We start from the raw sequence: 115343 nt of genomic DNA, 5'->3' as shown, positions 1-115343 counted from the left end.
TGGTAACGCTCCATTTATCCTGGATAAATGCGCCCAGCTCCAGCATGTTGATCTTGGCGTAAGGGAAGGATTTATCTTTGGTAGTAGCATATGACACTGTATAACGCACCGCGTTTGCCAGTCCGTTGTTTGCGCTGGCATAAAAATCCGAGAGAGTATTAAAGCGGTAGTTACCATTATAGTTAGGCGCGAAACCATTCAGGAATGTTTTATAATAGTTTTGCGTTCCAATAGTGATCTCATGTTTCCCTTTGTACATAGTGAAGATATCAGACAGCTGGTATACATCGGTATTGAGCTTGTTGTTATAGGTAAACGGCTCATAACCGAAGGCGGTATAGCTGGCGCCCTGCCCGTTCATAATATCTACGAGCGGGAAGTTGCTTTGTGACAAGGCATTCCTGAAATCGCGCATAGCGGAGTAACCGATCTGCAGTTTGTTGGAAGCACGGTTACCGATGCGGGTATTCAGCTCGGCAATAAAGATGTTGAAATTATTGTTGATAGTATAGCCGCTTCCGCTGAAAGGAAGACCGGTAGCGCTGGGCTGACGGCCACTTCCCACAGCGCCGCCACCAGGTGCTCCGCTGTTGCTGGCGGGAATATCTTTAAATGATTTCAGGTAGCTGTATTTGAAGGTAAATGTGTTGTGATCATTTACGTTCCAGTCGACTTTAAAAGTTACTTTATCACTTTGTGTACGGTAACTATAATTCTGATAATCGCCCGGGTCGTATCCATATTTACTTATCAGGAATTGTTTCAGCGCATCCAGTGTATCTGCTACCGCCTGTGATACGTTGCCGCCGGCCACGCCCCCGGGTTTGTTGGCTACAAGGCTGGTTGCCGGCGCTTTGATCCTTTCCTGCTCGGCACTTACAAAGAAGAACAGTTTATTGGGAATGATAGCTCCGCCCACGTTGAAGCCGCGCAGGTTATAATTGAAATCGGGTTTAGGTACGGTGGCATTGCCTACCTTGAGGCCCTGTAACCCCGGTGTTTGAATATAGGTATAAACAGCTCCTTTGAAAGTATTGGTACCGCTTTTGGTAACGCTGTTGATCCCCGCACCGGAGAAGCCTCCCTGCCTTACATCGTAAGGAGATACGTTTACCTGGATCTGCTCCAGGGCTTCCAGGCTGATGGGTTGTGAGGCTGTTTGCGAACCCAGTGTGGGCTGCAAACCGAATGAGTTATTGAAGTTGGCGCCGTCAACAGTAATATTGTTCAGCTGGTTGCTTCTGCCACCGATGTTAAGGCCATTGGCGGAAGGGGTAAGCTTGGTAAAGTCCTGCATAGACCTGCTGATGGTAGGCAGGCGGTCCATTTGTGAACGGGTAATCACTTCCTGGCTGCCAGTGCGGGCCCGGTTGATCACTTTATTCTGGGCCACAGAGGTGACTACTATTTCCGTAAGGCTGCTGGTACTGGATTGCAGGTTAATGTCTGTTTTGAAATCCTGGCCGAGCGAGAGGAAAATATTGTCGCGTTTTTCATCTTTAAAGCCAATGTAGGAAACAGACAAGGTATAAGGGCCGCCCACGCGGAGGTTGGGCAGGTTATAACGGCCGTCTTTACGTGAAACGGTGTTATATTTTGTGCCGGTGGGCACATGGGTGGCTGTAATACTTGCGCCGGGAACAGGCCCTTCTTTACTTAAAATGATACCCGCTATATCAGCGGTTGTTTCCTGGGCAAACAGGGCAGCAGGGATTATCAGTACGCAACAAAGCATACTAATGAGGTAACGCCAGATTTTTTTGTGCATTGCGATTCAGATTTTGGTAAAGTTCAAATGACAGATTGAAGTATTAAAAATAATACAATTATGAAATCGTTAACAAATATTTTGATGATTCCTTTCCGCCAGCTGAATCGCCTTGTTATCAGGCCAGCACCTTTTCCATGCCGGTACTCCTGGAGCCTTTGATAAGGATGTGCGTATCCTGATACTGCTGTTGCTGCAGCCATTTCCCGGCTTCTGCCGCATTTTCCAGGAAAATATAAGGGTGTGTTACTTTTCTGAAATCGCCGCCAACCAATACTACTGCTTCCCAGTGTGTGCGTTCCAGTAAGCTCACCAGTTCCTGGTGCTCTTTTACGCTGTCTGTTCCGAGCTCCATCATAGCGCCCAGCAGCAATACCTTTTTATTGGCCTGGATGCCGGCAAAATTTTCGATGGCAGCTTTCATACTGGAAGGATTGGCGTTATAAGCGTCCATGATAATGGTGTTGCTTCCCTGTTGTATTACCTGTGAGCGGTTATTGGAAGGGATATAACGCGCAATGGCCGGCGCAATAGCTGTTTCAGGCACGTTGAAGTGGCTGGCTACTGCTACAGCTGCCATTACATTGGGGAAGTTGTAAGCGCCTACCAGTTGTGTTTGAATAAACCCAACCTGGCTGCTGCCCCGTACCTGCACAGCCAGGAAAGCGGTGTCGGTAATGGCTTCGCCTGTGAAATCCGCCTCACTGCTGCCATAAGTAATGATGTGGCGGATACCTTTCGCCATTTCAAGAAGATAGCCATAGTCATTGCATACAAATACGGTTCCGTTGTTGGCACGCAAAAAATCATACAATTCCCCTTTGGCTTTTTTAACGCCTTCCTCGCCGCCAAAGCCTTCCAGGTGCGCCTTCCCGATATTGGTGATGATACCGTGGGTTGGCAGGGCAATTTCACAATACGCCGCAATTTCTTTCTGGTGATTGGCGCCCATTTCTATTACCGCTATTTCCACATCGGGAAGTATACTTAAAATAGTAAGGGGCACACCGATATGGTTATTGAGATTGCCAACGGTGGCGTATGTTTTTAGGCCGGCCGACAGTGCAGCACTAACCAGTTCTTTCGTAGTGGTTTTACCGTTAGTGCCGGTAATGGCAAGAATGGGGATGCTCAACTGTTTGCGGTGATGCAAAGCCAGCTGCTGCAGGGCGGTGAGGGCATCTTCTACCAGCATCATCCTGTCGGGCACCGTAAAATAAGCCGCTTCATCTACTACTGCAAAGGCGGCCCCCATTTCCAGCGCCCGGGCTGCAAATTCATTACCATTGAAGTTGCCGCCTTTCAGCGCAAAGAAAATATCATTGGCCTTCAGCTTACGGGTATCTGTTTGTATGGAGCGGTGTTGCTCATAGATGCTGTATAGTTGTTCAATATTCACGGTCAGATCTTATTTGATACAAAAATAAGTGGTTAATCATGTAATATAGCAGAATTTTATGTGCCTTTGAAAGCAACCTATTCTATCATTATCCCGTATAAGCCAACAGGAATCAAATTTGAAAGACCTATGACAAGGATCAAGCTTTTTTTTATGGCCTGCCTGCTGCTGGCTGCCTGTAAAAATGAACAGGCCCCCGCGCCGGTAAGCGGAGGCGTAGACTGTGACGCAGCCCATATCACAACAGCCACCGTTTTTGCTATTATCCAGGCTAACTGTACCAGCCGTGGCTGTCATCCGGGCGGTAATGCCCCCGCGCTGGCAGATTTTTCCACGGAGGCAAAACTGAAAACGTTTATCAACGCCAATCGTACTGTTTTTGAAGCGCGCGTTACCGGCCCACAGGCGGATATGCCGCAATCAATGTCTTTTCCCGCGCTCAGCCAGGGTATAAAGGACTCAATCGCTTGCTGGATCGCCAAAGGACTCCCGGATCAATAACCTAAAAAAAGATAAACATGAAATACTTATTGCTTTTTGCAGTTGCCGTGCTATCGGCTGCTACTGCATCTGCACAGGATGTTTACTCCTGCAAAAACACCCGTTTATCATTTTTTTCGTCTTCTCCGCTGGAAGACATAGAAGCGAAAACAGATAAAGGCGCCTCCGCACTTAATACAAAAACGAAGGAAGTTTTTTTCAAAGTACCTATCAGCTCTTTCCAGTTTAAGAAAAAGCTGATGCAGGAACACTTTAATGAAAATTATCTCGAAAGCGATAAATATCCTTTTGCAGAGTTCAAAGGGAAGATTAACGAATCGCCGGAGCTCAGTAAAGACGGCACTTACCCGGTAACGGTTACGGGTACACTGAACATCCACGGGGTAGAAAAAAGCTACACCGCAAAGGGCACTATCACCACGCAGGGCACCACAATTACGGTTGCTTCCACCTTTAATGTACGTGTAGCCGATCACGGTATAAAAATACCGTCGCTGGTAGTGCAGAATGTGGCGGAAGTGGTAGCGGTTACCGTTAATGCGATTTATACACCTTACAGTAAATAATACATCACTCCATGAAGTATATATCAACCATTTTATTATGCTGTGTGTTTTCGGTTTATGCACATGCACAGAGCCTCGACAAGCTTTTTGATTCTACGGCTATCGGTCATACCAAAGTGAGGGATACTTATAAAAGTACCCGCATTGTACAGGGGCAGTCTACCGAAATGCTGCGTAAGCACGAACTCGATTTCCGCGTTACACACCGCTTTGGCGATGCCGGTGGTGAATTTGGAGGTACCAAAACATTTTTTGGCACCGACAATTCCACTGATATCCGTATTGCTTTTGAGTATGGTATCAGCGACAACCTGATGGTGGGTATCAGCAGAAGCAAGGGCAGCGGGGATTTACAGCAATTGTATGAAGGACTGGTGAAATACCGTTTCCTGCAGCAAACAACCGATAACCACGTACCGGTATCATTGGCGGTTTTTGGTAATGCGGTGATCAGCGGGATGCCTTCCGCCACAGACAAAACGTCGGCCGCCTATTTTGAAGACGGTGCGGACCGCCTCATGTATGTGGCCCAGGCCCTTATATCAAGGAAATTTGGCGACAGGTTATCACTAACCCTGGCCCCTACCTACGTACACCGTAACCATGTGGCCTATATGGACATGAACAATATGTTTGCCCTGGGCGGCGCCGGCAGGCTGAAGCTCAGCAAAAGGATAGGTATCCTGGCTGAATATTATTACCCGTTCCGTTCACAGGAGAGCAAAGACTATTTTAAATCCGCAAAGGGCATTTCTTTTTATAACCCGCTGGGCCTCGGCCTGGAAATAGAAACAGGCGGCCACGTATTCAGCATTACTTTTACCAATTCCACTGCCATCCAGGAAAGCCAGTTCATTCCTGAAACCACTACTTCCTGGTTACAGGGGCAATTCCGGTGGGGTTTCAATATTTCCCGTAGATTTACGTTATTCGGGAAGAAAGATTGGAAAAAATAAAATGCCGCATACGTGAAAATTCATGGTTAGCCAAAATAGCCGCCCGCTTTATGCGGGTGCAGTCTGTGGCCATGGTCCTGGGACGCACCATACACCTGCATGGAGCGTCCCGGGAACGCTTTTTAACGGATACAGCCTGGATGCGGCATGAAGCTTGTCATATCAAACAATACCAGCATCTGGGCTTTTTTGGTTTTTTATGGAGATATCTGTCTGAATACCTGCGCAGAGGCTACTATAACAATACTTTAGAGGTGGCTGCCAGGGCTTCAGAGGAGGATCCGGACATCCTCAGCGATATTGAAATAGTCTAAAGAATCGTTAAAGTCAGAATTTTTCCAGCCGCTGGTTTTATTTTTCTTATTTTTACGTTAAAGGTTGATTTTATGGTTAAGAAGGTAACAGAGGGCATCACCATCAGCGTGGAGACATTCTACCAGCCGGATTATTCAAATCCTATTGGAAGCGAATTCATGTTTGCTTACCGTATTACCATTGAGAACAACAATATTTTCCCCATCAAACTGCTTCGCCGTCACTGGTACATTATTGATTCCAATGGCACACACCGTGAAGTAGAGGGAGAAGGTGTTGTAGGTGTTCAACCACTGCTGGCGCCAGGTGAAACTTACCAGTACGTCTCGGGATCCAATCTCCGGACTGAGATCGGCAAGATGTACGGTACTTATCAAATGGAAAACCAACTGGACAAGAAAATACTGGAAGTAAAAATTCCCGAATTCCAGATGGTTGTTCCCTTTAAGCTGAACTAATTCCCCGTATTCGTTTAACCTGTAACTCTCTGTTCTCAGGGCCTGTACTTCGAGGCTTTGAAGATCTCCGTCACGTTTTTGGATTCCATTAATTGCTGCAAGGTCATATCCTTGTGCTCACTCATATACTTTTTTATGATCTGCCAGCCCACAAAATTGGCAATTTTACCCGGGGCGCCCTCGGGCATTCCCTGTGTAGACGGCCCATCGCCCACAAAATGATTGATCTGCTGCCAGTCGCTGGAGTATACGAGGTTATTTTGCACAAAAAACTGCCAGATCATCCGCTCGTTTTCCAGGCACCAGTCCAGCTGGCTTTTCGTATAGCCCAGTTTGATAGTATCCGGTGTTTCCGGCAATACCTTATCCAGGAAATATTGCTGTTTCCCTGCTTCCATCATCTGTTCCAGCAGGTTACCGTTTTTACGCGCCGGCGGATACAGCTGCTGCTGGATCACCTGCATACAATTGGTGGTAATATACTGGGGGGCAAAGCGATGGATCATATAATCCGGGTAGTCGGGGATCTGGGCATAGGGCGGAAAGTCTTCTCCCATATACATATCCAGCCCAATGCCCAGTATAGAGTCCACGGTGATGGCGCCGTAGTTGGCGATACCGGAAATAAAAGTGACCACCCTGGGCGGATGAAAAGATGGAATGTAGTATTTGATATACCGGAAGCATTGCTCCAGGTCTGCTTTCAGGGTAGAGTTGCTGCCATATTTCGCCGCCACCGATTTTTCCAGCTGCCGGAAATCGGGAGTGGTTAAAAACAGGTGCAGTTGTTGCTGTACTGCTGCGTTGCTGTCGGAATAGGCGCCCAGGTTCAGGATATCCGTAATATACAGGGGCAGGAACACAGGGTATTCGGCATGCAGCTTTGCCAGTCCGGGTTGTATATTGTTGGTATCAATAGTGAACAGGGCGGAGTCGAAACGCGATAAACTAACGTTCATGGCTATATGACTTACATCCGGCGCTTTATTGCCGGAATTGCAGGCAACGGTACCCAGTAAGGCTACCACGCAACTTATCAGCAGGGTATATTTATTAATGTAACTTTGCATCGCTCTTAAAACTCATCTAAGGTAAAATTATTATTTACCTTGTATTATAAAAAATTAAGAATTAGCATCATCTATGAAGAAGATCATCTTTTTATTGGCGATAATAGGAGTAGCGAAAGCAGGAATGGCTCAATATGGCGGTAATTCTTTCAGGGATAAAGTGAAGCTTGGGTTCACCGTGAGCCCGATGGTTTCCATCCTGAAGCCACAGGAATCGGGGGTAAACAGGAACAGCGCCAAAGCCGGGCTGAACTTCGGTCTGATGGCCGATTTTAAGCTGAATGAACAAGGCACTTACGCATTTTCGTCGGGGTTCCAGGTACTACTGGCCGGCAGTAAGCTGAAATATGATGCGGGTAAGGGTTTAAGCGATTATAAAGCCAATCCTGCTGAATATAATATGAAGCTCACCTATATAGAAATACCACTGGCATTGAAGCTGAAAACCGCTTCAGCCGATGAGGGTGGTGTTGGTTTCTGGGGCCAGTTTGGTACCTATCTCGATTTCCCTATAACCGGCCGTGCGGATGTAGTGTCAATGGGGCAAACCTATGATAAGGTGAATATCTTACCGGAAATGAACCGTATCAACATCGGGATGTTATTGGGAGCAGGAGTAGAATACCCACTGGGCGCCAATCTTACCGGAACAGCCGGGATTACCTACCAGAACGGTTTTGTGGATGTGACCCGCAATGGCAAATGGGACGACGGGCGGGTAAATATGAACAGCTTTGCGCTCCGGCTGGGCGTATTCTTTTAGTTTTGACCTGAATATCTTTTTATCATGAATATTATACTGGCACAGCAGAATTATCATATCGGCAATTTTGAAAAGAATATAGCGAAGATCATTGATGGTATTCATGCCGCAAAAGCCCAGGGGGCAGACCTGGTGGTGTTTTCAGAATTGTGCGTATGCGGTTATCCCCCCCGCGATTTCCTGGAATTTGAAGATTTTATTGCGCAGAGCTATCATGCGATAGACGTTATAAAAGCGCATACCAAAGATATTGCAGTATTGGTGGGAGGCCCGGCCCGTAACCCCCAGCGCGAAGGAAAAGACCTGTTTAACGCTGCCTGGTTTTTATATGAGGGAGAAGTAAAACAGGTGGTACATAAAACCCTGCTGCCTACCTACGATGTATTTGATGAGTACCGGTATTTTGAGCCATCTATCGAATGGAATGTTATCCCGTTTAAAGGAAAGAAGCTGGCGGTAACCATTTGTGAAGATATCTGGAACCTGGGAGATAATCCCCTGTACCGTGTTTGCCCGATGGACCAGCTGATTGCCCAGGAGCCGGATGTGATGATCAATCTCTCTGCGTCCCCGTTTGATTATGATCATGATGAAGACCGCAAAGAGATCATTCTTTCGAATGTACTGAAATACAAGATCCCGATGTATTACTGTAATACCGTGGGATCCCAGACGGAGATTGTGTTTGACGGAGGTTCTCTCATCTATGATGCGCAGGGTAACATTGTGAAGGAGCTTCCCTATTTTGAAGAAGCAATGGGTGGCATAGAGCTGGAAAAGCTTACCGGTAAGGATCTTCCACCGGTGAAGCCCGCTGTTTTTACGCCGCTCACTGAACTGGTGTTTGATCATAATATAGACAGGATCTACGATGCGCTGGTACTTGGTATTAAGGATTATTTCGGGAAGATGGGTTTTACAAAAGCCATCCTGGGATCTTCAGGCGGTATCGACAGCGCCGTAACACTGGCTATTGCCTGCGATGCGCTGGGTAAGGAAAACGTACGGGCTATCCTGATGCCTTCTCCCTACTCTACCAGTCACTCTGTAGATGATGCCGTGGCCTTGTCCGAAAACCTGGACAATCCCTATGATATTATCCGTATCAACAACATTTATGAAACCTTCCTGGACACGCTGGAGCCTTATTTCAAAGGATTGCCCTTCAACGTGGCAGAGGAGAATACGCAGTCGCGCATACGGGGCAACCTGCTGATGGGACTATCCAACAAGTTTGGTTATATCCTGCTCAATACATCCAACAAAAGTGAACTATCCACCGGCTATGGTACCTTATACGGTGATATGGCAGGCGGATTGAGTGTTTTGGGAGATGTGTACAAGATGCAGGTATATTCCCTGGCAAGGTATATCAACCGGGAGAAAGAGATCATACCGGTAAATATTATTGACAAGGCGCCTTCTGCAGAGCTGCGGCCGGATCAGAAAGACAGCGACAGCCTGCCGGATTATGCAATTCTCGACAGGATCCTGTACCAGTACATAGAGCGCCGCCAGGGGCCGCGTGAAATAGTAGCTCAGGGCTTTGATGCCGCTTTGGTTTCGCGGGCCTTAAAGATGGTGAACACCAATGAATACAAGAGAAATCAATTCTGCCCTATTATACGGGTCTCGTCCAAAGCCTTTGGTGTAGGCCGCAGAGTGCCCATTGTAGGGAAGTACCTGAGTTAAGCTATTTTAATATATTTGCAAAAATCTGATCATACAATCATGTTACAAGTACCGTTTATACGTCAAAATAAAGAATTTGTTTTAGAGCGGCTGGCATTTAAGAATTTCAAGGAACTGGAGGTAGTGGAAGAAGTGCTGGCGCTGGACGACAAGCGTAAGAAATTAACCCTTGAATACGATGAAACACAGGCCCAGGTAAATAGTTTATCCAAAGAAATAGGTAAGCTGATGGCCCAGGGCAAAAAGGAAGAAGGAGAAGCGCAGCGCGCTGCTGTAGCGGCATTGAAAGACCGCCTCGGCCCTGTGAATGAAGAGCTGAATGCCACTGAAAAAGCATTGCAGGATGCCCTCGTAAAGCTTCCCAATCTCCCATCCGCCCAGGTGCCTGCCGGAAAAACACCGGAAGAAAACGTGGAAGTGCGCAAAGGAGGTAAAATTCCTGACCTGTATGCAGGCGCTGTTCCCCACTGGGATTTAGCTAAACAGTACGACCTTATCGACTTTGAACTGGGTAACAAAATTACCGGCAGCGGCTTTCCTGTTTTCAAGAACAGGGGCGCCCGGTTACAACGCGCCCTGATACAGTATTTCCTGGATTACAATACCATCAATGGTTATACCGAGTATGCGCCGCCTTACCTGGTAAATGAAGCATCTGCCTATGGTACCGGTCAGCTGCCGGACAAAGAGGGCCAGATGTATCATGCCACGGCAGATAATTACTATCTCATCCCAACTGCAGAAGTACCGGTAACCAATATTTACCGCGATGAGATCCTGAAAGATACCGACCTGCCGGTGAAGATGACGGCTTATACGCCCTGTTTCCGCCGTGAAGCGGGTTCCTATGGCAAGGATGTGCGTGGGCTCAACCGCGTTCACCAGTTCGATAAAGTGGAAATTGTTCAGCTGGTACATCCCGATAAGTCTTACGAAGCGCTGGATGAAATGGTAGCACATGTGGAAGCCTTGCTGAACCAGCTGGAGCTGCCTTACCGCATTCTTCGTTTATGCGCCGGCGATATGGGCTTTACATCTGCCATTACCTATGATTTCGAAGTATATAGCGCCGCCCAGCAGAAATGGCTGGAGGTGAGCTCTGTGAGTAACTTTGAAGCCTATCAAACCCACCGTATGAAAATACGGTTCAAGGAAAATAATGGTAAGCCGCAGTTGCTGCATTCTCTGAATGGAAGCTCCCTGGCGTTGCCGCGCATCCTGGCCTGCCTGCTGGAAAACAACCAGACAGTTGAAGGCATAAGGATACCAACCGTGTTGCAGAGCTACTTCGGCAGCCACATGATATAACCTATTGGGGATAATCTTTTAACGGATGACGGGTTCGCGTAAAGATGCTCAGGGAATAATATCCGCTGACATCTGCCGCAAATCCGTCATTCGTCGTTTGGAATTCGTAATTTCCACTGCCAATGCTCCTTATGAAACATTTCCTGCCCACCGGCGACGAACTCATCATTCGTCCACCTGAACATAACGATGCAGCTGGTTTGCTGGCCAGTTTCCAGCGCCTGACGCGGGAAACAGACTACCTGCTCTTTACCCGCAGTGAGTCGATGGAGCTGGATATTGCTTCAGAAGAGGATTATATCCATTCATATCTCGATAATCCCAATCAACTTTTGCTGGTGGCCGTAGTACAAGGCCAGATCATTGGTTCCATTAATGTGAACCATAGTGGGTTGTATAAAAAAGCACATACCGCAGAAATAGGCATTGCCGTTGAAAAGCAATGGAATAACATGGGCATCGGCCGCCGCCTGCTCACGGCCATGCTACGCTGGGCTGAATCGCGCAGTAACCTGCGGATGGTATACCTGCATGTTTTTTCTACCAATGAAAAAGCGATGCAACTGTACCGCAATTTTGGCTTTATGGAATGCGGGCGTCTGCCAAATGCTATTCTGCAGAAAAATGGTAGTTATGTAGACCTGGTAACCATGTACCTGGAGCTGAAACGCTAAACTCAAAGCCTTCATTTACTTTTGACAGGCCCCTCTTAAAAAAATAGTTATTATTGTCCGGTGAAGGCATGAATGGGATCATAGATGCTTCTCGCATACTTCTCAGTTGCTTAGGAGTCGCCTATGTGTAGTACTCACCATATAGTCTTTATGTAGTCCTCATACACTCTTCATACGGTCAACACGAATTAATAATGCACTTTCAATGCTTAGTGCATGCACCTAGGATACACAGGTCCTGAAATAGGTTTCCACTGCCATTCCTATGAAATCCGGCAAAAAGCGGCAAAACCGGCGGATTGGTTTTGCCGCTTTTTGTTGTGATGGTAATTTAGCGGTAGACTTTATTTCAATCTGTGTACCAGTATCCTGTTGCAATTATCCGCAGAGCGGCACCTGAGCGCCTTCAGCGGCTGATATTGCGGATCAGGAGATCAGCCTCCGCTACAATCATTATAAAAAATTCTCCCGAATACAATTAAATTTAGGGTCTTAAATGAAGCAGTATGGACAGATATGACAGGCAAACGAGATTGGAAGGATTTGGCCCCGCAAAACAGGCATTACTGCAGCAGGCAAAAGTGCTGGTAATTGGCGCCGGCGGCCTCGGGGTGCCGGTATTGCAATACCTCACCGCAATGGGGATCGGGACTATCGGCATCGTGGAACATGATGTTATTTCCATCACCAACCTGCAGCGGCAGGTACTGTATACCACTGCGGATCAGGGCATGCCCAAAATTGAACAGGCCGTAAAGCGGCTGCAGGAGCTGAACCCGGAAGTAACCCATATCCTGCACGATACCTGGCTCACCACTGATAATGCCCTGGAACTTTTCAGTAAATATGATGTAATTGTAGATGGTTCGGATAACTTCGGTACCCGCTACCTGGTGAACGATGCCTGTGTAATTACCGGCAAACCGCTGGTGTATGGAGCTATCTATAAATACGAAGGGCAGCTGAGCGTATTCAATTACCAGGAAGGCGCCACTTACCGTTGTATTTTCCCTGAAGCACCGGAAAGCGGGGAAATGCTCAACTGTAATGACATTGGCGTGTTGGGTGTATTGCCTGGTATCATTGGATGTTATATGGCCAATGAAACCGTGAAAGTAATTACCGGTATAGGTACTCCGCTGCGCAACCAGTTGATGACGATTGACACCCTGAACAATACCCATCTTACTTTTAACATCACCCCGGTAGCGGCCAACCGGCAAATCACTGCCCTGCAGGAGAACTACCAGCAAACGGTTTGTGAACAGGAAGGGGTACAGTCATTGTCTGTACAGCAGTTAAACGACTGGTTACAACGTGACCTGCCTTTTATGTTACTGGATGTGAGAGAAGATGATGAATGGGAGATCTGCCATATCCCCAGATCCGTGCATATCCCCATGGGGCAGGTGTTACAGCAGGTAGCTGCCATCCCGGACGATGTACCGGTGGCGGTGCTTTGTCATCATGGTATGCGAAGCCGTGCAGTAGCGCAGCGGTTAACAGAATTAGGCTACAACCGCGTATACAACATAGAAGGCGGTATCCATGCCTGGGCCAGTGCTATTGATCACCAGATGCAAACTTATTAACCGTGATCCCTGAGCTTTGTATCCTCTTTTTTATTGTGGCGCTGGCTTATTCAGCTGCCGGGTTCGGCGGTGGTTCCAGCTACCTCGCTATTTTATCGCTTCCTTTGTGGATGGTAGATTTCCAGCTGATGAAATCCACTGCTTTGTTATGTAATGTAGCCGTGGTGAGCGGAGGTGTTTACCATTTTTATAAAAGTGGCCACCTGCCTATAAAAAAGGCATGGCAGCTGTCGCTGGTAAGTGTGCCGCTGGCTTTTATAGGTAGTTACCTTCCTATGAAACAGGCTACATTTTTCCTGTTGCTGGGGCTTGCGCTTACATTGGCGGCGATATTGATGTGCTACCGTTTATTTTTTGAAAAAGAAGAGCCTATTATCCCTGCTGATAAAGAAAATGGCATTGCCTATGGCATTATTGGCGGTGGCATAGGATTACTTTCCGGTATGACCGGTATTGGCGGTGGCATCTATCTTTCGCCGGTATTGCGGTTGGGCAGATATGATACGGCTAAAAACATTGCAGGATTAAGCAGCTTTTTCATTTTGGTAAATTCCATTGCAGGATTATGTGGCCAGGCCGCAAAGCATGCCATTGTGTTTGATGTGGGATTTGCCGGACCTTTGCTGCTGGCGGTTATTGCTGGTGGCCAGATTGGTGCAAGACTGAGCGCAAAAGTATTGAATCCGCGCTGGGTGGCAGGCGCAACGGCTTTGCTGATACTGTATGCAGGCGTGCAGATGCTGCTGAAGTAGCGGTTGCAGGAAAAGGGAAATACAAATGTTGGCATCAGGCCTGTGTGCACATGTTGCAGAACTATCCGCCTATCACCGACATGCTCTCCATATTTTCTTCCGTATGATGCTGCTCTGCCTCGAAGCCATCTGCAAAACGCGCGTGGATGGCAGATTGTATGGCTGGCAGGAGGAGATGCTGCCGGCCTTCTTCTCTCATTATCTCTTTTACATTCAACACATCATTACCATACAGGCATGTTTTCATACTGCCGGTAGCGGATATACGAAGACGATTACAGGTGCCGCAAAAAGTACGGCTGTAGGCAGGGATCACGCCTATATTGCCTTTGTGGCCGGGAATATGATAGTTGAGCGAAGTAGAGTGGGGTGCATCCGCTATTTTCTGCAGCGTATAGTCTTCCCCGATAGAAACAAGAATTTTATGATAGTTCCATACAATCCCTGAAAACGTATGTCCCTGCCCGTTAAAAGGCATTTCTTCAATAAATCTTACTGATACCGCATTGTTGCGTGTAAGTTCAGTAAATGCGCCTAATTCATCGGTGTTCACATTTTCCATCACCACTGTATTGATCTTTACCTGCATATTGTGTAGCAGCAGGCTTTCCAGTGTATCCATCACAGCGGGGAACCGGTTGCGGCGGGTAATTTGAAGGAAGCGGCCGGCCTGTAATGTATCCAGGCTCAGGTTAATATGTGTGATCCCCAGTTGTTGCAATGCAGGGATATACGCCTGTGTTAATACGCCGTTGGTAGTGATGGCAATTTCCCGGATACCGGGAATCGCTTTTATTTTTTCCAGCAGGCTCATTAAACCAGGGCGGAGAAAGGGCTCTCCACCGGTGATCCTTATTTTGGAAATGCCTGCGCCGGCAAGTGTTTGCAGCAGGCGGAGAATTTCGTTATCAGTAAGTAATGCCTTGCGTTGCACAAAATGCATGTTTTCCGGCATGCAGTAGGTACAACGGAGGTTGCACCGGTCTGTTACCGACAGGCGTACGTAGTCTATGATACGATGATGTGCATCTGTGAGCATTGTTATCAGCAGTTTTTGCCGGCCATCGGATTATCGAATGCCTGGCTGTCGTCCTCGTTTCTGTCTGTAAGACATTTAAAATCTTTCTCCACCAGGATGGTTAGCTCCGAGCCATCGGCATTGGGCAGCATCAGTTCAAAGCCTACCTGGTCGGGTGCATACCAGGCAGCAAGACGGGAAACCGGGAGCAGCAGGTGTACGCCATCGTGCTCCATTTTTATAACAGGATCAGAAATATCCTTTCCCCGAAGGCAGAAATGAAGGGTACCGGCGCCTATATGCGTAATTGATTCCACTTTCCCGGTAGTTTCCAGGAGCTCTACATCTGCTTTATCCAGGCGGTATCTTATACTGTTGTCTCTTAACCTTATTTTCATAAAATTGATTTTCTGCCGTATTAAAATTACTACTTTATCGGGGCTATATTGTAGTTTTAACGAACAATTTACGGAGTATGGGTATATTATTGTTCGGAGCGGCCAAAGATATTGCCGGTGTACCGGTGCTTGACAAGCCGGAACATATTACAGATGTAGCCACCCTGAAGGCCTGGTTGTTCGGGGTATATCCTTCGTTGCAGCAGCTCAGGTCTGTGATGATAGCGGTAAACCGGACCTATGCAGCTGATACACAGGTAATAAGCAGCCAGGATGAGATTGCGGTGATCCCGCCGGTGAGTGGAGGCTGAGCATTGTTTTTAGTTTTAGTATTTAAAAGATGGAAATATTAATAGATATCAAAGATACCATTACCGTGCAGGAAGCGCTGGACTTCATCCATGCGCCGGAATGCGGAGGGGAAGTGATTTTTTCCGGTACCGTGCGTAATCACACCAGGCAACGGCCGGTATTGAAATTATTTTATGAGTGTTATGAGGCGATGGCTATTTCTGAAATGCAGAAGATAGCGGCGCAGGTAGCGGAAAAATGGGATATACAGCGCCTGGCCATGCTCCATGCGGTTGGAGATAAATATCCCGGCGATATTGCAGTGGTAATAGCGGTGGCTTCTGCCCACAGAGGGATCGCTTTTGACGCCTGTGAATTTGCGATAGATACTCTTAAAGAAACTGTTCCTATCTGGAAAAAGGAATTTTTTGCAGACGGGGAAGTTGTATGATACAGCTATTCAGCCGCTGGCCCGGACACATTTGTACCCTTACTGCTGGTTAACTATTCCAGGCCGGCTTATTTCTCCAGGTCTTTCAGTGCTTCCGCCTTTTCTTCGGGCGTATTGGCATTAAACTGTTCTGCTGCATACGGATTGTTGAAAAGCGCGATATCTGTATTCAGCATGGTTTTGCGCGGGCAATTCTTCCCGGCATTTACATTTTCCTTCAATGAATTTAACCCCGCTGGTTCCCAGATGGAGATAAGCGGTTCCGGCAGGTTATTTACCGGGCTTACAAAAGTGGTAGCTGCTTTACCGGCATCGCGGGATGCGATGAGCAGTTCGAGGCTTTGTTTGCTGAGCAGGGGAAGGTCGCAGGCTATGACCAGCCAGGCGGTTTCCGGTTGCAGCGCATGTGCGCTCAGGAGCCCGGCAGACGGTCCTCCAAAGGGTACTGAATCGGGTACCAGGTGCGGGTACCCCCAAAAATCTGCCTGCTGTTCTTTCCGGCAGGAAATATACACTTCCGGCAGCAGCGATTGCAATAAAGTAACGAGGTATTGCCATTGCGGCATACCATGATAGGGGATATTGCTTTTATCTTCCTGCATGCGGGTGCTGAAGCCGCCGCACAGCACCAGTCCTTTTAATGGCGCTTTATTAACGGGTATAGTCATGTTTACCGCCTGTTTTGCTGATGAGTTTTGTTTCCCGGATGATCATATCCTGGGTAAGGGCTTTGCACATATCATAAATGGTAAGTGCCGCCACGCTGGCGCCAGTGAGGGCTTCCATTTCCACGCCTGTTTTGCCGTTGGTTTTTACTGTACAACGGATCACCGCTTCTTCTTCTTCCAGGTGTATCTGCACATCGCAGCCATCCAGCAGCAAGGTATGGCAAAGCGGGATAAGCTCCGGTGTTTTTTTTGCTGCCATGATACCTGCCATGATAGCGGTTTGAAATACGCCCCCCTTGCGGGTTTGAATATCCTGTCCGTGAAACTGGGCGCGTATCACCTGGGGCAGGTACACACGGCTCTCGGCAACGGCTATACGATAAGTATCCAGTTTGCCGCTGATGTCTACCATAGCAGGCTGGCCACTTTCGTTCAGGTGTGAAAAAGCATTACTTGATTCATTGGACATAAAATCATAAATTTAGACAAGTTCACTTTATACAAAAGTAATTCAAAATGATGTTGACTGTTGCTGCTGCATTTAAGGCTGTGATGCAAACTGTGCGGGACCTGGGTACCGAAACGGTGCCTTTTGAATCCGCTGCCGGCCGTATTTTGCGGGAGCCTGTACTGGCCGACAGGCCCTTCCCGCCATTCGACCGGGTAACTATGGATGGCATCGCTGTTAATTACGACAGCTTTGCCCGCGGTCAGCATATTTTTGGAGTGGAAGATATACAGGCTGCAGGCACACCGCAGCTGCAGCTTTCCAACACTGCCAACTGTATAGAAGTGATGACCGGCGCCGTGTTGCCGGAAATGACAGATACCGTTATCCAGTACGAGCATCTTACGCCTTCAGAGCATGAAGGGTTTCGCCGTTTTACTGTGCATGGCGCCGTAAAAAAAGGACAGAATATTCATAGGAAAGGATCAGATGTAGATGCTGGCTCGGTACTGATAAAGCCCGGAACGCTGATAGGCCCTGCAGAAGCTGGTGTATTGGCTACAGTGGGACAAACCACGGTAGAAGTAAGCAAACTGCCCAGGGTAGCAGTGATTGCCACCGGAAATGAACTGGTGGCTGTACATGAAACACCGGAGCCTCACCAGGTACGTATTTCCAATATTTACAGCCTGCTGGCATCGCTGGCTCAACTGGGCATCACAGCCCGCTATGTGCATTTACCGGATAACGAAGCGGAAATGAAGGATCAGCTTTTGCCCCTGTTGCGGGAAACAGACATATGGATCAGCTCAGGCGCTGTTAGTGCCGGTAAATACGATTTTTTGCCTGCAGTATTGGAACAGCTTGGCATGCAGCAGGTATTCCATAAAGTACAGCAGCGACCCGGGAAACCTTTTCTGTTTGGCACTTTCAAAAACGGTCCTGTTGTGTTTGCCTTGCCGGGAAACCCGGTATCAGGATTCATGTGTTTTTACCGTTATGTGCACGCATGGATACAATCCGCTATGGGTGCGGCTTTACCGGAGGCCTGTTACGCTCAGTTGTCGGAGAAGGTGATATTTGATGCGGCCCTGGAATATTATTTGCCGGTAAAATTGCAGTCGCAGCCCAACGGCTTGCTCCTGGCTATTCCGCAGCCTTACCAGGGTTCAGGCGATCTGGCCAGTTTGCTGAAGGCAGACGCATTTTTAACCCTGCCGCTGGAACAGGATGTATTTGAAAAAGGAAGCAGTTACCAGGTGTGGCGGTTCCGTTAAGCAAACGCTCCCGTTGATTTTCCTGCAATATGCCCCCTGACCGGTTAAACCCGTTCCGCATTTGATAGTCTCACTACAAATAAATGCTTATGGCTGAAGTTGCCCGTAAAATTCAGATGCAACATCTCGCCTGGCGCGCTGGCTTCGGAGAAACCCTCCCTGTGATCTCCCACTGGGAAAGCAAAAGGCGGGAAAAAATTGTGAATAAAGTACTTATCGGGCCTGCAAGAGCGTCAGTTACTTCTGTAGATGTGGTAGCAGCAGATGATCTTCCGGATTACAGGAAGCAGAAAACAATGACCCCTGAAGAAAAGAAGGCAGTGCGGAAAATGAATGACGAGGGCATTAAAGACCTGAATGTATCATGGGTAAATGCGATGGTACATAGTGAACATCCTCTCCGGGAAAAGATGAGCCTTTTCTGGCATGGTCATTTTGCCTGCCGTACACAAAATGTATTATTCAACCAGCAGCTGTTGTCGGTAGTTCGTGAAAACGCCCTGGGCAACTTTGGTGATCTGCTCAGCGCAGTGTCCAAAAGCCCGGCCATGCTGCAATTTCTCAATAATCAACAGAACCGCAAACAACATCCCAACGAAAACTTTGCCCGTGAAGTAATGGAACTATTTACGATGGGAAGAGGCAATTATTCAGAACAGGATGTGAAGGAAGCTGCGAGAGCCTTTACAGGATGGGGATTTGATGAAACAGGCACTTTTGTTTTCAGGGAAAAACAGCATGACGATGGCCTGAAAAATTTCCTGGGGAAACAAGGGAATTTTAATGGAGATGATGTATTGAAAATATTATTGGAACAACGGCATACTGCCAGGTTTATTACCGCAAAAATATACCAGTACTTCGTATCAGAAACACCTGATGAGGAGCGTATTACGGCATTGTCGGAGAAGTTTTACCAGTCGGGCTATAACATCAAATCCCTGATGAAGGAAATATTTATGGCCGATTGGTTTTACGATTCAAATATTGTGGGTAATCGGATCAAATCGCCTGTGGAATTGTTGGCAGGCATCCGCAGAACCATACCCATGACCTTTGAAAAGGAAGAAGTGATGTTACTGTTCCAGCGGGTATTGGGGCAGTTGCTTTTTTATCCGCCCAATGTAGCCGGATGGCCTGGTGGGCGAAGCTGGATCGACAGTTCCAGCCTGATGTTCCGCCTGCGTGTACCCCAGGTAATATTGTATTCCCAGGCCTTTAATGTAAAGCCTAAGGAACTGACACCTGAAATGGGCGATGGGGCTAATTATAAAATGACCCTTCAGATCAACGATTTCCTGAAACGGCAATTTGCGAAAAAAGTGAATGCTAAGGTAGACTGGGACCCTTATGTGGCCGGTTTTGAGAAGGTGCCGAGAGAGAAATTAGCCGATGAAATTGCCGGTGTTTTATTACAGCAGCCTGGTAATATAAGCCGGTCGTTGCTGGAGAAATATGCCGATAGCAGCAGCCGGGAAAACTATATTAAAACAGTCACCATTGATGTAATGAGTACACCGGAGTATCAATTGTGTTAAACTATTAACCGCTAAAAGTAATGCTATGCTGATTCTCAACAGGCGCCGTTTTTTACAGGTAGGCTCACTGGCTTCTGCGGCGATGATGATGCCAAAGTTCCTGAAGGCGCTGGAAAGAGGCCATCTGGTGCCTCCGGGTAACAAAGTGCTGGTGATTATTCAATTATCTGGCGGTAATGATGGATTGAACACCGTTATTCCTTACCGTAATGATATTTACTATAAAGCCCGTCCTGCGCTGGGAATAAAAAGGGAGGCTGCGCTTTCCCTGAATGATGAACTGGGGATCCACCCGGCATTGAAAGGCTTAAAGACTTTGTATGATGACGGGGCGCTGGGTATCCTGAATAACGTAGGTTACCCTAACCCCGACCGGTCACATTTCCGCTCTATGGATATCTGGCATTCTGCAAGCCAGTCGGATGAATACTGGTCCGACGGCTGGATAGGCCGTTACCTCGATGCCCAATGCAAGGGGTGTGATAAACCTACACAGGCCCTGGAAATAGATGATACCCTGAGCCTGGCCTTAAAAGGCGACAACGACAAAGGGCTTGCAATGACCGATCCGGCAAGGCTATACGGCACCAGCAATGATAAATATTTTGCGGAGCTATTAAAGCAGCATACCAGTGAAAACGATCATCATAATAATGCGGATTACCTGTATAAAACGATGGGTGAAACCATTTCCTCTGCAGCTTATATCCAGCAACAGTTTAAAACATACAAATCTTCTGCTCCTTACCCCAATACAGAGCTGGGTAGGAACCTGCGAACCATTGCCAACCTGGTAATGTCGGATATCAACACGAAAGTATATTATGTATCGCATGGGAGTTTTGATACCCATGTAAACCAGCAGGACCAGCAGGCCCGCCTGTTTGGTCAGCTGAGCGATGCGCTGACCGTGTTTACAGATGATCTGAAGAACAATCATCGTTTTGAAGATGTGGTAGTGATGACCTTTTCTGAATTTGGGAGAAGAGTTAGTCAGAATGCCAGCGGAGGCACGGATCATGGCACGGCCAACAACATGTTCCTGGTAGGTGGCGGATTGAAACAGCCGGGACTTATCAACAGCGGCCCTGACCTGCTTAACCTGAAAGACGGGGACCTGCAATACCAGGTAGACTTCAAAAGCGTATATGCCACACTGTTATCCAGCTGGCTGGGCGCCGATGATAAGGCGATATTAAAGGCGGAGTACCCGCATTTGTCTTTTGTATAACGCGGATTTTGTCTTGGAACACTAATCATCATAATCAGTGTTCCAAGACAATCGCCGAAGGGGATTACTGCCCCTGCTGGGTTACACTCGCCCTGAAGGCCCCGTCTTTTGTAATGCGTGGCCCGCCAACGCCGGTGGCATCTTTCAGCGTGCCGGAGAAAGTTCCTTCCACTGCCTGGTTGTCTATGCTTGTAATGGTAATAACGAAATCAGTGCTGCCTGCTGAAGTAAGATTAGTGTAGTAGGTGCTGTTCAGGGAAATAAGCATACCATTTCCTTTTTGGGTGGCAGCATACACGCCTGGTTTAAATGGCATGGATGCAGTGGCCAATGTAAAAGTAATTACATCGCCATTGTAACTCTGACCGGTGATTTCCATAGTAGGATAATCATTGTCCGGGTTTTCATCCGTTAAATTGGGCAAGGTAATAATGCCCTTTGGATTTTCTGAAAGATAAACCCTGTTATCCAGCTTCAATGATATAAATTTCCGTTGGCGGCTATCGTTTTTGTCCTTGTCGCAGGAAGTGCCCAGTAAAACAATGGCGCTGAGCAATACGGTAACTAATATGCGCATAGGTTATATTATAATCTGTTTTAATTAATTCGCGGCTAAATTAAACATTTAAAAAACAAAAAACGGATGCCGGTAAAGGATTGTTACACCCGGTTACCGGCATCGGTATGATCATTAAAAGTTGGATCTAGGCTTTGCGGGCGGTACGATACAGGTACCAGCCCATAAACGCAAAAAAGGCGCATCCTATTATATAGTATCCACCCTGTCCGAGGATATTTGTTAGCAGTTGTTGATTATTCAGTTTGGCAAGGATCACAGCCGACCAGTCGAAACCCGCCAGGATGGCTATAATCACGCCGGCTACCGCCCCTCCGGCCACAAGACCCGTGGCAAAGAGATTGCCCTTACCCAGCTCTTCTTCTTCCGGGGATATTTTTTTGTTGGCTTTCTTTTGCTGGTGATCAACCACTCCACGGATAGCGCCACCAACAAAGATGGGCAAAGTTGTGGATAATGGAAGATAAGCGCCTACCGCGAAAGAAAGCGAGTTAACGCCGCACAGCTCCATGGTAACAGCGAGGAACACGCCTACCAGTACAAACTGCCAGTCGAGGTTAAATGAAAGAATTCCCTTTGCCAGTGTAGCCATGAGCGTACCCTGCGGGGCTGGATAGTATGCGCTGCCGATTGCATGTTCGGTAACGCCATGCGCTATCATATCTGCCGTAGGCTTATCCAGGAACTTTACAGTTAAACCAATTACCACGGAGGAAACAATGGCCCCGATGAACAATGCTATCTGCTGGTACATGGGGGTAGCGCCTACGATGTAGCCTGATTTCAGGTCCTGGGAGGTACCGCCGGCATTTGCAGCGGCAATACAGATCATACCACCTACTACCAGCGCCATGGGCTCATACACTTTACCGGTCCAGCCAACAGCAATAAACACCAGGCAGGTGCCCATGAGCGTAGCGATGGTCATACCGGAAATGGGATTATTGGAAGAGCCGATGAGGCCTACAATGCGGCTGGATACGGTAACGAAAAATGCGCCGAATATTACCACTAGCAAACCTACCAGTAGTTTTTTACCGATGGAATCGCCGGGGAGCTGCGGCAGGAAGGCCATAAGCAGGATGAGCGCAATACTGCCAAACAGCACTACTTTCAGGCTGAGGTCCTTTTCTGTTCTTGGTACACTTCCTTTTGCATCTGCATTGGCGGGGCCATCTTTGATAGCGCCCAGGCTTCCTTTGAAAGAGGAAATGATAGTGGGGATCGTTTTTAACAGGGTGATGAAACCGCCTGCTGCTACGGCGCCCGCGCCTATTTGTCTTACGTAGGCATAATACACCGCGGAAGAATAATCGGAGAAGGTATGTGTAAGCGGGTTCCAGTCGCCCTGCCCGCCTGGTGTTTGCAGGTTGGCGAGGTAGCCTATTTTCACCAGTTGTGTAGCGATCATATCAGGCGGCAGCAATGATGCCAGTAAAGGAATGAGCGCCAGCCAGCTAAGCACGCCGCCGGCTACCAGTACTCCTGCAATGCGAGGGCCGATAATATAGCCTACACCCATATACTCCGGTGTGATATCGGCACTGATCTTGGCGGAAGGGAAAAATTTGCTGGCCTGTTTGGTCATGTATTCCGGTGTTTCGGCAATTACATGCAGGATCTTTTGCAGGATGGCATAGGCAAAAGCAAAGCCCAGGCCATAGAAGGCGGTTTTGGCAAAGTCGCCGCCCTTCTCCCCGGCTATTAAAACATCGCCACAGGCGGTACCTTCCGGGTAGGGCAGGGTTTTATGTTCTTTTACGATCAGCGATTTTCTTAACGGGATCATCATAAGGGTGCCGAGGATACCGCCGAAAATGGCCAGGATGAGTATAGTGAAATAGTTGAAGAATTGTGCGCCGCCGCCATCGCTCAGGAACAGGAAGCCTGGCAGTGTGAATACCACTCCCGCGGCTATGGATTCGCCGGCAGACCCGGTAGTTTGGATAATGTTGTTTTCCAGGATGGTGGTATTGAAGAATTTTCTTCCCAGTGTAATAGCGATAACGGCGATGGGGATAGATGCAGAAACGGTAAGACCCGCTTTCAGCGCCAGGTACACGGTGGCGGCGCCGAAAATGATGCCGAATACGCAGCCAAGCAAAATAGATTTCAGCGTAAATTCTTTCATTTGTACGCCGGGTGGAACAAAGGGTTTGAAGTTGTTATCGGGCATAAGATTGTTTATGGATTACAGGTAGAGATGTTATAATGAATGAATTTACTTTTAAAAAAGGAAAGGAGGAAAGTTATCCGCTTTCCTCCTTTCCTTTTTATAATAATATTGACTACCGGACACCGTGCATCCATTTTTTCAGGAAGCTGGTAGAGAGGAACAGCAGTATGGCAGCGCCTCCCGGCAGGATCACAAACACCATGAAAAACTCATAGAGGTTGTGGATGGTGAAACCTGCGAAGGTAGGGTAATGTGTAGCCAATTTAAGCTCTTGTAATTTATCCAGTTGCTGCGCAGTGGCAGTGATGGTGCCATCGAGAATACCTTTCAGGTCGATACCGTTTTGCGAAGCGAGTTGATATTTATCCAGTGTGGGTGGCAACAGTGCGCCCAGGGTACCAGCCAGTGCATAACCGGCGGCATTGGCGAGGAACCATACTCCCATGAGCAGGGAAGAGAAGCGGTGAGGCGCCAGTTTTGCTACCAGTGAAAGGCCTATGGGCGACAGGCACAATTCGCCAAGGGTATGGAAGAGGTACATCAGGATCAGCCAGCTAACACCGAGTTTTTCGTTGGGGCCGAGGCTCTTCATTTGCAGGGCGATGATAAAGAACCCGAATGCCAGCAATGCCAGCCCGATGGATTGTTTCATGGGAGAGATAGGCTCCAGGTTACGCTGTTGTAATTTGAGCCATAACCAGCTGAAAGGCAATGCAAATACGATGATGAAGATAGAGTTGGCGTTTTGAACGAAGGAAGGAGGCATATCCCAGCCGAAGAGGCGGCGATCTGTCTGATAATCAGCTACAAAGGTAAGGGAGGAACCGGCTTGTTCAAAGCAGGCCCAGAAGAAGATAACGAAGAAGGCCACGAAATAGATAACGGTGATTTGTTGTCTTTCTACTTTGGTAATGGATTTATCGGTAAGGATCAATACAGCAAGACTGATACCGGCTGCATATATAAATGGATACACCCATGATTTGATTGGGTTGGGATCGAGCGACAGGAAGTGGATACCGAAGAAGAGGACTACCATTAAAACGAGGACGCCGATAATGGCGCCGGTAGTAAATTTGGCTTTATCGGCTTCGCCGGTGGCAGTAAGAGTTTTGGAGAAATCCGGTTTACCGCCGATGGCTTCACCGTTGGGTTTTATTACGTATTTATCTTTCAGGAAGAAAAACAGGATAGTTCCTGTGAACATGGCTATGCTGGCAGCAAGGAATCCCCATTTGAAAGCGCTGACCATTCTTACACCGTCTACTTTTACGTCGCCAAGGATGGGGCAGATGAGCATACCCAGGAAGGCGCCCATGTTGATGCCCATATAAAAGATGGTGAAGGCAGAATCGAGGCGGCCATCGTTTTTGGGGTAAAGCTGACCCACCATAGAAGATATGTTGGGTTTAAAAAAGCCGTTGCCTATAATAATTATGAAGAGGGCGAGCCAAACGATCATTTTGGCTGTGTCCACGTTGGTGGCATAGAGAATGGCGCTGAGCACCATGAGCAGCTGCCCTACGCCCATTATAAAACCACCTAATATAATACAGTTCCTGTTACCGAGATACCTGTCGGAGATATATCCTCCCAGCATGGGGGTAAGATAGCATAAGCCAAGAAAGCCGCCATAGATGATAGAGGAATCTGCTTCTGAGAAAGCCAGCGCATTTACCAGGAAGAGCGTCAGCAATGCCCGCATGCCATAAAAATTGAAGCGTTCCCACATTTCCGTGGCAAATAATACTGAGAGCCCCTTAGGGTGGCCCTTCTGCGAGGCAATAGGGGACTCTTGTGCAACAGTAGTTTGCATCATAAATTGGTTAGTTTTAGCAATAGTTGTTTAGATTTCGTGAACCTTTAAATGTGGCAAGTTAAATAAAATCGTTAATCTCCGTAAAAAAATGGTATAAATGCTCATTTTTTGCGGTTTTTTGATCTTTCTTTGCACTTTCTTTCGCATCTGCATTTATTAGGCAATTCATATGAACATACTATTACTTGGAAGTGGTGGCCGGGAACACGCACTGGCCCTTAAAATGTCACAAAGCACCCTTTGCGGTCAGTTATTTATTGCACCGGGTAATGCGGGTACCGCTCAATGCGGCACGAACGTTAACATGGGTGTAAGTGAATTTGAAAAGATAAAGACCTTTTGCCTGGATAATGCGATAGACATGGTGGTGCCCGGATCTGAAGAAGCCCTGGTAAACGGGATCTATGATTTCTTTCAGAATGATCCCCTGCTGCGGCATATCCCTGTACTGGGCCCTTCAAAGCAAGGTGCACAGCTGGAAGGAAGTAAGGCTTATGCCAAGCTGTTTATGGAAAGGAATAATATCCCCACTGCTGCCTACCGGGAATTTAATGAGCAGAATTATGAAGAGGGCCTGGCCTATCTTCAACAGCACTCCTTACCAATTGTGTTAAAGGCCGATGGCCTGGCGGCAGGTAAAGGCGTGGTAATAGCGGCTTCCTATGAAGAAGCGGCAGAAGAATTTGAGCAGATGATCCGTTCCGCGAAGTTCGGAGATGCCAGTAAAACCGTGGTAGTAGAGCAATTTCTTACCGGCATTGAGTTGTCTGTATTCGCAATTACAGATGGCCACACTTATAAGATATTACCTGAAGCAAAGGATTATAAAAGAATTGGTGAAGGCGACCTTGGGCTGAATACAGGTGGTATGGGAGCGGTATCTCCCGTGCCGTTTGCAGATGCTGCCTTTATGAAAAAGGTAGAAGATGAAGTGATCCGGCCCACTATAGCGGGCCTTTCCAGGGAAGGCATTGTATATCATGGCTTTGTCTTTTTTGGCCTGATTAATGTGGAGGGTTCGCCTTTTGTGATTGAATATAACTGCCGTATGGGCGATCCGGAAACGGAAGTGGTGATGCCACGTTTGAAGAATGATGCACTGGAACTGTTCAATGCGGTGATGACCGGCAAACTGAGCGGGCAAACCATATACGCAGATGAGCGTGCAGCAGCTACGGTAATGCTGGTATCGAAAGGGTATCCTGAAGCATATGAAAAGAATAAGGTGATCAATGGTATCCCCGCGCCTACCCGCGACCAGGTGGTGTTTCATGCCGGTACCCGTCAGGAAGGCGATGAAGTGCTGACCAATGGCGGCCGTGTACTGGCTATTACATCACTGGCATCAGACCTGACCATGGCACTGGCACATTCTGTACAAACAGCGGAGCAGATCACATTTGACGGCAAGGTATACCGCCGGGATATCGGTTATGAATTCATTTAACCGTTGACCGGGATTCATTTACAGTGGGGAGGACTGGTACAGGACAATTGAAAAGCGGGACTTGTAAAGGCACAATTTTAGGCAGCAGGAACAATTAAAACGGGGTTATCCCGTTCATCTGGTCGGAGCATAAAGAGAGCTGTTACTATGCCGTTTATACAACAAATAACTTTTTTTAATATTTAGCTGTATTATTGCAAGAATATCCATTTTTTGCATCGTATATTCGTTGGAATTATTCATTTTTGCATTCTAATTTTTGACCGTATCAACAATGGGATTTTTTAATTTTTTAACGCAGGAAATCGCGATTGATCTTGGTACAGCGAACACGCTGATAATTCATAATGACCAGGTGGTAGTGGACGAGCCTTCCATTGTAGCGATAGAACGGGCTAGTGGCAAAATTGTGGCAGTAGGAAAAAAGGCCATGATGATGCACGAAAAAACACACGAATATCTTCGTACTATACGTCCCCTGAAAGATGGCGTGATAGCGGACTTTAATGCCGCTGAAGGAATGATCAGGGAACTCATAAAAATGATCTACCCCAAGAAACCTTTATTTGCACCCAGCTGGCGCATGGTGATCTGCATTCCTTCCAGTATTACGGAAGTGGAAAAGAGAGCAGTGCGTGACTCCGCTGAGCAGGCAGGGGCTAAAGAGGTATACCTGATCCATGAGCCTATGGCAGCCGCACTCGGTATCGGTATCGATGTGGAAGAGCCGGTAGGTAACATGATCATTGACATAGGCGGTGGTACTACCGGTATCTCCGTAATTGCACTGGCAGGTATTGTGTGCGACCAGAGTATCCGTATTGCCGGTGATGAATTTACTGCCGATATCATGGAAGCCCTGCGCCGTTATCATAGCCTCCTGATCGGTGAAAGAACTGCAGAACAGATCAAGATCCATATCGGATCTGCCCTGAAAGAACTGGACAACCCACCGGATGATATTCCTGTTAACGGAAGGGATCTGGTAACCGGTATTCCCAAACAGATCATGGTATCTTACCAGGAAATTGCGGAAGCCCTTGATAAATCTATCTTTAAGATCGAAGAAGCCATCCTGAAAGCGCTGGAAACAACGCCTCCTGAGCTGGCATCAGATATTTACCGCAGAGGTTTATACCTGACCGGCGGCGGAGCCCTGCTGCGTGGCCTGGATAAACGTCTTACCCAAAAAATTAAACTGCCGGTACATGTAGCGGACGATCCTTTACGTGCGGTGGTAAGAGGTACGGGTATTGCCCTGAAGCATGTAGGCAAGTATCCGTTCCTGATGCAATAAAACCATTTGTGATCCGGGTATGTTGTTATTCATCCTGTGGGAAGGAAAACAATGTATCCGGATAACCAAATCCTAAAATAGTGCGCGCTTGTGCGAAATCTAATCATTTTCTTTAGGCGATATTTTAACTTCTTCTTATTTCTGCTGCTGGAAGTGATTTGTATGGTACTGGTGTTCCAGCATAACAACTTTCAGCGCGCCGCCTATCTCAGTTCCGCTAATGACATCAGCGGGAAATTATATGATAAGTATAATAATGTCCAATATTACTTTCACCTGAAGTCGACCAACGACAGCCTGGTGAATGAGAACATGCGCCTGCACAATATGCTCCGTACCAGTTACGACAGCATGATTACCACCAACGGGATCAAAACAGATACCGTTCGCCAATACAGCGATGATACCGCACACCGTGTTATTGGCACACAGATCCGGCGGTATGAGTACTTCTCCGCTAAAGTGATCAACAACTCCATCAATAAGCCTGTTAACTATATTACTATTCACCGCGGCAGCCTGCAGGGGATCCGCCCCAACATGGGCGTTATCAGCAGCAGCGGCGTGGTGGGCGTAGTGAGAAGCGTGAGCGATAACTACGCAGTAGTGCTGTCTATGCTCTCCAAATCCAATTCCGTATCCATCAGCGCCCGCCTGGGACAGGGAAAGGAAATGGGCTCCGTACACTGGGATGGCGAAGATGCCGGTTATGCCCTGTTGAAAGATGTGCCGAAAAGCGCCAAGATACATAAGGGAGATACTGTAGTGACCAGCGGTTTCTCGGCCCTGTTCCCTGAAAACATCCCGATCGGCTATGTAGAAAGCATTGCCGTAGGAGATAAGGCCAGCACTTCGTTTACTATCCGGTTAAAATTGGCTACCAATTTCTTTAACCTGCAATATGTGTACGTGATAGAGAACCTGCTGAGAGAAGAACAACAACGATTGGAAGATTCAACGTATAAGTTGATTAAATGAGTATACTGTTAAGAAATATAATCCGCTTTGTGCTCCTGCTGCTGATTCAGGTGTTTGTGCTCAATGAAATATTGCTGCACCAGCTGGTGAGCCCCTATCTTTATATGCTGTTTGTACTGGCGCTGCCGTTTAACCTGCCACGCCCGGTGCTGATGCTCCTGGGTTTGCTGATGGGTCTTTCGCTGGATATGTTTATGAATACACCGGGCATGCATGCAGCCGCCTGCGTGTTCATTGCTTATCTGCGCCCGTTTATTATCAATATCCTATCGCCACAGGGAGGTTTTGAAACTACCCAGAAAACGCCTTCGATGACCAGTATGGGCGTGTCCCAGTTTCTCATCTATGCTGCTATCCTGGTATTCCTGCACCATACGCTTTTCTTCATACTGGAAGTATTTGGTATGGGCAACCCGTTATACCTGGTGATGAAGATCGTCTTTTCAACACTGGCCAGTCTTTTCCTGATTGTGCTGTATGAACTGCTGTTCTTTTCGAAAAAATAGCGAAAAGCTATTGTCACGGAAACCAGAACAAAGGGGAAAAGAAATAAACGATAAACAACAAAATATGGGCGCTTTTAGCTTTCTGCTTTCAGCTTTCCGCTATTTTTGTAACTTAAAATAATTCCGTCCTTAATAGCATGTCAGTATTCAATCAGCCCAGGAAAAGAGTAATACAGCTGATCATACTTGGGATGGTGGTACTGATCATCACCAGGTTATTCTTTCTCCAGGTAGTGGAAAAGAAATACGCCAAGCTGGCGGATGCCAACGCCGTGCTTCGTAAGGTCATTTACCCAAGCCGTGGTATCATCTACGACCGGCAGAACCGCAGCATCCTTGGCAACGATGTATTGTATGACCTGGTGGTTACGCCTGCCAGCGTAAAAAGCATTGATACCGGTTATCTCTGTAATATTTTAAAAATAGATAAGGAAGAATTCAGAAAACGGATCGTTACCGCCATTATTAAAAACGGGCGTGTAAGACAATCGGTTTTTGCTCCTCTCCTGGCCCCGGAAATATTCGGGCAGCTACAGGAAAGCATGTACCTTTTCCAGCCCGGCTTTGAACTGGTACCCCGGCAAATACGCTCCTACCCTTATTCAGCAGCAGCTAATATCCTGGGATATATCGCGGAAATTTCCCCCGCCATGTTAAAGGACACTGCTAATTACGGGTTGTATAACTCCGGCGACTACCTTGGATTCACGGGACTTGAAAAAACCTATGAAACGGTGCTCATGGGACAGCGTGGGATACAATACCTGATCAAAGATAATCTCAACAGGCCACAGGGATCCTATGAGAACGGGGAATTTGACAGTGCGGCGGTAGCCGGCAGGAACCTGCGCCTCTCCCTGGATATTGAACTGCAGGTGCTTGGTGAAAAATTAATGAAAGGAAAATCGGGCAGTATTGTAGCCATCGATCCGCAAACAGGTGGTATCCTGGCTATGGTAAGCGGCCCTAGCTTCGACCCCAACCTGCTTACCGGTCCTTACCGGAGCGCCAACTTCAGTAAACTGTATACAGATACTACCAAACCACTGTTTAACCGCGCTATCCAGGCTACTTATCCGCCGGGATCTACGTTTAAACCGATGATTGCACTGGTGGGGCTGGATGAAGGGGTGATCACCCCCAGTTTTGGTTACCCCTGCGGTGGCGCCTATTACGGCTGTTCGCGGCCTATCAAGTGCGAGCACCATGATGCAGGGCACGCAGCCAACCTGCGGCTGGCTTTATCGCATTCCTGTAACTCCTATTTTTCGCACGTATACCGCCTGAGTGTGGATGCAGGTAAATTCGGAGGTATCAAGGTAGGCGGTATGCAGAAATGGGCCGATTATATGAACAGCTTCGGCTTTGGTCATAAGGTGGGAATAGACATTCCCAGTGAAGGCCGGGGACTGGTACCGGATAAGAAATATTATGATGCCAGGTACAAAGGCAGCTGGAACTCCTGTACTTCTGTGTTCTTAGGGATCGGACAGGGAGAACTGCTGTTAACACCGCTGCAAATGGCTAATGCCATGTGTATTGTGGCTAACCGGGGCTCTTACTATATCCCGCATTTTGTGGCAAGCATCGACAACGACAATACCCATCTCCTGGACAAATACAAACAAAAGCACGAGGTGGCGCATATCTCTGATACCGCCTACAGTGCGGTTATTCATGGTATGACGGATGTGGTGGAAAGCGGTACCGGCCGTATTGCTCAAATTGAAGGGATTACTATCGGTGGTAAAACAGGTACCGCAGAAAACTATGGTATAGTGAATGGAGTAAGAACAAAGTTGAAGAACCATGCGGTGTTTGTGGCCTTTGCCCCTGCGGAAAAAGCTCGTATAGCCATCGCCGTGATCGTGGAGAACTCCGGTTTCGGTGCAAAATATGCAGCGCCTATTGCCAGTTTGATGATGGAGAAATACCTGAAAGACAGTATCTCCACCAAACGTCAGCCGCTGTTGAAATCAGTGATGGAAACAGTAACAATAGATCAGGCCATGCTGGCAAAATCGCACCTTGACTCATTGAATCAGAACGCAATTATTAAAAAGAATAAGCCTTAACCAATCATCGAATAAACCGATTAATCAATAATGAACCGCTCGCAAGCCAAACTGACACAAGGGATTGACTGGCCAATAGTTGGCCTGTACCTGGCATTGGTGATCATAGGCATCATGTCCATTTTTGCTGCGGAATACCGGGGGGATGATAGCGTGTGGCAGGATATACTGCACCCGAATAAAAACTATTCAAGGCAGCTCATCTGGTTTGGTGTGTCTATTGTGCTGGCGGCTATTATATGGCTAACGGACAGTAAGTTCTTTACCGCCACAGCCAACCTCATGTATGCGGGCGGGCTGTTGTTGCTGCTGCTGGTGCTGGGGATAGGTAAAGACGTAAAAGGATCGCATTCCTGGCTGGTGATCGGTGGATTCCAGTTCCAGCCTGCGGAACTGACCAAACTCTGCACCAACCTGGCGCTTGCCAAGTACCTGTCGTCGCAGGAAACGGATTTCACGAAACTACGATCGAGGCTGATAGCTGCTGCACTGGCCCTGATACCGGCGGGTATTATCATTTTGCAGGACGAAACAGGATTGGCGCTGGTATATTTTTCCTTCTTCCTGGTAATGTTTCGTGAAGGATTGCCCGGCGTGCTGCTGGTAATTGCCTTTTCGGGAATTGTGCTGGTATTGTCGGCCCTGCTGGTAGACCGAACGGTGCTCTTTATTATTTTCACGGTCATCACCGCGCTGGTCATATATTTTATGCGGCGCGAAATAAAACGAAAGCGATCGAAGCTGGCGCTGATACTGGGTATTTATGCCTTCTGCGGGCTTTTTGTAATGTTCGTGGTTCCTTTTGTATTTACCAAAGTGCTGAAGGATTACCAGGTACGCCGTATTGAGGTGATGCTGGGCAAGGAGAACGATCCTAAAGCCACCTATAATACCAGGCAGAGTATGATTGCCATCGGCTCCGGTGGTTTCTGGGGAAAAGGATACCTGAAGGGTACCCAAACCCGTTACGATTTCGTACCTGAGCAAAGCACCGACTTCATTTTTTGCACAATAGGGGAAGATTTCGGCTTTTTCGGCAGCGTTATTTTCCTGGGGATATATGTAGCCCTGCTTTTCCGGATCATTTTTGTGGCGGAGCGACAGCGATCGACCTTTACCCGCGTATATGCATACGGGGTAGCCAGTATTATCTTTTTCCACCTGGCCATTAATATTGCCATGACCATAGGATTGGCGCCGGTAATCGGTATCCCGTTGCCATTGGTGAGTTATGGAGGATCTTCTTTGATGACGTTTACCATGCTGATATTTATATTGCTCCGGTTGGATGCCGACCGCCAGATGGTGTTAAGATAGTATCTTTGCAAAATGGCACGTATCATTCCATTATCAGAAGGGTCATTTACCGTTGACGGGACCAAGAAGTTTTTTCCTTTTAAGCTGGGGACAGATAGCATGCAGGACCGCCCGCATGGTTCGTTGCTGGTGGAAATACAGCCGTTCCTGGTAATTACCGACCATGATTATATTTTATTTGACACCGGGTTGGGGTTCCGTAACCCTGATGGTGTATTGCAGATCCATCAACACCTGATAGACAATGGCATTAATCCAATAGAGATTACCAAAGTATTGATGAGCCATTTGCATAAAGACCATTCCGGCGGTGTTTCTTCCAAGGATCCGATCACAGGGGAACGTACACTCAATTTTCCCGGCGCTACCTATTATGTGAACAACGAAGAAATGCTCTACGCTGTGGAACATTCCGGCAAATCCTATTTTTCCGAAGATATTATGCTGTTACAACAGCGCGATAACGTTGTATTCACTACCGGTAATGGTACTATAGACGGGTATATTCATTATGAAGTAACCGGTGGCCACTGCCCTTATCACCAGGTATTCCTGGTGGATGAGGGGGAGGATAAAATATTTTTCGGGGGAGATGTGGCGCCGCAGATATCCCAAATGAAAAGCCGGTTTGCAGCCAAATATGATTATGACGGCAAACGCAGTATGGAGCTTCGGCAGGAATTTCTGGAGCGTGGTAAACAGGAAGGCTGGACTTTCCTCTTTTATCATGATACCAAAGAGCCTTTTGTGAAGTTTGTCTGACTCAGGGTTACGCTGATTACTTTGATTTGATCACTTTGGATTTTAAAGGATTCGGGGGAGATAATAAGATGTATACGCCGTTTGACAGCTTGTTGCTTGCAGGACAGCATACCATCAAAACGTGGGAACAACAGGGCCGGAGTTGGGCATCGTACAGTGTTTACCGTCAACAGGCGGCCCATGAGCTTTATATTCCGCAAACGGTGCTCAACCTGGTGATAGAGGGTGAGAAAAGAATGTACGATGGCAGGCGGGTACATTACCTGCAGGCCGGTGATGTGATGGTAATTCCGGCCGGCAGCCTGCTCTGCTCTGAGATATTGCCTCCCCGGCAACAATACGGGAGCATTAACCTGGTGATCCCCGATGAGATGATCCTGGCATCGCTCAAAAAGAAGGACAATAAAAACAATACTCCCGGACGGGCATTAACTACGCTCCCGGCTGGTGGCCATTGGCGTCATTTCACCTGGTCACTTTTGCGCCGGTTTAAAAATGGAAGCCTTTCCTCGCCTGGTTATCATGAGATTATTTCAGAAGCACTTCATCTTATTTCCGGTAATGAAGCAATCAGCGCAATGCTTGCCAAATCCGCTATGTACCCCCTTCCCGACGTGATGGAGAAGCTAAGCACCGGTATCGCAGAAGTACGTTTAATGGAAGAGATGGCGGCAATGGGGCATATGAGCACCGCTACACTGAAACGCCGGTTCCGGGATATTTATCACAGTTCTCCCATGCATTGGGTGCTGGAAAAGCGGCTGCAGATGGCTGGTTTCCTGCTGCGCACTACTGAGCAGCCGATCCCGGAAATAGCCTATAGCACCGGGTTTGAAGATGTGACCCACTTTTACCGGCAGTTCCGCCGCTGTTTTAAAGTAACACCGTTGCAATGGCGTAAAATGGAAACTGATCTTTTCAGCAAATAGTAGTATCCGCCGGCGGCTTATATTGTGAGAAAAAAAAGCAATGGAAAGTCTTACCCACATTGGTGAAGCCTGGGTGCAGGCCTGGAACTCGCATAACCTCGATGAAATAATGTCGCATTACGATGATGATATTATTTTTTATTCTCCCTTAATTAAAAAGATCAATAACGATCCTACGGGCCGTATCCGGGGAAAGGAGCAGCTGCGCGCTTATTTTAACAGGGGGCTGGAAGCCTATCCTGATCTGCATTTTGAGCTGTATCATATCCTGGAGGGAGTGAACTCTATAGTGCTTTATTACAAAAGCATCAACGATAAATTAAGTGCGGAGCTGATGGTGATTAATGAGAAGGGGTTGGTGATTGAAGTAAGGGCGCATTATAAATAAGTAATGGAATTGAATTGCGGGAGCGGGCTCCCGTAATTCTTTCTATGGTCTTCTTCTCGGGCCTTGTCCCATGCGGTTCATGCGTTGGGTATTGAGATGGTTGACCATAATAGTCCGGAACTCTCTTTCGCTTTTAAACACCATACCTGCTTTCCTGCCGGGGAGCACCCGCTGAAATTCTGTACTGTAGCGAGATTTAATATCCAGCAACCGTTTTTCGTACTTCAGTTCCTTATCCATATTTTTCCGGGCGGCGTCATCGGCGTTATCGGAAGCGGTTTTTTCCAGGTCTCTTTTCTGGTGGCGTTCTGCTATCAATTGTTCTACTTCATGGGTGTAGTTATTGTAAACCGGCCAGAATTTCTGGGCTTCCTCGGGAGTGAGGTTTAGTTTCTGGGACAGGTACTGGATTTGAATGGCTTTTATTTTTTCAGCTGCACTTTCGGACGCGGTTTGCTGTGCATTGCTCACCCCGGGTTGGGTGAGGAGCACAAACATTGTAATCCATATAAAATAAAAACGTTTCATCATTGTTTTTCAGGTAACACTTCCTTTGATAAATCGGTCCGTTGCAGGTATTTTTCTATAGCTTCCAGTGGAACTGCTTCATTCAGCTGGCTTTGCACCGGGGTTGTTTCCACGGAAGTTGCAAAGAAAGCATCATTATCAAAGGGATCGGTGTGGGTTTGCAGGTAATTAACAATATCCTGGTCATCCAGGGCTTCCAGCTGTTTTTCTATATTGTTATGATGGTTGTTATTATTGATGACGAACAGAAGGGCGCTGCCACCGATAAACGCGGTAAGGCATGCGGCCACGGTCCATTTCAGCCATGTAGCGGTGCGATTCCTGTGTACTGTTCGTAGTGAGTTTGCTGTACCGGGATACTCTGCCCGAAGGGATTCAAAATAGCCGGCAGGAACTGTAAAAGGTGTCGCTTTGGGTATTGCTGCCAGGAAGGGGGAAAGGGTTTCCAGTTCTTCATTTACAGCAATAAAGTCCGGCTGCTTTTCCTCCGTTTGGATCCGTTGCAGGATGGCTTTTGGCAGTTCTTCAAAATAACTGGCCGGAACGGTGACCGGGTGGCCGGGAACAGCAGGCATTGTATTGCGCAGGTCTTCCAGTTGAATTTGCTGCATGATAACGGCGGGAAGATGTTCAAAATAGTCTGCAGGTACCGTAAACGGTATATCTGCAGGCCAGTTGACGCCCGGAGCTATCTGCATTAATTCGTCTGATATGTAAGTCTGACTGTTCATATTTACTGTTTTTTAGACAGGAAACGGTATTAATAGTTTAATGTGATTTTAATGTTTTGGTAAAATTCTTTAAAGATTACTTAAAATAAATATTTGTAGAATTTATGTTCAGCCGTTGCGGATGAACTCCTCGATTTTCTTAACAGCATGATGATAAGAGGCTTTCAGCGCGCCTTCTGAGGTATCCAGCACTTTGCTCATTTCTTCGTAAGGCATTTCGTCGTAATAGCGCAAATTAAATACGAGCCGTTGTTTATCAGGTAAACTGAGGATGGCCCGTTGCAGTTTCCATTCCAGTTTGTTGGGATCAAACTGTGGGTCTGCCCTGAGTTTATTGCTTAAGCCGGTTTCCACTTCAGACAGGGAAACGGATGTTTTACGCTTCTGTTGTTCCAGGAAAGTGAGACTTTCATTGGTGGCTATTTTATAGAGCCAGGTATACAATTGAGCATCTTCCCTGAAGTTTTCCAGGTTTTTCCACACTTTAATAAAAACGTTTTGCAGCACATCATTGGCATCGTCATGATCCATTACCATCCTGCGGATATGCCAGTAAAGCCTTTCCTGGTACTTCTGGATAATAAGGGTAAACCCTTTTTCCTTTGTATCAGGTGCGCGGTATAATGCCAAGAGTGATTTATCGTCCTGTGAAACGGCCATAGGTTAAATGGTTCTAACAGGTTTTAGTTCATTGAATATAAATAAAAACCCGTTCATGAGACGCGGAGAATGGCAAAAGGTTTAACCACCTCCGGCGCGGATTTTGTCTGACGCCAGGATTTTGATGATTAGTTTGATTTTATTCTTTGGATTTTATAAAAGATTAAGGGAGATACAAGCGGATCGCTTTTATCTCCCTTAATTATAATTATCGCTAAAAAATAGAATCAAACTAATCATCAAAATCAGCGTAGTCAGTGTTCCAAGACAATCGCCGGAGGCGATCGGCTTAGGCTTGTTTCTTACGCTGCATGGCTTTTTCCGCTGCTGCAACGATATGGTCTGCATCGAGGCCGTATTTTTTCAGCAGGTCCAGGGGTTTACCGCTTTCGCCAAAGGTATCGTTGGTACCAACATACTCAATGGGAACGGGTATATGGCGGGCGGCCACCTGTGCGATGCTATCGCCCAGGCCACCGAGTACGTTATGTTCTTCAGCTGTAACGGCGCAACCTGTTTTCTTCAGGGAAGCGATCACGGCAGCCTCGTCCAGTGGTTTAATAGTGTGGATGTTGATGATTTCCACGCTGTAGCCTTTTTCTTCCAGCACTTTACCGGCTTCGATGGCAATCCAGACCAGGTGGCCGCAGGCGAATAAGGTAATATCGGTTCCTTCGTGGAGGAGCTGGGCTTTACCCACTTCAAATTTCTGGTCTTCAGGAGTAAAGTTGGGCCATTTCGGGCGACCGAAGCGGAGATATACAGGCCCTTCGTAGTCGGCTATAGCAATGGTAGCTGCTTTGGTCTGATTGAAATCGCAGGGTACGATAACGGTCATTCCGGGAAGCATTTTCATCATGCCTATATCTTCCAGGATCTGGTGGGTAGCGCCATCTTCACCCAGGGTAAGACCTGCGTGGGAAGCGCATATTTTTACGTTCTTATTGGAATATGCAACAGACTGACGGATCTGGTCGTACACTCTTCCTGTAGAGAAGTTAGCGAAGGTGGTGGTGTATGGTATTTTACCGCCGATAGTTAATCCTGCAGCGATGCCGATCATATTGGCTTCTGCGATCCCTACCTGTACAAAGCGGTCAGGAAATTCTTTAATAAATGCGTTGAGTTTCATGGAGCCCAACAGATCTGCTGTCAGGGCAACTACATTCGGGTTTTTACGGCCAACTTCCAGTATGCCTTCGCCAAACCCACCGCGGGTTTCTTTTTCATTTAGTGGTTGAATATCTTTTACCATTGTGGTCTTTTTAAAATTGAAGCGTAAATGTAAACATTAAAAAACGAGGATCCTAGTTGCTCAGTACTTTATTACGCAGGCTCACTTCCCATTGCCAGGCGGTGCGCATACTGTCTTCAATACCGATTTTGGGTTCCCAGTTCAGCTTTTCCTTTGCTTTACTGTTATTGGCGTAGATGGCAATCACATCTCCTTCTCTGCGGGGGCCGGTGGTGTAGTTTAATTTAATGCCTGAAATTTTTTCGAATGCCTTAATGGCTTCCAGTACGGTAACACCGTTGCCGGTGCCCAGGTTAAACACTTCGCAGTTGCTGGTATTCCGGTGTTCCAGGAGATACTGGAGTGCTTTGGTGTGAGCCGCAGCAATATCCATTACATGGATATAGTCGCGTACACAGGAACCGTCGCGGGTATCATAATCAGTACCAAATACGGTCATTTTAGGGATTTTCCCGATGGCGGTTTGGGTGATTACAGGAACCAGGTTGTCTGGTTTTCCCAGGGGCAGTTCACCAATAAGGGCAGACTCATGTGCGCCTACAGGGTTAAAGTAACGAAGCAGGATAGAATTGGTTTCATTTACCCGGCTATAGTCTTCAATGATCTGTTCGCCTATCTGCTTGGTGCGTGCGTAGGGCGACTGTGCCTCTCCGAGCGGGGTTTCTTCCACTACCGGCAATGCTTTGGTATTACCGTAAACCGAGCAGGAGGAAGAGAATACAAGGTTGGGGATATTGTATTCTTTCACGCATTTCAACACATTGATCAGTGAGGTGAGATTATTCTGAAAGTACATCAGGGGCTCGTTTACGGATTCTCCCACTGCTTTCAGGGCTGCAAAATGGATAACGCCAACGATATCCCGGTTTTCATGAAATACCGCGTTGGTGTCTTCCAGGTTACAAAGGTCTACTTTGTAATTGCGTACCTTTTTTCCGGTAATTTTCTCTATACCATCTAATAATTGGGTGGTGCTTCTGATATTACTATCTACAGATACCACGTCAAAACCATTATTGATCAGATCTACAATAGTATGCGCGCCTATATAGCCACAACCACCCGTAACAAGAACCTTCATGATATTTCAGATTTACGTTTATTTGATATTTCAGAAAACTTTTTGATTGAGCACTGTTTCAAGGTATGCTCCGTAGCCGCTTTTCAGCAAAGGTTTGGCTAGCTCCTTTAATTGACCGGTGGTAATAAACCCTTTGCGGTAGGCAATTTCTTCGATGCAGGCTACTTTTATTCCCTGTCTTTGTTCTATTACCTGTACAAACTGCGAGGCCTGCATCAGTGAGTCGAAGGTGCCTGTATCCAGCCAGGCTGTTCCGCGTGGTAATATAGAAACTTTTAATTTTCCGCGCCGTAAATATTCTTTATTTACGTCGGTGATTTCGTATTCACCGCGGGGGCTGGGTTGCAGGTTTTTAGCGATTTCCACTACTTCATTATCGTAGAAATAGAGCCCGGGTACGGCGAAATTGGATTTGGGCTGTGTGGGTTTTTCTTCGATAGATACCACCTTCATGTCTGCGTCGAATTCCACCACGCCATACCTCTCAGGATCGGATACCTGGTAAGCATATACGATTCCGCCTTCTGGGTTGGTGTTATGTGCCAGTTGTGTGCCGAGGCCGGCGCCATAAAAGATATTATCCCCCAATACCAGCGCTACACTGTCTTTGCCGATAAACTCTTCCCCTATCACAAAAGCCTGGGCCAGGCCATTTGGGGTTGGTTGTTCAGCATAGCTGAGGTTCAGCCCCAGCTGTTGCCCGTCTCCGAAAAGCCGCTGAAACGACGGCAGGTCATGGGGGGTAGAGATGATCAGGATATCCTTAATGCCCGCCAGCATTAAAGTAGACAGTGGGTAATAGATCATTGGTTTGTCATATACCGGCATTATCTGTTTGCTGATAGCGTACGTGATGGGGTGCAGCCGGGTGCCGGAGCCGCCGGCCAGGATAATTCCTTTCATTTACAAGATCAATTTTTGATGGTCACTAACTTGTCTCTTCTGTTTAGAAGAAAAACCGCACAAAAATAGCGGCTCTCTTTCAATTGGCGTCTTTTTTTTATAAAAAAAGCTCTCCGGCGGTTGCGGGAGAGCTTTTAAGTATGTTACAGGTCCACTTTTTAAATGAACAGGTTTACGATAAAATAGGTGACTGCAGCCAGTAGCCCGCTGATGGGAATGGTTAAAACCCAGGCCCACAGAAGGGATACGGTAACACCCCAACGAACGGCAGATAACCTTTTGGTAGCGCCCACACCCATAATAGCACCCGTGATAACGTGGGTGGTACTGGCCGGAATGCCCAGATGCTCCGTAAGGAAGAGGGTAACGGCACCGGAGGTTTCGGCAGCCACGCCTTCCAGCGGGGTTACCTTGGTGATACGTGTGCCCATGGTTTTTACGATCTTCCAGCCGCCGCTCATGGTTCCCAGCGCAATACAGGTAAAGCATGCCAGGGGCACCCAGTCGGGCATTGCCTTGAGGGTGGGGATATACCCGGCAGATACCATTGCAGCAGAGATAATACCCATTACTTTCTGGGCATCGTTACTGCCGTGGCCAAGGCTTAGTGCCGCGGAAGAGGCCAGCTGCAGGCGTTTGAACCAGCTTTCTGCCCGGTAGGGATTTGCCTTCCGGCAAACATTGACAATGATGAGTGTTATAACAAAGGCCACCACCATACCTATGAGAGGGGCCAGTACAATAAAGTACACGGTAGGCAATACCTTGTGGAAATTGATTACATCAATATTGCCACCGGAAGCAGTAACCGCTGCGCCAATAAAACCACCTATCAAAGTATGGGAGGAACTGGAGGGAATACCCAGCCACCAGGTAAAAAGGTTCCAGGTGATGGCTGCTACCAGGCCGCAAAGGATCACCTTCAGCGTAATAAACTGCTCAAATACGGAGTTGGCTACGGAATTTGCTACTTTAAATTCACCGATGTAATATTTGGCCACAAAAAAGGCCACAAAGTTGAATACTGCGGCCCAGAGCACTGCCTGAAAGGGAGTCAGTACCTTGGTCGACACAATAGTGGCTATAGAATTGGCGGCATCATGGAAACCATTGATATAATCAAAAATGAATGCCAGTATGATAATAATTACTAGTAAGGTCATGACATCAGGAGAATTAGGCGTTCAGAACTGTAATCCCCTTTATCAGGAGTACTTGATAATAATGGTTTCTATTACGTTGGCGCAGTCTTCGCACTTGTCGGTAGCGATTTCCAGCGCCTGGTAGATTTCACGCATTTTAATCAGTTCTGCCGCATTCTGCTCTGTATCAAACAGGTCGGCGATGGCCATGTCGTAGATATCATCAGCATGGTTTTCCAGGCTGTTAATTTTTACGCAGGCATCTGTAATGATGCGCATATTCTGCATATTGCGCAGTTCAGGGATAGCTTTTGCAAGTTCCAGCACCCCAAGGTGGATCAGTTCTGCCAGTTTGCGGATGCTTTCGTTGATGTAATGTACTTTATAGAGGTCCATTCTTTTGGCGGAGCCGTGGATATAATCTGCTACGTCATCCAGTGTAGCCGCCAGGTAGTGAATGTCTTCACGGTCAAACGGGGTGATAAAATTCTGTCCGAGCTCTACAAATATGCGGTGTGTGTAATCGTCGTTTTTGTGTTCCAGGCGTTCTATCAGGTGTACTTTATCCTTTCTCACAGCCAGATCCGTGGTTGCCACCAGCTCATTGAGCACGGTTGCCATCTCTACCAGATTGGAAGCTACGTCTTCAAACAAAGAATAAAATACCCGGTCTTTCGGCATGAATAGTTTAACAAAAGAATTGAAGCCTCCCATACAGTTTGTGTTTAAAATTTGCCGCAAAAATAGCTTTCAGAATCTATCCCAGCCAGTAAAAAACGTGAATTAATAATTCCTTAACACTGGATTAATATAAAAGTAATATAGCGATTTTTCCTTTGTATTGAAAATTATACTCATAAACAGGCTGCCTACAACCTGTACATACATACCTATAATGTCGGATAAACGCCCATTAGATATCGCTGTAATTTCAGATGTTCATCTGGGGATTTACGGCTGCCACGCCAAAGAACTGGTTCAGTACCTGGATAGCATTGACCCGCGGATACTGGTATTGAACGGGGATATTATTGATATCTGGCAATTCAGTAAGCGTTATTTCCCAAAGGCGCATACCAAAGTGATCCGGAAGATCCTGAAAATGATCGGGAAGGGTACGGAAGTATATTACCTGACCGGCAACCATGATGAGGCGCTCCGGAAATATGCGGGTTTTGAGCTGGGAAATTTTACGATCGATAATAAGCTGGTGCTGGAAGTAGATGGCAAACGGCATTGGTTCTTTCACGGTGATGTATATGATGTGACCATGAAAAACTCCAAATGGCTTGCCAAGCTGGGGGGCAAAGGATATGATCTGTTGATTATCCTCAACCGGCTGGTGAACCATATCCTGGAAAGTATGGGCAGGGAAAAGATGTCTTTTTCCAAAAAAGTAAAACAGGGAGTAAAGTCGGCTGTAAAATTCATCTCTGATTTTGAACAAACCGTTGCCGAAATAGCTGCGGATAAAGAGTTCGATGTAGTATGCTGCGGGCATATTCACCAGCCCCTGATCAAGGAAATGCAGGCAGGAGGCAGAACGATCACTTACCTGAATTCCGGAGATTGGGTAGAAAGTCTTACCTCCCTTGAATATAATAATCAGCAATGGGCCCTGTACCAGCATCCTGTTACCCGGAAAGGCGCTGTGCTGGCGGAAGACGACGATGATGGGCTCGACTGGGATGCTACCCGTATTATTACTTTCCCCGGCTCCTGATATTTTCTTCCTATTATTGCATTTAAATATTTTAAATATATTTATATTTAAATATTATTTTCACAAAATCATAACAAGTGCTTAATATTAAATTAAAAGTAGACTACTAAGTTTGCCAGAGAAATAATTAAGTGTGACGATAGTGGCACATTTAAATAAGCAAGAAAAACAGCTAGATGAAAGTATTGAAGTTACATCCTTTAATGACTATCTCCCTATTGCAGATGCAGATCCAGCGTTTGCTCTTTTGTAACGTGGCCGTGTATGTGCGCAACTCGCTTGCCAATACCTTTGATACATTAAAAGATGCCGGTTTTGAAGAGGACGTCCTGGTAGAGTTTCCGATCGATGAAACCCTGAGTCTGCGGGAGTTTGAAGAAGAAGTGGAAGAACGTTTTAATTTTTCACTGGAGTTGTGCAATAAGGACAACAAACCCTTCATGAACAAAAGCCAGCATTTATTTCAGATCGCCTGTCCGGCATCAGACTGGAAAACTGAGCGTGATTACCAACTGGATATTTCTCTCGATATGCTTAAAAATAATAATCGTCAGTCGCCCCAACAGAATATGTGGTAATCCTTCTCTCAGTTAACCCTGGCTATCTCTTCTTTCTATATTATACTACTGTCAGCGATCTCCTGAAAAGCTTTTTATCAATTAACATTCTGGTAATGCCCCGTTAACACTGCGGTAATGTAGTGCCAATAGTTTTGCCATCAATATTAAAACGGGCTTAAAACCGTATTAAAATCTGATTAAAAAGTTATTGTGAAAAAACTATCTTCTGTACTTATCTGGGCACTATTGCTGTGCTGCTCCTTTGCCAATGCCTCCTTTGCAGCTGATCCGGCTAAAATCACCGGTAAAGTAACCGACAAAAAAACAGGTGAAGCTATTATCGGGTTAACCGTGGTGGTAGCGGGTACAGGTAAAGGCGCGGTAACAGATGTGGATGGAAGGTACCAGATACTGGTAGATCCTGGTACCTATACCCTCGAGTTCAAATTTATGGGGTATCAGACAAAATCAGTATCTGAAGTAGTAGTGAGCACCGGCAAACCCACCTATCTTGATATTGTGATGGAAGAACGCAGTTCTAAAAGCCTGAAAGAAGTGGTGATCACCGGAACTGCGAAACAGGAAACCATCAATTCACTGCTTACCCTGCAAAAAAATACCAATACAGTAGCGCAGGTGGTATCTGCAGAAGCTATCCGCAAATCACCGGACAGAAATACCGGGGAAGTATTAAAAAGAGTATCTGGCGCGTCTTTACAGGAAGGTAAATACCTGGTTGTACGCGGACTTGCCGACAGGTATAACCAGGCGACTGTAAACGGCGCCCTGTTGTCAAGCACAGAACCCGACAGGAAAACATTTTCATTTGACCTGTTCCCTTCTAATATTGTTGAAAATATTGTAATTAATAAAGCAGCAGTACCTGAATTGCCCGCAGAATTTGCAGGTGGCCTGGTACAGGTAAATACAAAAGATATTCCTTCCGAAAACTTCCTGACAGTATTGGCCGGTACAGGCTTCAATACCATGTCGGCCGGGAAGGATTTTTACACTTATAAAGGTGGCAACAGGGATTGGCTCGGCATAGACGATGGCACCAGGAAAATGCCATCTGTTTTTCCATCTTCCAAAACAGGTTATGATCAGCTGCCAACCGCAGATAAAATTGCCGTATCCAAATCATTCCCTGATATCTGGTCGGTGAATACGAAAAACACGCCGCTTAATTCCAGCTTCCAGATTGCCGGAGGTATCAATAAAGGAAAAGAGGGCAATCGTTTTGGCGCGGTATTGTCGCTGAGCTATAACCGCAACAACCGGAATTTTGAAACCTATCGTACCGACTTTGATAACGATGGCTCAAGGATCTATAATTATAATGATAAAAAATCCACGCAGAACGTATTGTGGGGCGGGCTGGCCAACTTATCTTACCAGTTCGGCAAGAATAAGATCAGTTTTAAAAACCTGTATAGTGTGAATTCTACCGTGGCAACCACGGTGAGAAATGGTAACGATATTCCTTCCGAAACAGATGTACGCGCTTATGAGCTGGGCTTCAACAGCAACCGCATTTACACTTCACAGTTATCCGGTGAGCATTTCTGGGAAAAGGCGAAAGTGAAAATCAAATGGAACGGCAGTTACACCAATATGAAACAGGACATACCGGATCTGCGCCGCTTAGGTTATAACAGCAGTGCCGGCAAGGACGATTTCTATGCCAATATATCCTCCGGTGGCTCCGCTACCCTTACCGGTTCCGGCCGTTTCTATTCCAAACTGAATGATAATATTTACGGTGGTATTCTGGATCTGAGCAGGTTTGTAAAGATCGGAGGCCGGCAACAACAGATAAAAGCAGGTTACCTGGTTCAGAGCAAGGAACGCAGCTTCACCCCACGGGCGTTGGGTTATACTCTTTTTGACGCCAGCGATCCTTATGCACATGACCTGGTGCGTTTGACCCCTGATAAAATATTTGCGCCTGAGAATTTTACCGACCGCTTATTGCGGATGGATGAAATTACCAATACACCGGATGCTTATGGCGCCAAAGGTTTGCTCAATGCAGGGTACCTGCAATTCGACAACAGTATTTATGACAACTGGCGCCTGGTATGGGGGGTAAGAGTGGAAAATTTTGACCAGTCAATAAAGTATAATCAGAATGGACCGCAGAATAACAAAACTACAGTAACAGACATCCTGCCCTCTTTGAACCTTACTTACCTGCTGAATGCCAAAACCAATATCCGCTTCAGTGCATCCCAGACCGTTATCCGGCCAGAGTTTCGTGAACAGGCACCGTTTGCCTTCTACAACTTTGACCTGATGGCCACTGAATCAGGTAACTCCAACCTGAAAAGAAGCAAAGTGACCAACGTGGATTTGCGCTATGAGCTGTATCCCCGCTCCGGTGAGGTATTAACCATTGCAGGTTTTTATAAGCACTTTGATTCTCCTATTGAAAGATTCTATAACAGTGGCGCGGGTTCTGTAGGATTAACCTATCTGAACGCTCCAAAGGCCAACAGTGCCGGGGCGGAACTGGAGTTCAGGAAGAATCTTGATTTCCTCAATCCAAATAATGCTGCATTCTGGCACTCATTTACCGTGTTTTCCAATGTTGCCTATATCTATAATAAAGTTTCCTTTGAAAAGGATAAGGTGCTGAAAGACCGGCCTATGCAGGGCCAATCGCCCTACGTAGTGAATGTTGGATTACAGTTTGAAAAAGAAAGCACCGGTACTGTAGCAAACGTATTGTTTAACCGCATTGGCAGAAGAATTTTCATTGTAGGTAACGACACCGAACCCGATGTATATGAAGCGCCAAGATCCTTACTGGACTTCATGGTGTCTCAAAAAGTTTTCCGTAAAGGAGAAATTAAGCTGACTGTTAGCGATATCCTGAACCAGTCGGCCAACTTCTACCAGGACAACAACGACAATGGCAAGTATGATAAAACATCAGACTTTCTGAGAATAAGTACCAAAGGTGGCACTAACGTGAATCTTTCTTTCTCTTACAAATTCTGATAAAGAGAGGATTAATAATAAGGAATAATAGATTTTAAAAACTGCATTTAATTTCAATCCATCTGACATGAAAAAAATTCTGTTTCCTGTAATGTTCTTAGCTGTGATCATGGCTTCATCCTGTGGTAAAGACGATGATCCTACAACTCCGCCGCCAACGCAGAATGTAGACATGACGAAAGCTACAATTGAAAGAACCAGCAATAACAGTGAGTTTAAGGAAGCGCCTGAAACACTGCCAAAACAGATCACAACCAACACTGTTTTGAAAACCGGTAAAACTTACCTGCTGACTGATTTCACTTTTGTATTGAATGGTGCAACTATTAAAATAGAGCCAGGTGTTACCATTAAAGGATCTAAGTCGCCAAATAAAGGTGCGCTGATCATTACCAGGAATGGTAAGATTGATGCACAGGGTACAGCTGCTGCTCCGATCGTGTTTACGTCAAACCAGGCTACGCCTAACAGCGGCGACTGGGGTGGTCTTATCCTGCTGGGTAACGCACCAAACAATGGCGCTAAAGATGGTGTTGCCGGTTTACAGGCCGTTGAAGGTGGTGTAAATGAAACTGCTACCGGTTACGGTTTACATGGCGGAACCAAGGCCGATGATAATTCAGGTATATTGAAATATGTAAGGATAGAATATCCTGGTATTGCTTTCGCGGTAAACGATGAGATCAATGGTGTCACTTTTGGCAGCGTTGGTTCCGGTACAACCGTTGACTATGTTCAGGTAAGCTATTCAGGTGATGATTCTTTTGAATGGTTTGGTGGTACAGTGAACTGCAAACACCTGATCTCTTATCGTGCTACCGACGATGATTTCGATACAGATAACGGTTTCTCCGGAAAGATCCAGTTTGGCCTGGTACTGCGTGACGCAGCGATCGCTGATTTTGGTCCAAGCGGTGCTTCCAACGGATTCGAGTCTGATAACGATGCAGATGGTACTACCAAAACTCCGCAGACTTCCGCTATCTTCAGCAATATGACCATCGTTGGTCCTTATGCTAATGCTACTGCAGCTACTACTGCAGCTCCTTACAAAAGAGGTGCGCATATCAGAAGGAACAGTAAAATATCGATATTCAACTCTGTATTTGTAGGATGGCCTGTTGGCTTGTTCCTGGATGGTGCACTGACAGAAGCCAGCGCAACTTCCAATGCACTTGAGTATAAAAATAACACGATTGCAGGTTGCCCGCTGGTAGTAGCTCCTGGCACCGCAACGTTTAATTCACAGACCTGGTTCAGTACTGCAGCATTTGCCAATCAAACACTGGCTGCTATTGCCGATGTAAAACTGACCAATACAGGTTACACTACTTTTGATCCAACTCCTGCAACTGGTTCTCCCTTGCTGGCCGGTGCGGATTTCAGTAGCGCAAAATTAGGTGGTGGTGCCTTTACAACTACTACCTATGTTGGTGCAGCAGCTGCAGGTGATACCTGGTTTAAAGGCTGGACCAAATTTGTGAACAAGTAGTATTTATTTAAATTTCATAAACTGTAATCTTAGGCCGCCCGGGTTTTTACCCAGGGCGGCTATTTTATTATCTTCCAAGTTTAGCCATATATTTTTCCGGCGCTTTTTCAAACACATTTTTACAGGTAGCGGAGCAGAAATGGAGGGTATCTGTTTTATACACAGCCCATTCTTTATAACTGGTGTCGTAGGGCATTTCACAAACGGGGTCCGGGAGCTTATTGTTTACTGTCGTCACAGGCGCTTCGGTGGCCGCAGGAGCGGTAGTATTTTCTGCGGGTTGCTGCTTTTGTGCGCAGGCAAACAGGACCAGGGTGCTACAGGCAAAGAATATGTATTTCATATGTAAGTTTTTAACGAAGGTATAGATAAAAAAGAATTACGGATTTGTTGGAAGATGGGCAGGTTATTCATCTTTCAGCAAATCCGTAATTCAGTATAAGTTACTGTTAAAATTATTACCAGATCACTACACGCTCAGTTTCCGGCAATACCATTTTACTGCCCGGAGCGCAGCCCCATGCAGCCTGGAATTCAGCCAGGTGAGGCAGCGGTCCGTTAATGCGGAATCTTGCAGGTGAGTGCGGGTCTGTCTGGATCTGGTTGCGCAAAGCGGCATCTGTGATGTTGCCATGCCATACCTGTGCCCAGCCCAGGAAGAAACGTTGCTGCCAGGTAAAGCCATCAATAGGTTTGGGCTCACCTTTACCTTCAAATGATTTTACCAGGGCATGATAGGCCAGTGTTAAACCACCGAGGTCGGCTACGTTTTCACCAATGGTTAATGCACCATTGATTTTGAAACCAGGTAATGCTTCAAGGCCGTTGAAGTAGTCGATATAGCGTTTAGTGAGCTTGTCGAAATTTTTGCGGTCGGCTTCTGTCCACCAGTTCTTCAGGTTACCCTCTGCATCGAACTGGGAACCCTGGTCGTCGAAACCATGTGTAAATTCGTGACCGATAACTGCAATGATGCCGCCATAGTTAATGGCATCATCTGCGTTAGGGTTGTAAAAAGGCGGTTGCAGGATACCGGCAGGGAATACTACTTCGTTATTTAACGGGTTATAGTAGGCGTTCACGGTTTGTGGTGTCATGCCCCATTCGCTTTTATCTACCGGTTTACCTATCTTATCTACATTTTCTTTGTGCACGTATAAGCTGGCAGCTATTACGTTTTCCACCAGTTTTCCTTTTTCTATGTTAATGGAAGAATAGTCTTTCCATTTATCGGGGTAGCCGATTTTGTAGGTAAAGGAAGCGAGTTTTTTGTGTGCCATTTGTTTGGTAGAATCGCCCATCCAGGTGAGCTTATCGATTCTTTCTCCATAAACTTTGCGCACATTTTCGATCATTTCAGATACTTTCTGTTTGCTGCTTTCCGGGAAGTATTTCTTGGCAAAGAGTTTGCCCAGCGGCATGCCCATTTTCCCGTCGGTAGAACGGATAGCACGTTCCGGCCGGGTTTTCTGGGATTTTTTACCTGTCATTACCGTACCGAAGAAGTGAAAGTCTTCATTATCGAAGCTGGCAGGCAGGTAGCTGGCAAACTGGCTGAGCAGTTGCCATTTGGTGTATGTTTTCAGTGTTTCAAGCGGAGTAGCTTTCAGCAGCCCGTTGGCTTTGGTGAGATAAGCTTTGTTCTGGAGTACGAGGGTATCGGTTTTGATATCCTGTTTAGCGGCGAAGTTGTCCCAATCGAAATCAGGAGCCAGTGTTTTCAGTTCGGAAAAAGCAGCCCTGTTATAGGTTTTAACAGGGTCGCGAAGCTCTACATTACTGAGCTGGATGGCGGCGAGCCTGGTTTCAAAGCCGAGGATGGTTTCACCTGCATTGGTTTCAGGGAAACCAGCCAGTTTAAACATTTTGTCGACATGACCAACAAATTCGCTGCGTACATTTTTAGTAGCGGAATCCTGTCTTTCATAATAGCTTTTTTCACCAAGACTCAGGCCGCCCTGTCCCTGGTAAAGCACATTCATTTTGCTGTTTTTGGCATCTGCATCAGCGCCGAAACCGGTAAAGGTAGATACTCCGATCTTCTGGAGCTCACCGGTTACGCTGGCCCAGTCGGCCAGTGTTTTGATGCCTGCAATCTTATCCAGATAGGGTTGCAGCGGGGTGATACCACGTTGCTCAATGGTAGCGGTATCCAGGAATGAGGTGTAGTAGTCGGCGATCTGTTGTTCTTCTGTGCCTTTTTTCAGGTCTGTTTTGCTGGTAATTTCGGCAATGATCCCTTTGAGGCGTACTTCCTTGTTTTCTTTATCGAGTACGTTAAATGCGCCCCAGCGGCTTTCTGTAGAAGGAATAGGGTTGTTCTTTTTCCAGCTTCCGTTTACATAATTGTCAAAATCATCACAGGCTTTGTAGGAAGAGTCGATATCAGCCAGGTTGAAAGCGGGCACCTTCGTGGTGTCGGCCGTTTCCGCCTGCTGCGAGGAACTGTTGGAATTGCAGGCTGCAAATGTAACCATGGCAGCCAGCAACGGTAGTTTTACCGCATTGGATTTGTTCATATTTAAAACAGGTTTAGTAGCCTAAGTTATGGAAAACGGGTCAGGTTGCATGAAAGGAATTTTATGAACGGCAATCCCGGCCATGATGGCAGTTGCTGATCAAATCCCGGAATCTCTGAATAATTAGGTAGGTTTGTGTTACGTAAATTAACATATAAATGGATTTCAGGTTTAAATTGTACAGGGTTACTACGGCAGCAGCATTAATGATATCCGGCATTTTCACGTTCATGCTCTTATCCAGCATACTTTTCCTGGGAACGAACTTTGGAAGTATTATTTCCCTATTATCGATGGGCGCCTGTTTTATCCATAGCGTTTTATCGTTATATCTTCAGCGGAGCCTGCTGTTGCCGGAAATACCGCTGAAAGAAAGTACGCCGGGTGGCATGAGATTTATGGGTACAATAGGCCTGGTATTTTCTATCCTGATCATTTTATCGGGGCTTACTATTTTACTGGTTTCCCCTGAGCAGATGAAAGCAGAGATCGGGAATTTACCAGCGGATCAACAAGAAACAATTAAACAAACCATGGTAGGGCCTATCGGCGTTTTCCTGCTGGTGATGGGAAGTTTATTTGTGCTGAATATTGTGCTGTCGTTCCGCTATCTCCGCCAGTGGCTTCAGTTGCATGGCGGCAGACAAAGGGACGATGAAGAATAAAAACAGCGATTATGGAAAAGAGGGACATATCCAACAGGGACGATATTGTATTACTGGTGAACAGCTTTTATGATAAAGTAAAGGAAGATGGCCTGATTGGCTTTATTTTTAATGATATAGCGAAGGTTGATTGGACACGTCACCTTCCCACTATGTATAATTTCTGGGAAGGACTGCTGCTGGATGGAGGTAATTACAAGGGCAATGTAATGGACCCTCATTTTAAACTGAACAGGCTGATCCCGTTGGAGCCAGCCTATTTCGACCGCTGGCTGCAGCTGTTCGAAGCTACTGTGACGGAAAATTTTACAGGTGAAAAAGCTTCACTGGCGGTAACCCGGGCCAGGTCCATCAAGGGCATCATGCTGTTTAAAATGGACCAGGTAAATCGCCCGGGTACCGATAATCAAATTCCGCTCGTTAACCCGGGCAATAAACAATAAACCAACAAGTGTAGTATGCAACCATTAGCGGAGCGGTTAAGGCCGGTAACGTTGGATGAACTGGTGGGGCAGGAACATCTTACCGGCAAAGACAGTATTTTAAGAAAAGCAATAGAGCAGGGAATGATCCCTTCCATGATCCTGTGGGGTCCCCCGGGAGTCGGAAAAACTACGATCGCCAACATCATTGCCCATACCTTACAGGTGCCTTTTTATACGCTCAGCGCCATATCGGCCGGTGTAAAGGAAGTAAGGGAGGTAATAGAGATGGCCCGGCGGCAGCAACACGCAGTATTATTCATCGACGAGATCCACCGGTTTAATAAATCTCAGCAGGACGCATTGCTGGGCGCAGTAGAGAAAGGGATTATTACCCTGATAGGCGCTACTACGGAAAACCCCTCCTTTGAAGTAAATGCGGCGGTATTATCCCGCAGCCAGGTGTATGTATTGAAACCGCTTGGCAACGACCAGCTGATGCAGTTACTGCAACAGGCAATGGAGCGGGATGAATGGTTGCGCAGTAAACATGTGGAAATAAAGGAAACCAGTGCGCTGTTTAATATTTCCGGCGGAGATGCCCGTAAACTGCTTAATCTTTTTGAACTGGTGGTAACCACTCTACGGGAAGATCCCCTGGTGATCACGGATCAGAAAGTAATGGATATTGCACAGCAACGGGTAGCCATATATGATAAGGCAGGGGAACAGCATTACGATATTATTTCAGCTTTTATTAAATCCATCCGGGGAAGTGATCCGAATGCAGCGTTGTACTACCTCGCCAGGATGATTGATGGCGGGGAAGATGTGAAATTCATTGCACGCCGTTTGGTGATCCTGGCTTCAGAAGATATTGGCAACGCCAATCCCAATGCGTTGTTACTGGCCACCAGCTGCTTCCAGGCGGTAAACCTCATCGGCTTCCCGGAATCAAAGATCATCCTGTCGCAATGCGTTACCTACCTGGCTGCTTCTGCCAAAAGCAATGCAGCAGTGACAGCTATCAGCGCCGCGCAGGCAGTGGTGGCTAAAACCGGCGACCTGCCGGTGCCGTTGCATATCAGGAACGCCCCTACGAAATTAATGAAGGAAATGAACTACGGCAAAGGTTATGCTTATGCGCATGATTATGAAAATAATTTTGTGTTACAGGAATTTTTGCCGGATGCTATTAAGGGCACAAAGTTCTATGAACCGGGAAATAATGCCCGTGAAAATGAGCTGAGGAATTACCTGAAAAATTTGTGGAAAGAGAAGTATAATTATTAAAGAGTACCTGGTTTATTTGAAATGCAGCACACTCCCTTTGAAGTAATAACTAACCTCGGCTGTTGAAGCGAGGCTCTCAAGGAAGTCCTGCAGTTTCTTTTGTTTGTTAATAACGCCGGTAAAACATTTTTCTCCTACTGCGGGGTTGTCCATTACTATTTCAACATCATACCAGCGCTGAAGGGTGAGTGCAATTTCATGAACAGGTGTATTGGAGAATATGTATTGGCCTTTCATCCAGGAGAGCACCTGCCGCTGATCGAAGGGAGCAACCTTTACAGGTGAGTTGCCGGACAAACTGGCCTGGTATCCTGGTTTCAAGCTTATTGTTTGAGCTGAGGTGTGCATGTTTACGTTTCCTTCCACCAGGGCCACTTTTACTATAGCCGGATCATAGGAGTTGATGTTGAAGGAAGTGCCCAATACCTCTATGGCTGCGCCGCCGGGCAAATGCACGATAAATGGTCTTGAAGCGTCTTTGGCTACCTGCAGGTAGGCTTCTCCCCTGATATCTATTTCACGGATCTTACCGCTGAAGTTTACAGGGAAATGTGCGGTGGTAGCAGCGTTCAGCCAAAGAATGGAACTGTCTGACAACTTAACCTGGTAATCCATCCCCGGAGGAACACTGATGGTGCTCCATTGGTTGCTGGCGCCGCCCTGCAGTGTCAATGTTTTACCATTGTTATGAAGGTGGGCATCTCCGGCCACAATGGCTTCATTGCCACCGGCGCTGAGATCAATTTCTTTTCCGTTATCTATCTTCAGAAGAATAGCTTTGGCAGGGGTAGTAGCCATGGTTTTTCCCGGAGCGGCCGCCTGGGGCAAACGGAGGTACACTACTGCCGCTATTACTGCGGCAGCAATACCGGCAGCAATGCCTGTATACCTGATGATCCTTTTCCTTCCTGCTTTTTTCAGCTCCCTGTTAAGGTTTTCCCATTCTTCGCCGGTATCCAGTTTTTCCATCAATTCCTTTCCTTTACCAACGGAGAAGAGTTGCTGCATTTCCTCCCACATCAGCTGCACATCTTCCTGTTCCGAAATCAGGCGCTGCAACAGCAGCTCGTCTTCCGGATCAATATGATTGTCCAGTTTATCTATCATCAGGCTCTTTATTTCTTCTGCAGTATGGTCCATATATTTTGAGATCAAAGCATTTTCTTTCTTAAAAATTGCAGTGCGCGCGATAATACCGTTTTAACAGTATTAATGCTTACACCTAATTCTGCGGCTACATCAGTGCGGCTCTTTTTTTCTATATAATACAACTGGAAGATCCTGGCAGTTTTAGGTGGCAGTTTCCCGATAGCTTCCAATAAATGATCAGCCCTTTGCTGATATTGCACAGCCAGGTCTTCATCTCCCTGTACTTTTATTACAGCCGTATCTGCCTGTAAGGCATACCGGTACCCAAGTTCCTTTTGTTCCCGCGACTTCTCTGATTTTTTTAAATTAAGGCAACGGTTACGGACGCTTTGCGTCAGATATGCTTTTATGGAAGTGATATCCTCCAGGGTTTGCTTATGCCACAGGTCTATAAATATTTCCTGTACCACATCTTTGGCCTGCTGTTCATCTCTCAGCAGGTAAAATGCCTCCATTACCATTCTTCTGTAATGAATGGAAAATATTTCACCAAATGCGTTCTGATCTTGTTCTGGCATTTTGTAGCAGCAATCTAACGTGAAACAGGTTGGAATTTATCTTACAAACCTAAACAAAAAAAATATTCAAAACAGCACAAAAAATTTGTCACCCGTTACAGGAAAAAGTTGTCTATAGTTCAAATTTCACGTACTTGAAAAATTGATAACGCATGCCACACTATGTACGAGGTGCTCTTATTCTTCTATTGTCATGTTTTTCTATTATCGCGGCCAGTGGCCAGTTACCGGCAGATAAGATTTCATTGAATGTCAGGAACGTATCATTAAAAGAAATTTTTAATCAGATCACTGCAAAAACAGGGTATGACCTTTTTTACAGTAACCAGCAGATCAACGACCAGCAAAAGGTATCGCTGAACCTGAAAGATGCAGCCCTCCAGGAAGTGCTTAAAGCAGCCCTGGGTAATAGTTTTACCTGGCAGTACCGGGACAGGGTGATTTACATTAAGAAAAAGGACATTCCCGTTCCGGACTCCACCCGCATTGTTGCAGCATCAGCAGATACGGTAACACATATTTCCGGGAGGATAACGGACCAGAAGGGCGAGTTGCTGCCTGGCGCTTCCGTGAAACTGAAGGGCACCGACAAAGGCGGGGTAACCAACGAAAAGGGGGAGTTTAGTATCCCGGACGTTACGCACGGAACGGGTGTGCTGGTGGTATCCTATGTTGGGTTTCAGAGCCGGGAAGTGGCTGTAAGGAACCGTTCGCAGATCAATGTAAGCCTGATGGGCGAAGGATCTACACTGAACGATGTACTGGTAATAGGGTATGGAACAGTGAAGAAGAAAGATGTGACCGCATCGGTATCTTCTATTTCAAAAGAAGCGATGTCGGAGCGGACATTGTTTTCCCTGGCGGATGCCATGAAAGGTAAAGCGGCAGGGGTACAGATCACGCAGAACGACGGCACACCAGGGTCCGAAAGCACCATCCGCATCCGCGGTGCAAGCTCTATCAGCGGCGGAAGCACGCCACTATATGTGATAGATGGCGTGATGCAGGAAAATGCCAATGATATCAACCCGGGTGATATTGAGTCCATAGAGATCCTGAAAGATGCCTCCGGTACGGCTATTTACGGCGCCAGGGGCGCCAACGGGGTGATTATGATCACCACCAAAACCGGGAGGGCAGGGAAAACAGTAGTGGAGCTGTATACCAATACAGGCTTCCAGACGCCCGGTCGCCTCGTGGGGGTAATGGACGCATCTGAGTATGCACACGCCCGCTACCTGGCTACTGCCTATACCTATACACCGGCAGATGCTGCAGATCCCAATAAACCGGCTACAGAGCTTACCGGCTATACTTATTTCCGGGATGCCCCGTTAGGCAGTCCTGCCGGGTTCTGGGGAGTAGCTACTGATCAAACGTATCACGACTGGTACAACTACAACAATCCAGACTCTGTAAATACAGATTGGCAAAAGGCCATGTTCCAGAACAGCGCAGTACAGGAATACCGTATCAGCGCTTCCGGGGGCTCAAAAGACACGAAATTTTCTTTTATGGGAGGTTACCTTAACCAGGGAGGTTTAATCGTTTTTAGCGGCTATGAGCGCTTTAACGGGCGATTTAATTTCCAGCAGAAGTTATCGCCGGCAGTAACCCTCACCAGTAACATTTCCGGCAGCCGTACCACCATCAACGGCTTCATCTCAGGCTCGCAGAATGGCGGCATCACCTCAAACGCGGTTATCACCAGCATGTTCAGCCAGCAGCCGGTAAAGCCATTGTCATTTTCAGATATTGAAGATAATGAAGGCGTGGAAGGCTACATCAGCACCAACCCCTATTCGCTGGCAAAGAATGTTACCAACAAAAGATCTAATGCTGAATGGGTAACCCGTTTGGCACTGGACTGGAATATCAATAAACACTTTACCTTCCGCACCACGGGTAACTACTCCGCGGTAAATACCAATACAGACGCCTATTATCCCAAAAATACCTCTTCCGGCGCGAAGTATGATGGGCGTGCCGTACTGGCAAGAGGTGCTACCGATAAACTCATGAATGAAAACCTGCTGTATTATAAAGGCAATATAGGCAGGGACCATAGTATTAATGTGATGGGCGGCGCCATCATTGAACAGAATAAAACGAGCCTTGTTACTGCAGAAAACCAACATTACGATATTGAATTACTGGGCCCTTACGGCCTGGGAAACGGTACGGTACCTGTAATACCTACCTATAACATCACCAAATGGACCATGGCCTCTTTTCTGGGGCGTGCGGAATATAATTACAGACAGAAATATATGGCCACACTCACCATGAGAGCCGATGGCTCCTCCCGTTTCAGCAAAGATAACAAATGGGGCTACTTTCCTTCCGCCGCCATAGCCTGGAGAGCCAGTGAGGAAAAATTCCTGAAACAAGTACATGCCATCAGTAACCTGAAGTTCCGCGCCAGCCTGGGGCAAAGCGGCAATACCGCCATCCCGTCTTACCTCACCTTATCTACTATCACCACTTACTTTTCCCCGATGGATGGCTATGTGCCGGATTTCGGAGTGGTGGTGGAAAGACCGGAAAATCCCTCCCTGAAATGGGAAACCACCACGCAGGTAGATGCAGGTATAGACCTTGGGTTATGGAATGATAAGGTAAATATTACGGCAGACTGGTACCTGAAACGCACAAAGGATCTGCTGATAGAACAAATAACTCCCGGTTACAGCGGTTACAGGAGCGCATGGAATAATCTCGGGTCCATCCAGAACAGCGGGCTGGAATTCAATATCAGCTCTCCGCTGGTCACCCGCGCGCAATTCGGCTGGAACCTGGATGCCAACATCGGCTTTAACCGCTCAAAGGCCCTGGAAATAGGGCCTGACCTGGGGCTTGATCCCGGCGTGGTTTCAGGGATAGGCACTACCGCTATTATCCGGAACGGGCAGCCTATCGGGCAATGGTTCGGATACCAAACCAATGGTATTTTTCAGTCGCAGGCTGAAATAGATGCCTCCGGGCTTACAGTGATCAATGGCCAGGCCATCACTAAAATACGGCCGGGCACCAGGAAGTTTATTGATCAGAACGGCGATGGGATCATCAATACATCCGACCGGGTAGTACTTGGAAAAGGGCAACCTTCTTTTACCGGGGGGCTTACCAACTCTATCCGCTATAAGGCGTTTAACCTGAATGTAGTAGTGCAGTACAGTTATGGCAATAAGCTGTATAATGCCAACAGAGTGGCAATGGAAGCAGGAAGGAGCACCAATAATATGTCGAAAGGATCAGTAAATGCGTGGAGACCTTCGTTATATGATATGACTTCAGGCGCGTTGGTGGAAAAGGGAAACCCCAATAACAGCTACCGTATGCCCGGCAGCCCGGAAGAATTGCTGATGTTGTCGGACTGGATTGAAGACGGCAGCTTTATCCGCCTCAGCGATGTAACATTATCCTATCACTTCAAGGCGCGGCAGATAGCCAATGTAACGCTTTTTGTAAGCGGGAAGAATCTTTGGGTAGGTACAAAATACTCTGGTTATGATCCGGAGGTAAATACCCGTCAGGGCGGATTCGGAGACCTGATGCCATCGTTGGATTATGCCTCCTATCCACGTTCCAGGGTGTATTCATTTGGTTTAAAAGCTCAATTCTAAATGATTATGAGATCAGCTATTATACTTGCGTGTGCAATTGTATTCTTTTCTTCCTGCAAAAAATTCCTGGAAGAAAAACCGCAGACCCAATATACAACGGATAACTTTTTTGTAGATAAAGCTACATTGGATGCGGGCATTGTAGGAATGTATTCTTCTGCAAAAGACCTGTTCGGTGTATATACCAATACCCCGCTGTTCATGACGGAAATAGGAACCGATGAAGCTATGTTCAAAGGCACTTCAGGCGTGCGTTTCAATTTCGATCGTTACACCTTCTCTGTAAGTGAAGGATCGATCTATGAGTATTGGATCAGGCATTATGAAATTGCGGCAAGGGCCAACATTGTTATAGATGCTGCTGCTAAACTTACCACTATTTCAGATGCCGACCGGAAAGTGATTACAGGAGAAGCCCGCTTTATACGCGCTTTTGTATACTTTAGGCTGGTACAGGCTTTTGGTGATATTCCCATTATAGATAAACCTATCAGCGGCAAGTTTGATTATGGTCTTCCGCGGCGGCCGTTAAAAGAAGTATACGATTTCATTCTCAGTGATCTCACCTTTGCTGCGGAGGATGGTGTGCTTACAACACAAAAAACAAATGACGGCCATGCCAATCAGTGGGCGGCTAAAGCATTACTGGGAAGGGTTTATCTCACAATGGCGTCTGCAAAGGAAACAGCGCTTACCAAGCAAACCGGTAAGGTAGACGGCTACAAAGATATTGAGATGGACGTAAAAGCCCTGTATACAAAGGCATGGAAAACACTAAAAGATATAAAGGATAATAGTGGCGCTGATCTGCTGCCTGTTTACGGGGATGTGTTTAAAATCGAGAACAAGAATATAAACAGGGAATCGTTGTTTGAGCTGCAGTTCAGCTCAGTAGTTCCTTATGGCACACAATGGACCAAAGAATATGGTATGGCCTATACAGGGGGAATGGTGAACGGGAACCCGCTCTACTATACCAATTCCATGGCCGGTGTGAATAACCTCGTGTATGTGCCGAAATTTTATACCTACTACAAGAAAAGCCTGAAGGATGTGGATTACGATAAAAGAAGAGTATGGAACCTTTCCGATTCTATGATCAATGTGGCTAATAATGCACCTTCCAAATTAACGTATATCTGGACTTCCCCTTATACACCGGATGCCTATAACCAAACAATCCTGGGGCGTTGCGGCGTTACTAAATACCGCTGGGGCGCCAACTGGCAAACCACTTCGCAGTACCTGTATTCCAATTGTCCTAATAATGTGATAGTGCTGCGGTTTGCAGACGTGTTGCTGATGTTTGCAGAAGCGGATTATAAAATGAACGGGACTATTTCCGCAGAAGGACTGGCCGCTATTAATAAAGTACGGCAACGCGCCCGTGGCCTTAATGCCAGCGGCGCTCCTATTACCGCTACCGAAACTCCGGGCTTCAATGATTACACCGCAGCGGATATCACCACAGATGAAATATTGATGGAGCGTGCCCGTGAACTGTGCTTTGAATTTCAGCGCTGGTTCGACCTGGCGCGCACCGGCAGGTTTGAAGTATTTCTGAAAAAGAACCGGGATCCCGCAAATACAAAAATTGTAAATACGGCTACCAGCTTTGACCCGGCAAAACATTACCTGTTCCCTATTCCGCAATCCGAAATAGATCTGTCTACCAATAAAGAAAATTTTAAACAAAACCCGAATTATTAAGATGAAAGTAAGAAGCGTATTAATCAAATGGGTCATTGGAATGATCTTCCCGTGTTTCGTAATGGCCGGCAATAAGGCGCCACAGGCGTACGATGTGGTAGTGTACGGCGGTACGGCATCAGGCGTGATGGCAGCTGTTGCCGCTGCCCGCGAAGGGCTTAAAGTAGCTATACTTGAACCTAAAAAACATCTGGGCGGTATGGTGTCAGGTGGCCTTTCAGCAACTGATCTCGGACGTAAAGATGTGATCGGCGGATATGCCAAAGAACTGTACCAGCGCTGTGGTAAATATTATGGTCTGACAGATACCGTGGCCTGGTTTCCTGAACCGCATGTGGCAGAAAAAATATTAAATGATATGGTGAAAGAAGCTAATGTCGCTGTATTTATTGATCACCGCCTGAAGGAAAAGAATGGTGTGAAAAAGAAAGAAGGTAAGATAACCGAGATCACCATGGAAAACGGCGCCTCCTTTTCCGCCAAAGTATTTATTGACGCTACCTATGAAGGTGACCTGATGGCGTTTTCCGGTGTATCCTATATTGTTGGCAGGGAAGCGCAGAGTGAGTATGATGAATATTCTGCCGGTATCCGCGAAGGGTCCGGAACCAGGAGCGCGTATGAAAACGGTAAGTTGTTACCAGGTATTCAGCCTGCGCCTCCGGGCCCCATAGGAGCAGGTGATAAAAAAACGCAGGCTTATAATTTCAGACTTTCCCTTACCAACAATAAAGAGAACAAAGTGCCATATCCGAAACCGGCAAATTATGATCCGGCCAGGTACATTGAGCTGTACTATTCCACCATGGACGCCATTAATAAACTGGGCGCCGCAACAGCAGCAGCAAAATTATTTCCCGGCATGGGCAAAATTCCCAACAATAAAGTAGATCTTAATACCGCTGATTATGTGGGCGGTAACTGGGATTATCCTGATGGCTCCTACAAACGCCGTGCAGAGATATGGCGGGACCATATCAATTATGTAGCCGGGTATGTTTATTTCCTGGCAAATGATCCACGCCTGCCTGCTGAATTCAGGGACGTAGTTAACCAGTGGGGATTATCGAAGGATGAATTTGCAGATAACAATAACTGGCCCTATGAATTGTATGTGCGTGAAGCCCGCCGTATGATCGGCGACTGGGTGATGACACAGAAAGATGTAATTTCAGAAATGCAGAAACCCGATCCGGTAGGCCTGGGCTCTTACGGGCTGGATGTGCACCGGGTACAGGGCTATGCCGATAGCAAAGGCCGCCTAAAATATGAAGGCGGACTGCAACGTACCGAGCCGGAGCGCATGAAACATATTCCTTACCAGATACCTTACCGTGTATTGCTGCCCAGGAGGAAAGAAATTTCCAACCTGCTGGTAACCGTATGTATATCTACCAGCCATGTGGTATATGCTACTATCCGGATGGAGCCGCAGTATATGATCATGGGCCAGGCAGCCGGGGAAGCCGCAGTATTGGCTATTAAGGAGAATAAAGCTGTGCAGGATGTAGATACAAAAGTATTGGGCAGTAAACTGGCGCAACAAGGCGTTAAGCTGGAATCAAAAATAAAAGAGCTCAGCGACCTGCCTGCGCCGGCATCAATCGACTAAGTATGCGATCATTTGCTTTTTTATTATTGTGCTGGCTACCGGCCCATGCGGGCTGGTGGCCGGAGCAAAAAGCGCCCCGTTCAATTGTAGTTGCCGGCATACAGCATTCTTCCAATATGCCTGAAATGAACTTGGCACAATCTGTTGCCGGCCTGGCTGCACAGGCATTAAATAATGGTACAGGCGATGAAGGCGTATGGATTGAAACCACTAACGCCATTTACAATACTTATTTTTATTCGCTGGTAAGAAGATTAAAAGCCAGAGTGCCAGGCACCTTCACGCTCTGGCAACTGGTTGACAGGTACAAGGCAAGAGGCATTATCAAAGGCTATATCCTGTATGATTTCAGCAGGAGGGATAATTCCGTGAACCTGGCCACCATGTATGCTGCACTGGAAAGAGGTATTCTGATAGATGTGACACAGGAAGCCACGGCCAGGAGCAAAGGTCTGAAAAAATTATACGATGCCACACGCACGGTTTTAGATGCTGCTGTGCTCAAACAATTGTTGCCTAAGCTGAATCCTCACCTGCTGGTGATAGGTAACCCGGATTATTCCAATAACAGGGACTATGCAATTGCTCAAAAAAGTGTGGTGTATTATGGGATTGATACGCTGTTTCAATCTGTTGTCAAATGGGTAAAGCCGTTGTCGCCCGTAATAGGCTGGAATGCAGGGGAAGAGTTTAAACACATAGAGCCATGCACCAGCTGGGGGCTCATTAATACAGCTTCGGATTGGTGTATGAACCTGCCTTTATTGTCGATACCACCATCCAATAAGCTACCGCAGGTTCGCACACTCAACCCGCAAGATATTAACTGGCAGGAACATGCTAATTATCACGCCTTTGTAATGAGCGATGGAGATAACATGCAATGGACCTTTGGTAATTTTCCTGACAACAAGGATTACTGGAGCAATCCATACAATGAAAGCATCCCCATGTCGTTCACCAGCTGCGTACTTAACCTTTCCCAGGCTGGCAGTGATGTATATAATTACCTCGTAAAAACACAACCGGGGCGTACCGCGGTAGTGGAATACGGTGGCGGCTATTATTATCCCGATCTCTTTGCCAGGTTAAGGCCCGACAGGGAAAAGCTGCTCCGTGAATATGCGGGCATGATCAATACACAAATGAAAATAACAGGCACAAAGGTTTTTGGATTTATCTGTAAAGATGTTTCCGGTGAAGAAGCCCTGGAAGCTTACCGGGTATATGCTGAAGAGATAGAAGATCTTACAGGCATGATAGCGGTGCAGTACTCGCCCTATAACGGTGGTGATGGAAAAGTTTTCTGGGTAAAAAATAAGAAAGGGACAGAGATCCCTGTAGCTACCTGTAAATACCAGCTATGGGCCAATCTCAGCGGAAAAGGCTCAGGAGACCCGGTGCAGGTGGCAGGCTGGATAAACGAAGACAATGCATCCTCTTCCGGTAATCAACAACTGAACTGGACCATTGTACATGCCTGGTCATATTTCAGTGATAGTATTACACATCATTCGATTGTTGCAAAAGATAAAAAAAACACTGCCGCCGAACGCGGCGTAACACCGGTGAAATGGACCAAAGATCTTCTTGATAAAAGAACAAAGGTGGTTTCCATTGAAGAGCTTTTATGGCGGATCAGGATGCGGCATAATCCTGCAGAAACGCTTAAAGCAGCCGGGATTCATCAATAATCAGCGAAACATTATGCAAAAAAATACAAGGGCAGGCCAGCTGCTTTCCATACCGGTGATTGTAGCGGCATTGGGCTATTTTGTTGATATCTACGACCTGTTGCTGTTCAGCATTGTGCGTGTTCCAAGTTTAAAGGCCCTGCAGGTGGCTGACGGTGAACTGATGGAACAGGGCATCTACCTGATCAATATGCAGATGGCAGGAATGCTGCTGGGCGGAATTTTATGGGGGATTACAGGAGATAAAAAAGGGCGATTGTCTGTATTGTTTGGTTCCATCCTGCTATACTCGGTGGCAAATATTCTCAATGGTTTTGTAACAACAGTAGATCAGTATGCCCTGCTGCGTTTTATAGCAGGAATAGGGCTTGCCGGAGAACTAGGCGCAGGTATTACACTGGTAGCGGAAATACTTCCAAAGGAGATAAGGGGTTATGGAACTGCTATTGTGGCTTCGGTGGGCGTATTAGGAGCGGTGCTGGCCTATTTTATTGCAGATATGTTCAACTGGAAGATCGCTTACTTTATAGGTGGCGGATTAGGACTGGCATTACTGGTGCTCCGGTTTAACGTGTTTGAATCCGGGATTTTTAAAGAAGTGAAGAAGGAAAACAAATCGCGGGGTAATTTCTTCTCTTTATTTTCTTCTCCCAGAATATTTTTTAAATACCTGAGATGTATAATGATAGGGTTGCCTATCTGGTTCGTTATCGGCATCCTGATCACTTTTTCGCCGGAGTTCGGAAAGGCAATAGGGCTCACAGTTCCCGTGGAAGCAGGTAAAGCGGTGATGTTCTGTTATATAGGGCTTTCACTAGGCGATATGAGCAGTGGTTTGCTAAGCCAGTATTTGCAGAGCAGGAGAAAAACGGTATTTATTTTTGTGATGCTAACCTGTCTGGCAATAATTGTTTACCTAAGCCAGCGATCACAGAGTGTGGCCGTTTTCTATACTTTATGCGGCTTACAGGGGTATGCCATTGGTTACTGGGCTTTGTTTGTAACTATCGCGGCGGAGCAATTCGGTACTAATATGCGGGCCACGGTAGCCACTACTGTTCCCAATTTTGTGCGTGGGAGCGTAAATATTTTTACACCTGCTTTTTTGCTGTTGAAAAACCTTTATGGAGTTACCGCCGCCGCGGGCCTGGTAGGCATTGTTACGATCCTGCTTGCATTGCTTGCGGTTTGGAAGATGGAAGAAACTTTTTCAAAGGATCTCAACTACACAGAATAAAATTATTATCTCTTCAAAACATATAAATGATGAAGAAAAGAAACTTTCTTTTGGTAGCGCTTATTTTTTCAATGACTGCAAAAGCGCAGCAAGCTTATGACATATGCGTGTATGGTGGTACCTCCGGTGGTGTAATAGCGGCATATGCAGCGAAAAAAATGGGGAAGTCGGTGTTGTTGATCGAACCTGGAAAACATCTTGGCGGCATGTCATCCGGGGGATTGGGATATACTGATATCGGTAACAAATATGCTGTAACCGGTTTGGGAATCGACTTTTACCGCAGGGTGGGCAAGCATTATGGTCAGTTTGAATCCTGGGTATTTGAGCCACATGTAGCGGAAGATGTGTTTATGCAGTACATCCGGGAAGCCGGTGTGCGGGTGCTTTACCGGTCGAGGATTGTATCAGCAGTAAAGAAAGATGGTTTTATAAAGGAGATCACGCTGGAAGATGCACAGGCTCCGTCCAGGCAGCAAAAAGTTATCCGTGCAACCGTTTTTATTGACTGTTCATATGAAGGCGACCTGATGGCAAGGGCCGGCGTGTCTTATATGGTAGGAAGGGAATCTTCCGCTGTTTACAACGAATCGTACAATGGCGTACAGGTGCAGCCGCCTGCCACTCCTCAGCATGGCAACCAGGTGCCTGATGGGGTAGATCCGTATAAGATACCCGGCGATCCATCCAGTGGCTTATTATGGGGCATCAGCAATGCTGTACTGGCGCCCATAGGCAGTGGCGATAACCATGTGCAGGCATATAATTTCCGGATTTGTTTAACAGATGATCCTGCCAACAGGATACCTATTACCCGCCCGGAAGATTATGATTCCAGTCGCTACGAGTTACTACCCCGATACATTGCAAAGCTTACCGCACCAAATGATATCAGGGAGATACTGAAATTTGACCTGATGCCTAATCATAAAACGGATATCAACAATGGCGGTGGTTTTTCTACAGATATGATAGGCAGGAACTGGGATTACCCGGATGGCGATTATGCCACCAGGGAAAGGATCCAGAAGGAACATGAATTGTATAACAAGGGCCTGCTGTATTTTATAGGGCATGATCCGCGTATCCCGGATAGCGTACGCCGGTTTATGCTGAACTGGGGATATCCGAAAGATGAATATGCAGATAACGGCCACTGGAGCCCGCAAATGTATATCAGGGAAGCCCGCAGGATGCGTGGCGCTTATGTAATGACACAAGCCAACTGCGAGCGGAAGGAAATAGTAACAGATGGTATAGGCATGGCGGCTTACGGTATGGATTCACATAATACGCAACGGCTTGTGATAAACGGAATGGTGAAGAATGAAGGCGATGTGGAAAAAGGTGGCGCCGGCCCCTATCCTATTGCCTACCGCTCATTAACACCTAAAGAAAATGAATGTAAGAATTTACTGGTGCCGGTTTGCTTATCTGCCAGTCATATTGGTTACGGGTCCATCAGGATGGAACCAGTGTTCATGGTACTGGGTCAATCAGCTGCGATTGCTGCCGTGTTTGCAGTGGATGGGCGAACTACCGTTCAACAGGTAGATGTAAAAAAGATACAATTGCTGCTGGCCTCCGATCCCCTGCTGAACGGCAGCACACCGGAAATACTGGTAGATAATGAAGATACCGCCCACGTGGAAATAACCGGTAAATGGGCTCTGAAAAAAGGAGGCACCTATGGCCCCTCAGCTTTTTATTCTGCTGTGAACGACCAGCCCAAATCTGTAAAATTTATACCTGAAGTGAAGAAGAGCGGAAGCTATGATATTTATACATATGTGCTGCCGAGAATCAACAATATATCTCCCGCTACTAAAGTGACCGTTTTTGATGGCAGGCAGTCTAAAGAAATAACGATTGTAAAAGAGAAGGTGATCGTTAACGGTCAAACCAGCGGAGAATGGGTACATCTGGGGAAATTCAATCTACCGGAAGGCAAAAAAGCAGGGGTAACCATTTCCAACAGGGAAGCCGGAGGCGTAATTGTAGCGGATGCTGTATTGCTGGTGCCCGCGCACTAATATTCACTTAATGTAAGTACGAAGAATGAAGCAACTATTTTTATATGTGTGCGGATGGTTGATATGCAGTATCTCAATGGCGCAGGATCCCGTTTCCTTTGTGAATCCACTGGTAGGAACGGCTTCCAGTCATGATTTATCAAACGGTAACACCTATCCTGCCATTGCCGTACCCTGGGGCATGAATTTCTGGACACCTCAAACCGGCAAAATGGGCGACGGATGGACCTATACTTATGACGCTGCTAAAATTGTAGGTTTCAAACAAACCCACCAACCTTCGCCCTGGATGAATGATTACGGGCAATTTTCAATTATGCCTATCACCAGGCGTGCGGTATTTAAGGAGGCCGACAGGGGCAGCTGGTTTTCCCACAAAGCGGAAATTGCAACGCCTTATTATTACAGTGTATACCTGGCCGATTATGATATAAAAACAGAGATTGCGCCTACGGAAAGGGCTGCAGCTTTCCGTTTTACCTATCCTGCTACCGACAGTGCATTTGTGGTAGTAGATGCTATGGACATGGGGTCTTACATAAAAATTATCCCGGGAGAAAGAAAGATCATTGGTTATACCACCAGGAATAAAGGTGGTGTGCCCGGTAATTTCAGGGATTATTTTGTACTCCTTTTCGACCGGCCATTCACCGTTTCCTATCTCTGGAAGGATGGTGCGTTAATAAAAGATCTGCTGGAAGCAAGTGCAGGTCATACAGGCGCCGTTATTGGTTTCCCTACAGGGAAAGGCACGCCGGTAAATGTTAAAGCGGCATCTTCTTTTATCAGCCCGGCGCAGGCAGAATTGAACCTGCAACGGGAAATAGCAGGAGATAATTTTGAGACGGTAAAGCAACATGCAAGGGACACCTGGAATAAATATCTGGATAGAGTGACGATAGAAGGCGGTTCGGATAAACAAACAGCCACATTTTATTCCTGCCTTTACCGCTGTATGCTTTTCCCGCAGAGGCATTATGAAATTGATGCTGCAGGTGAGATTGTCCATTACAGTCCTTATAACGGGAAAGTAATGCCCGGTAAGCTCTATGCTGGTACAGGTTTTTGGGATACTTTCCGTTCCTTGTATCCTTTATTGAACCTGCTGTATCCTGATATAAACAGAGAGATGCAGGAAGGATTGGTGAATGCCTATAAAGAAGGAGGCTGGCTGCCTGAATGGAGCAGTCCCGGTTACCGGAATATTATGGTGGGTAATAACTCCGCTTCCGTAGTGGCAGATGCATATCTGAAAGGAATACGTGGATATGACATTGATACATTATACCAGGCACTTTTAAAAGATGCCAACAACGAAGGCCCGATGACGGCAGTAGGCCGTAAAGGGGTAGCGTTCTATAACAGGCTGGGCTATGTACCTTTTGATGCCGGTATTAATGAAAGTGCCGCCAGAACGTTGGAATATGCCTACGATGATTTTACTATTTACCAGTTAGCAAAGGCATTAAAACGTCCGCAGGAGGAAATTGATCTTTATGCAAAACGTTGTCAGAATTATCGCCACCTGTTTGATGCTTCTTCGGGATTAATGCGGGGGAAAAATACAGATGGCAGCTTCCAGGCTCCGTTCAGTCCTGTGAAATGGGGCGGAGCTTTTACAGAAGGGAACAGCTGGCATTATAGCTGGAGCGTATTCCATGACATACAGGGGCTTATAGATTTAATGGGCGGAGAACGGATGTTTAGCAGTATGCTGGATTCCGTTTTTAACATGCCTCCTGTATTCGATGAAAGTTACTATAAGAAGGTTATCCATGAAATAAGGGAAATGCAGGTAATGAACATCGGACAGTATGCGCATGGCAACCAGCCCATTCAACATATGATATACCTGTACAACTATGCCGGCGAACCATGGAAAACACAGTACTGGGTGCGGGAGGTGATGAATAGGCTCTATCTTCCCACTCCCGATGGTTATTGCGGCGATGAAGATAATGGGCAAACATCTTCCTGGTATATCTTTTCGGCACTGGGTTTTTATCCTGTTTGTCCTGCTACGGATCAGTATGTGCTGGGTGCGCCATTGTTTAAAAAGGCTACGCTTCACCTGCAGAACGGGAAAAATTTTATTATTAAGACAACGGATAATGATGTCATGAACCGGTATGTCAGGTCTGTGCAACTAAACGGCAAAGCTTATCACAAAAACTGGATCAGTTACAATGAGTTGCAGAAAGGAGGAAGTATGAAAGTGAAAATGTCTGCCGTACCTGACAAGAGCCGTGGGACAGATAAATCCGCTTATCCTTATTCATTTAGTAAATAGTTATTCCCTTTCCTTATCCAAAATTTCAAATGTTTGTTCAATCCGCTCCCCGTTTTCATCTACCAGCGTAATAGTATGTTTTCCGGCGGCGGGGTGCAGGGCCATCTGATGAAACTCCGTGGTGGCCCCAATAAATTTGTTGTCGAGATGCCAGAATATTTTCGTGGCATTGTTGCGGTGTGTGGCGGTAAAAATAGTTTGACCGGGTTTTCCGTCGATTTCAACGGGAACGAATATACGTGCGCCGGGCCTTGGATAAATCAGTTCCATGGGTGCCTTGTCCAGCCCCAGTGAAGCCAGGCAGTCGGGTTTATAGGGCGGTAATTGCTGGTAATAATTTTTACTGCGGTAGTAATATTCCTGTGAAGGCGGCAATACAAACCACGATTTGTGCTGCATGAGCGATGGAGATTCGCAGGCTTCCGTTACACGCCACTGGCCGGTTCTGTCGAGATGAACCAGCTGATGATAGGGACATACGCCTGCCCTGATACCTGCTGCAGGCACATAAATGGAATCTTTTTCCTCACATAGCTCACCGGCACGGTAGCCGCTTTTGCGGCATACCTCAATTTTTTTCATCTGCTGGTAAGGTGGATCAAACCAGCCGCTGGTATGCAGTAAGCGGAATACATCGAACAGGATGGGCGCAGCAGTAGATACGCCTATGAGGCCGGGGCGCCCCTCCCCATCGGCATTTCCTACCCATACGCCTACTACATACTGAGGCGTTACACCGATGGCCCATCCATCACGGAAACCAAAACTGGTACCTGTTTTCCAGGCAATGCGTTGTGAAGAAGAGAACTGTTGCCACAGCAGTTCTTCGCCAGGCCGCATTACTTCAGTCATGGCCTGGAAGGCATACCAGATAGAACCTGCATCCAGCAGGCCATCTTTGCTTAATCCGTATTTCGAAGGATAACGGGTATTAAGCCGGTAGTTGGGCGGATGAATATCGTCCATATCATATTTACCCTTATATTGATCCATGTGCAGCAGCGTGCGGGCCATGCTGGCATACATGCCGCACATTTCCCATAGGGTGGTTTCCCCGCCGCCAAGGATGAGTGACAGCCCATAATGATCGGCTGGTTTATTCAGTGTAGTGATCCCCATTTTCTGTAACAGGGAATGAAACCGCTCATAGCGGTACTGCTGCAGCATGCGCACTGCGGGGATATTGAGCGACCGGGCCAGTGCACGGGAGGCAGGAACGGCGCCATCATATCCCAGGTCGAAGTTCTGAGGGGTATAGCCGGCTATTTGCGTAGGAATATCAGGGATCAGCGTATTGGGCAATATAAGCCCGTCGTTGAGCATAGCGGCGTATAATACAGGCTTGAGCGTACTGCCGGGGCTTCTCCTTGCCTGTATAATGTCTACATGGCTTTCCAGCTCCGGATCTGAAGGATGATAAATATTTCCTACATAGGCAAGGGTATTGCCGGTTTCCACATCCAGCACCAGTACGGCTGCGTTGTTGATGCCATTGGCTTTATAGCTATTATGATACCGTTCGGCGATGGCTGTGGCATTGTGCTGCAGATCTGCCAGTAGTGTGGTTTTGATGCGTGTAGGTTCGTTTGTTTGCTGTTGCTGGTAGTCGCGGCGGAACAGGTCCAGCATATGCGGAGCTTCCTGAGGCAGGGGTAATGGCTGATCAGGCAAGGGCTCCATTTTGGCCAGCTGGCAGGTAATGCTGTCGATGGTATGCTGGTGGTATAGTTTGTTCAGGAGCTGGTTTCGTTTATTCAGTAACGTTACCCTGTTGCGGCCCGGGTGTACCAGTGCGGGGCTGTTAGGCAATACTGCCAGCGCTGCCATTTCACCCCACGACAACAGATCGGCTTTGCGGCCATAATACCGCCAGGCAGCCGCTTCCAGCCCAACAACGTTGCCGCCGAAAGGGGCGTTGGCTGCATATAAGGCAATAATTTTCTTTTTAGAAGCTGCAAATTCCAACCGGGTGGCCAGTACCGCTTCCGTTATTTTCTGCCAGATATTACGTGGCTGGTTGCGCGACAGCCGTATTACCTGCATGGTGAGCGTGCTGCCACCGCTTACCACTTTTCTGCCCCTTGCGTTTTGGTTAATCGCCCTGCCTATAGCAATAGGATCTATCCCCCAGTGGTAATAAAAGCGTTTATCTTCATAAGCTACAATACATTTTTCGAATTTATCCGGTACATGCGCATTATAAGGAAAGCGCCATTGACCGTCCGGCGCGATGCTTGCGTTCAGCAGATCGCCGTTACTGTCTTCCAGCACATAAGAAGTAGGGCTGGTAAACAGTTGTTTGGGTAAACAAAAGTAATAGGCAATGAGTATAACAGCGGCACCGGTAAGCCACCACTTTTTTTTGATGCACCATTGTTTAAGGTTATCGTACTTCATTACTTTTTTTATGCGCGTTCAAAGATAGGTTAATTGATTGTTTTGAGCTGATGTGCGGTTGGCTGTTATTCCCCGAAAGATAGAATTTTGTGAAGATATATGGCTCCGGAGTGACCGGGTAGGAAGAGCCAATTTGTTTAAGCAATCCACAAGGTTTGAGCATTATCTGTAATGCAATAGAACTTATTCTGTTTATCCGTTGATCTACCCGGAGGAATGTTTCCAGTGTTTTAATACAGGCTACCTCGCACAGATCATTGGCATCGGAGGCGGATACCATTGAGAGCTGAAAGGCATACGCAGGTAATTCACGGTTACCACTACCGGCGCTGCACATAGTTAACCGGTTTAACAATATCAGAAGAGCATACCGCCGGGAGCAGCAAAGGTGCCGAGTAGTCGCGTTACAGCGGGCTATGTTATAAGTTCCGGCTCTTAGTTGTAGCTGTAATTTATCTATCTGCATAAATAAAAAATATATTTTGTACCAATTGGTAAAATATATACCTTTATACCAGTAAACTACTTTTACAATAACCGGCTGATGGCACGGTATTTTTTAAAATCAATAATGTACTGAATGGTACAAAATAACATTTATATGGAAACACTCACTACCACTTCTGTTCTGCACAAAACAATTACCATTAATAATCTTAATAATTTTTATCGGGAGGCTGGCCTGGCAGATGCACCTGTAATACTGCTGCTGCACGGGTTCCCGTCTACTTCACATATGTACCGCGACCTGATCCGGGATCTGGCAAACAGGTATCATGTAATAGCCCCGGATTATCCCGGATTTGGTCAAAGCAGCATCCCGGCGTTAGCCGAATTTGAATATACGTTCGACAACCTGGCGTTGGTAATGGAACAGTTTATTGATCAGCTGGGATTAACAAAATTCAGCTGGTACCTGCAGGATTACGGTGGCCCTATCGGGTTCAGGATCATTAGTAAAAGACCGGAACTGGTAGAGGCATTGATCATACAAAACGCGAATGTATATAATGAAGGACTTGGCCCTGAGGTCCAGGAAATCGGCGCACTGCGGCAGGCAGGAGATGAAAAAGCATTAGACGCTGCCATTGTACGTAAACTAAGCTTCGAAAAAATTAAAGAAAGACATCTGCTGGGCGCTTCCGCCCCGGAAACAGTGAGCCCCGACAGCTATGAGCTGGCATATGCCTATATGGCAAGAGCCGGTGTGGAAATGATACAGGTGGCCCTTTTCCGGAACTATAGTACCAACTTCCCAAAGTACCCTGAATGGCAGCAATACCTGCGTACACATCAGCCACGGGTACTGGTGGTATGGGGTAAAAATGATCTCATTTTTACATGGCCCGGCGCAGAGGCTTATAAAAAAGATGTGCCTGATGCAGAAGTACACCTGTTAGATGGCAGCCATTTTGTATTGGAAGAGTATCATGAGGAAGTAGCGGCGTTGATACACGATTTCTTAAAAAGATAATCTTTGCCGTACACAAAAATTACGACCGGCAGATTTGCCAGCCTCCATCATATATCCGGATAAAGAAAGAAGCTGTATCATAACTAACTTAATGGGTGTGAGAATCGCATATACGAAAATTTTCTCCACCCGGTACCCGAGTAAAATCGGGTAAAAGTTATTTATGAGACAGCTTCTTCTTTTATTACATGTTTTTTTACTTCACTACTTCTACCCACCTGCCTGGTGAAAAAGCATGTATGGTATTATCATACATGGCTTCGCAGGATGTAGCCGGCAAATAATACCTGCCCAGGTAAGCCGCATTCAGCAATACATTGTAAGTGCGTTTTTTGTTTTCTTCTATGTTGAAATAAGTATATACCCTATCGTCACGTATATCCATGTACGTAGCTGGTGAGGAGTGGAAGGCGCTGTCGTTTTCCATCAGGCGGGTATTCAGTATTTCCCATCCTGAAGGGAAGATCTGCGACAAGGCCATCTGTTCGTAATAACCTCTTTTCCCTGGATTGGTAAGAGTTACGGTGGCCATAAAGTCGCTTCCCTGCCGTAGTGTAGCCGGATCAAGCGGTTTGCCATCGCGGGTGCTGTAGCTTACCTGCATGCCCAATACATCCGGGTTATTGGTAGCAACCGGTTCCTGGCCGGCATCGGGTTGCCCCTGGAGAATCAGCCGCACATATAATACATTCTGCCCGTTATTCCGGAGACTGATATTTCCTGCAGCCCCATTGAAGGTTATGGGGATCTGCGTAACAAACGACTGCCCGTTCACATTGCCTTTGGCGCCGTTCAGGGTGTACGTAAAATTCATCTTGCTGCCTCCCTTGTTATTACCGCAATACTTTGCAACTGCTATCAGGGAATAAGCGGTTGTTTGTGTGCTATACCATTGATCGTTTTGCGATAGCTGTGCTGCGATCTGCTTCACCAGTTCATTGGCACGGTTACGTTGTCCCATGATGGTGAGCGTTTCAAGGATCATGGCCCTGTCGCGCAGGTCGGAGCCAAAGGTGCCGCCAAGCTGCGTATATGCTTTCACGTCGGTAGTGAGGCCCTGTACAAGGGAGTTGGCCACTTCCGGCTGACCGGCAAGTTTATAAGCCGCTGCCAGCCGCCATTTGGCCGGGGCCGACAGATATTTGAATTCCTTTAACCGGTTCATGGCGCCCAGTTCCGGAGATTTGGCAAGTGCCAGGAGATAGAGACGGTACGACTGTGTAAGATCTCCACCATAAAAGTTAAGGGTACTGGGCGCCCAGGTACCGGCTTTATTCCGCTGGTATTTCTTCCATTGATCCAGTAATCCAGCCGGAAGGGTATAGCCCTGTGCCTGTGCTTCTATGAGGAAGTGGCCTCCATAGTTGGTGCCCCACTCGTCGGAGTTACCTTCACCAGGCCAGTAGCTGAAACCGCCATCGGAAGTCTGGAAGCTTTTCAGCCTGTTGATACCCGCTTTCACGTTACGGTCTACCTGTGCACGCTCACTTTCTTTCAGGTCCATGAGCTGATTCAATACCAGTTGCGGGAACACGCCGGAAGTGGTTTGTTCAATACAGCCATGCGGATATTCTATCAGGAACCGCAGGCGCTTGCCCAGGTTGAGGGATGGAATGGTGGATACTTCCAGCACGCCGGAATTGGTGCCGGCCATGCCTACCGGGCTAAAGGCCGATTGCCAGCTGTTGTTGCCTTCCAGTGTATTTTCTATAATATTTGTGATCACCGGGTTAGGGTTCCTCACATTCAGTTCTATATTTTCTTCTGCTTTTTCCGCTCCACTGCTGGCTATTACTTTTATTTTAGCGATACCTGTTTGTGGGCGTACTTTTACATCGAAATAAACAATCTGTTCGCCGGGCTGAGAGAAGGTGACCGCTTTGGTTTGTTCGCCTACTATTTCCAGCAGGGGGCTGGTGCTTAAGCTAACATTCACATTGCGGATATTGGGTTCCAGGCCAAACACCGTCACCGGTACCTGGATGGTTTCCGATGGCCCCAGCACACGTGGAGCGGTAGTAAGCAGCATTAGAGGTTTCTTTACTGCCACTACTTTTTCGGCTGTACCGTAAGCGCCATCCTGGCCGGCTACTACCATTGCTTTTACCGAACCAATGTAAGGCGGCAGCTTGAATTTATGTGTTTGCTTTTGTCCTGTTTTCAGGTAGAAGGGGCCCATATATTTTACTACGGGCTTGAAGCGGTTTGCCTTGGCGCCACCTGCATTTTTATCCAGTCCTTCATCACCGCCAATACTCAGTATACGGTCCATATCCGCTCCCCATGCACCTATCACGTAGTCGAACAAGTCCCAGGTTTTTACACCAAGGGCTTCCCTTGCATAAAATGCATTGTGAGGATCCGGTGTTTTAAAACGGGTAAGATCCAGCAGTCCTTCATCCACAATGGCGATGGTGTAGGTCATTGGTTTGCCGCTGCCCTCACTTACTGTGATGCTGGCTTCCGTTTCCGGTTTCAGTTTATCGGCCATGCTGATCACCGGTTTCAGGATAGTGCCCGGATCTTCAATGGAAATGGGAATGGTGCCATACATACGGATCGGGAGATCGTTGAGGGTTTGTGCATGTGGTTGCAGCAAACTAACGTTTATGTATATATTAGGCGTCATGTTCTTTTCCGCCTTGAACTTAAAGGTGGTCTGACCTTGTTTGGTGGTGATCCAGTATGTTTTCAGCACTTTACTGCCGGACTCAATGCTGATCAGCCCGCGGCCGCCTTCACTGCTTGGGATAGTGAGGTTAATGTCATCGCCGGTTTTATAGGTTTGTTTGTCAGACGTAAACACCAGCATAGATGCTTCCGCGGGGTTGTCTTTCTGCATCCTTTCCGCCCATCCGGGCCAGTCGATGTACACGGCTTTACCTGCTGTATGCCCGCTCTGAAGGTCTTTCACCCTGATCAGGTACCTGCCCCAATCGGGCGAGTTAACACGCAGGTCCCATTTGCCTTTACCATTTTGCAGGGTAACGGTTTCTTTGCTCAGCAGCTGGTTATAGCTGTCTTGCGTAAAGTTGGAGTAGTCATCCTGCTCGCCTTCATCCCACCACCATCTCCATTTGATCTTGTAGAGCTCTACCTGTACTTCACGGCTGCCGGCAGTAAGATTGCCGTTACCGTCTACATCCACCAGGTCGATGGTATGCGCGCGATCGGTGAGCAACATACCCGTGGTACGGTCGCCCGCCGGGATACGTAAACCTGCGTAGGAAGTGAAAGGATTATAAGGCATGGAGAAGTGATCGATACTGAAATCGCCTCCGGGTTCAAATACTTTTACTTCGAAGTTTGCCTTCAGTTGCCCGGGCGCCACTTTACCGAGTTGTATGTCTGCATTCACAGGGGCGCTGCCGCTTTCGCTCAGCGGGCCTTCAAAGATGGTTTTATTTTCCGCATCGAAATGAGTGACGGGATCATCGAAGGAGTAATCGCTGAATTTGGGGAAGCTGGTGCTTTGCTGTACCAGCGACACATCTACTTTGGCTTTCAGGTGTTGCGCAGTAGCGCCAAACAGCCACATGGCCGATAGGTTGCCGGTGGCGCTGCCTTTCGACAGGGATGTAGTGCTGCCAAAATCCATTTTTATTTTAAGCCGGTTCGGCTTCACGGTTTCAATACGCACGTTTTTCTGGAAAGTGGCGCCACCTACTTTTACTTTGGCCACCCAATTGCCTGTAGGATCGTCCGGGGCAGTAGCGGTAGCAAAGCTGTAAAAACCGTTCAGACCTTCATGTTGATTGATGCGTTTATACAATTGACCTTTGGGATTGTATAATTCCAGTGAAACAGGATGGTCTGCCGGTAATTTCTCTCCTTTATCTTCCAGAATAAAAGTAAGATAAACGGAATCGCCGGGGCGCCATACGCCACGTTCGCCATACAGGAAGCCTTTGATACCGTTTTGCACTTCTTCTCCTTTTACGTCAAACCGGCTTAACGGGAGAGAGCTTCCGTCGTCCAGTTTAAGATAACCTCTTTCATTTTCTTTTTTGGCAATGAGCAGGTAAGGCTTGCGTTTCAGATCAAAGGAAGCAAGGCCTTCCCCGTCACTTTTTGTTTTAAATATCACCTGGTTCTGGTAGTCGAGCAGTTCCAGCTCTACGCCTATAAGTGGCTTGGTATCGCGTATATCCGTTACTGCTACCAGCATGCTGTTGTCGTTTCCTCTTTTGGCAATGAGGCCTATATTGGAAGAAATGATATTGCGGGAAGCCCATTTATCTTTACTGTAGTAAGAGTTGGAACAGGCATCATTACGGCGGTCCCAGTTGTAGCCGTATGGATAGTAGCTGTCGTAACGCTGCCAGAAGGAATCATCATCATCGATCTTTTCTCCCCCATAATAATATTCTTCTTCTCCTTCTTCATCGGAAGAAGCGTTGTCGCTGTCCTGAGTGGTATCGGCGGAGCAGGCGGTCATTGCGTACGACTTCCGGAAGCCAATAGTGATGCGGTAAATAGCGCCGGGTTCTGTACGCAGCATCTTATCCAGGTCGAGGAAGAAGCGGTTTTTCTTATGCAGGTTTACTGATTTGTCTCCATCCAGGCGGATTGTTTTTTCTACTACGGGCTTGGCTACACGCCGTAGTTCCTGGCTGCCATCAAGGTCGTTCCGCTGCAGGTATTGCGGTACATTGTTTTCATAGATCTTTATGATGGAAACATCTACAGCGTTGAGGTTCACCGCTTCAAACGGCATTACCAGTTTATTGCTTTCCGGCAGGATCACACCTTTGCCGGGGATGCTTACACCGGGCAAAGTATTTTCAAAGTTAACGTTGGCGCTGAAAGTTTTTCCTAACCGTTTATCAGTGATGTTGATAACGCCTTCGTTTACTATTACGTTGTAATTTCCTTCCAGTCGTACCGGTGCATACACGCTTACCTCGCTGCCATCGATGGTGTAGCGTAGGTCGCTTTGCCCGCTGATGCCAATAAGGCCTTCCAGGGTCTGGGCCATGCTTACCGGGTCGGAGAATTGTACCAGCAGGTGTTGTTCCGGGTCGGAGAGCGCTTTTACATCCATTACTTTAAAGTCGCCAATAGCGGGTACCTCGATGGTGTTTTTCCCGGTATTGTCCACTTTCAGGGAGCTGCCGTTCCAATTCAGTTCCAGGTTACGGGCAATATTGGCGCGGGCAATATTGGCGATGGTAAACCGGGAAGTGCGTTCTGTGGCATTGTGCTGCCAGGTGACGGGCAGGCCTTTACCGGCATATTGTGCGCTGAGTATTTTTTCGATCGCCTGGGGATCTTCCACATCGGCCGTATAGATGGCGCCGGTGAGGGTCATGCGGTCGAGAGTATTATTGGTACTGGCTTTCAGACCGAAATTTTCTATGGAGAAGGATGGCTTGATGATCTTAAATTCAAAATCGAATGATTTGAGCTCCTTTGGCACATCCAGTATTTTCCCGAGTTTAAAGTTGGCTTCATACTTTTTACCAGGCTGCAGGTTTTCATCCGGTCTGAACTCGATGGTGGTGGCATCAATCCAGTAGGCCTTCCCTTTGATGGACGGAGAAAAGTCGAATACTTCCTTCTCCAGCGGCTCATTCTGGGTATGAGTTATATTCGTCTGTGAGGTGAGGTGAACACGAATAGCGCTTTGTTTGGAAATGATACCTGCCGTATATGCCTCAATATATTTGGCAAATTCCGGGTTCATTTCTTTTTTCGCCGTACGGCAACCACTGATCACAAACAGGGTAGCGAGGAATAAAAACAATGCTGCTACAGCAGTAAGCCTTTTTGTTGGGTGCATCAGGAAAGCAGATTAGGTGATCAACTAGCTGCGAATGTCGGGAATTTTATCCAAACGTGGGGGATCGCCTTCGGCGATGCGGATTTTGTCTGACTCAGGATTAAACTGATTACGCTGATTACGCTGATTTGATTACTTTGGATTTAAAATGATTTGGGGAGATTTAAGTGAATATCCGCTTAAATCTCCCCAAATCTTTAAAATCACATTACAAAATCAAATCAGCGTAATCAGCGTAATCAGTTTAATCCTGAGTCAGACAAAATCCGCGTCAATCCTACGCCATTTCGCCTTTGTTCAGGCGGAGGAACTTATCAACACAGGAGGGCAGCTCATCTTCGTAGTGGGTTACAAAGATGAGGGTTACCGGCATATGTTCACAAAGTTGTTCTATTACTTTTTTGAAATGTATTTTTTGACGGGCGTCAAGTCCCTGGCAGGGTTCATCAAAGATCAGCAGCGGCGGGTTTTTAACGAGAGCACGGGCCAGCAGGGTTAGGCGCTGTGCGCTTTCGGGCACCTGTTTGAAGGGTGTTTTTTCATGATCCGCGATATTCAGAACGCTCATCCAGTCACGGGCCACCTGTTGTTGCCCGGAGGTAGCCGGCCGCGTGCTGCCAATTACATCAGAGAAGCCGGAACAAACCACCTGGAGGCAGTTATCACGGGAGGTGAAGTATTGATGCAGTTCTGGTGATACGAAGCCTATTTTTTTCTTGATATCCCAGATGCTTTCGCCGCTTCCGCGTTTCCGGTCGAACAGCCAGAGCTTATTGGCATAGGCCTGGGGATTGTCGCCGTTCACAAGGCTTAGCAGTGTTGATTTTCCCGCGCCGTTGGGGCCCAGCAATGCCCATTTATCGTTGGGCTTTACTGTCCAGTTGATGCCGTTCAGGATAGTGTTTTCACCGTATTTAATGTGAATGTCTTCCATGCGCACAATCGTCTCGAACTGGTTGTGAGGACTGTTCTGTACCAGTGCGGCAATTTTTTCGGCTTCCATTTCCGGCAATGGTATTTCCGTTACAGCGGGTAACGGCAACTTTATAAATTCGCTGCGGGTATACTTACCGGTTATTGCCCCGTTTTCCAGTGTGAGTACGTGGGTGATATGTTCCGGTATTTCCTGGGGAGCGGTGGCCAGTATTACCGTTGCGCCACCGGTAATGATTTCGTTGATCATGGCGCTGAAATCTTTCCTGGCCTGTACATCCAGCCCGATATAAGGGTTGTCCAGCATAAGCAGTTGCGGTTGCTGGATGAGGGCGCGGGCAATCATCACCCGGCGGGTTTCGCCATTTGACAATTTAATGAGCCGTTTTTCCATCAACGGGGCAATACGCAGAGGCTGAAGTAATGCCGGTACTTCGGTCAGCTCCAGGTATTCCATTACGGTAGGTGAATTATCTGCATCCATGCTGTTGAAGCGCTGCTGATAATAGAAATCAGTAGTGGTGTTAGAGAGGTTGAGGAAGGTATGATGATGGCCTACCAGGGCTACCAGGTTACGGTAATTGAACCAGGGATCTGTGATGGTATGTTGCCGGCACCATTCATCATAGAAGTGGTGATGGATACTTCCGTTGATAATGTTAAACTTACCGAGAATGGTATTCAGCAGGGCTGTTTTACCAGAGCCACTGGGGCCTGTTACAGCCCATTGCTCTCCTTTGTTGATCTGCCAGGTGAGGGTATTGAATAATGTTTTGTCGAGATACCTCACGGTGATATGTTCCAGCGAAAGGAACGGTGTTTGCTGCTCTGTCATAATTTGAACGATTGGGCTCAGTATTCATCTGTCGGATATAAAATTAATCCGATTATTGAAAGCTTCCAGTAAATTTATGGCAAAGTTTGAGGGTATGATCTGGATTACGAAATCATTTGACGGGTTAACAACTACTGAGCTCTATGCTATCCTGCATTTGCGAAGTGAAGTATTTGTGGTGGAACAGCAATGTCCTTACCAGGATCTGGACTATGCGGATCAGAAGGCGTTGCATCTGATGGGAACGGATGAGGAAGGCAGGCTGTTGGCATACACCCGTATTTTTGCTCCTGGAATCAAGTTTGAAGAAGCATCTATCGGCAGGGTGGTTACTTCTCCGCAGGCCCGTGGCAAGGGTGCCGGCCGGCAGTTAATGGAACGCTCTATTGAAGTGCTTCAGGCCAACTATGGAGTAATTCCCATCCGGATAGGCGCCCAGCAATACCTGCAGCAGTTTTATACTTCGCTGGGATTTGAGCAAACCAGTGATACTTATATAGAAGATGGGATTCCTCATATCGAGATGTTGAGGCCATGATATAATGTTTAGGGAGATAAAGGCAGAACAGCTGCTTTTCATCTCCCTAAAAAAATTACCGCTTGGGTATTTTTTTCTTTTTCACCTCTTTAACAGGCGCGTGTTCTTTTATCCGGTAAAAAGGGATGGCGTAGGAAATAGTGTACTGCACATCAAAAACTGATCTCTTGGAACCTGAGCCAAAACCGGGAATGATCAGCGGGGTCATTTCATCTGTTTTTACATTGTTAACCAGTATACGTTCCCGGATATTCCAGCCCATGAAAAGGTTTTTCAGCACTTCTACCTTTAATCCTACCAATAACTCCACCCAATGGGCATTTACCGCAGTTTGGGGAATGCTGCCTGCGAGGTTATCGCCCCAGTAAGTATTTTTGATGGAATAGGTGGGAACGGAATAGTTAAAATGCGAGAATCCGTAACGGAAACCTGCATAGAATATATTCTTCTCGGTAACATATTGTCTTTTCAGAAAATTATAATCAACGCCCAGGGTTACAAACATACCATTGCCTTTATAGGTATAATTGGTATCGCTGTAGGGGGTATTGGCGTATCCGCCTTCAAAGGCGACATAAAGGTTGCTGTTGATGCGGGCATCTGCTACTACAGTTACTTCTTTCCGGTAAGGATAATATATCGCAGATGGTATCCGGCTAAGATCCACTCCTATCCGTACAAAGCCGGGGATATACCAGGAGCTGTCTTTAAGCAGCGCTATCTTTGCCGTATCGGTCGGCGCTTTGCGGCTGGTATCTGCCTTAGCCACTTTGTGCAGGGTGTCTGCTTTTGCGGCCGCCGGCTTGTTTTGTGCCGTGGAAGCAACGCTGAGCAGGATACTAGTTAAAAAAGAAATACAAAGTAAGATGCGTGTCATTGCTGCTAGTTACGGACTTATTATTAATTACAACAGAGTCGATGGTATGCATGGTGGTGATAACGGTATCGATGTTAAAATAGGTACCAAAACCACATCCGGGCGATATAAAATGCTGTTGCCGTGTATACCTGATCTTTAAGGTATCAGCGATGAAGCTGGAATCCACTTTCAGGTAAAAGAGGCTGCTGTCTGCAATAGGCGATAGCTGGAAGAACAGGTCGCTCAGTGGCTGGCTTTTGTAAATCGTATCCCGGCCAAAGGCGTATGCGGTTACTTTGGGCATAATAGTATCCGATAATTTGCCGGTGAGTTTACGCATAAGGTGGGTATGGTAATCATTCCGCAGTGTTTGATCGCATACCTTTGTTTCATTTTCGCAGGCGATGATGCCCGCGAAAATGAAACAGGTCAATAATATCTGGTAGATGCTTTTCATGGCTTATTTACAGTTGGCAAGATATTAAATTCCCAGCTCCTTTTTGAGGAATCTGGCGGTATGACTGTCCTTGCAGGTACTTACCTGTTCCGGGGTGCCGGTGCAGAGGATGGTACCGCCGCCCCCGCCGCCTTCAGGGCCCAGGTCTGCAATGTAGTCGGCCATTTTAATAACGTCCAGGTTATGCTCTATCACCAGTACGGTGTTGCCCCTGTCTACCAGTTTATACAGTACTTGCAGTAGCAGCTGTATGTCCTGGAAATGAAGCCCTGTTGTGGGCTCATCGAGAATATAGATGGTTTTGCCGGTGTCTTTCTTGGAAAGTTCGGTAGCCAGTTTTACCCGCTGTGCTTCTCCACCGGAGAGGGTTACGGCAGACTGGCCAAGGGTAATATATCCAAGTCCCACATCCTGCAGCGTTTTTATTTTACGGTAGATCCATGGTACCGGCTGAAAGAATTCCACGGCTTCATCCACCGTCATATCCAGTACATCTGAAATGGATTTGCCTTTATAGCGTATTTCCAGCGTTTCGCGGTTATAACGGCGACCGTTACATTTTTCGCAGTGCACATACACATCCGGCAGGAAGTTCATTTCAATAACGCGCATACCACCGCCTTCACAAACATCGCAGCGGCCGGTTTTTACATTAAAGGAAAAGCGGCCGGCATTATAACCCCTGATCTTTGCTTCTGGTACTGATGCAAAAAGGGTCCTGATATCGGTGAAAAATCCGCAATAGGTAGCCGGGTTGCTGCGTGGGGTACGGCCTATGGGCGATTGGTCAATTTCAATCACCTTATCTATAAACTCAAGTCCCTTGATGCTTTTGTAGGGCATGGGAACCATTTTGGAGTCGTACGCATGTTTGGAAAGAATGGGATACAGGGTTTCGTTGATCAGGGTAGATTTACCACTGCCGGAAACGCCGGTGATACAGATGAAAGTGCCCAGGGGTAGTTTCAGATTCACATTCTTCAGGTTGTTGCCGGAAGCTCCTTTCAGCTCCAGGAAATTGCCGTTGCCTTTCCTGCGTTGGACGGGTATTTCCGGGGAGGTATTGCCATTCAGGTACCCGGCGGTGGGTGTATTGAGTTTCAGGATCTGTTTGGGCGTGCCCTGCGCGATGATCTGGCCTCCGTGTACACCTGCACCCGGACCAATATCCACCAGGTGATCGGCATGCAGCATAATGTCTTTATCGTGTTCCACTACGATAACCGTGTTACCCATGTCTTTCAGGTTGCGGAGGGCGTCTATGAGCTGCATATTGTCGCGCTGGTGCAAACCAATGCTGGGCTCATCCAGGATATAGGTGATGCCCATAAGCTGCGATCCTATCTGGGTAGCGAGGCGGATACGCTGTGATTCGCCTCCACTGAGGGTTCTGGTGGCCCGGTTCAGGGTGAGGTAGTTTAACCCTACATTCAGCAGGAATCCCAGTCGCTCGCGGATTTCCTTCAGGATATCCTTGGCTATAGCGTTTTGTTTTTTCTCAAGGCGGTTTTCGATATTTCCAAACCAGGCCAGGAGCTTATCCAGGTCCATGTTACCAAGCTCGGAGATATTTTTTTCATCGATCTTAAAGAACAGGCTTTCCTTTTTGAGGCGGGCACCGTTACATTCGGGACAGGTGCTTAGTTTCATGAAGCCTTCTGCCCAGCTGCGCACGTGATCGGAAGAGGTATCGTTGAAATAGCGGCGAACCATATTCACTACGCCTTCGTATTCTGTGGCGTATTCCGTGCCGCCGTTGCTTTCCCCGAATTCCATGTCTACTTCCAGTTTGCCGTTTTCGTCGCCAAACAACAAAACGTTGAGGGCTTTTTGCGGGATGCTGGAAATAGGGGCTGTTAAGGAAAATTTATACTTTTTGGCGAGTTGTTGCACTTGTTTAAAGGTAAAGGTATCGCGGGCTTCGCCTAATGGTTTTAGTCCACCGTCGGTGATGGATATGTTGTAATCGGGGATTACTTCGTCCATATCTATCTGGTAAATAGTACCAAGTCCTTTACAGCGGGGGCAGGCGCCATAGGGAGAGTTAAAGGAGAAGGTGTTCGGGCTGGGCTCTTCATAGGAAAGACCGGTGTCTTCACACATCAGTTGTTTACTGTACTGGCTCACTTTATTGGTATCGTGATCCATGATAAACAGCAGTCCTTTCCCCATGGTAAGCGCTTTTTGCACGCTCTGGCTGATCCGGGTACGGGCGTCTTCCTGTACCTGGATACGGTCTATCACCAGCTCTATGTCGTGGATCTTGTAGCGGTCCACCTGCATCCTTTCTTTCAGGTCTTCTATTTCCCCGTCGATCCGTACTTTGAGGTATCCTTGTTTGCGTACCTGTTCAAACAGTTCCCGGTAATGGCCTTTGCGTCCGCGTACAAGCGGCGCAAGTATAACCAGTTTTTTATTTTTATAGTGTTTGAAAAGATGCGCCAGAATTTCCTCTTCCGAGAAGCGGGTCATTGGTTTGTTGGTATTGTAGGAATAGGCGGTTCCGGCGCGTGCATAGAGCAGGCGGAGGAAATCGTATATTTCCGTGATAGTACCAACGGTAGACCGGGGATTTTTATTTGTTGTTTTCTGTTCTATAGAAATAACGGGAGAAAGCCCGGTGATCTTATCAACATCAGGCCTTTCCATATCGCCGATAAATTGGCGGGCATAAGCGGAAAAGCTTTCCATGTAACGGCGTTGTCCTTCTGCATAGATGGTATCAAATGCCAGTGATGATTTACCACTGCCGCTGATGCCGGTGATTACTACCAGTTTATTTTTGGGCAACTGCAGATCCAGGTTTTTCAGGTTATGCTCCCGGGCGCCAAAGATGGCTATTTGTTCATCTGCCGGGGCTTGCGCAACGGAAGTCTCGGGTACATTCTCTTTTTTCTTTGCCATAACATTAAACTACGAAGCTACGGCATAATTGCGAATTATGCGATTTGTTTTGCTAAAATTTTTAGCGAAGTGAGGAGGAGGGGCGCCTTCGGCGTTCTGGTAAATTGTCTTGGAACATTGATTACGCTGATTATAATGATTAGCCTGATTTTGTTTTTTGAGTGTTAGTATTGGGAGATGTGGGTGGGGAAATGAGTTGTTTTCCGGTGCTTGTAGGGGTAGATGGATGGGAATAGCGTGATTTACTGATATTTAAGGTATATGTGCAGTGATATTATCGGATATTACGTTTTTATTAAAAATAGTAAAGGGAAATATAAGCGCAACAAATATATCCGCTTACATCTCCCTTCATCTTTATTTTAATCTTAAAAAACAAAATCAGGCTAATCATTATAATCAGCGTAATCAATGTTCCAAGACAATTTACCAGAGCGCCGAAGGCGCCCGCTTACGCTTTATACTTCTTGAATACTACTATCGCGTTATGGCCGCCAAAACCAAAGGTATTGCTCATCGCTACGTTTACAGTACGTTGCTGGGCCTTACCAAGAGTGAGGTTCAGGTTGGTAGGAATTCCTTCACCAAGTACGGCAGTGTTGATGGTGGGAGGAATAATATCTTCCTGGGTGGCTTTGATACATGCAATGGCTTCAATGGCGCCGGCAGCTCCAAGCAGGTGACCTGTCATGGATTTGGTGGCACTGATATTGAGTTTTTCCACATGGTCGCCAAAAGCGGTTACGATAGCCTTTAATTCACTGAGATCTCCTACCGGGGTAGAGGTGGTGTGAGAGTTGATATAATCCACATCGGTAGTGGCAATACCTGCGTCTTCCAGTGCCTGCTCCATACCTAAGCGTGCGCCCATACCTTCAGGATGGGTGGCAGTAAGATGGTAGGCATCGCAGGTCATAGCACCGCCGATCATTTCACCATAAATGGTGGCACCCCTGGCAATAGCGTGTTCATATTCTTCCAGGATGATAGCGCCTGCACCTTCACCCATCACAAAGCCGTCGCGCTCTATATCGAAGGGACGGGAAGCATGTGCTGCATCCTCATTACGGGTAGATAATGCTTTAAGGGCATTGAACCCTGCAATACCGGCGCGGGTTACAGGGGCTTCAGAGCCACCTGCTACAATAGCATTGGCTTTACCCAGGCGGATGTAATTGAAAGCATCAACGAGGGCGCTGGTAGAAGATGCGCATGCAGACACTGTACAGAAATTGATACCCATGAAACCATATTTCATAGCTATCTGGCCTGCGGCAATGTCACAGATTAATTTCGGAATAAAGAAAGGGTTGAATTTAGGAATGAAATTACCCTGTGTAAATTCAACGATCTGTTCTTCGAACGTAAGCATTCCACCGTTGCCGGACGCCCAGATCACACCGATTTTTGTTTTATCGATGGCTGCACTATCAAGACCGGCATCCTGTACTGCTTCCTGTGCAGCCGCCATAGCGTACTGTGTGAAGCAATCCATTTTGCGGGCTTCCTTCTTTTCCATATATTTTTCCACATCAAATCCTTTGACTTCACAGGCGAATTTTGTTTTAAACTCTGTGGTGTCAAATTTAGTGATGGGGCCGGCGCCGCTAACGCCTGCTTTCATATTGTTCCAAAAAGTATTTACATCATTCCCGATAGGTGTTAATGCTCCCAATCCGGTAACCACAACCCTTTTCAGTGTAACAGTACGCATATTTTTTACTTTAATAAAAAAAGTTAGAGCGCAAATTTAGTTACTTATTGTTATGAATAAGCATATTCATTAAGATAATATAATATAACTTTTTGTGATTTACGATGAAATCGCCTATAGAAGCGCATTTGCGTGCAGGAAGAAGCAGGATCTGACATCTCCTTTACTTTTCTCCCGATATTTTTATTTAAAAAAACAGGAAAATGCAAGGGAATTGTAACCCGTGAAGATGTAAGTGTTATGCGATATGGGTAAGATATCAGGCTGCTGCCACTACTTCAGGTACCGGCACAGTGCTGATTTTACGGGTACGCTGCTTCAGGAAGTCAATGATCTCAGCGTCTGTCTGGTAGCGGTCGCCGATATTTACAAAGTGTTTTGCCAGCAGGTCGTAGCGTTTGCCCATCAGGTAGGCCCACACATGCAGGAAATGGATCCCGTCAAATACAATGGCGTCGTTGCTGATATATTCCCCCAGGGTTTTGGTGAAGTATACCGGATGCTCTGTCCAGTGCATGCTGGGTTTCACATGGTGACTGATATGATAGCCATCGTTCCAGCATTTGTGGTTGTATTTTGTATTGATGCAGGTAATGCTGTTCTTATAACAGTTATCCGGCTCTTCAGTATCAATAAAGGCATGTTGCGCCCAGTTGCCCACCATCATAATGACGCGGGAAATAATAAATGGCAGTATAAACACTACGAAGGTGGCAGGAAAATTAATGAATGACAAGCCAACGCAGGCAGCAATGAAAAGTACTTCGCCCCTCACCAGTTTTACCATTAACTTATTTCTTTTTTTCCGGAGATGATAGCGGGCAGTGTCATATACCCCGAAAGTAACGAAGTGGAACAGGTATAAGAGGAACCCACGGAAGGAATCGCGCTGGTATATCATGGTGCAGCTGTCGTCGTCGGGCATATTGTTTTCCGGGTGATGCATGCCGATATGGTGGGAATAGTATGACTCCGGTGTTTGGCCGAATAAAGGACCAATTGCCCATGGCAGGTAATTGTTCCAGAACTGGTATTTCTTTTCAAAAAACACCCGGTGGCTGGTACAGTGCAGCATCAGGCCAAAAGGACCTTTAAAGGTGATATTGTTCAGGAACTGGTAGGCAATGGCTGCGCCCCACCATACCCAGTTATTTATTCCCGGGATATACATGAGGATGGCCAGCGGCCACAGGGTGAAGGTGATTTTTAATGTAAGGTATACAAAGGGAAGGTCTCGCTCATCTCTGATCCAGCTTTTAAAAAGGCGGTCAAGTGCAGTTTCATGTTCAGGCTTAATGTAAATTGGATCAGTAAGTTGAGAAAGATGCTTCATAAGCTCAGTGTATTTTACTACAGTTGTAATAATGTTGGCCAGGAGCCGGTAAATTACTATAACGCTCCCTGAGAAGATATATTATACCGTGTAGGGATGACTGAAAGATAACCATTTTTTTCTTCTCTGGTAGTTATTACAGGTATTTTTGTAATTTCCGTTCTAATGTGTATCTGTCAGAGAGTAACATAGCCCTGTAATATGTAATAACTGAATGAATATGGGAATGTTCAGGAAGCTCATTTTCGTATATGCCAAAACCAATCACTATACATGAAGCGATTAACCCTTAAGGATGTTGCTAAAATGGCCGGAGTGGCCCCTTCCACGGTTTCGTTCGTTTTGAACGGAAAAGGGAAACAAATGCGTATCCGCGACGAGGTAGCTACCAGGATTATGCAGGTGGCTGAAAAGTGTGGATATGAGCCCCACCGTATGGCCGTGAACCTCCGGACAGGGCAATCCAAAACCCTGGGACTGATCGTAGAAAGTATTTCAGGAAGTTTTTTTGCCAGTCTTGCCAAAACCATAGAAACCGAAGCGGAGCGCAGAGGCTATAACGTGGTATATTGCAGTACTGAAAATAATGCCCAGAAAGGCGGGGAACTGATCCGCATGCTTGGCCGGCAAATGGTGGATGGTTACCTGATCACCCCGGCCCCGGGGATGGAAAAGGAAATCCAGCACCTGGTACAGCAGCATAAGCCGATAGTACTGATGGACAGCTATTTCCCATCCATCAAAACTCCTTATGTGCTGATCAACAATTTTGACGGCGTACAGCAGGGAATGAAACACCTGATAGGGAAAGGGCTTACCAAAATCGGGTTTGTGATGGTAGATGTGAAGCTGATACAGATAGAAGAGCGCCTGCGGGGCTATACCACTGCATTGAAAGAACATAAGATACCGGTAAAGAAGAAACATATCCTGCAGCTGCAGTATCACCGGCAGCGGGAAGATTCCCTCAATGAGCTGCAGGCCTTTATAGAGGCCAATCCCGAACTGGATGCCATCTTTTTTTCCACTAACTACCTTGGCATCCTGGGCCTGGAAGTGATAGCCAGGATGGGGCTGAAGATGCCTGACGACATCGCGGTATTGTGTTTCGATGACCATGATATCTTCCGTTTATACCCGCCGGGTATTTCAGTGATAGAACAGCCCATAGAGGGTATTGCCAAAACGGCCATAGACCTGCTGATGCACCAGCTGGATAAAAACAGCGGCCCGATGAAGAAAACGGCAGTGGAGTTACCCGGAAAATTTATCCTGCGGGGATCGGCCTGAATCCCGGGTGCCGCTTATAAAAAAACTGTTGAATACTTGTATTTGCTGGAAAAATAGTTTTATTTTTAGAACCAGCTTTTAGAGCTTAACGGAAAAAGGATTCGCTGAATCTTTTTTTTCTGTACCTGTGCTAAATCGATTTTGTTAAAATTTCACGGTATCTTCACACGGCGAGTGTGATGTTGGCTAAAAGGATCATTTTTGTTGTATATAATATCTAATCATGAAAAAAGTTGGACTGTTAGCAGCCGCTTTATTCTGCCTGCATGGTGCATACAGCCAAACGGTAAATAAAGTTGCTGAACCGGTAGAATGGGTGAATACCCTGATGGGCACTGATTCTAAAGTAAGCTTATCAAACGGGAACACCTATCCTGCTATCGCCCTGCCATGGGGCATGAACTTCTGGATGCCGCAAACCAATACAATGGGAAATGGCTGGGCCTATCAATATACCGCTGACAAGATCAGGGGATTCAAACAAACGCACCAGCCTTCTCCCTGGATCAACGACTATGGCCAGTTTGCCATTATGCCCGTTACCGGTACCGTAAAGTTCGACCAGAACAAACGCGCCAGCTGGTTCTCCCATAAATCGGAAGTGGCAAAGCCATATTATTACAGCGTATACCTCGCTGATCCGGATGTTACCACGGAAATTACGCCCACAGAAAGAGCTGCACAGCTGCGCTTCACCTTCCCGGCCACCGACAGTGCCTTCATCGTGGTAGATGCTTTCGATAAAGGTTCCTATATTAAAATATTACCGGAAGAAAAGAAGATCATCGGTTATACTACCAAAAACAGCGGTGGCGTGCCTTCCAATTTCAAAAATTACTTTATCATCAAATTTGATAAGCCATTTACCGTTGCCGATATCTGGCACGATTCCGTACTGGTGAAAGGCCAGCTGGAACTGCAGGCAGATCATACCGGTGCTGTGGTAGGCTTTAAAACAAAGAAAGGTGAGAAAGTAGGCATCCAAACCGCCTCCTCTTTTATCAGCTTTGAACAGGCCGAACTAAACCTGCAACGCGAAATCGGCCAGGATAACTTCGACGCCACCTGTAAGAAAGCAAAAGACATCTGGAATAAAGAGCTTGGCAGGCTGGCCATAGAAGGCGGTTCCAGCGAACAGGTAAGCACCTTCTACTCTTCCCTGTACCGTACTATGCTCTTCCCGCGCAAGTTCTATGAGATCAATGCAAAGAACGAAATAGTACACTACAGCCCCTTCAATGGCCAGGTATTACCCGGCTATATGTTCACCGACAACGGGTTCTGGGATACCTTCCGCGCTGTACATCCTTTCTTCACCCTGATGTATCCTACACTCAGTTCGCATATCATGGAAGGATTGTCTAACGCTTATAATGAAAGCGGCTGGTTACCAGAGTGGGCAAGCCCCGGTCACCGCGACTGTATGGTGGGTTCCAACTCTGCTTCATTGATTGCTGATGCTTACCTGAAAGGTATCCGCGGATATGATATCAATAACCTGTATAAGGCTATTCTGAAGAATACTGAAAACGAAGGCCCGCTAAGCTCCGTAGGCCGCCTGGGCGTTAAATACTATAACTCACTTGGCTATGTGCCTTACGATGTTGAAGTAAATGAAAACGCCGCGCGTACCCTGGAATATGCTTACGACGACTTCACCATTTACCAGCTGGCAAAAGCACTGAACCGCCCGAAAAAAGAAATCGATCTTTTTGAAAAGCGCTCCCAGAACTACCGTAACCTTTTTGACCCGGAAACAAAACTGATGCGCGGAAAGAACAAGGATGGTAAATTCCAGACACCGTTCAATCCGTTCAAATGGGGCGATGCCTTTACAGAAGGCAACAGCTGGCACTATACCTGGTCTGTATTCCACGATGTTCAAGGCCTGGCCAAACTGATGGGCGGCCGTGAAATGTTCGCCAAAATGCTGGACTCTGTTTTCAATATGCCACCGGTATTTGATGAAAGTTACTATGGCACCGTTATCCACGAAATACGCGAAATGCAGATCATGAACATGGGACAGTATGCACATGGCAACCAACCCATCCAGCACATGATTTATTTATATAACTACGCAGGCCAGCCCTGGAAAACACAATACTGGATCCGCCAGGTAATGAGCCGGCTGTATAAAGCCACTCCTGATGGTTACTGCGGTGATGAAGACAACGGCCAAACCAGTGCCTGGTACGTGTTCTCTGCAATGGGCTTCTATCCTGTATGCCCGGGTACCCAGCAATATGTGCTTGGTACACCGCTTTTTGCCAAACTCACCATGACTTTCGAAGATGGTAAGCAGATGGTGATCAATGCGCCAGGCAACAGCGATACCAACCTGTACGTGCAAAAGGCTTCTCTGAACGGACAGCCATATACAAAGAACTGGATCAGCCACCAGGACCTGCAGAAAGGCGGTACCCTGGAATTCCAAATGGGCGCTACTCCTGAGAAATCAAGAGGAACAGACCCTGCTGCTTTTCCATATTCTTTTTCAGCAACAGCGGGTAAGTAATATACTAACATACATGTATAAACGATTTTCATTGTTCACTGAAATATTTCATCCCGACTCTTCGGGATGTACTTAATTTCCTTACGCGGATTTTGTCCTGGTACACTGATTACGCTGATTTTGATGATTTCATTGATATTTTTTAAAAGAGATTTTTAGAATTTTTTAGGACCAAAAAATCAGCAGTTAAAATTTAAAAATAATATCAGCGAAATCATCAAAATCAGCGTAATCAGTGTACCAGGACAAAACCCGTTAAAATCAACCGCCATGAGAAAATTACTTTTACCTTTATTCCTCCTTTTGTACCTGTGTACATCTGCACAGGAAAACGTTATACAATATGTAAAGCCCATTACGGGCACTCAACGGATGGGACACACCTATCCCGGTGCTACTGTGCCTTTTGGTATGGTGCAGCTCAGCCCGGAAACGGATACCATTCCCTATGAGATGAACGGGAAATATAATCCCGATGTTTATAAATATTGCGCCGGCTATCAGTATGAAGATAAAACCATTGTGGGCTTCAGTCATACCCACTTCAGCGGTACCGGCCACTCCGACCTGGGCGATTTCCTGATCATGCCCACAACTGGCACACTGCAGTTAAACCCCGGTACGGCAGATCATCCCGAAAACGGTTACAGGTCCGCATTTTCACATAGCACCGAAGTGGCGGAACCTGCTTACTATAAAGTAAAACTGGAAGATGATAATATCATCGCTGAGCTTACTGCCAGCAACCGTGTTGGGTTTCACCAGTATACCTTCCCCGGCACAAACCAGGCGCATATCATACTGGATATGATGTCGGGCATCTACAACTACGAAAACAAAAACGTATGGACCTTTATCAGGGTAGAGAATGATACCCTGATCACAGGGTTTCGTCAAACTAACGGTTGGGCACGCACGAGAATAGAATATTTTGCGATGACCTTCTCCAAACCCTTTGTACAATACGGGCATCAGAACTATGCTAAAGATGTGTATAAAGGCTTCTGGAGAAAGTTTGACCAATCGAAGAACTTCCCCGAAATGGCGGGAAAGCAGATCCGCGCTTATTTCGACTTTAAAACAACACCCGGTGAGAAGATCAAAATAAAATTTGCATTATCGCCGGTGAGTACGGAAGGAGCGCTGAAAAACCTGCGCGCGGAAATCCCCGGATGGGACTTTGACCAGGTGAAGCGCGACGGACAGACACTATGGACAAAAGAGCTGAATAAAATTCACATCGAATCAAAGAGCCGCGAAGAGAAGGAAAACTTCTATACCGCCATGTACCATGCGTTCATCAATCCAACTACCTATATGGATGTGGATGGCGCCTACCGCGGTCTGGATATGAACATACATACCGCTAACGGTTATGCGAACTATACTACCTTCTCACTTTGGGATACCTACCGTGCACTACACCCTTTGTTTAACGTGATCCAACCGAAAAGAAATGCGGATATGATCCAGTCGATGCTCAATCACTACGAACAAAGCGCGCAGCATATGCTGCCCATCTGGTCGCACTACGCTAACGAGAACTGGTGTATGATCGGCTACCACAGCGTATCGGTAATTGCGGATGCTATTATGAAAGGCAATGCGCCTTTTGATGTGAATAAAGCGCTGGATGCCTGCGTAACTACGGCGCGCCACCGCAGCTATGACGGACTGGAGTATTATATCGACAGAGGCTATATTCCTGAAGACAAAAATGGCTCTTCCGTTTCAAAAACGCTGGAGTATGCATACGACGACTGGTGTATTGCGCAGGTAGCAAAGAAACTGGGGCGGACAGATATTTATGAAGAGTTTATTAAACGTTCTCTGAACTACAAAAATGTATACGATTCCAATACAGGATTCATGCGCCCCAGGTTGAACGACGGTACTTTCAAAGTGAATTTTGATGCGCTGCAAACGCACGACCAGGGCTTTATTGAAGGAAATGCTTGGAACTACAGTTTATATGTGCCTCATTACCCGGATGAAATGATTGCCATGATGGGAGGTAAAAAGCAATTTACCACCCACCTCGATTCGCTGTTTACAATGGAGCTTCCCGACAAATTTTTTGCTGAAACGGAAGATATCACCCGCGATGGTATTATCGGTAACTACGTACATGGTAACGAGCCTTCGCATCATGTAGCCTACCTGTATAACTGGACCGGCTATCCGTGGAAAACGCAGGAACGTGTGCGGATGATCCTGAAAAAGATGTACCATCCTGGTCCTGATGGCCTTGGTGGTAACGATGATTGTGGGCAAATGAGCGCCTGGTACATTTTCACTACACTGGGCTTTTACCCGGTATGCCCGGGCTCCGACCAGTATTCATTGGGTAGCCCAGCCATTGATAAGGCCACCCTGCAACTGGAAAATGGCAAAACCTTTGTGGTGGATGTGAAAAATCAAAGCGATAAGAATGTGTATGTGCAAAAGGTGTTACTGAACGGGGCGCCCTTAAACCGTTTGTATATTACGCATGCAGATATTATGAATGGCGGTATCATTACTTTTTATATGAGCGCCAAACCAAAGAAATAACAAGAGTGCCCAGATCAGACAACCGGCTGTTTCCATTGATGGAAGCAGCCTTTTTTGTGCAGGTATATTACTATATTGCCTGTAATAAGTAATAAGATGAACGATATTGTTAAGGCAAATAAAGATAACCTTATTTCTGTGTGGCGTACTGCCGGAACGCCTTTTAATGCCTGTGTGGAAGAGCCGTCTTTTGGCTGGTGCAGTATTCCCGGCATGGAATGGCCCAATAAGCTATGGTTTAACAGCGAAATAACGGAAGAAACAATCACTTCCGCTCTGGAGAGTGCGCCTTCCGGCAGGATTGTAATCCCTTATTGGAATACCACCGGGGAAGAATTGGTCATAGCGCATGGAGGTGTACAAGCCTCTGAGCAGGCGGGAATGTCGCTGAAACTGGAGCAGCCGTTTCACAAGGAAAACAGGTTGCTGTTCCGCGCAGTGACTACGCCGGCAGATGCAGCACTGTGGGCCGGTATTTACCCGCAGGCGTTTGGTTACAGCATTGATCAGAACATCCTGGAAGTTACGTATAGTGATTTACGTTATTACCTTGCACTGCTGGATGGGCAGCCGGTGGGTACCGCTATATTGCATCTTCAGGATTGTATTGCAGGCATACACGGTGTAGGCGTAATCCCCGAAGCCAGGAGAAAGGGGTTTGCCAATGAAATTATGGCGTATGTATTAAACGAAGCTATAGCGCTTAATGCCGCCTATGCTACATTGCAGGCATCGAAGATGGGAAAGGGCATCTATCTTGAAATGGGTTTTGAAGAGCAATTTACTATCAGGAATTACGTAGTGCATAAGTAAGTTTATTTAAAAATAGAAAGGGACGAGGTTTACATCGCCCCTTTCTATTTTTATAAAATCAGTTATTATCAATGCAAAGTAAATGATACAATACCCAACTGTACTTTCTGTGCAGCATCCAGTGCTTTATACCGGAAATACAGGTTGTGTTTTTTGCCATCAGTTACCGGCGTAAAGCTGAAGTTTACCTTGTTGGCTATTTTAGGCTGAGCGCCAGGGCCAATGGTCACTTCTCCCAAACGGGTACCATTGGCATCATCCAGGAATGCTTCCACCGCGAAACCGGATTGTGGCGTTTCCTGCACCATGTATGCGAGCTCTATGCCGCTTACGCCGGTCAGATCCAGCTTATTGTAAGTAGCCCATCCTTCTGTATTGGAAGGAATGAGGAACTTCATGCCATCTACGGCAAATACTGCAACGCCGTCTGCTTTGCTGAAATCTGCAGCTGCCAGTTTAGGGCTTACCAATTCTACTGATGCAGTGCCGGTGATTGGTTTAATGCCGGGGCCGCCCTTATCAGTATAGCTGGCCAGCAGGTACAGTACACCATTCTCTTTTGGCTCACCGCCCAATGTAGGACTGATGCTGCCGCTAACAGGCAAGGATGGTACCTTAGGCGCATTGCCGCCAATGGAATAGATATATTCTACCAGTTGTTTTGCTTCTCCAACGGAAATACCAGGGTGTGCCGACATGGCTGTTTCGCCCCATACGCCGCCACCACCATTAATGATCTTTTTGGCAAGCATTTCAGGTGCGGCAGGATCGTTCTTATACTTTTCTGCTATCTGTTTGAAAGATGGCCCGATGGATTTTTCATCCGGTTTGTGACAGGTTTTACAATCGGATACTTCCATGATATTTTTACCTGCAATAACGCCGGTAATGATCTGGTGACCCTGCGGCTGCGCTGCCTTATCACGTCCCTGGATATAATCTGCCTTTACAAAGATATTGTTGACATCCAGCTTACCATCTGCGGAGTTACCATCTTCCTTATCAGAGATATTAACCGCGTACTGTACAGGTTTGCCAGGGAAGTAAAACATCTGGTTACCGGTGATATTGATCTTCACTTCAGGCGTTTCGTTACCAGCGTATAACTCTATGGATTTACTCTTTGTTTTAGCGCCTTTATCATCTGCGACTTCTACAAATACCGCATATTCACCGGCAGTGCTGTAGGTAAATTCTACCGTAGGCTCAGTAGTTTCTTTCTTACTGCCATTGCCGAAATTCCAGAGATAAGTGAGCTTATCACCATCAGGATCTTTTGACCCTTCGGCAGATAAGGTTACTTTAAATGGCAGGCCTCCCGTGGTGCGCGTAGCCTGTATATTGGCTACAGGCGCGCGGTTGCCTCCATTGAAATCAATGCGGGAAAGACCGGCGTCTGCATTTTTGCTAAACCATCCGTTACCATATTCGAGTATATACAAACGGCCATCGGGGCCCATTTCCATATCGATAGGGGCGTTCAGTTTAGTGTTGGGCATAAACTTTTCCATTTTGGAAAAGTTGCCGTTCTTGTCCATTGTTACGGCCATCACCCATCCACGGATCCAGTCGTAAATAAATAATTTATCGTTGTAGTAATCCGGGAAACGTGTTTCTTTTGGATAAAACTCGCTGTGATAAACGGGACCGGCTTCGGCATTACGGCCACCACTGCCTACAATCGGGAACTCTTCTGATTTTGCATATGGGTACCAGATGAAAGCTGGCGTAGCCGGAGGCAGTTCTCTCAGACCTGTGTTGTTGCGGGAATCATTAATTGGTTTCAGCGGATCATAAAAAGCGCCGCTTTCACCTGTTTCATAATTGTATTGGCGGTATGGTTTGTTGTTGGCGATAAACAGGGGGTAACCGAAGAAGCCCGGTTTTTTAGCCTGGTTTATTTCATCGTATCCCCTGGGTCCCCGCAACGAATCGTCGTTGTTGGCATCCGGGCCTACTTCTCCCCAGTATACATAGCCTGTTTTCTGATCCACCGACATACGGTAAGGGTTGCGTGTACCCATGGCATAAATTTCCGGGCGTGTGCCTTTTGTGCCTTTAGGGAACAGGTTGCCATCCGGGATAGTGTAAGAACCATCTGCTTCAACTTTTATGCGAATGATCTTTCCGCGCAGATCGTTGGTGTTGGCCGAACCACGGCGGTCATCATACTGGAGGTGACCGGGGCGGTCATCGGTAGGACCGTATCCTTTGCTCACATATTTCTGCCCGGGCTCATCAAACGGAGTGGTATTATCACCTGTAGATAAGTACAGTAATCCGCCGGGTCCAAAGGCAATAGAGCCGCCGGTATGGCAGCATATATCGCGCTGGGAATAGAATTGCAGGATCACTTTTTCAGAAGACATATCCAGTTTGTTGTTTTCAAATTTGAAACGCGACAAACGGTTTACGGAGGTATCTGCAGGAGAATACATCGCGTAGATGTAATGATTGTTTTTATAGTCGGGATCCGCGGCCAGGCCAAGGAATCCTTCTTCTGCGTTCACGTTTGGGACATCGGTATGATGATATACTTTCAGAAAGCCTACCTGAGAAAGCCTTTTTTCTGCTGCATTATAAAGCATCAGTTCCCCGCGGCGTTGCGCCACCAGGATATCCAGGTTAGGAAGTATAGCCATTTCCGTTGGTTCAAAGAACTCACCGGATACAAGCACATTTTTAGTGAAGCGGTCCTCTTCCGGTACGCGCAGGGTTTTTGCCGCGCTGTAATCGAGCACCAGGTTTTTTCCGATGGCATATTTAATACCGCCGGCAAGGTGTTTCAGGAAGAGACTATCGGTATAGGATTCATCTGTATGACCAAGTCCGGTATAAAAAGCACGACCGCCATCGTAATCATGATACCAGCTGATAGGGTGATTGCCGCCCATTGTACCACCCTGGTACGACTTTTCGTCCAGTTTCAGCAGTACGGTAGTGGTGGTATCCACATTTTTATAATTGTACCATTCATCGGTATGTTCCCACTTTTCAGGAAGGCCTTCCGTAGCGGGAAAAGATTTTTCTATTACATCAACTATAGCTTTATGAACGCCGGGAGGATGGTTCTGGAACCATGCGCCCGCGAGGTGGTTATACCAGCCCCATTCGTATTCTGTATCAGCAGCGGCATGTATACCCACATAACCACCGCCTGCCTGGATATATCTTTCGAAATCGGCTTCCTGGTAGTTATTAAGTACATCACCGGTGGTATTAAGGAAGATGACCGCAGCATATTGTGCCAGTATATCTTCAGTGAATTTATCGGCGTTTTCAGTAGTATCTACATCAAACCCGTTTTCCTGTCCAAGTTTCTGAATAGCTTTAATACCAACGGGGATGGAGCTGTGGCGGAAACCGCTGGTTTTGGTAAATACCAGCACCTTCGGCTTGCCCGGCCGGGATTTTTTACAGGCTGCCAGGGCCACTACCACCAGTGCCAGCAGCAAAAATATTCTGAGAGTACGTTTCATTATAAATGATTAGTTTTTGGGTTTCCAGTTGCCGATGGCGTATTCAATGCCACCCAGTAAGTGTTTCAGGTATACGGGATCCTGGTATGCTTCTTTCACATGTCCCATTTCCGTATAAAAGGCGCGGCCTCCTTCAAAATTGTGGTACCAGCACATAGGATGGTTATCGCCGTTTTTCCCGCCGGTATAGCTGGTTTCATCAATTTTGATGAGCACGTGTACATCGGGGTTAAGATTTTTGAAGTTGTACCACTCGTCTTTGCGGATCCACTCATCCGGTAGATCTTTTGTAGCAGGATGGTTATGATCCACTACTTTAAGGGTGGCTGTTTGCTGGCTGGGATGGCTCAGGAACCAGGCGCCAGCCAGTTTGTTGTACCATGGCCAGTCGTACTCTGTATCTGTAGCCGCATGGATGCCCATCCATGCACCTCCTTTGTGGATATAGTTCTGAAAGGCTACCTGTTGGGCGCTGTCGAGTACATCGCCGGTGGTGCAGCTGAAAATTACGGCTGCATATTTTTTCAGGTTGGCGGGAGTAAAGGCACTGGCATCTTCAGTAGTGTCTACTTCAAAGCCATTCTCTTTTCCAAGTTGCATGATGGCTATTTTGGCAGCAGGGATGCAATCGTGACGGAAGCCTTTTGTTTTTGAGAACACAAGTACCCTTTTGGCTTTGTGTTTGTGCTTTGCCTGCACTGAAATAGAGCCGGCAAGGAGCAAGAGTGCAATAAACGCGGTTAATGCTTTCATGTTATTTTACGTGGGAATTGAAGATGAAAAAGAGCGAAACGCAAAAAGCAAAAAGCAGAAAGTTATTGTAGCGGAGATATAAATATCCGTTCAGCTGCGCTACAATGGCTTTCTGCTTTTTGCCTTCTGCTTTTCCCTTATTTAAAGAACTCTTATTTTGATATTACGGTACCAAACATCGTCGCCATGGTCCTGCAGGGCGATGTGGCCTTTTGGATGTTTGCCAAACTCTTTCCAGTCGTGGAACTTGCTTTTTGCTACCAGTGCATCCCATTCAGGAGTGCCCATGGTTGTTTCTGCAGTTTTCACACCATTGAGCCAGAGGGTCAGGTGACCATCTTTCTTTGTTAATTTGGCGGAGTTCCATTCACCAACAGGTTTAGCTGGCCTGGTGGGGCATTTGATGAGATCGTACAATTCGCCCGCATTGTGTTTTGGGTTTTTGCCGTCGGGATGACCCGCATCATCAATTACCTGCATTTCAGGACCGGAGAGGTAAGTCTGGCTTAAAGACGGATCTTCGTGAACGCTGAAGATAAGACCGCTGTTGCCACCCGGGGAAATTTTCCATTCGTAGCTCAGCTCATAGTTTTCATATTCTGCGTCTGTAACAAGATCTCCACCCGGTGCGCCATTCTTTTTGGCTTCCTGGTTCAACCCGATAGCGCCGTCGGTCACGCTCCATGCGGGGCTTGCCGTCGACTTCAGGTAAGTATGCCAGCCTTTGGTAGAAGTACCGTCGAACAACAGTACCCATCCCTGTTTTTTCTCTTTGGCCGACAGGGTATTTAATTTCTGGGCTTTTACCGCGGTAGTACCGAGAACGGCAGCTATCATCAGCGCGCCCATGATTAATTTTTTCATTCCGGATGATTGAGTTAATGATGGAATCAATTATTTGCCAATAGATAAGATATAGCTTACCATTTCTTTTGCATCATCTTTTGAAATCTGTGGATGAGGTAACATCGCTACTTCGCCCCAGTTACCTGAACCGCCTTTGATTACTTTATCAGCCAGTTTGTCCACATTTTCCGGTGTGTTAGGATATTTGCCTGCAATATCTTTCAGGGCTGGTCCTACCACTTTCATTTCTTCTTTATGACATGTTTTGCAATCACTTTGAGCCATCAGGGTTTCGCCTTTGCTTACAGGTTTGCTGGCACTTGGCGATACCATTGAATTATCTGCTGCGGGGCTTTCTTCATGAGTGCTAACGCTGTCAGCATTTTCTGTTTTTTTCTCACCACCTCCGCAAGCTGCAAAGAATAATACACTTAATACGAGCGGCGCCAGATATCTCTTTCTCATTTGTTGTTTTTTTTATTTGGTTATTGTTTACTACGATCGGTGGATTAGTTGGCCTACAAGCCTAATATTCTTTTGTTAAAGGCATCATCTGTGCCGCCTCCTGCAAAGTCATCAAATGCCTTTTCAGTAACACGGATAATATGATCCTTAATGAAAGGGGCGCCTTCCCTGGCACCATCTTCCGGGTGTTTGATACAACATTCCCACTCCATAACGGCCCAGCCGGCAAAATCGTATTGCGCCATTTTGCTGAAGATGGATTTAAAATCTACCTGGCCATCTCCGAGAGAGCGGAAGCGGCCGGGGCGGTCGATCCATGCCTGGTATCCGCCATAAACGCCGGAGCGCCCGGTGGCATTGAATTCGGCATCTTTTACGTGAAAGGCTTTAATCCTTTCGTGGTAAATATCGATATATTCCAGGTAATCGAGGCATTGGAGCAACAGGTGGCTCGGATCATAAAGTAGGTTAGCACGGCTATGATTGCCGGTAGCTTCCAGGAAACGTTCAAAAGTGATACCGTCGTGCAGGTCTTCCCCAGGGTGAATTTCATAGCAAACGTCTACGCCGTTGGCATCAAATTCATTGAGGATCGGCAGCCAGCGTTTTGCCAGTTCGGCAAACCCGGTTTCCACCAGGCCGGCCGGACGCTGTGGCCACGGATACATAGCCGGCGCCCACAACAGTGCGCCACTGAAAGTAGCATGGGCAGTGAGGCCCAGGTTACGGCTGGCTTTCGCAGCGTATTTCAGCTGGTTTACCGCCCATTCTGTACGTGCCTGGATATTATTGTGATATTGTGCGGGAGCAAAGCCGTCGAACATCTCGGAGAAAGCAGGATTTACTGCTACCAGTTGCCCCTGCAGGTGCGTGCTCAGTTCGGTGATTTCCAGTCCGGCTGCATTCACGATGCCTTTGATCTCATCTGCATAGGTTTTGCTTTCAGCAGCCTTTTGCAGGTCGATCAGGCGTGTTTCCCAGGTGGGGATCTGTACTCCTTTAAAGCCAATGGAGGCCGCCCACTCACAAATGGATTTCAGATTATTGAAAGGCGCTTCATCTCCCATGAACTGCGCCAGAAAAATACCAGGTCCTTTAATCGTTTTCATATACTCAAGCTGGTGATGAATACTATATCTCGAAGTTAGTCCATTTAGCATCGCTTTGTGAAGAGCGTACTACATTATCGATGAACGCCATACCACGTACGCCTTCCTCTGTGCCCGGGAAATCCAGTGATTCCGGAGAGGGTTGTACCCCATCAATTTTAGCAGATAAGGTTTGTGCGAAGTTGCGGTACAGGTTACCGAATGCTTCCAGGTATCCTTCGGGATGGCCGCCTGGTGTGCGGGTATTATGTGTCATGTAGGATGACTGGAAGGTATATCCACCACCTGCGCGATAAATTTCGGTAGGTTTATCCAGCCATTTTACCAACAGGGTATTAGGCTCATGTTGCGCCCATTCCAGGCCACCTTTTTCGCCGTAAACACGGATCTTCAGTGCATTTTCTTCTCCTGCCGCCACCTGCGATGCCATTAACACGCCGGCAGCGCCATTATCAAAGCGGAGCAGCACAGCGCCGTCGTCGTCCAGTGCGCGACCGGGTACCAGGATATTCAGATCAGCGCATAATTTTTCAATTTTGGCGCCGCTGATGTATTCGGCCAGGTTAGCAGCGTGGGTACCGATGTCGCCCATACAGCCGCTTTTACCTGATTTTTTAGGATCGGTTCTCCAGGCTGCCTGTGCATTACCTTCTCTTTCACTCAGCTTGCTGAGCCATCCCTGCGGGTATTCCACCCATACTTTGCGGATTTTGCCTAGTGCGCCATCTTTTACCATCTGTCTGGCTTGTTTTACCATAGGATAGCCGGTGTAAGTATGTGTAAGCAGCAATGTTAAGCCGGTGGCTTCCACTTTTGCCTTTAATTGTTTGGCTTCGTCGAGGGAGAATGTGATCGGTTTCTCGATAACAACGTTGAAACCCAGATCCAGTGCCATCATGGCCGGTTCAAAATGGGCGAAGTTTGGTGTAACGATGGTTACGAAGTCCAGCCTTTTCTCTGCAGGCATTTTCGCTTCGTTTTCCAGCATGGTTTTGAAATCGAGATAAGTACGTTCAGGGTCGAGAAACAGCATTTTACCTGATTCTACCGCGATATCGTTATTGATGCTGAGCGCGCCAGCTACCAGCTCAATCAGTCCGTCCATGTTGGCTGCAATACGGTGAATTGCACCAATGAAGGCGTCTTTCCCGCCTCCTATCATTCCCATTCTAAGTTTCCGTGTCATATTTACAATTATCGTTTTAAAATTTATACTATTTGAACCTGTGCTACTTTTTTACGGCTGCGCATATAAAAGAAAAGTCCTGCAAACGCTACGATGAGGATAACTGGTATCACCAGGGTGGCGTTGATGATTTCCGGCCCGGCTACAGCGGTGGCCTGGCTGAAAGCTGCTGCTTCAGCAGAACCGGGTGCTGCTGAACGGTAAGCATCCAGGGATGCGCCGGTAGGTAATTGTTTTACGATGATACTATCGTAGAAACCTCCCATAAAATACATGTATACAGATACGGCAAACATACCGGCGCCGCCCATCAGGTTCATACCGAGTGCTCCCGACTGTGGAATGTTTTCAGATACAAAGCCCAGCATGGTTGGCCAGAAATAAGTAACGCCCATACCAAAGATAAAGGCAGCAACAAACACCATGTTACCTGATACATGGGAAAGTAAATATAAGCCCAAAGCGGATAAAATCGCAGAAATAAGTAAAACGCCGGTAGGAGATATTTTATGTACCACAGGGCCGGCAATACCTCTTCCCAATACCTGTACACCTGCTGTTAACGCCAGTATGAGGATGGAGTTTTCAGTTACGTTCTTCAGCAGCACTTCAATCCACTGACCAGTGAAAAGCTCTGTGATGGCAGTTCCGAACATAAGGATAAACATCACGATGAACAGGGGGCTTAATACAGATTTATACATCTGCGCAGAAGAAACACCGGCTGCTACCCTTTCTGTAACGGGGAAGTCGAGTTTCATAAAAAGATAACCATAGATAAGGGTGGGGATCACCATAGTGGCCACTTGCAGCTGCCAGCTGAGGCCGATTTTTGAAAGTAAGAATACCAGCAGGGTGCCTACCACGATACCACCGGGGAACCACAGGTGGAAGTGATTTAGCTTGGTAGTTTTATTGTCGGGGAAAATAGTGGCCACCAGCGGGTTACACGCTGCTTCCACGGTACCGTTGGCCATACCGATAAACAGGGTGGAGATGAACAGCGACCAGAAACCGCCTGCAAATACCGTCAGCACAATACCCAGCAGGTGCAGGATAAAAGCTGCGAGCAGCAACCGTTTCATGCCTATGGCATCTACAATGAACCCTCCTATAACCACTGCCAGCGGAAATCCCCAGAACGCAGTTCCGGCAATGATGCTCAATTGTTTGGTATCCAGGTGGAACTCAACGCCCAGGCGGCTTAAGATTCCGGCACGGATGCCAAAGGATAATGATGTTACCAGTAGCGCCATACAGCTTGCTACGAACAGTTTTTGCGGCTGAATTGCATTTGCCATAAACGTGGATGTTTGTGTAAAAAAGTTAAAACGGCTATTAAACCTTTAAATTTATAAAAAGTATTTTCATATTTCCATCTTTTTATATGGACGACGGGCAATTTTTTTGAAAATTTTCATTTCCAGCGGTAATACGGACTAACTGGCCATAAATACCCGGTTTGGATGGCCATATTTTATGATAAGCGGTTGGTTCTGTGCAGGGCTTCCGCCTACTTATAAAAGTAAGATCCGCCCCGGCTTTGTCCGGATCATATAATTAAATGATAATTTCTATTGACTGAAAACTAAAAATTTCTCTCTCTGGCATTGAATACCCCGGACCGGTTAGTCCTTATTTTTAGTAGCTGGTCAAAGTCAGCGCGCTACAACCCGGTACGACAGCTAATTGCCGGCAAGTGGTCTAAGGCTCTAACGGGCAGCCGATGGAGATGACGAATTAAATGTCGTTTACCCTATCCCGTTAGTAACGGATAATCGTTCGGTTGTGATGTGCGGGAATGAATATATGATCTGCTACCCTGAATAGCCGGCAATAAAGCCCGGACATAAAACTTAATTTTAAGAAGATGCCTGCCCGGTGCTGGTTTCCCGGCACTTTTTAATATCCTGTGATCCGGTACTGGTATTTTGGCAGAGAAAGAGCTGAGCCCTTATAGCAGCCGGGCTGACAATTTGGGGGCCGTAAAAAAGCGGGCAGTCCTGTACAACAGGAAGCCAGCCTGCTCAGGGCTGCAACAATAAACCTCATGTAGTCAATTTGCCTGCTGCCATTTGTCAACAAATTTCCGGGAAGCCGCCTTGGTATCGCTTTCATAATGACCTGGAAAAAGGATATTTTTTCAGGAAAGCTTCCCTGGTTCACCACGCCGGACCGGCTATGCCGCTAACTTTAGCTATCTGTATAAAGGATATGTTAATTGATAGCGGCAAAATGGAAAATCCATTCAAAATCCGCCTTGAATCACCAAATTTATTCCTACTTTTACAGGCCTTGCCGGGGAGGGCTGCAAAACTGACACCTTGACAGTTCGCCTTTACAAGCACAATATTTGAGTAATCTGGATGCCGTCTATCCAACTGACGAAGCCCGCAGCCTTTGTGCCACAGGCTGATGACGCAGAAATTTATCAACTGATATACGCTGCCTGGATGGGATCAGGTTACAATAAATAGAAATCGTAATTCGTAATTAAACATTTAACATGTTAGGTTTTTTATCAAAGCTATTTGGAGGGAATAAATCAGAAAGGGATATTAAATCCATCTCTCCGGTGGTGCAGCAGATTAATGAGGAGTACGAAAAACTGCAATCCCTTCCTATTGATGATCTGCGCCACAAAACGCAGGAATTCCGGGCACGTATCGCTGAGCATCTTGCCACTATAGATAAAGAAATAGCGGAAAAACAAGCCAGTGCAGATAGCGAGGAAGATGTAACCGCAAAGGATACCATATACCAGGAAATAGATATTCTTAAAAAAGAACGCGACAAGCAACTGGAAGTAGTACTGAAAGAATTACTGCCACAGGCTTTCGCGGTAGTAAAAGAAACAGCCCGCCGCTTTACCAATAATTCAACGCTGACCGCCACTGCTACCAACCTGGACCGCCAGCTGGCAGTGACAAAGGATTATGTTACCATTGACGGCGATAAAGCCATCTGGAAAAATACCTGGAATGCGGCCGGCAGCCTTGTTACCTGGAACATGGTGCACTATGATGTACAGCTGATCGGTGGTACTGTACTGCACCAGGGTAAAATTGCGGAAATGGCTACGGGTGAAGGTAAAACCCTTGTATCCACCCTTCCTGCTTATCTTAACGCACTGGCAGGACAAGGCGTGCACATCGTAACCGTGAATGATTACCTGGCACGTCGTGACTCTGAATGGAACGGACCTCTTTTCGAATTCCTTGATATTACAGTAGACTGTATCGATAAGCACCAGCCTAATACACCCGACCGCCGCAACGCGTACCTGGCGGATATTACGTACGGAACCAACAACGAATTCGGTTTTGACTACCTCCGTGATAACATGGTACACAACCCGGATGAAATGGTACAGCGTAAACACCACTACGCAATGGTGGATGAGGTAGATAGCGTACTGGTGGATGATGCCCGTACCCCGCTGATCATTTCCGGTCCTATCCCCCGCGGTGAAGAGCAGGAGTTCCATGCACTGAAACCACGTATCGAATACCTGGTGGAAATGCAAAAGAAGGCTGTCAATCAATATCTGCAGGAAGCAAAGAAACTGATTGCAGAAGGTAAGGATGATCCGAAAACAGGTGGCCTGGCCCTGATGCGCGCCTGGAGAGGTTTACCAAAGAGCAGCGCGCTGATCAAATTCCTCAGCGAACCTGGTAACAGGGTGTTGTTACAAAAAGCGGAAAACTACTACCTGGCAGATCAGCAACGCGAAATGCCCAAAGTAGATGAAGGCCTGTTCTTCTCTATTGAAGAAAAACAAAACAGTGTAGATCTTACAGATAAAGGTATTCACCTGATCACCCAGGGTGGTGAAGATGCTAACTTCTTTATCCTCCCGGATGTGGGATCTGAGCTGGCGGAAATTGAAAAGCTGCCATTGTCGCCTGAAGAAAAGCTCCAACGTAAAGATGTATTGCTGCAGGATTTTGCCGCTAAATCAGACCGTATCCATTCCGTTCAGCAGTTGCTGAAAGCCTATACTTTGTTTGATAAAGATGTAGAGTACGTGGTAATGGACGGTAAAGTGAAGATCGTGGATGAGCAAACCGGCCGTATCCTTGATGGACGCCGTTACTCCGATGGCTTGCACCAGGCGATTGAAGCTAAGGAAAATGTAAAAGTGGAAGCTGCCACCCAAACATTTGCCACCATCACATTGCAGAACTTCTTCCGTATGTATCATAAGCTGGCCGGTATGACCGGTACAGCGTCTACCGAAGCAGGCGAATTCTGGGAAATCTATAAGCTGGATGTGGTAACCATTCCTACCAACCTGCCTATTTCCCGTGTAGATGCGGAAGACCTGGTATACAAAACAAAAAGAGATAAATACAAGGCAGTTATTGAAGAGATAAAGCAATTGCAGGCAAAAGGCCGCCCTGTGCTGGTAGGTACTACCTCCGTGGAAGTATCTGAGTTGCTGAGCAAAATGCTCACTTTCGAAAAAGTGCCGCATAATGTACTGAATGCGAAACAGCATGCCCGTGAAGCACAGATTGTGGCGGAAGCAGGTTTGCCGGGTGCAGTGACCATTGCCACCAATATGGCGGGTCGTGGTACGGATATCAAACTCGGACCAGGTGTGAAGGAAGCCGGTGGTCTGGCTATCATCGGTACGGAAAGGCATGAAAGCCGCCGTGTTGACCGCCAGCTGCGTGGTCGTGCCGGTCGCCAGGGTGATCCTGGAACTTCCCAGTTCTTCGTTTCCCTGGAAGATGACCTGATGCGTATGTTTGGCTCAGAACGTATTGCGGGCCTTATGGACCGTATGGGCTACAAAGAAGGAGAAGTGATCCAGCACAGCATGATCACCCGCTCCATTGAAAGAGCACAGAAGAAAGTGGAAGAAAATAACTTCGGTATCCGTAAGCGTTTGCTGGAGTATGATGATGTGATGAACAAACAGCGTACTGTGATCTATGCGAAACGTAATCATGCCCTGTTTGGTGAGCGCCTGGCAATAGACATCGACAACGCCTTCTATGATGTGGCAGAAAACATGGTGTCTACCCATAAAGCCAGTGGAGATTATGAAGCCTTCAAGATGGATGCTATCATGAACTTCTCTATTGATACACAAATCACCAGTGAAGAACTGGCGAAGACAGATATTCCAAATCTGGCCAATAAACTGTATTACGAAGGAAAAGATAACTATACACGTAAGGTAAATGAGCTGATCAGCAATACACTGCCGGTAATTGAACGTATCTACCAGGAACAGGGGCACCAGATCGAAAATATCTCTATACCATTTACTGATGGTAAAAAAGGTATTAATGTATTGGCTAATCTGCAGAAGGTAGTGGAAACAAAGGGACATGAAACAATGAATGCCCTGGAACGCAGTATTACCCTGGCTTTGATCGATGAATCCTGGAAAGAGCACCTGCGTGCAATGGACGATCTGAAGCAATCTGTACAGAGTGCGGTATACGAACAGAAAGATCCGTTGCTGATCTACAAGTTCGAGGCATTCAACCTGTTTAAGGATATGGACCGGGAAACCAGCCGGGATATTGTATCCTTCCTTACCAAATGCGGTATTCCTGTAAGCAACCAGGAACAGGAAGCTGCTCCGGAAATCCGTGAAGGAAGGGAACAGAAAACGGATATGAGCCGCATGCGTGCCTCCCATGAAGAGCTGGCAGAAAACGGCAGTCACCAGAACAGCGGGCCTGAACTTCAAACCGCTGAAGAGGTAAAAGCAGAGCCCATCCGCCACCAGGGACCGCAAATAGGCCGTAACGACCTTTGCCCCTGTGGTAGTGGTAAAAAATACAAACAATGCCATGGTAAGAACGCATAAGCGTATCTGCCCGGAAAATGATAAGGAACGGATTACGGCAACGTAATCCGTTTTGCATTAATTTCGCTTTGTAATCAAGCAAATGAATGATGGAGATTAACCGTTATATAGACCATACCGTATTGAAGCCCACTACCACGCTGGAAGATGTTAAGCAGTTGTGCATGCAGTGTGTTGAATACGATTTTGCTGCGGCCTGCGTGCCTCCTTTATACGTGAAGCTGGCTAAACAGTTCCTTGGCGCTACCAATACTAAAATAGCCACTGTTATTGGTTTCCCGTTCGGGTATTCCGCTATTGAAGCCAAAGTTGCGGAAACAGTGCTGGCTATTGTGGATGGCGCTGATGAACTGGATATGGTGATCAATATCTCGGCAGTAAAGAACAAAGACTGGGAATTCCTGGAGAAAGAGATTGCCAATATCATGTACCTGGTACGGGAGAAGCAGAAAGTGATCAAGATCATCATTGAAAGTGGCATATTATTGGAAGAAGAAATTGTGCAGTGCTGCCAGCTGTATGCGAAGTATGGTGTGGATTTCATGAAAACGTCTACAGGTTATGCAGAAAGGGGGGCTACCGTGGAAGCCGTAAAACTGATGAGAGCTAATCTGCCAGCTAACATACAAATAAAAGCTTCAGGAGGTATTCGTACCTTTGCCCTGACGAAAGAGCTGATAGCTGCCGGTGCTACCCGGATCGGTGCCAGCGCCAGTGTAGACATTGTAAAGGAAAGCAAAGAGGCTCAATGATAATTGTTCATACTTAATTATACGTATTCATGCAAAAGTTATTCATCCTGGTGTGTTGTCTGTTGGGGAGTGGAGTGGCCATGGCGCAGGACAATACAATCGCCGCCAATGGAAATGTAAGAGTGGTGAAAGATAGTCGTGTGGATGTGCTGATTAAGAAACAGATCTACATTAACACCCTGGCTATCCGCAACCAGTCCGGTTTCCGGGTACAGGTGATTTCCACCAACAAACGTGGTGATGCCAATGAAGCCAAAGCCAAAGTGATGCAGCTTTTTGGTGATTACCGTACTTATCTCGATTACCAGGCCCCCTATTTTAAAGTGCGCGTAGGCGATTTTAAAACCCGTGAGGAAGCAGCTGAATTACGGGACAAATTATCCGACCTGTTTGCGGGCGGTGTATTTGTAGTACCTGCCATTATTAACGTGTCACTGGATAAAGAACTATCGAATGAAGAACCGTATTAAAGAACTGGCGAAAGCATATGCACCGGAGTTTACTGCTATAAGAAGACACCTGCATTCCCATCCGGAACTGTCTTTCCAGGAATTTGAAACCACTGCTTTCATACAAAAGCAATTAACTGCTTTTGGTGTTCCTTTCAAAGCAGGTATTGCCGGCACGGGGATCATAGCACTGATAGAAGGTAAAAACCCTTCCTCCAAAACCATCGCACTGCGTGCAGATATAGATGCGCTGCCCATCACTGAGGCCAACGACGTGCCCTATAAATCTGCCAATGTTGGCGTAATGCATGCCTGTGGGCATGATGTGCACACTTCCTGTGTACTGGGTGCTACCAAGATATTGAATGAATTAAAAGACGGGTTTGAAGGTACTGTCAAGGTGCTGTTTCAGCCAGGCGAAGAAAAGCATCCAGGCGGCGCCAGCATCATGATTGAAGAAGGCGCCCTTGAAAATCCGCGTCCCGACGCTATCCTGGGGTTGCACGTGCATCCTTCCATGGAAGCCGGTAAGCTTGGGTTTCATGCCGGTAAATATATGGCCAGCGCCGATGAAATTTATATTACCATTAAAGGTAAAGGCGGTCATGCTGCGCAGCCGCATCTTACAGTAGATACCATCCTGGTAGCTTCCCAACTGGTAGTGAGCTTACAGCAGATCATCTCCCGTAACAACAATCCTTTTTCTCCTTCTGTATTATCTATCTGTGCTTTCAATGGAGGATTCACTACCAATGTGATTCCCAGCGAAGTGAAGCTGATGGGGACTTTCAGGGCAATGGATGAAACCTGGCGTTTCAGGGCGCATGAGCTGATACGCAAACAGGCAACCGGTATTGCGGAAGCAATGGGCGCTGAAATTGATGTCGAAATATTAGTGGGCTATCCTACTTTGTACAATAATGAAGAAGTAACCAATAAAGCCCGCGGCTTTGCTACGGAATACCTCGGCGCTGAAGCGGTAGGCGATACGGAAATCAGGATGGGCGCAGAAGATTTCGCTTTTTATTCCCAGGTGGTACCGGCATGTTTCTTCCGGTTAGGGACGGGTAATGCTGCAAGAGGAATTACCTCCGGTGTGCATACGCCTACTTTTGATGTAGATGAACAGGCCATAGAGATAGGTATGGGAACAATGGCTTACCTGGCAACACAGTTTTAAAAAGATATAACAGCAACGTCCCGATGGAGATCGGGACGTTCATTTTTAACACAAAAACTTGTTATGTAAATTATAAACCAGCTGGAAAGCAGGTTTGTGCATTGATAGAATTTATTGCTAAAGAGTTAATTAAATCGTTTCAGGCTTTTCAGCGATTTGCCCGTTATATTCAGGTTATCTAAGCTATCCACACTAAAATCCCCCGCCTGATAAGGCGCATAAAAGTATAAAGACCCGCGTTTACCCATTGTTACCTTTACAGAGTCCAGCACATTGTCTTCAGTTACTTCCAGCGTATTGTTTTCTTTCCCTGTAAAGGAGAAGCTGTTGATTTTTGAATTATGCATGTATACATGTATCTGCCCGCCGGCGTTGATGTGCAGGCTGGGAGAGTTTACCTCTGAAACGGTAATAGCATAACCTGTTCTGTTGTCGATATAGCGGATAGCGGGGCTAAATAACACTACATCGCGTGGTTTGCTGATCTCTATGTAGAGGGTATCACCCAATAGATTGTAGGTAGCATTCTTATAGAATTCGAGCTGATATTCCGGCGATTCGCGGATATAGACAGTAGCTTCACGATCATCAGTTTTTGCCACCGTACTTTTTAGCACCAGTGCCTTAAATGCAGGAATGGTTACTTTGGCGTAATCCGGATCCTGCTTTGGCTGGTGGTTAATAGTGTTTGTAATGCCTTTGTTGTAATTGGCTTTTAATATAATGGCAGAAAGCAGCATGAGTAATACCAGTACGCCTGAAAAGCCTGAGAATAGTTTATTGCTGGTTTTCATGTTAATTGAAATTTGATTTTTTAAATTTCTCAAAATGAGGTTTCAGTTCATCGAGGTCAAGATCCAGCAGGTACATGCTTCGGAAAAAACTGGGCAATTCATTCTTTATAAAGGCTTCCTTCTTAAATTGCTTTATTTTCTTCACTGCATCCCCGCTGATAAAATAGCCGATCCCTCTTTTATTCTGGATGATTTCCTGCTGTTGCAGGAGCTCGCAGGTACGCATTACCGTGTTGGGATTTACTTCCAGCGAAACCGCCAGTTCCCTTACAGATGGAATACGCTCCTCCGGCTGCCATTTGGTAAGCAATATCTGTTCGCAGATATAATCTGCGATCTGTACATATATTGCTTGTGTATCTTTAAATTCCATTTCACAGAGTTTTTAAATTTCTTGATCCTTCAACCGGAAATAAGCAATGGTCCAGAGTACGGGCGCTATCACAAATTTTATCATAAACAGGTAGGTATCCTGCAGCCATTTTGGGATCAGGTATATGGTTGTATGCCAGGAGAAAGGCCCGCCTTCCAGTTTGCCTACCAGCAGGAAGGGTACTGATCTTTTCCAGAATTCATTGCCGAACCCAAAAATAAGTGTGATGATCACACAGTTAATCAGCCACAGCGCGAATCCGAAAACGAAAACGGATAACACCGTTTTGATAAAACTGTACTTGTGGAAGTAGGTGGCGCCCAGCAGGAATGCCGCCTGCAAAATGAAGTATCCATAATAGATGTATACTTTTTCTTTAGGATTGTCCAGGAACAGGTAGTCTTTTTCTATTTTCACACCTATCGCTGCCTGTTGTGCGTTTTCAATAATTTTGAAGCTGAGGTAGCAGCTGATATGATAAGCAATGAAGTAGCCGATGCTGCTGATGAGGAGCAGGGTGATGAATTTCTCAAACTGTGAGGCTGGCAGCATTAAGAAATCCACACCTTTTTCTTTACTGCCCAGTTCATTAAAGGCCCTGCTGGTAAACAGCATGCCACCAAAGAAGAGGCCAATGTAATAGAAGGATGCCAGATCGCTTAGTTGCCGGAAGGGATCGCGGGCTACAGTTATCATCAGCACTGCTATTCCCGTCATGAGCCCGAATATGGTGAGCATGCCCATCCCGTAAAAGCGGTAATGATCGGTAAAGTGTTTTTGCAGGTATAACTGCATACGGCGAACATTAAATACGTTATTTGGTTGCATGGGTGAATCAGTTGAATATTTCCTGGATAGGTTTATGATTGGTGAGTACTGCATTAAAGAGCAATTCCATATCTATTTTACTTTGTTCATGGCCTGCATTGCGGGTTATGATGGTATGTCCGCGCACGTTGCTGTCGGCGAAGAGGATGCCGGTAGTTTCTTCTATCCTGCTCACTGTTTTGAAGCTCAGTTTATCCGTCACCGTTTGTACATCTTCCCGGAAAATAATTTTGTGCCCGTCAATGATCACGATGCTGTCGATCAGGTTATCAAGATCGCGTACCTGGTGAGTGGAAATCACGATACATTTATCATTGCTCACCGCGGCGGCAATCACTTTGCGGAACTGGCTTTTGGAGGGAATATCGAGCCCGTTGGTAGGTTCATCCATAATCAGTGCCTTGGTGTTGGTAGCCAGGGCGAAGCTGATCAGCACTTTCTTTTTTTGCCCGTACGACATTTCCGTTAGCTGCTGATCCCTGGGGATCTCAAATTCCTTCAGATAGTTGTAGAATGCGGCTTCATCGAAGTTGGGGTAAAAAGGGGCATAAATGTTTACATATCTTTTCACACTTACTTTCGGAAGATAGAATTCTTCCGGTACGAGGAATATCTCCCGGAGGAAGGCTGGTTGCCTTTTTGCGGACGGGTAGCCCAGTACTTCGCAGATGCCGCTGTCGGGGAACAACAGGCCGGCTATTTGTTTAAGGAGTGTGGATTTGCCTGCCCCATTTTTTCCAAGCAAACCATAAATGTGTCCTGCTTCCAGCCGTAGCTGTAAGTTTTCGAACAGGGGCTTGTTTTTCCGGTAACTGAATGTCAGGGATTGGATGTTAATCATATTTCGTGGTTTAGTGTACTACTTAACTAGTACACTATAAAGATAAGGGTATATTTTGAAATGCAAAATAAATTTTAACGGGAGTGGGTTTTGTCCTGGAACACTGATTAGGATGATTACTGTGATCTTGTTTTTGGGGAGATGATAATAAGGGGAGATATAAGCGGGTATACCTATTGGGATTGCCTTCTGAAGGCGAAGTTGTCTTGATCAGACAAGAGCATTTGTTGATTTGAGCTTAACAAAAAAGGAGATGTAAGCGAGTATTTGTTCGCTTACATCTCCTTTATATTATCATATCATCTCCTTAAAAAATAATCAGGGTAATCATCCTAATCAGTGTTCCAGGACAAAATCCGCGTCTACAGCTCAGGATACAGCGGGAACTGCTGCATAAATGTATTCACTTCGCCCCTTACTTTGAGGATCAGCGCTTCATTGTCCGCATCCAGGAGGAGTGCATCGATCCAGTCAACGATCTGGCCCATATGGCTTTCGCTCAGGCCGCGGGTAGTGATGGCAGGAACACCGATACGGATACCGGAAGTGATGAATGCGGATTTATCGTCGAACGGCACCATGTTTTTGTTTACGGTGATATCGGCTTTTACCAGTGTTTGTTCGGCTTTTTTACCGGAGATATTTTTGTTGCGGAGGTCAATCAGCATCAGGTGATTGTCCGTACCACCGGAAATGATCTCATATCCTTTGCTCACAAAGCTTTTAGCCATTGATTGTGCATTCTTCAGGATCTGGTTGGCGTACACGGTATAGTCGTCCGACAGGATCTCGAAGAAAGACACAGCT

General features: G+C 46.7%; 91 protein-coding genes (2 of these 91 cut by a window edge). 49 read left to right on the top strand and 42 right to left on the bottom strand.

Annotated elements, in window-relative coordinates:
• Positions 1–1768, bottom strand: partial view of a TonB-dependent receptor gene (locus FN124_RS07425; protein ID WP_260607358.1) — the 5' portion only. It extends 1571 nt beyond the left edge of the window; the window shows 1768 of its 3339 coding nt (coding positions 1–1768); its start codon is at positions 1766–1768; its stop codon lies beyond the left edge, outside the window.
• Between the two features lie 118 nt (positions 1769–1886).
• Positions 1887–3167 (bottom strand): UDP-N-acetylmuramoyl-tripeptide--D-alanyl-D-alanine ligase, encoded by a 1281-nt coding sequence (locus FN124_RS07420; protein ID WP_142684097.1) that lies wholly within the window; start codon positions 3165–3167, stop codon positions 1887–1889.
• A gap of 129 nt (positions 3168–3296) precedes the next feature.
• Between FN124_RS07420 and FN124_RS07415 the strand changes: the two genes are divergently transcribed.
• The 5 genes from FN124_RS07415 to apaG all read left to right on the top strand — a co-directional run bounded on the left by FN124_RS07415 (position 3297) and on the right by apaG (position 5963).
• Positions 3297–3668, top strand: coding sequence for a hypothetical protein (locus FN124_RS07415; protein WP_142684096.1), 372 nt, complete (start codon positions 3297–3299; stop codon positions 3666–3668).
• A gap of 17 nt (positions 3669–3685) precedes the next feature.
• Entirely contained in the window at positions 3686–4234 is a 549-nt protein-coding gene (locus FN124_RS07410) for a YceI family protein (protein ID WP_142684095.1), read from the top strand.
• A gap of 11 nt (positions 4235–4245) precedes the next feature.
• Positions 4246–5190 carry a DUF5777 family beta-barrel protein gene (locus FN124_RS07405; RefSeq protein WP_142684094.1) on the top strand — a complete coding sequence of 315 codons (945 nt, stop codon included), beginning with the start codon at positions 4246–4248 and terminating at the stop codon, positions 5188–5190.
• Between the two features lie 50 nt (positions 5191–5240).
• Positions 5241–5504: a DUF4157 domain-containing protein gene (locus FN124_RS07400; protein WP_260607357.1), complete on the top strand. Its 264-nt coding sequence runs from the start codon at positions 5241–5243 to the stop codon at positions 5502–5504.
• A gap of 72 nt (positions 5505–5576) precedes the next feature.
• Complete coding sequence (apaG, locus tag FN124_RS07395; protein ID WP_079469727.1) at positions 5577–5963, top strand: Co2+/Mg2+ efflux facilitator ApaG/CorD; 387 nt, start codon at positions 5577–5579, stop codon at positions 5961–5963.
• Between the two features lie 35 nt (positions 5964–5998).
• Here apaG and gldB read toward each other — a convergent pair whose 3' ends face one another.
• Positions 5999–7033 (bottom strand): gliding motility lipoprotein GldB, encoded by a 1035-nt coding sequence (gene gldB, locus FN124_RS07390; RefSeq protein ID WP_142684092.1) that lies wholly within the window; start codon positions 7031–7033, stop codon positions 5999–6001.
• 73 nt (positions 7034–7106) lie between these two features.
• Here gldB and FN124_RS07385 point away from each other — a divergent pair, with 73 nt between their 5' ends.
• The 6 genes from FN124_RS07385 (at position 7107) to FN124_RS07360 (ending at position 13814) form a co-directional block, all read left to right on the top strand.
• On the top strand, positions 7107–7796 hold the full coding sequence (locus FN124_RS07385) for a porin family protein (RefSeq protein WP_142684091.1): 690 nt from the start codon (positions 7107–7109) through the stop codon (positions 7794–7796).
• 24 nt (positions 7797–7820) lie between these two features.
• Positions 7821–9488 carry an NAD+ synthase gene (locus tag FN124_RS07380; protein WP_142684090.1) on the top strand — a complete coding sequence of 556 codons (1668 nt, stop codon included), beginning with the start codon at positions 7821–7823 and terminating at the stop codon, positions 9486–9488.
• A 39-nt stretch (positions 9489–9527) separates the two neighbouring features.
• On the top strand, positions 9528–10796 hold the full coding sequence (gene serS / locus FN124_RS07375; protein WP_142684089.1) for a serine--tRNA ligase: 1269 nt from the start codon (positions 9528–9530) through the stop codon (positions 10794–10796).
• A 131-nt stretch (positions 10797–10927) separates the two neighbouring features.
• Positions 10928–11470, top strand: coding sequence for a GNAT family N-acetyltransferase (locus tag FN124_RS07370; RefSeq protein ID WP_221887747.1), 543 nt, complete (start codon positions 10928–10930; stop codon positions 11468–11470).
• A 506-nt stretch (positions 11471–11976) separates the two neighbouring features.
• Entirely contained in the window at positions 11977–13062 is a 1086-nt protein-coding gene (locus FN124_RS07365; RefSeq protein WP_142684087.1) for a HesA/MoeB/ThiF family protein, read from the top strand.
• A gap of 2 nt (positions 13063–13064) precedes the next feature.
• Positions 13065–13814 carry a sulfite exporter TauE/SafE family protein gene (locus tag FN124_RS07360; RefSeq protein ID WP_142684086.1) on the top strand — a complete coding sequence of 250 codons (750 nt, stop codon included), beginning with the start codon at positions 13065–13067 and terminating at the stop codon, positions 13812–13814.
• Between the two features lie 61 nt (positions 13815–13875).
• On the opposite strand, the gene moaA is transcribed toward FN124_RS07360, so the two are convergent.
• Both moaA and FN124_RS07350 read right to left on the bottom strand, forming a co-directional pair.
• Entirely contained in the window at positions 13876–14853 is a 978-nt protein-coding gene (gene moaA / locus FN124_RS07355; protein ID WP_142684085.1) for a GTP 3',8-cyclase MoaA, read from the bottom strand.
• A 5-nt stretch (positions 14854–14858) separates the two neighbouring features.
• Positions 14859–15230: a DUF7009 family protein gene (locus FN124_RS07350; protein ID WP_142684084.1), complete on the bottom strand. Its 372-nt coding sequence runs from the start codon at positions 15228–15230 to the stop codon at positions 14859–14861.
• A 77-nt stretch (positions 15231–15307) separates the two neighbouring features.
• Between FN124_RS07350 and moaD the strand changes: the two genes are divergently transcribed.
• Positions 15308–15541 (top strand): molybdopterin converting factor subunit 1, encoded by a 234-nt coding sequence (gene moaD / locus FN124_RS07345; RefSeq protein WP_142684083.1) that lies wholly within the window; start codon positions 15308–15310, stop codon positions 15539–15541.
• Between the two features lie 29 nt (positions 15542–15570).
• Positions 15571–15972 (top strand): molybdenum cofactor biosynthesis protein MoaE, encoded by a 402-nt coding sequence (locus FN124_RS07340; RefSeq protein WP_142684082.1) that lies wholly within the window; start codon positions 15571–15573, stop codon positions 15970–15972.
• A 68-nt stretch (positions 15973–16040) separates the two neighbouring features.
• Here the strand turns inward: FN124_RS07340 and mobA are convergent, their stop codons facing one another.
• Together mobA and moaC are read right to left on the bottom strand one after the other, a co-directional pair.
• Positions 16041–16640: a molybdenum cofactor guanylyltransferase gene (gene mobA / locus FN124_RS07335; RefSeq protein ID WP_142684081.1), complete on the bottom strand. Its 600-nt coding sequence runs from the start codon at positions 16638–16640 to the stop codon at positions 16041–16043.
• Complete coding sequence (gene moaC, locus FN124_RS07330) at positions 16624–17109, bottom strand: cyclic pyranopterin monophosphate synthase MoaC (RefSeq protein ID WP_142684080.1); 486 nt, start codon at positions 17107–17109, stop codon at positions 16624–16626. Before moaC ends, mobA begins: the two co-directional genes overlap by 17 nt.
• 47 nt (positions 17110–17156) lie before the next feature.
• On the opposite strand from moaC, the gene FN124_RS07325 reads away from it, so the two are divergent.
• The 3 genes from FN124_RS07325 (at position 17157) to FN124_RS07315 (ending at position 21134) form a co-directional block, all read left to right on the top strand.
• Positions 17157–18365 (top strand): molybdopterin molybdotransferase MoeA, encoded by a 1209-nt coding sequence (locus tag FN124_RS07325; protein WP_142684079.1) that lies wholly within the window; start codon positions 17157–17159, stop codon positions 18363–18365.
• Positions 18366–18454: 89 nt separating this feature from the next.
• Positions 18455–19903: a DUF1800 domain-containing protein gene (locus tag FN124_RS07320; RefSeq protein ID WP_185937122.1), complete on the top strand. Its 1449-nt coding sequence runs from the start codon at positions 18455–18457 to the stop codon at positions 19901–19903.
• A gap of 25 nt (positions 19904–19928) precedes the next feature.
• On the top strand, positions 19929–21134 hold the full coding sequence (locus FN124_RS07315; protein WP_142684078.1) for a DUF1501 domain-containing protein: 1206 nt from the start codon (positions 19929–19931) through the stop codon (positions 21132–21134).
• Between the two features lie 64 nt (positions 21135–21198).
• Here the strand turns inward: FN124_RS07315 and FN124_RS07310 are convergent, their stop codons facing one another.
• The 3 genes from FN124_RS07310 to FN124_RS07300 form a co-directional block, all read right to left on the bottom strand.
• Complete coding sequence (locus tag FN124_RS07310) at positions 21199–21711, bottom strand: hypothetical protein (protein WP_142684077.1); 513 nt, start codon at positions 21709–21711, stop codon at positions 21199–21201.
• Between the two features lie 127 nt (positions 21712–21838).
• Positions 21839–23887 carry an OPT family oligopeptide transporter gene (locus tag FN124_RS07305; protein ID WP_142684076.1) on the bottom strand — a complete coding sequence of 683 codons (2049 nt, stop codon included), beginning with the start codon at positions 23885–23887 and terminating at the stop codon, positions 21839–21841.
• Between the two features lie 112 nt (positions 23888–23999).
• The gene (locus tag FN124_RS07300; protein ID WP_221887746.1) at positions 24000–25706 is read right to left on the bottom strand and encodes a peptide MFS transporter; all 1707 of its coding nucleotides are present in this window, start codon (positions 25704–25706) and stop codon (positions 24000–24002) included.
• Between the two features lie 169 nt (positions 25707–25875).
• On the opposite strand from FN124_RS07300, the gene purD reads away from it, so the two are divergent.
• From purD to FN124_RS07255, 9 genes are all read left to right on the top strand, one after another.
• Positions 25876–27153 carry a phosphoribosylamine--glycine ligase gene (gene purD, locus FN124_RS07295; protein ID WP_142684075.1) on the top strand — a complete coding sequence of 426 codons (1278 nt, stop codon included), beginning with the start codon at positions 25876–25878 and terminating at the stop codon, positions 27151–27153.
• Positions 27154–27427: 274 nt separating this feature from the next.
• A complete protein-coding gene (locus tag FN124_RS07290) occupies positions 27428–28450 on the top strand; it encodes a rod shape-determining protein (protein WP_106527013.1) in 1023 nt (340 codons plus the stop codon).
• A gap of 90 nt (positions 28451–28540) precedes the next feature.
• Complete coding sequence (mreC, locus tag FN124_RS07285) at positions 28541–29428, top strand: rod shape-determining protein MreC (protein WP_142684074.1); 888 nt, start codon at positions 28541–28543, stop codon at positions 29426–29428.
• Positions 29425–29934 carry a rod shape-determining protein MreD gene (locus tag FN124_RS07280; RefSeq protein ID WP_142684073.1) on the top strand — a complete coding sequence of 170 codons (510 nt, stop codon included), beginning with the start codon at positions 29425–29427 and terminating at the stop codon, positions 29932–29934. Before mreC ends, FN124_RS07280 begins: the two co-directional genes overlap by 4 nt.
• 137 nt (positions 29935–30071) lie before the next feature.
• Complete coding sequence (mrdA, locus tag FN124_RS07275) at positions 30072–32009, top strand: penicillin-binding protein 2 (protein ID WP_142684072.1); 1938 nt, start codon at positions 30072–30074, stop codon at positions 32007–32009.
• A gap of 30 nt (positions 32010–32039) precedes the next feature.
• Positions 32040–33326 (top strand): rod shape-determining protein RodA, encoded by a 1287-nt coding sequence (rodA, locus tag FN124_RS07270; RefSeq protein WP_142684071.1) that lies wholly within the window; start codon positions 32040–32042, stop codon positions 33324–33326.
• A gap of 12 nt (positions 33327–33338) precedes the next feature.
• Positions 33339–34088 carry an MBL fold metallo-hydrolase gene (locus FN124_RS07265; protein WP_260607356.1) on the top strand — a complete coding sequence of 250 codons (750 nt, stop codon included), beginning with the start codon at positions 33339–33341 and terminating at the stop codon, positions 34086–34088.
• A 35-nt stretch (positions 34089–34123) separates the two neighbouring features.
• On the top strand, positions 34124–35017 hold the full coding sequence (locus FN124_RS07260; protein ID WP_185937121.1) for a helix-turn-helix domain-containing protein: 894 nt from the start codon (positions 34124–34126) through the stop codon (positions 35015–35017).
• A gap of 40 nt (positions 35018–35057) precedes the next feature.
• Complete coding sequence (locus FN124_RS07255; RefSeq protein WP_142684069.1) at positions 35058–35405, top strand: nuclear transport factor 2 family protein; 348 nt, start codon at positions 35058–35060, stop codon at positions 35403–35405.
• 42 nt (positions 35406–35447) lie between these two features.
• Here FN124_RS07255 and FN124_RS07250 read toward each other — a convergent pair whose 3' ends face one another.
• The 8 genes from FN124_RS07250 to FN124_RS07215 form a co-directional block, all read right to left on the bottom strand.
• A complete protein-coding gene (locus tag FN124_RS07250) occupies positions 35448–35936 on the bottom strand; it encodes a hypothetical protein (protein WP_142684068.1) in 489 nt (162 codons plus the stop codon).
• Positions 35933–36664 (bottom strand): hypothetical protein, encoded by a 732-nt coding sequence (locus FN124_RS07245; RefSeq protein WP_142684067.1) that lies wholly within the window; start codon positions 36662–36664, stop codon positions 35933–35935. Before FN124_RS07245 ends, FN124_RS07250 begins: the two co-directional genes overlap by 4 nt.
• A gap of 108 nt (positions 36665–36772) precedes the next feature.
• Entirely contained in the window at positions 36773–37324 is a 552-nt protein-coding gene (locus FN124_RS07240; protein WP_142684066.1) for an RNA polymerase sigma factor, read from the bottom strand.
• 289 nt (positions 37325–37613) lie between these two features.
• Positions 37614–38579, bottom strand: a complete 966-nt coding sequence (locus FN124_RS07235; RefSeq protein ID WP_142684065.1) for a transketolase family protein — start codon at positions 38577–38579, stop codon at positions 37614–37616.
• Between the two features lie 52 nt (positions 38580–38631).
• The gene (gene galE / locus FN124_RS07230) at positions 38632–39660 is read right to left on the bottom strand and encodes a UDP-glucose 4-epimerase GalE (RefSeq protein WP_142684064.1); all 1029 of its coding nucleotides are present in this window, start codon (positions 39658–39660) and stop codon (positions 38632–38634) included.
• 30 nt (positions 39661–39690) lie between these two features.
• Positions 39691–40563, bottom strand: coding sequence for a glucose-1-phosphate thymidylyltransferase RfbA (gene rfbA / locus FN124_RS07225; RefSeq protein WP_142684063.1), 873 nt, complete (start codon positions 40561–40563; stop codon positions 39691–39693).
• 158 nt (positions 40564–40721) lie between these two features.
• Positions 40722–41726 carry an inorganic phosphate transporter gene (locus FN124_RS07220; protein ID WP_142684062.1) on the bottom strand — a complete coding sequence of 335 codons (1005 nt, stop codon included), beginning with the start codon at positions 41724–41726 and terminating at the stop codon, positions 40722–40724.
• A 42-nt stretch (positions 41727–41768) separates the two neighbouring features.
• Positions 41769–42419 carry a DUF47 domain-containing protein gene (locus tag FN124_RS07215; protein ID WP_142684061.1) on the bottom strand — a complete coding sequence of 217 codons (651 nt, stop codon included), beginning with the start codon at positions 42417–42419 and terminating at the stop codon, positions 41769–41771.
• Between the two features lie 181 nt (positions 42420–42600).
• Here FN124_RS07215 and FN124_RS07210 point away from each other — a divergent pair, with 181 nt between their 5' ends.
• From FN124_RS07210 to FN124_RS07195, 4 genes are all read left to right on the top strand, one after another.
• Positions 42601–43428: a UDP-2,3-diacylglucosamine diphosphatase gene (locus FN124_RS07210; RefSeq protein ID WP_142684060.1), complete on the top strand. Its 828-nt coding sequence runs from the start codon at positions 42601–42603 to the stop codon at positions 43426–43428.
• Between the two features lie 176 nt (positions 43429–43604).
• Positions 43605–44006 (top strand): hypothetical protein, encoded by a 402-nt coding sequence (locus FN124_RS07205; protein ID WP_142684059.1) that lies wholly within the window; start codon positions 43605–43607, stop codon positions 44004–44006.
• A 192-nt stretch (positions 44007–44198) separates the two neighbouring features.
• Entirely contained in the window at positions 44199–46991 is a 2793-nt protein-coding gene (locus tag FN124_RS07200; protein ID WP_142684058.1) for a TonB-dependent receptor, read from the top strand.
• Positions 46992–47058: 67 nt separating this feature from the next.
• Positions 47059–48483, top strand: coding sequence for a beta-helix domain-containing protein (locus FN124_RS07195; RefSeq protein ID WP_142684057.1), 1425 nt, complete (start codon positions 47059–47061; stop codon positions 48481–48483).
• 67 nt (positions 48484–48550) lie between these two features.
• On the opposite strand, the gene FN124_RS07190 is transcribed toward FN124_RS07195, so the two are convergent.
• Both FN124_RS07190 and FN124_RS07185 read right to left on the bottom strand, forming a co-directional pair.
• The gene (locus FN124_RS07190; protein ID WP_142684056.1) at positions 48551–48826 is read right to left on the bottom strand and encodes a YHS domain-containing protein; all 276 of its coding nucleotides are present in this window, start codon (positions 48824–48826) and stop codon (positions 48551–48553) included.
• Between the two features lie 115 nt (positions 48827–48941).
• Entirely contained in the window at positions 48942–51002 is a 2061-nt protein-coding gene (locus FN124_RS07185; RefSeq protein ID WP_142684055.1) for a M13 family metallopeptidase, read from the bottom strand.
• 158 nt (positions 51003–51160) lie between these two features.
• On the opposite strand from FN124_RS07185, the gene FN124_RS07180 reads away from it, so the two are divergent.
• The 3 genes from FN124_RS07180 to FN124_RS07170 are packed head-to-tail and all read left to right on the top strand — an operon-like array spanning position 51161 to position 53382.
• Positions 51161–51667 (top strand): hypothetical protein, encoded by a 507-nt coding sequence (locus FN124_RS07180; RefSeq protein WP_142684054.1) that lies wholly within the window; start codon positions 51161–51163, stop codon positions 51665–51667.
• Positions 51668–51678: 11 nt separating this feature from the next.
• Positions 51679–52110, top strand: coding sequence for a group III truncated hemoglobin (locus FN124_RS07175; RefSeq protein WP_142684053.1), 432 nt, complete (start codon positions 51679–51681; stop codon positions 52108–52110).
• A 15-nt stretch (positions 52111–52125) separates the two neighbouring features.
• Entirely contained in the window at positions 52126–53382 is a 1257-nt protein-coding gene (locus FN124_RS07170) for a replication-associated recombination protein A (RefSeq protein WP_142684052.1), read from the top strand.
• Positions 53383–53394: 12 nt separating this feature from the next.
• Here FN124_RS07170 and FN124_RS07165 read toward each other — a convergent pair whose 3' ends face one another.
• Positions 53395–54522: a FecR family protein gene (locus FN124_RS07165; protein WP_142684051.1), complete on the bottom strand. Its 1128-nt coding sequence runs from the start codon at positions 54520–54522 to the stop codon at positions 53395–53397.
• 11 nt (positions 54523–54533) lie between these two features.
• A complete protein-coding gene (locus FN124_RS07160) occupies positions 54534–55049 on the bottom strand; it encodes an RNA polymerase sigma factor (RefSeq protein ID WP_142684050.1) in 516 nt (171 codons plus the stop codon).
• A gap of 152 nt (positions 55050–55201) precedes the next feature.
• Between FN124_RS07160 and FN124_RS07155 the strand changes: the two genes are divergently transcribed.
• Genes FN124_RS07155 through FN124_RS07125 form a run of 7 tightly spaced genes read left to right on the top strand, consistent with a single transcriptional unit; the run spans position 55202 to position 69251 of the window.
• Positions 55202–58675, top strand: a complete 3474-nt coding sequence (locus FN124_RS07155; protein WP_142684049.1) for a TonB-dependent receptor — start codon at positions 55202–55204, stop codon at positions 58673–58675.
• Positions 58676–58681: 6 nt separating this feature from the next.
• Positions 58682–60385 (top strand): RagB/SusD family nutrient uptake outer membrane protein, encoded by a 1704-nt coding sequence (locus tag FN124_RS07150; RefSeq protein WP_185937120.1) that lies wholly within the window; start codon positions 58682–58684, stop codon positions 60383–60385.
• Between the two features lies 1 nt (position 60386).
• Positions 60387–61997 (top strand): FAD-dependent oxidoreductase, encoded by a 1611-nt coding sequence (locus tag FN124_RS07145; protein ID WP_142684047.1) that lies wholly within the window; start codon positions 60387–60389, stop codon positions 61995–61997.
• A 2-nt stretch (positions 61998–61999) separates the two neighbouring features.
• Positions 62000–63691 (top strand): GxGYxYP domain-containing protein, encoded by a 1692-nt coding sequence (locus tag FN124_RS07140; protein ID WP_142684046.1) that lies wholly within the window; start codon positions 62000–62002, stop codon positions 63689–63691.
• Positions 63692–63704: 13 nt separating this feature from the next.
• The gene (locus FN124_RS07135) at positions 63705–64928 is read left to right on the top strand and encodes an MFS transporter (protein ID WP_142684045.1); all 1224 of its coding nucleotides are present in this window, start codon (positions 63705–63707) and stop codon (positions 64926–64928) included.
• Between the two features lie 29 nt (positions 64929–64957).
• A complete protein-coding gene (locus FN124_RS07130) occupies positions 64958–66961 on the top strand; it encodes an FAD-dependent oxidoreductase (protein ID WP_221887745.1) in 2004 nt (667 codons plus the stop codon).
• A 25-nt stretch (positions 66962–66986) separates the two neighbouring features.
• The gene (locus FN124_RS07125) at positions 66987–69251 is read left to right on the top strand and encodes a GH92 family glycosyl hydrolase (protein WP_142684043.1); all 2265 of its coding nucleotides are present in this window, start codon (positions 66987–66989) and stop codon (positions 69249–69251) included.
• On the opposite strand, the gene pbpC is transcribed toward FN124_RS07125, so the two are convergent.
• A complete protein-coding gene (gene pbpC / locus FN124_RS07120; protein ID WP_142684042.1) occupies positions 69252–71648 on the bottom strand; it encodes a penicillin-binding protein 1C in 2397 nt (798 codons plus the stop codon).
• Positions 71649–72249: 601 nt separating this feature from the next.
• On the opposite strand from pbpC, the gene FN124_RS07115 reads away from it, so the two are divergent.
• A complete protein-coding gene (locus tag FN124_RS07115; RefSeq protein ID WP_142684041.1) occupies positions 72250–73122 on the top strand; it encodes an alpha/beta fold hydrolase in 873 nt (290 codons plus the stop codon).
• Positions 73123–73318: 196 nt separating this feature from the next.
• Here FN124_RS07115 and FN124_RS07110 read toward each other — a convergent pair whose 3' ends face one another.
• Both FN124_RS07110 and FN124_RS07105 read right to left on the bottom strand, forming a co-directional pair.
• Complete coding sequence (locus FN124_RS07110; protein ID WP_142684040.1) at positions 73319–78904, bottom strand: alpha-2-macroglobulin family protein; 5586 nt, start codon at positions 78902–78904, stop codon at positions 73319–73321.
• Positions 78905–79181: 277 nt separating this feature from the next.
• Positions 79182–80672 carry an ATP-binding cassette domain-containing protein gene (locus FN124_RS07105; protein WP_142684039.1) on the bottom strand — a complete coding sequence of 497 codons (1491 nt, stop codon included), beginning with the start codon at positions 80670–80672 and terminating at the stop codon, positions 79182–79184.
• Between the two features lie 76 nt (positions 80673–80748).
• Between FN124_RS07105 and FN124_RS07100 the strand changes: the two genes are divergently transcribed.
• On the top strand, positions 80749–81210 hold the full coding sequence (locus FN124_RS07100) for a GNAT family N-acetyltransferase (RefSeq protein ID WP_260607355.1): 462 nt from the start codon (positions 80749–80751) through the stop codon (positions 81208–81210).
• 55 nt (positions 81211–81265) lie between these two features.
• Here the strand turns inward: FN124_RS07100 and FN124_RS07095 are convergent, their stop codons facing one another.
• The 5 genes from FN124_RS07095 to FN124_RS07075 all read right to left on the bottom strand — a co-directional run bounded on the left by FN124_RS07095 (position 81266) and on the right by FN124_RS07075 (position 88477).
• On the bottom strand, positions 81266–82087 hold the full coding sequence (locus FN124_RS07095) for a DUF6048 family protein (RefSeq protein ID WP_142684038.1): 822 nt from the start codon (positions 82085–82087) through the stop codon (positions 81266–81268).
• Entirely contained in the window at positions 82050–82526 is a 477-nt protein-coding gene (locus FN124_RS07090; protein WP_142684037.1) for a DUF6452 family protein, read from the bottom strand. Before FN124_RS07090 ends, FN124_RS07095 begins: the two co-directional genes overlap by 38 nt.
• A 24-nt stretch (positions 82527–82550) precedes the next feature.
• Positions 82551–85430 carry an excinuclease ABC subunit UvrA gene (gene uvrA / locus FN124_RS07085; protein ID WP_142684036.1) on the bottom strand — a complete coding sequence of 960 codons (2880 nt, stop codon included), beginning with the start codon at positions 85428–85430 and terminating at the stop codon, positions 82551–82553.
• Between the two features lie 451 nt (positions 85431–85881).
• Positions 85882–87144: a beta-ketoacyl-ACP synthase II gene (fabF, locus tag FN124_RS07080; protein WP_142684035.1), complete on the bottom strand. Its 1263-nt coding sequence runs from the start codon at positions 87142–87144 to the stop codon at positions 85882–85884.
• 259 nt (positions 87145–87403) lie between these two features.
• Positions 87404–88477: a fatty acid desaturase family protein gene (locus FN124_RS07075; RefSeq protein WP_142684034.1), complete on the bottom strand. Its 1074-nt coding sequence runs from the start codon at positions 88475–88477 to the stop codon at positions 87404–87406.
• A gap of 273 nt (positions 88478–88750) precedes the next feature.
• Here FN124_RS07075 and FN124_RS07070 point away from each other — a divergent pair, with 273 nt between their 5' ends.
• The 4 genes from FN124_RS07070 to FN124_RS07055 all read left to right on the top strand — a co-directional run bounded on the left by FN124_RS07070 (position 88751) and on the right by FN124_RS07055 (position 95651).
• Positions 88751–89767, top strand: coding sequence for a LacI family DNA-binding transcriptional regulator (locus tag FN124_RS07070; protein WP_142684033.1), 1017 nt, complete (start codon positions 88751–88753; stop codon positions 89765–89767).
• 223 nt (positions 89768–89990) lie between these two features.
• Positions 89991–92285: a GH92 family glycosyl hydrolase gene (locus tag FN124_RS07065; RefSeq protein WP_142684032.1), complete on the top strand. Its 2295-nt coding sequence runs from the start codon at positions 89991–89993 to the stop codon at positions 92283–92285.
• 270 nt (positions 92286–92555) lie between these two features.
• Complete coding sequence (locus FN124_RS07060; RefSeq protein ID WP_142684031.1) at positions 92556–94838, top strand: GH92 family glycosyl hydrolase; 2283 nt, start codon at positions 92556–92558, stop codon at positions 94836–94838.
• 96 nt (positions 94839–94934) lie between these two features.
• Positions 94935–95651, top strand: coding sequence for a GNAT family N-acetyltransferase (locus FN124_RS07055; RefSeq protein WP_142684030.1), 717 nt, complete (start codon positions 94935–94937; stop codon positions 95649–95651).
• Positions 95652–95719: 68 nt separating this feature from the next.
• Here the strand turns inward: FN124_RS07055 and FN124_RS07050 are convergent, their stop codons facing one another.
• The 7 genes from FN124_RS07050 to FN124_RS07020 form a co-directional block, all read right to left on the bottom strand.
• Positions 95720–99130 carry a ThuA domain-containing protein gene (locus FN124_RS07050; protein ID WP_142684029.1) on the bottom strand — a complete coding sequence of 1137 codons (3411 nt, stop codon included), beginning with the start codon at positions 99128–99130 and terminating at the stop codon, positions 95720–95722.
• 9 nt (positions 99131–99139) lie between these two features.
• Positions 99140–99883, bottom strand: a complete 744-nt coding sequence (locus FN124_RS07045) for a ThuA domain-containing protein (protein ID WP_142684028.1) — start codon at positions 99881–99883, stop codon at positions 99140–99142.
• 141 nt (positions 99884–100024) lie between these two features.
• A complete protein-coding gene (locus FN124_RS07040) occupies positions 100025–100747 on the bottom strand; it encodes a 3-keto-disaccharide hydrolase (protein ID WP_142684027.1) in 723 nt (240 codons plus the stop codon).
• A gap of 30 nt (positions 100748–100777) precedes the next feature.
• Entirely contained in the window at positions 100778–101194 is a 417-nt protein-coding gene (locus tag FN124_RS07035; protein WP_142684026.1) for a c-type cytochrome, read from the bottom strand.
• Positions 101195–101247: 53 nt separating this feature from the next.
• Positions 101248–102303 carry a sugar phosphate isomerase/epimerase family protein gene (locus tag FN124_RS07030; RefSeq protein ID WP_142684025.1) on the bottom strand — a complete coding sequence of 352 codons (1056 nt, stop codon included), beginning with the start codon at positions 102301–102303 and terminating at the stop codon, positions 101248–101250.
• Between the two features lie 22 nt (positions 102304–102325).
• Positions 102326–103489, bottom strand: a complete 1164-nt coding sequence (locus FN124_RS07025) for a Gfo/Idh/MocA family protein (protein ID WP_142684024.1) — start codon at positions 103487–103489, stop codon at positions 102326–102328.
• 23 nt (positions 103490–103512) lie between these two features.
• Positions 103513–104790 (bottom strand): MFS transporter, encoded by a 1278-nt coding sequence (locus FN124_RS07020; RefSeq protein WP_142684023.1) that lies wholly within the window; start codon positions 104788–104790, stop codon positions 103513–103515.
• 1205 nt (positions 104791–105995) lie between these two features.
• Here FN124_RS07020 and secA point away from each other — a divergent pair.
• The 4 genes from secA (at position 105996) to FN124_RS07000 (ending at position 111700) form a co-directional block, all read left to right on the top strand.
• Complete coding sequence (secA, locus tag FN124_RS07015; RefSeq protein WP_142684022.1) at positions 105996–109319, top strand: preprotein translocase subunit SecA; 3324 nt, start codon at positions 105996–105998, stop codon at positions 109317–109319.
• Positions 109320–109405: 86 nt separating this feature from the next.
• The gene (gene deoC / locus FN124_RS07010) at positions 109406–110071 is read left to right on the top strand and encodes a deoxyribose-phosphate aldolase (protein ID WP_260607354.1); all 666 of its coding nucleotides are present in this window, start codon (positions 109406–109408) and stop codon (positions 110069–110071) included.
• 29 nt (positions 110072–110100) lie between these two features.
• Complete coding sequence (locus FN124_RS07005; protein ID WP_142684021.1) at positions 110101–110541, top strand: SPOR domain-containing protein; 441 nt, start codon at positions 110101–110103, stop codon at positions 110539–110541.
• Entirely contained in the window at positions 110525–111700 is a 1176-nt protein-coding gene (locus FN124_RS07000; RefSeq protein WP_142684020.1) for a M20 metallopeptidase family protein, read from the top strand. The genes FN124_RS07005 and FN124_RS07000 overlap by 17 nt, the downstream gene beginning before the upstream one ends.
• Before the next feature lie 125 nt (positions 111701–111825).
• Here the strand turns inward: FN124_RS07000 and FN124_RS06995 are convergent, their stop codons facing one another.
• The 5 genes from FN124_RS06995 to glyA all read right to left on the bottom strand — a co-directional run.
• A complete protein-coding gene (locus tag FN124_RS06995; RefSeq protein ID WP_142684019.1) occupies positions 111826–112494 on the bottom strand; it encodes a hypothetical protein in 669 nt (222 codons plus the stop codon).
• Position 112495: 1 nt separating this feature from the next.
• Positions 112496–112867 (bottom strand): GntR family transcriptional regulator, encoded by a 372-nt coding sequence (locus FN124_RS06990; RefSeq protein WP_142684018.1) that lies wholly within the window; start codon positions 112865–112867, stop codon positions 112496–112498.
• 12 nt (positions 112868–112879) lie between these two features.
• The gene (locus FN124_RS06985; protein ID WP_142684017.1) at positions 112880–113695 is read right to left on the bottom strand and encodes a hypothetical protein; all 816 of its coding nucleotides are present in this window, start codon (positions 113693–113695) and stop codon (positions 112880–112882) included.
• A 7-nt stretch (positions 113696–113702) separates the two neighbouring features.
• A complete protein-coding gene (locus tag FN124_RS06980) occupies positions 113703–114536 on the bottom strand; it encodes an ABC transporter ATP-binding protein (RefSeq protein ID WP_142684016.1) in 834 nt (277 codons plus the stop codon).
• A gap of 362 nt (positions 114537–114898) precedes the next feature.
• Positions 114899–115343, bottom strand: partial view of a serine hydroxymethyltransferase gene (glyA, locus tag FN124_RS06975; protein ID WP_142684015.1) — the end only. The gene runs 833 nt beyond the window's last position; only the last 445 of its 1278 coding nucleotides appear in the window; its start codon lies off the right edge, out of view; the stop codon is at positions 114899–114901.

The sequence above is a fragment of the Chitinophaga polysaccharea genome, assembly GCF_902150045.1.
Classification (GTDB): domain Bacteria; phylum Bacteroidota; class Bacteroidia; order Chitinophagales; family Chitinophagaceae; genus Chitinophaga; species Chitinophaga polysaccharea_A.
This window is presented reverse-complemented; position numbering and strand designations above follow the sequence as displayed.

Coding starts and splice junctions, on each gene's coding strand:
- FN124_RS07415 (WP_142684096.1), top strand. CDS start 3,297: ATGACAAGGATCAAGCTTTTTTTTATGGCCTGCCTGCTGCTGGCTGCC.
- FN124_RS07410 (WP_142684095.1), top strand. CDS start 3,686: ATGAAATACTTATTGCTTTTTGCAGTTGCCGTGCTATCGGCTGCTACT.
- FN124_RS07405 (WP_142684094.1), top strand. CDS start 4,246: ATGAAGTATATATCAACCATTTTATTATGCTGTGTGTTTTCGGTTTAT.
- FN124_RS07400 (WP_260607357.1), top strand. CDS start 5,241: ATGCGGGTGCAGTCTGTGGCCATGGTCCTGGGACGCACCATACACCTG.
- apaG (WP_079469727.1), top strand. CDS start 5,577: ATGGTTAAGAAGGTAACAGAGGGCATCACCATCAGCGTGGAGACATTC.
- gldB (WP_142684092.1), bottom strand. CDS start 7,033: ATGCAAAGTTACATTAATAAATATACCCTGCTGATAAGTTGCGTGGTA.
- FN124_RS07385 (WP_142684091.1), top strand. CDS start 7,107: ATGAAGAAGATCATCTTTTTATTGGCGATAATAGGAGTAGCGAAAGCA.
- FN124_RS07380 (WP_142684090.1), top strand. CDS start 7,821: ATGAATATTATACTGGCACAGCAGAATTATCATATCGGCAATTTTGAA.
- serS (WP_142684089.1), top strand. CDS start 9,528: ATGTTACAAGTACCGTTTATACGTCAAAATAAAGAATTTGTTTTAGAG.
- FN124_RS07370 (WP_221887747.1), top strand. CDS start 10,928: ATGAAACATTTCCTGCCCACCGGCGACGAACTCATCATTCGTCCACCT.
- FN124_RS07365 (WP_142684087.1), top strand. CDS start 11,977: ATGGACAGATATGACAGGCAAACGAGATTGGAAGGATTTGGCCCCGCA.
- moaA (WP_142684085.1), bottom strand. CDS start 14,853: ATGCTCACAGATGCACATCATCGTATCATAGACTACGTACGCCTGTCG.
- FN124_RS07350 (WP_142684084.1), bottom strand. CDS start 15,230: ATGAAAATAAGGTTAAGAGACAACAGTATAAGATACCGCCTGGATAAA.
- moaD (WP_142684083.1), top strand. CDS start 15,308: ATGGGTATATTATTGTTCGGAGCGGCCAAAGATATTGCCGGTGTACCG.
- FN124_RS07340 (WP_142684082.1), top strand. CDS start 15,571: ATGGAAATATTAATAGATATCAAAGATACCATTACCGTGCAGGAAGCG.
- mobA (WP_142684081.1), bottom strand. CDS start 16,640: ATGACTATACCCGTTAATAAAGCGCCATTAAAAGGACTGGTGCTGTGC.
- moaC (WP_142684080.1), bottom strand. CDS start 17,109: ATGTCCAATGAATCAAGTAATGCTTTTTCACACCTGAACGAAAGTGGC.
- FN124_RS07325 (WP_142684079.1), top strand. CDS start 17,157: ATGATGTTGACTGTTGCTGCTGCATTTAAGGCTGTGATGCAAACTGTG.
- FN124_RS07320 (WP_185937122.1), top strand. CDS start 18,455: ATGGCTGAAGTTGCCCGTAAAATTCAGATGCAACATCTCGCCTGGCGC.
- FN124_RS07315 (WP_142684078.1), top strand. CDS start 19,929: ATGCTGATTCTCAACAGGCGCCGTTTTTTACAGGTAGGCTCACTGGCT.
- FN124_RS07310 (WP_142684077.1), bottom strand. CDS start 21,711: ATGCGCATATTAGTTACCGTATTGCTCAGCGCCATTGTTTTACTGGGC.
- FN124_RS07305 (WP_142684076.1), bottom strand. CDS start 23,887: ATGCCCGATAACAACTTCAAACCCTTTGTTCCACCCGGCGTACAAATG.
- FN124_RS07300 (WP_221887746.1), bottom strand. CDS start 25,706: ATGATGCAAACTACTGTTGCACAAGAGTCCCCTATTGCCTCGCAGAAG.
- purD (WP_142684075.1), top strand. CDS start 25,876: ATGAACATACTATTACTTGGAAGTGGTGGCCGGGAACACGCACTGGCC.
- FN124_RS07290 (WP_106527013.1), top strand. CDS start 27,428: ATGGGATTTTTTAATTTTTTAACGCAGGAAATCGCGATTGATCTTGGT.
- FN124_RS07280 (WP_142684073.1), top strand. CDS start 29,425: ATGAGTATACTGTTAAGAAATATAATCCGCTTTGTGCTCCTGCTGCTG.
- mrdA (WP_142684072.1), top strand. CDS start 30,072: ATGTCAGTATTCAATCAGCCCAGGAAAAGAGTAATACAGCTGATCATA.
- rodA (WP_142684071.1), top strand. CDS start 32,040: ATGAACCGCTCGCAAGCCAAACTGACACAAGGGATTGACTGGCCAATA.
- FN124_RS07265 (WP_260607356.1), top strand. CDS start 33,339: ATGGCACGTATCATTCCATTATCAGAAGGGTCATTTACCGTTGACGGG.
- FN124_RS07255 (WP_142684069.1), top strand. CDS start 35,058: ATGGAAAGTCTTACCCACATTGGTGAAGCCTGGGTGCAGGCCTGGAAC.
- FN124_RS07250 (WP_142684068.1), bottom strand. CDS start 35,936: ATGATGAAACGTTTTTATTTTATATGGATTACAATGTTTGTGCTCCTC.
- FN124_RS07245 (WP_142684067.1), bottom strand. CDS start 36,664: ATGAACAGTCAGACTTACATATCAGACGAATTAATGCAGATAGCTCCG.
- FN124_RS07240 (WP_142684066.1), bottom strand. CDS start 37,324: ATGGCCGTTTCACAGGACGATAAATCACTCTTGGCATTATACCGCGCA.
- FN124_RS07235 (WP_142684065.1), bottom strand. CDS start 38,579: ATGGTAAAAGATATTCAACCACTAAATGAAAAAGAAACCCGCGGTGGG.
- galE (WP_142684064.1), bottom strand. CDS start 39,660: ATGAAGGTTCTTGTTACGGGTGGTTGTGGCTATATAGGCGCGCATACT.
- rfbA (WP_142684063.1), bottom strand. CDS start 40,563: ATGAAAGGAATTATCCTGGCCGGCGGCTCCGGCACCCGGCTGCACCCC.
- FN124_RS07220 (WP_142684062.1), bottom strand. CDS start 41,726: ATGACCTTACTAGTAATTATTATCATACTGGCATTCATTTTTGATTAT.
- FN124_RS07215 (WP_142684061.1), bottom strand. CDS start 42,419: ATGGGAGGCTTCAATTCTTTTGTTAAACTATTCATGCCGAAAGACCGG.
- FN124_RS07210 (WP_142684060.1), top strand. CDS start 42,601: ATGTCGGATAAACGCCCATTAGATATCGCTGTAATTTCAGATGTTCAT.
- FN124_RS07205 (WP_142684059.1), top strand. CDS start 43,605: ATGAAAGTATTGAAGTTACATCCTTTAATGACTATCTCCCTATTGCAG.
- FN124_RS07195 (WP_142684057.1), top strand. CDS start 47,059: ATGAAAAAAATTCTGTTTCCTGTAATGTTCTTAGCTGTGATCATGGCT.
- FN124_RS07190 (WP_142684056.1), bottom strand. CDS start 48,826: ATGAAATACATATTCTTTGCCTGTAGCACCCTGGTCCTGTTTGCCTGC.
- FN124_RS07185 (WP_142684055.1), bottom strand. CDS start 51,002: ATGAACAAATCCAATGCGGTAAAACTACCGTTGCTGGCTGCCATGGTT.
- FN124_RS07180 (WP_142684054.1), top strand. CDS start 51,161: ATGGATTTCAGGTTTAAATTGTACAGGGTTACTACGGCAGCAGCATTA.
- FN124_RS07175 (WP_142684053.1), top strand. CDS start 51,679: ATGGAAAAGAGGGACATATCCAACAGGGACGATATTGTATTACTGGTG.
- FN124_RS07170 (WP_142684052.1), top strand. CDS start 52,126: ATGCAACCATTAGCGGAGCGGTTAAGGCCGGTAACGTTGGATGAACTG.
- FN124_RS07165 (WP_142684051.1), bottom strand. CDS start 54,522: ATGGACCATACTGCAGAAGAAATAAAGAGCCTGATGATAGATAAACTG.
- FN124_RS07160 (WP_142684050.1), bottom strand. CDS start 55,049: ATGCCAGAACAAGATCAGAACGCATTTGGTGAAATATTTTCCATTCAT.
- FN124_RS07155 (WP_142684049.1), top strand. CDS start 55,202: ATGCCACACTATGTACGAGGTGCTCTTATTCTTCTATTGTCATGTTTT.
- FN124_RS07150 (WP_185937120.1), top strand. CDS start 58,682: ATGAGATCAGCTATTATACTTGCGTGTGCAATTGTATTCTTTTCTTCC.
- FN124_RS07145 (WP_142684047.1), top strand. CDS start 60,387: ATGAAAGTAAGAAGCGTATTAATCAAATGGGTCATTGGAATGATCTTC.
- FN124_RS07140 (WP_142684046.1), top strand. CDS start 62,000: ATGCGATCATTTGCTTTTTTATTATTGTGCTGGCTACCGGCCCATGCG.
- FN124_RS07135 (WP_142684045.1), top strand. CDS start 63,705: ATGCAAAAAAATACAAGGGCAGGCCAGCTGCTTTCCATACCGGTGATT.
- FN124_RS07130 (WP_221887745.1), top strand. CDS start 64,958: ATGAAGAAAAGAAACTTTCTTTTGGTAGCGCTTATTTTTTCAATGACT.
- FN124_RS07125 (WP_142684043.1), top strand. CDS start 66,987: ATGAAGCAACTATTTTTATATGTGTGCGGATGGTTGATATGCAGTATC.
- pbpC (WP_142684042.1), bottom strand. CDS start 71,648: ATGAAGTACGATAACCTTAAACAATGGTGCATCAAAAAAAAGTGGTGG.
- FN124_RS07115 (WP_142684041.1), top strand. CDS start 72,250: ATGGAAACACTCACTACCACTTCTGTTCTGCACAAAACAATTACCATT.
- FN124_RS07110 (WP_142684040.1), bottom strand. CDS start 78,904: ATGCACCCAACAAAAAGGCTTACTGCTGTAGCAGCATTGTTTTTATTC.
- FN124_RS07105 (WP_142684039.1), bottom strand. CDS start 80,672: ATGACAGAGCAGCAAACACCGTTCCTTTCGCTGGAACATATCACCGTG.
- FN124_RS07100 (WP_260607355.1), top strand. CDS start 80,749: ATGGCAAAGTTTGAGGGTATGATCTGGATTACGAAATCATTTGACGGG.
- FN124_RS07095 (WP_142684038.1), bottom strand. CDS start 82,087: ATGACACGCATCTTACTTTGTATTTCTTTTTTAACTAGTATCCTGCTC.
- FN124_RS07090 (WP_142684037.1), bottom strand. CDS start 82,526: ATGAAAAGCATCTACCAGATATTATTGACCTGTTTCATTTTCGCGGGC.
- uvrA (WP_142684036.1), bottom strand. CDS start 85,430: ATGGCAAAGAAAAAAGAGAATGTACCCGAGACTTCCGTTGCGCAAGCC.
- fabF (WP_142684035.1), bottom strand. CDS start 87,144: ATGCGTACTGTTACACTGAAAAGGGTTGTGGTTACCGGATTGGGAGCA.
- FN124_RS07075 (WP_142684034.1), bottom strand. CDS start 88,477: ATGAAGCATCTTTCTCAACTTACTGATCCAATTTACATTAAGCCTGAA.
- FN124_RS07070 (WP_142684033.1), top strand. CDS start 88,751: ATGAAGCGATTAACCCTTAAGGATGTTGCTAAAATGGCCGGAGTGGCC.
- FN124_RS07065 (WP_142684032.1), top strand. CDS start 89,991: ATGAAAAAAGTTGGACTGTTAGCAGCCGCTTTATTCTGCCTGCATGGT.
- FN124_RS07060 (WP_142684031.1), top strand. CDS start 92,556: ATGAGAAAATTACTTTTACCTTTATTCCTCCTTTTGTACCTGTGTACA.
- FN124_RS07055 (WP_142684030.1), top strand. CDS start 94,935: ATGAACGATATTGTTAAGGCAAATAAAGATAACCTTATTTCTGTGTGG.
- FN124_RS07050 (WP_142684029.1), bottom strand. CDS start 99,130: ATGAAACGTACTCTCAGAATATTTTTGCTGCTGGCACTGGTGGTAGTG.
- FN124_RS07045 (WP_142684028.1), bottom strand. CDS start 99,883: ATGAAAGCATTAACCGCGTTTATTGCACTCTTGCTCCTTGCCGGCTCT.
- FN124_RS07040 (WP_142684027.1), bottom strand. CDS start 100,747: ATGAAAAAATTAATCATGGGCGCGCTGATGATAGCTGCCGTTCTCGGT.
- FN124_RS07035 (WP_142684026.1), bottom strand. CDS start 101,194: ATGAGAAAGAGATATCTGGCGCCGCTCGTATTAAGTGTATTATTCTTT.
- FN124_RS07030 (WP_142684025.1), bottom strand. CDS start 102,303: ATGAAAACGATTAAAGGACCTGGTATTTTTCTGGCGCAGTTCATGGGA.
- FN124_RS07025 (WP_142684024.1), bottom strand. CDS start 103,489: ATGACACGGAAACTTAGAATGGGAATGATAGGAGGCGGGAAAGACGCC.
- FN124_RS07020 (WP_142684023.1), bottom strand. CDS start 104,790: ATGGCAAATGCAATTCAGCCGCAAAAACTGTTCGTAGCAAGCTGTATG.
- secA (WP_142684022.1), top strand. CDS start 105,996: ATGTTAGGTTTTTTATCAAAGCTATTTGGAGGGAATAAATCAGAAAGG.
- deoC (WP_260607354.1), top strand. CDS start 109,406: ATGATGGAGATTAACCGTTATATAGACCATACCGTATTGAAGCCCACT.
- FN124_RS07005 (WP_142684021.1), top strand. CDS start 110,101: ATGCAAAAGTTATTCATCCTGGTGTGTTGTCTGTTGGGGAGTGGAGTG.
- FN124_RS07000 (WP_142684020.1), top strand. CDS start 110,525: ATGAAGAACCGTATTAAAGAACTGGCGAAAGCATATGCACCGGAGTTT.
- FN124_RS06995 (WP_142684019.1), bottom strand. CDS start 112,494: ATGAAAACCAGCAATAAACTATTCTCAGGCTTTTCAGGCGTACTGGTA.
- FN124_RS06990 (WP_142684018.1), bottom strand. CDS start 112,867: ATGGAATTTAAAGATACACAAGCAATATATGTACAGATCGCAGATTAT.
- FN124_RS06985 (WP_142684017.1), bottom strand. CDS start 113,695: ATGCAACCAAATAACGTATTTAATGTTCGCCGTATGCAGTTATACCTG.
- FN124_RS06980 (WP_142684016.1), bottom strand. CDS start 114,536: ATGATTAACATCCAATCCCTGACATTCAGTTACCGGAAAAACAAGCCC.